The organism is Serratia sp. X3 (genome assembly GCF_014982455.1).
Classification (GTDB): domain Bacteria; phylum Pseudomonadota; class Gammaproteobacteria; order Enterobacterales; family Enterobacteriaceae; genus Serratia; species Serratia ureilytica.
In genome coordinates, this window is sequence record NZ_JADCNB010000011.1 from 1 (window position 1) to 92,560 (window position 92,560).

A 92,560-nucleotide genomic window follows, 5' to 3' on the forward strand; every position below is an offset into this window, starting at 1 on the left:
ATGGCTTCATGGAAGTGAAGCGGTTGGAATGAAACAGAATTTGCCTGGCGGCAATAGCGCGGTGGTCCCACCTGACCCCATGCCGAACTCAGAAGTGAAACGCCGTAGCGCCGATGGTAGTGTGGGGCCTCCCCATGCGAGAGTAGGACACTGCCAGGCATCAAATTAAGCGTGCTGATATGGCTCAGTTGGTAGAGCGCACCCTTGGTAAGGGTGAGGTCCCCAGTTCGACTCTGGGTATCAGCACCACTTTATTTAAAGTGGGTTTAGAAGTTCGGCAGAAAAAAGAATTTGCTTGGCGGCAATAGCGCGGTGGTCCCACCTGACCCCATGCCGAACTCAGAAGTGAAACGCCGTAGCGCCGATGGTAGTGTGGGGTCTCCCCATGCGAGAGTAGGACACTGCCAAGCATCAAATAAAACAACAAGCCTCATGCGAAAGCATGGGGCTTTTTGTTTTGTCTGTTATTTGGTGTTCTGCTCGAGCATGGGCATGCGAAAGGCCCGTCGGGAACGGGCCTTAACGCCGCTTGCGGCGGCCCCGCAGGGGAGAGTCTCAGGATGAGACGAATACTGTAGGACACTGCCAAGCATCAAATAAGCCACGAGGCCATCCGAAAGGATGGCCTTTTTGCTTTCAGTACCTCTCATCCTCCCTGCCAAGATCCTGACGCAGCTCGCGCAATGAAACATTTTCACCTTTCCGCTGAACGCTCGACATCGACGGAAAAAAACGCTATCTTCGGGCATCTAGAAGTCTAAACGTATAAATGGATGTGTGAGGGTTAAGCAATGCCGATTCGTGTTCCTGATGAGTTACCTGCGGTCAATTTCTTGCGCGGTGAGAATGTCTTTGTGATGACATCCTCACGGGCAAAAACACAGGAAATCAGGCCGCTGAAAGTGCTGATCCTTAATCTGATGCCAAAGAAGATCGAAACGGAAAACCAGTTTCTGCGCCTGCTTTCCAACTCGCCGCTGCAGATTGATATCCAGCTGCTGCGTATCGACAGCCGCGAATCGAAGAACACGCCGGCCGAGCATCTGAACAACTTCTACTGCGACTTCGAGGATATCCAGAACGAGAACTTCGATGGCCTGATCGTCACCGGCGCGCCGCTGGGGCTGGTCGATTTCTGCGATGTTGCCTACTGGCCGCAGATCGAACGGGTGATCGACTGGGCCAAGCATCACGTTACCTCCACGCTGTTCGTGTGCTGGGCGGTACAGGCGGCGTTGAATATTCTGTACGGCATTCCCAAGATGACGCGCGAAGTGAAGCTCTCCGGCGTTTATCCGCACCAAACGCTGCAGCAGCATGCGTTGCTGACGCGCGGCTTCGACGAAAGCTTCCTGGCGCCGCATTCACGCTATGCCGATTTCCCGACCGAGGTGATTCGCCAATATACCGACCTGGACATCCTGGCCGAATCCGAGCAGGCCGGCGCCTACCTGTTCGCCAGCAGGGATAAGCGCCTGGCGTTCGTCACCGGCCATCCGGAATACGATACAATGACGCTGGCGGGAGAGTATTGTCGCGACAACGAAGCTGGCCTCGATCCTGCCGTACCGATCAACTACTTCCCCGATGACAACCCCGCACTGACACCGAAAGCCACCTGGCGCAGCCATGGCCACCTGCTGTTTTCCAATTGGCTCAACTATTACGTCTACCAGATCACGCCTTACGATCTGCGCCATATGAATCCGACTCTCGACTGATCTTTTCTGCCTGCCGGCGGCTGAATCGAGGCCGCCGCACTGCTCATCCTCTGCACGATCCTCTTTTTACCCGTCAATTCTCCAAAAAAATCATTACCTAACAAGGTGTTAGCTCGTCTTTGCAATTCTATTGGAACCGATTTCCTTACCTGTTGACCGTGTTATTTTCCCTAACCAATTGATAATGAAGTGTTAATAAAATATTTAATAATAAAATGGAAATGGTTTTTGATTTTTATTTTTTGTTGGGTATTCTTAACGCTATCGGGATGAGATCTGACCAGTTTAGGATCGTTTCATCCGCCCTGATCCACAGTGATTTCTGATGAAAATGCGCCGGTCGCTCGGGCGCAACGATGGGAAGGAGCAAGGTCATGACGCAACAGATAGCAGGCACGGAGTTAAGGTTTACGCAGGGTTTCGCCGCAGCGGAGCGCCAGGTGTTAACGGATGAAGCGGTTGAATTCCTGGCGGACCTGGTGGCTAAATTCACGCCGCGGCGCAACGAGCTGCTGGCGGCGCGTGTCCGCTGGCAACAAAATATCGATCGCGGTGAACTGCCGGGATTTATTTCGGAAACTGCTTCCATTCGTGAAGGCAGTTGGCAGATCCGCGGCATTCCGCAAGACCTGCGTGACCGCAGGGTCGAGATCACCGGGCCGGTCGAGCGCAAGATGGTGATCAATGCGCTGAACGCCAACGTAAAAGTGTTTATGGCCGACTTCGAAGATTCGCTGGCGCCAAGCTGGGACAAAGTCATCGACGGCCAAATCAACCTGCATGATGCGGTTAACGGCACCATCTCCTACACCAATGAAGCCGGCAAAATCTACCAGCTGAAACCGAACCCGGCGGTATTGATCGCTCGCGTACGCGGTCTGCATCTGCCGGAGAAGCACGTGCTGTGGCGTGATGAGGCCATTCCCGGCGGCCTGTTCGATTTCGCGCTGTACTTCTACCACAACTATCGCCAGCTGTTGGCCAAGGGCAGCGGCCCGTATTTCTATCTGCCGAAAACCCAGTCCTGGGAGGAAGCGGCCTGGTGGAGCGATGTCTTCAGCTTTACCGAGGATCGTTTCGATCTGCCGCGCGGCACCATCAAGGCGACCGTGCTGATCGAAACTCTGCCGGCGGTGTTCCAGATGGACGAGATCCTGTATCACCTGCGCGATCACATCGTCGGCCTGAACTGCGGCCGCTGGGATTACATCTTCAGCTACATCAAAACGCTGAAGAACCACGGCGATCGCGTGCTGCCGGACCGTCAGTCGGTGACCATGGAAAAACCTTTCCTCAGCGCCTATTCGCGCCTGTTGATCAAAACCTGTCATAAGCGCGGCGCGTTCGCCATGGGCGGCATGGCGGCGTTTATCCCGAGCAAAGACGCCGAAAAAAACGCCTGGGTGCTGAACAAGGTGCGGGCGGACAAAGAGCTGGAAGCCAACAATGGCCACGACGGCACCTGGGTGGCGCACCCGGGCTTGGCGGACACGGTGATGGAGGTGTTCGGCAACGCATTGGGCGATCGACAAAACCAGCTGGACGTGCTGCGTGAGCAGGATGCGCCGATCAGCGCCGCGCAACTGCTGGAACCGTGCGACGGCGAACGCACCGAAGCGGGGATGCGCGCCAATATCCGCGTGGCGGTGCAGTACATCGAAGCCTGGATCTCCGGCAACGGCTGCGTGCCGATTTACGGTTTGATGGAAGATGCGGCGACGGCGGAGATCTCCCGTACCTCTATCTGGCAGTGGATCCACCACGAGAAGAGCCTGAACGACGGGCGCCCGGTCACCAAGGCGCTGTTCCGCCAGATGCTGCAAGAAGAGATGTTGGTGGTGCGTGAAGAAGTAGGGGAAGCGCGCTTTAACGCCGGCCGGTTCGAAGAGGCGGCGCGCCTGATGGAGCGCATCACCACGCAAGATGAATTAATCGATTTCCTGACGTTGCCCGGCTATGAGCTGCTGGCCTGAACTTTCCCAATCAACCCTACATGACTGAAAGGATAAAAATTATGTCTACCTCTCGCTCTCAACAGATCCAGCAGCTGGAACAGGAATGGAAATCGGCCCGTTGGGAAGGCATCACTCGCCCTTACAGCGCTGAAGACGTGATCAACCTGCGCGGTTCGGTCAACCCGGAATGCACCCTGGCGCAAAACGGCGCCGCCAAACTGTGGGCGTTGCTGAACGGCAAGGCGCGCAAAGGCTACGTGAACTGCCTGGGCGCGCTGACCGGCGGCCAGGCGCTGCAGCAGGCCAAAGCCGGCGTCGAGGCCATCTACCTGTCCGGCTGGCAGGTGGCGGCCGACGCCAACAGCGCGGCGGCCATGTACCCTGACCAATCGCTGTATCCGGTGGACTCGGTGCCGAAGGTGGTCGAGCGCATCAACAACACCTTCCGCCGCGCCGATCAGATCCAATGGGCGAACCAGATTGAGCCGGGCAGCAAAGGGTACACCGATTATTTCCTGCCGATCGTCGCCGATGCGGAAGCCGGCTTCGGCGGCGTATTGAACGCCTTTGAGCTGATGAAAGCGATGATTACCGCCGGGGCCGCCGGGGTGCACTTCGAAGATCAGCTAGCGGCGGTGAAGAAATGCGGCCATATGGGCGGCAAAGTGCTGGTGCCGACGCAAGAAGCGATCCAGAAACTGGTCGCCGCGCGCCTGGCGGCCGACGTGCTCGGCGTGCCGACGTTGGTGATCGCCCGTACCGACGCCGATGCGGCCGACCTGCTGACCTCTGACTGCGATCCGTATGACAGCGCCTTCGTCACCGGCGAGCGTACGGCGGAAGGCTTCTTCCGTACCCATGCCGGCGTCGAGCAGGCGATCAGCCGCGGTCTGGCTTATGCCCCTTACGCCGATATGGTGTGGTGCGAAACCTCAACGCCGGATCTGGATGCCGCCCAGCGCTTCGCCGACGCCATCCACGCCAAATACCCTGGCAAGCTGCTGGCCTACAACTGCTCGCCGTCGTTCAACTGGAAGAAGAACCTCGACGACCAGACCATCGCCCGCTTCCAGCAGGCGCTGTCGGACATGGGCTACAAGTATCAGTTCATCACGCTGGCGGGCATCCACAGCATGTGGTTCAACATGTTCGACCTGGCGCACGCCTATGCGCAGGGCGAAGGGATGAAACACTACGTCGAGAAGGTGCAGCAGGCGGAGTTCGCCGCGGTGGAGCGCGGTTACACCTTCGCGTCGCACCAGCAAGAGGTGGGCACCGGCTACTTCGACAAGGTCACCACCATCATTCAGGGCGGCGCCTCTTCGGTGACCGCGCTGACCGGTTCGACGGAAGAACAGCAGTTCTGATGCGGCAAGCTTGAAGACGTTTCACCCGGAGCCTGCATGCGCAGGCTTCTTTTTCTGGCGGGGGTAAGGATGGCGGCAAAACTGGAGTTGTTGATCGCACAGACGATCCTGCAGGGCTTCGATGCGCAGTACGGCCGCTTTCTGGAAGTGACCGCCGGCGCGCAGCAGCGCTTTGAGCAGGCGGATTGGCCGGCGGTGCAGCAGGCGATGAAAAAGCGCATCCATCTGTACGACCATCACGTCGGCCTGGTGGTGGAGCAGCTTAAATGCATCACCGGGCAGAAATACTTCGACGCCGACTTCCCCAGCCGGGTCAAAGCGGTCTATATCGATCTGCTGCCGGACTACCCGCGTTTCGAGATCGCCGAAAGCTTCTTCAACTCGGTCTACTGCCGGCTGTTCAAGCATCGCGATTTGACGCCGGACAAGCTGTTCGTCTTCAGTTCGCAGCCGGAGCGGCGCTTTCGCGACATTCCGCGTCCGCTGGCGCGCGATTTCACTCCCCATGGCGATCTGCCGGCGATGCTGCGCAGCGTATTGAGCGATCTGCCGCTGCGGTTGCCGTGGGAGGATCTGACACGCGACATTCGCTACATCACTCAGGCGCTGCAACGCGCCTTTAGCCCACAGCAACTGACGGAGGCGACCTTCCAGATCGCCAACGAGCTGTTCTATCGCAACAAGGCCGCCTGGCTGGTCGGCAAGTTGCGCCTGGCCGACGGCGTTTACCCGTTCCTGTTGCCGATCCACCACAGCGAATCGGGCGCGCTGTTTATCGACGCCTGCCTGACCGGCAAGGCCGAGGCCAGCATCGTCTTCGGTTTCGCCCGCTCTTATTTTATGGTCTACGCGCCGCTGCCGGCGGCGATGGTGGAGTGGCTGCGCGAGATCCTGCCGGGCAAGACCACCGCCGAGCTGTACATGGCGATCGGCTGCCAAAAACACGGTAAAACCGAATGCTATCGCGAATACCTGACCTTTATGGCGCAGTCGCAGGAGCAGTTCATCATCGCGCCGGGGGTGAAGGGCATGGTGATGCTGGTGTTCACCCTGCCGTCCTTCGATCGGGTGTTTAAAGTGATCAAAGACGAATTCGCCCCGCAGAAAGAGGTGACGCAGGCGCAGGTGATGGCTTGCTATCAGCTGGTGAAAGAGCACGATCGCGTCGGGCGCATGGCGGATACCCAGGAGTACGAAAATTTCGTCGTCGACAAGGCGCGCCTCAGCCCGGAACTGCTGGAAGAGCTGCGGCGCGAAGTGCCGGGCAAGCTGGAAGATCTCGGCGATCGCATCGTGATCAAACATTTGTATATGGAACGGCGCATGACGCCGCTGAACCTGTATCTGGAGCAGGCCAACGACCAGCAGATGCGCGATGCGATTGAAGAGTACGGCAACGCGATCAAGCAGTTGGCCGCCGCCAATATTTTCCCCGGCGACATGCTGTTCAAGAACTTCGGCGTGACGCGCCACGGGCGTGTGGTGTTCTACGACTACGACGAGATTTGCTACATGACCGAGGTCAACTTCCGCGATATCCCGCCGCCGCGTTATCCGGAGGACGAGCTGGCCAGCGAGCCGTGGTACAGCATCGCGCCCAACGATGTGTTCCCGGAAGAGTTCCGCCACTTCCTGTGCGGCGATCGGCGCATTCGGCAGGTGTTTGAAGAGTTGCACAGCGATCTGTTTACCGCGGAGTATTGGCGCGGGTTGCAGCAGCGCATCCGCGAGGGGCATGTGGAAGACGTGTTCGCTTATCGCAAGAAGCAGCGGTTCAGCCAGCGCAGCGGGGCGGCGCTGCCGGCCGCCACCGCTGCGATGTAAATCAGGCCTGGGCGCCCGCCACGGCGGCGCGCGCCAGTTCGGTAATGCGCGCGTAGTCGCCGCTTTCGAGCGCGTCCGCCGGCACCAGCCAGGAGCCGCCAATGCACAGCACGCTTTTCAGCGCCAGATAGCTGCGGTAATTGTCCGGCGAGATGCCGCCGGTCGGGCAGAAACGCACCTGCGGGAACGGGCCGCCGATCGCCTGCAGCGCTTTTACGCCGCCGTTGGCTTCCGCCGGGAAGAATTTAAACTCGCGTAGGCCGTAATCCATGCCCTGCATCAGTTCGGAAACGGTGCTGATGCCCGGGATCAAGGGAATGGAACCGGCGGTGGCGGCTTTGAGCAGCTCGTCGGTCAGGCCTGGGCTGATGGCGAACTGCGCACCGGCTTCGGTCACTTCCCGCAGCTGCTGCGGATTGATCACCGTACCGGCGCCGATGATCGCTTCCGGCACTTCTTGGGCGATGGCGCGAATGGCGTCCATGGCGCAGGCGGTGCGCAGCGTCACCTCCAGCACCCGCACGCCGCCGGCGACCAGCGCTTTCGCCAACGGCACCGCATGTTCCAGCTTGTTGATCACGATGACCGGCACCACCGGCCCCGCCGTCAGGATCTGCTCGGCGCTTGTTGTCCACTTGTTCATGCTGACGTTCTCCTCTGTGGCCGCCGCCAGGCGGCGATGCGGCCAGGCTATCGATTAAAATTTGATGCAGCAGGCGCCCTGCTCGGCGCCTGACAGCTGGCTGCGCAGCGCGCCGAACAGCTCGCGGCCGCAGCCGATGTGTTCCGCGCTCAGATCGGGTTGGTAAGGCGTGCGCCGCGCCAACTCGTCGGCGTCGACCAGCACCTGCAGCTCGCCGCTACGGCCGTTGACGCGGATCGGATCGCCGTCGCGCACTTTCGCCAGCAGGCCGCCGGTATAGGCTTCCGGGGTGACGTGAATGGCGGAAGGCACCTTGCCGGAGGCGCCGGACAGGCGGCCGTCGGTCACCAGCGCCACTTTGAAGCCGCGATCCATCAGCACGCCCAGCGGCGGCATCAGCTTGTGCAGCTCCGGCATGCCGTTGGCCTGCGGCCCCTGGAAGCGCACCACCACCACGCAATCGCGATCCAGCTTGCCGGCTTCGAACGCCGGCACGATGTCGTGCTGGCTGTCGAACACCACCGCCGGCGCTTCGATGATCTGGTTATCGGCGGGCACCGCCGAGGTTTTCATCACCGCGCGGCCCAGATTGCCGGCCATCACTTTGGTGCCGCCGTGATGTTCGAACGGCTGGGCCACGCTGGCGATCACGCTGGCGTCGAGCGAGCCGGCCACGCCTTCGCGCCACACCAGTTGGCCGTTATCCAGCCACGGTTCCTGGGTGTAGCGGCGCAGGCCGAAACCGGCCACGGTATGCACGTCTTCGTGCAGCAGGCCGTGTTGCAGCAGCTCGCGCACCACCAGCGGCACGCCGCCGGCGGCCTGGAATTGGTTGATGTCGGCCGGGCCGTTCGGGTAGATGCGGCACAGCAGCGGCACCGCCTCCGACAGCTCCGAGAAATCGTCCCAGGTGATGATGATGCCCGCCGCCCGCGCCATCGCCACCAGATGCATGGTCAGGTTGGTGGAGCCGCCGGTGGCCAGCAGCGAGACGATGCCGTTCACCACCACTTTCTCGTCCACCAGGCGGCCGATCGGCAGGTAGTTGCCGGCGGTATCGGTCAGTCGGGTCACCTGGCGCGCGGCGGCGTCGTTCAGCGCGTCGCGCAGCGGCGTGTCCGGATGGACGAAGGAGGCTCCCGGCAGATGCAGACCCATCACTTCCATCACCATCTGGTTGGTGTTGGCGGTGCCGTAGAAGGTGCAGGTACCGATGCCGTGATAAGAGGCCGCCTCGGCCTCCAGCAGCGCCAAACGGTCGGCCTTGCCCTCGGCGTACAGCTGGCGCACGCGCACTTTTTCCTTGTTCGGCAGGCCGCTGCTCATCGGGCCGGCCGGCACGAACAGCGCGGGCAGGTGGCCGAAGGAGAGGGCAGCCATCACCAGCCCCGGCACGATCTTGTCGCAGATGCCGAGGAACAGCGCGCCGTCGAACATATTGTGCGACAGGCCGACGGCGGCCGACATGGCGATCACGTCGCGGCTCATCAGCGACAGTTCCATGCCGTCCTGCCCTTGCGTCACGCCGTCGCACATCGCCGGCACGCCGCCGGCCACCTGGCCCACGGCGCCGACCGCCTTCAGCGCCTGCTTCAGCCGCTCTGGGTAGTGTTCGTAGGGCTGGTGGGCCGACAGCATGTCGTTGTAAGCGGTGATGATGGCGATATCGCTGCGCACCATGTTTTTCAGCGACGCCTTGTCATCGGGCTGACAGGCGGCGAAGCCGTGGGCCAGGTTGCCGCAGGCGAGCTGCGCGCGGTGGACGGTTTGGGAGCGGGCCGCCTCGATACGCGCCAGATAGGCGGCGCGGCTGGCCTGGGAACGGTCGATGATGCGCTGTGTGACACGGGACAAGGTTGGATTAATCATGCCTTCCTCACATTGCTGTTGTTATAGTCGCCGCCTGTGGCGGTGCCCCCGGGGGTGATTTGCAGCCCTGGTGTGCAAGGCCGGGGGCGATGTGGATTTAAAACATCGTGAATGCAATCATGCCGATGACGCCGCCGACGCTGCCCAGGATGGTTTCCATCACCGTCCAGGTTTTCAGCGTTTGCAGTTCGTTGGCGCCGGTGAATTTGCCGAACAGCCAGAAGCCGGCGTCGTTGACGTGGCTCAGCACGATGGAGCCGCCGGCGATGCAGATGGCCAGCGCGGCCAGTTGCCCGCCGCTGAGCCCGAGCTGACTGGTGACCGGCAGCACCAGACCGACGGTGGTCAGGCAGGCGACGGTGGCCGAGCCCTGAATCACCCGCACCATGGCGGACAGCGCGAAGGCGGCCACGGCGATCGGCAGGCCGGCGCCGATCATGGCGTCACCCAGCGCCGGCCCCACGCCGGAATCCACCAGGATCTGCTTGAACACCCCGCCGGCGCCGGTCATCAGCAGGATGATCCCGGCCGGCTGCACCGCAGCGGAGCAGATGGCCAGCGTCTGTTCGTTGCTCATGCCGCGCGGCTTCGCCAGACCGTAAATCACGATCAGGCAGGCCAGCAGGATGGCGGTGAACGGGTGGCCGATAAACTCCAGCCACTGCTGCAGTTGCGAGCCGGGGGTGACCAGCCGCGCGCCGATGGTTTTCATGCCGACCAGCACCAGCGGGCATAGCACCAGCGCCAGGCTGAAGCCGAACGACGGCAGATTGCCCTTGGTCAGCGTCGGCTCATTCTCTTCCGGTGGCATCGGCCAGTTGACGAAACGGCTGATAAAGCTGCCGTACAGCGGGCCGGCGATCAGCATGCCGATCACCGCCGCCACCAGGCCGATGGCGATCATCCAGCCGAAATCGGCCTTCATCTGCGACGCCAGCAGCATCGGCACCGGCCCCGGCAGCAGGAAGGAAGCGGCGGCGGCCACGCCGGCGAACAGCGGGATGGCCAGCTTGACGATATTGCCGTCGGTGCGGCGCGCCACGGCGAACACGATGCCGATCAGCAGCACCACCGCCACGTCGAAGAACAGCGGCAGCGCGCAGATCAGCCCGGCGATGCCGAGCGCGTAGTGCGCCTTGCTTTGTCCGAATCGTTTCAGCAATTGCGCCGCAATTTGGTCGAGCGCGCCGACCTCATGCAGGATCTTGCCGAACATCGCCCCGAGCGCCACCACGATCGCCAGGAAGCCCAGCGTGTCGCCCATGCCTTTTTGCATGGTGTCGGCGATGTGTTCCAGCGGCATGCCGGAGAAAATGCCGGCGGCGATGGACACCAGCATCAGCGCGACGAAGGCGTGCATGCGCGCCTTCATCACCAGGAATAACAGCAGTAAAACCGAGCCGACTGCGGTACCGACCAGCGTTACGGTACTCACGCGCACACGTCCTGCGGCAGGAAGCTCTGGATATGGCGCACGGTATCGGCGATCACCGCGTCCAGCGGCTGATTGATGTCGATCGCCATCACGTCGTTCTCGTCGGCGCCCGGTTGCTCCAGCGCGGCGAACTGGGTGACCAGCATCTGCGGCTTGAAGAAGTGCCCGTTGCGCGCCGCCAGGCGGGATTCGATCACCGGGAACTCGCCGTGCAGATAGATGAATGACAGGTTGCCGTTGCCGGCGCGCAGGCGGTCGCGATACTGCTTTTTCAACGCCGAGCAGACGATGATCGACACGTTGTTGGTGCGTTGCATGGCGAAGGCGGCGTCGTTGAGCGCGGCCAGCCACGGCGCGCGATCGTCGTCGTTCAACGCCTCGCCGGCGGCCATCTTCAGGATGTTGCTGCGTGGGTGCAGGAAGTCGCCGTCGAGGAAGCCGGCGGAGAGTTGGCGGGCCGCGGCGGCGGCGACGGCGGACTTGCCGCTGCCGGAAACGCCCATAACGACGTAAATGCGATTTTGATTGTTGGTCATGGCTTGGCTCCAAAACACCGGGTGACGTTACCTTCGTTCAGTTTGATTGTTACCGGTAACATGTTATCGGTAACATTGTCGAAGGAAGTTTGAGCGGTTGCAATGGGCTTTCGCCGTGAGGATCGTTAACTGTGATCGGCTTCAAGCTTTTTTCCTGTGCGCTAAACAGGATGCCGACAGCCTGTTACATGCTGACAACAGAGCATGGCAGGGGAGCAGGGGCGCACTGGGGCGCCCCTCGGATGAGCGGGATTAGCGCACGCCGCCGTAGGCCAGGCTGATCTCTTTCGCCGCGTGGATCACCAGCGCACCCAGCTCGATCACGCGATCGTCGGTGATGCGCGACACCGGGCCGGAGATGGAAATGGCGGCGAAGGCTTCGCGGTGCTCGTCGAAGATGCAGGCCGCCACGCAGCGCAGGCCGAGCGCGTGCTCTTCGTCGTCAAAGGAGAAGCCCTGTTTGCGGATCTGCGCCAGCCCCTCTTTCAGGTTGTGCGGCGTCAGGGTATGCGGCGTGTAGGTGTGCATGCCTTTCTTGTGCAGCAGTTTGGTCACCTGATCGTCCGGCAGGGTGGCGAGGAACGCTTTGCCGGCGCCGGAGGCGTGCATCGGCAGTTTGCCGCCGATCGGCGCCGACATGCGCATCAGCGCCGTACACTGCACCTGATCGATGATGATTGCCTGGTACTCGCTGGTATCCAGCACCGCCAGGTTGACCGTTTCACCCGACTCTTCCATCAGGCGGCGCAGCGTCGGATGCACCATCGCCAGCAGATTGCGGCTTTGCAGGAAGCTGCTGCCGACCACAAAGGCGTGCGAGCCGATGGTCCACAGGCCGAGATCGCCGACCTGGCGCACGAATCCCTGCTGCTGCATGGTGGTGAGCAGGCGGTGAGTGGTGGAGTTCGGCAGGCCGGCCTGCTGGGCCAGATCGGTCAGCGCCACGTTGCCCTGGGCTTCCGAAATGTATTCCAACAGTTTCAGGCCACGGGTCAACGATTGTACCTGACCGGTCGCCGCACTGGCGGCGGGGGCTGCTGCGCGGGGCTTCTTGCCGCGCTTGGCGGGAGCAGGGGTGGCCATGGGTGAGATTCCTTTTTCCGTATGATGGAATTCATTTTCGTTTTTTGTCGATGAATTGCAAGCCGCCGTCAGCTCATCGGAGGTGTTGGCGCACAACCTGAAAAACTCTCAATTGTCGCCTGGCCCTTTGTCCTTACAAGCTGTGCTAGGATGACTCGTTGGTTTTTGCGGCAGTTGAGCAACGGGCTGGATGGCAATGGAAGGGGTTACAGTGACGAATCGAGTAGAACAACTGCGCCGCCAGTTAGCGCAGCGCATTTTGGTGTTGGACGGCGGCATGGGCACCATGATCCAGAGCTACCGTCTGGATGAGCGCGATTTCCGCGGTGAGCGTTTCGCCGACTGGCGCAGCGATCTGAAAGGCAATAACGATCTGCTGGTGCTGACCAAGCCGGAAGTGATCACCGCCATTCATTACGCCTACCTCGAGGCGGGCGCCGATATCCTTGAGACCAATACCTTCAACGCCACCCCCATCGCCATGGCCGACTACCACATGGAGTCGCTGTCCGCCGAGATTAACTACCAGGCCGCCTGCCTGGCGCGCGCCTGCGCCGACGAATGGACGGCGCGCACGCCGGAAAAACCGCGCTACGTCGCCGGGGTGTTGGGGCCGACCAACCGCACCGCGTCCATCTCGCCGAACGTCAACGATCCGGCGTTCCGCAACATCTCGTTCGATGAACTGGTGGCGGCTTACCGCGAATCGACCCGCGCGCTGGTGGAGGGCGGCGTCGATCTGATCATGATCGAAACCATCTTCGACACCCTCAACGCCAAGGCCGCCGCTTTTGCGGTGGAAACCGAATTCGAAGCGCTGGGGGTGGAACTGCCGATCATGATTTCCGGCACCATCACCGACGCCTCCGGCCGCACCCTGTCCGGCCAGACCACCGAAGCGTTTTACAATTCGCTGCGCCACGTCAAGCCGCTGACCTTCGGCCTGAACTGCGCTCTGGGGCCGGATGAGCTGCGTCAGTACGTCGCCGAGCTGGCGCGCATCTCGGAGACCTACGTCACCGCGCACCCGAACGCCGGTTTGCCGAACGCCTTCGGCGAGTACGATCTGAATGCGGCCGAGATGGCGCGCCAGGTCGGGGAGTGGGCGCAGGCCGGCTTCCTCAATATCATTGGCGGTTGCTGCGGCACCACGCCGGAACATATCGCCGCGATGGCCAAGGCGGTCGAGGGCGTGCCGCCGCGCCGGCTGCCGGATATCCCGGTCGCCTGCCGCCTGGCCGGTCTGGAACCGCTGACCATCGACGCCAACACCCTGTTCGTCAACGTCGGCGAGCGCACCAACGTCACCGGTTCGGCGCGATTCAAGCGCCTGATCAAAGAAGAGAAATACAACGAGGCGCTCGACGTGGCGCGACAGCAGGTCGAAAGCGGCGCGCAGATCATCGACATCAACATGGACGAGGGGATGCTCGACGCCGAAGCGGCGATGGTGCGCTTCCTCAACCTGATCGCCGGCGAGCCGGATATCGCCCGGGTGCCGATCATGATCGACTCCTCCAAGTGGTCCGTTATCGAGAAAGGCCTGAAGTGCATTCAGGGCAAGGGTATCGTCAACTCGATCTCGATGAAGGAGGGCGAAGAGGCCTTTATCCACCACGCCCGGCTGGTGCGTCGCTATGGCGCCGCGGTGGTGGTGATGGCGTTCGACGAAGTGGGCCAGGCGGACACCCGCGAGCGCAAGTTTGAGATCTGTCGCCGCGCCTATAAAATTTTGACCGAACGCGTCGGTTTCCCGCCGGAAGACATCATTTTCGACCCGAACATCTTCGCCGTCGCCACCGGCATCGAAGAGCACAACAACTACGCCGTCGACTTTATCGAAGCCTGCGCCGACATCAAAACCCACCTGCCGCATGCGATGATCTCCGGCGGGGTGTCCAACGTGTCGTTCTCGTTCCGCGGCAACGATCCGGTGCGTGAAGCAATCCACGCGGTATTCCTGTATCACGCCATTCGCAACGGCATGGACATGGGCATCGTCAACGCCGGGCAGCTGGCGATTTACGACGATCTGCCTGGCGAGCTGCGCGAGGCGGTAGAAGACGTGATCCTCAACCGTCGCGAGGATGGCACCGAACGCCTGCTGGAACTGGCGGAAAAGTACCGCGGCAGCAAAGACGGCGAAGCGGCGGTACAGCAGGCGGAATGGCGCGGCTGGCCGGTGGAGAAGCGGCTGGAATACTCGCTGGTGAAGGGCATCACCGAGTTTATCGAGCTGGATACCGAAGAAGCGCGGCAGCAGGCCGAACGCCCGATCGAAGTGATCGAGGGGCCGCTGATGGCGGGGATGAACGTGGTCGGCGATCTGTTCGGCGAGGGCAAGATGTTCCTGCCGCAGGTGGTGAAATCCGCCCGCGTGATGAAGCAGGCGGTGGCCTACCTGGAACCGTACATCGAGGCCAGCAAGCAGCAGGGCACCTCCGCGGGGAAAATCCTGTTGGCGACGGTGAAGGGCGACGTGCACGACATCGGCAAGAACATCGTCGGCGTGGTGCTGCAGTGCAACAACTATGAAATCGTCGATCTTGGCGTGATGGTGCCGACGGAGAAAATCCTGCGCACCGCGCGCGAGGAGAATGTCGACATCATCGGCCTGTCGGGGCTGATCACGCCGTCGCTCGACGAGATGGTCAACGTGGCCAAAGAGATGGAGCGCCAGGGCTTTACGCTGCCGCTGCTGATCGGCGGCGCCACCACCTCCAAGGCGCACACCGCGGTGAAAATCGAGCAGAACTACAGCGGCCCGACCACCTACGTGCAAAACGCTTCGCGCACCGTGGGCGTGGTGTCGGCGCTGCTGTCCGCCTCCCTGCGCGACGAGTTTGTGGCGCGCACCCGCAAAGAGTATGAAACGGTGCGCATTCAACACGCGCGCAAAAAGCCGCGCACGCCGCCGGTCGATTTGCACAAGGCGCGTGCCAACGCCATGGCGCTGGACTGGGCCGACTATCAGCCGCCGGCGCCGCGGCAGCTTGGCGTGTTTCCGGTGTCGGCCGGCATCGAGACGCTGCGCCACTATATCGACTGGACGCCGTTCTTCATGACCTGGTCGCTGGCGGGCAAGTACCCGCGCATCCTCGAGGATGAGGTGGTGGGGGAAGAGGCCAAGCGCCTGTTCCATGACGCCAATCAGATGCTGGATCGGTTGACCGCCGAGCGCAGCCTCAACCCGCGCGGCGTTTACGGCCTGTTCCCGGCCAACCGCGTCGGCGACGACGTGGAGGTATACCGCGACGAACGGCGTGACGAGGTGTTGGCGGTGAGCCGCCACCTGCGGCAACAGACGGAAAAAACCGACTTCCCGAACTACTGCCTGGCGGACTTTGTGGCGCCGAAAAGCAGCGGCAAAGCCGACTACTTCGGCGCCTTCGCGGTGACCGGCGGGCTGGAGGAAGACGCGCTGGCGGCGGCGTACGACGCGCAGCATGACGATTACAACAAAATCATGGTCAAGGCGCTGGCGGATCGTTTGGCGGAGGCTTTTGCCGAATACCTGCACGAACAGGTGCGCAAGCTGCACTGGGGCTATGCCGCCGACGAGAGCCTGAGCAACGAGGAGCTGATCCGGGAAAACTATCAGGGCATCCGGCCGGCGCCGGGCTACCCGGCCTGCCCGGAGCACACCGAAAAAGCGACCATCTGGCAGCTGTTGGACGTCAACCGCCACACCGGCATGGAACTGACGGAGTCCTTCGCCATGTGGCCGGGGGCGGCGGTGTCCGGCTGGTACTTCAGCCACCCCGAGAGCAAGTACTTCGCGGTGGCGCAGATCCAGCGCGATCAGGTGGAAGACTACGCGGCGCGTAAAGGGATGAGCGTGAGCGAGGTCGAGCGCTGGCTGGCGCCAAACCTCGGCTACGACGCCGACTGACTTTCCTCTTTAAGGGCGCAGCGATGCGCCCTTGCCATTTACAGCGCTTCCACATCGATGTGCAGCGCGTCGTAACGCCAATACTCCAGGTCGCAATCGATCACCCGGTCATGTTGATCGCGATTCACCCGCGTAATGAACAGCGCCGGGCTGCCGTAGGTCACCTTCAGCATGGCGGCGGCCTGCTGCGGCAGCAGGGTGGGCAGCATGTCGAAACGTACCCGGCCGTAGTAAATGCCGTAGCGCGCGGCGTACAGCGCGGTCAGCGACTGGGTCAGATCTTCGTCCAGAATGCCGGGGAAATAGGCCGGATTGAGGTAGTGCTCGCAGTACAGCACCGCGCGCCCGTCGATGTAGCGCAGCCGGCGAATGCGATAGGCCTGCGCGCCAGGAGGCAGCGCCAGGCGGCCGGCCAGCGGCGCGTCGAGCGTGACGACCGCGCTGTCGATCGCTTCGGTATGCGCGGCGCGCCCCTGCTGCTGCGCCATGGCGTGAAAATGGCTGCGCTGCAGCGGGTTGTAGATCAAACGTGGCGGCGAGATGAACCAGCCGCGCCGCACCTGGCGGTAGATGACGCCCTGCGCCTCCAACTGGCCGAGCGCCTCCTGCAAGGTAATGCGGGTGGTGGCGAATTGCTCGCTCAGGGCGCGTTCGGAGGGCAGCTTGCCGCCCACGGCGAACTCGCCGGCGGTGATGCGGGCGTGCAGCGTTTGGCAGATGGTGGCGACGGTCGTCGGTGCTTCACTCATACAGCGGGTGTCCCGTTTCAGTGCGTTTGGCCTTCCTTAAGGTAGACCAGCGTCGCGTTTTCGCCGTTGCAATGGGTGATAAAACTGTCGCTTTTTTAAGCTGACATATAATTATCACATTCGTCCGTTAGATTGGTTTGGTCCCTGCTGGACTAGTCCAGCCATCCCCACACTACCACCTGGAGCATCAGTTATGAAACGTTTGTGCGCTTCTGTGTTAACCAGTGCCATCGTGTTATCCAGCCAGATGAGCTGGGCCGCGGATACCGATCTGGCGGCGCTGGAGCAGGCCGCGAAGAAAGAAGGCGAAGTCAACAGCGTCGGCATGCCGGACAGCTGGGCCAACTGGAAAGGCACCTGGCAAGATCTGTTGAGCAAGTACGGCCTGAAGCATGTCGATACCGACATGAGCTCCGCGCAGGAGATTGCCAAATTCGATGCGGAAAAGAACAACGCCACGGCGGACATCGGTGACGTCGGCGCGGCCTTCGGCCCGGTGGCGGTGCAGAAGGGCGTAACGCAGCCGTACAAACCGTCTACCTGGGATCAGGTGCCGGAGTGGGCGAAAGACAAAGACGGCCACTGGGCGCTGGCTTACACCGGCACCATCGCCTTCATCATCAACAAGCAGCAGGTGAAAGACATCCCGCACAGCTGGGCCGATCTGCTCAAGGGCAGCTATCAGGTCACCATCGGCGACGTCGGCACCGCGTCGCAGGCGGCCAGCGGCGTGCTGGCCGCCACCTACGCCATGGGCGGCAACGAGAAAAACCTCAAGCCGGGCCTGGAATTCTTCGGCAAGCTGGCCAAAGCCGGCCGCCTGAGCCTGAGTAACCCGGTGATCGCATCTCTGGAGAAAGGGGAAGTGCAGGTTGGCGTGGTGTGGGACTTCAATGGCCTGAACTACCGCGATCAGATCGACAAAACCCGTTTTGAAGTGCTGATCCCGTCGGACGGCTCGATCACCTCCGGCTACACCACCATCATCAACAAATACGCCAAGCACCCGAACGCCGCCAAGCTGGCGCGCGAATACATCTTCTCCGACGCCGGCCAGATCAACCTGGCGCGCGGCTATGCCCGCCCGATCCGCGCCGAACATCTGACGCTGCCGGACGACGTCAAGGCCAAGCTGCTGCCGGCCGAGCAGTACAAGAATGCGCACCCGATCGCCGATCCGGCGGCCTGGGAACAGAGCGCCAAAGCGCTGCCGCGTCTGTGGCAGGAAAACGTCATTATGTTTATGCAGCAGTGAGTTAACGCACCATGAAAACGATCCTCGTGCTGCTGGACGGCCTCAACTACCGGGTGGCGCACGACGCCATGGGGTATCTGCAGGCCGAATGCGCGGCGGGACGCGGGCGGTTGTACCTGCTGGAGAGCGAGTTGCCCTCGCTCTCCCGGCCGCTGTATGAATGCATCCTCACCGGCGTCACGCCGGTGGAGAGCGGTGTGGTGCACAACCACGTCTCGCGCCTTTCTCATCAACAAAGCGTGTTTCATTACGCGCGCGCCGCCGGGCTGACCACCGCCGCCGCCGCGTATCATTGGTTCAGCGAATTGTATAACCGTACGCCGTTCGACGCCGCGCGCGACCGCCACACCGACGCTCCCGAACTGCCGATCCAGCACGGGCATTTCTATTACGACGACGGCTATCCCGACAGCCATCTGTTCGACGACGCCGAAAGCCTGCGCCAGCGTCATCAGCCGGACTTCTTGCTGATCCATCCGATGAACATCGACGACGCCGGCCACCGCTTCGGCCTCTCTTCGCCGCAGTACCGCAACGCGGCGCGGCGCGCCGACGGCTCGCTGTCGCGCTACCTGCCCGAGTGGCTGGCGGCCGGTTATCAGGTGCTGGTCACCGCCGACCACGGCATGAACGACGATCGCAGCCACGGCGGGGTGTTGCCGGAAGAGCGCCAGGTGCCGCTGTTCGTGTTCGGCGCGGGTTTCAGCCTGGACGACGCCGATCCGCAGCAAACCGAGCTGTGCGGCACGATCTGCGATCTGCTGCAGGCGCCGCACGACAAGCCGCGCTGCCGGGCGCTGCTGGTGCAGGATGCGCGATGAACAGCAAAACCAAATGGATCGCCGCGCTGTGCCTGCTGCCGTTTATCGTGCTGTTCGGCGCGTTTCAGATCGCCCCGCTGGTGTGGATCGCGGTTCACAGCTTTTTCAGCGAGACCGGCGGCTGGGGATGGGGCAACTATGTCGATATCCTCACGTCGCCGTTCTACCTGCAGGCCTTTCAGTTCTCGCTGGAGATCTCGCTGTGGTCGAGCGTCTACGGCTTGCTGATTGCATTAGTGGGCAGTTACTCACTTCGCCAGCTCGGCCAGACCCGCTTTCATGACTTCGTGATGTCGTTCACCAACATGACCAGCAACTTCGCCGGGGTGCCGCTGGCGTTCGCCTTCGTCATTCTGCTGGGGTTGAACGGCTGCCTGACGCTGCTGCTGCGCAAATACGGTTTGATGGAGAGCTTCAACCTCTATTCGAAGAGCGGCCTGATCGTGCTGTATACCTACTTCCAGATCCCGTTGGGCGTGCTGTTGCTCTATCCGGCGTTCGATGCGCTGCGCGCCGATTGGCGCGAGTCGGCGGCGCTGCTTGGCGCCGGCCCCTGGCGCTACTGGCGGCATATCGGCCTGCCGGTGTTGGCGCCGGCGCTGATGGGCACCTTCGTCATCCTGCTGGCCAACGCGCTGGGCGCCTACGCCACGGTGTACGCGCTGACCACCGGCAACTTCAACGTGATCCCGATCCGCATCTCGGCGCTGGTGGCGGGGGACATCTCCCTCGATCCGAACCTGGCCAGCGCGTTGGCGATGCTGCTGGTGGCGATGATGGCGTTTATCACGGTGATCCACCAATGGATGCTGCGCAGGAGCTACCTCAATGCGCGCTCATAATCGGATGGAGAATGCTCATGTCGCGTGTTGAACGCCTGTACCACCGCACGGTGACCGGCCTGCTGCTGTTGATTCTGCTGCTGCCGCTGGCGGCGACGCTGGTTTACGCGCTGGCCACCCAGTGGGGCGCCACCATTTTGCCGGACGGTTTTACCCTGAAGTGGCTGACGGCGCTGTGGAGCGATTCGCGCTTTTTGCTGGCGCTGTGGCACTCGCTGCTGATCTGCTTTGGCACGTTGCTGCTGTCGGTGGTGGTGATCCTGCCGGCGATGTTTGTGATCGCTTACTACTTCCCTAGGCTTGACGCGGTGATGAACGTGCTGATCCTGCTGCCGTTCGCCGTGCCGCCGGTGGTGTCGGCGGTGGGGCTGATGCAGCTGTTCGCCGCCGATCCGCTGCCGCTGCTCGGCACCCCCTGGATTTTGGTGGGCTGCTATTTCACCATCGCGCTGCCGTTTATCTACCGCGCCATCAGCAACAACATGCAGGCGATCAACCTGCGCGATCTGATGGACGCCGCGCACCTGCTCGGCGCCAGCACTTGGCAGGCGGCGCTTTGGGTGGTGCTGCCGAACCTGCGCAAGGGCGGAACGATCGCCGTGTTGCTGTCGTTTTCGTTCCTGATCGGCGAGTTCGTGTTCGCCAACCTGCTGGTGGGCAGCCAGTATGAAACGCTGCAGGTCTATCTGTTCAATATGCGCAACGGCAGCGGGCACTTTACCAGCGCGCTGGTCATTTCCTATTTCGCCGTGGTGCTGCTCGTCACCTGGCTGGCGAACCTGCTGAATAAAAACAAGGGCTAACCCGATGGCTTATCTCAACGTCACCCGCCTGAACAAACACTATGGCCAGACCCAGGTGTTTCAGGATATCGATTTCACCGCCGAAGAGGGGGAGTTCGTCACCCTGCTGGGGCCAAGCGGCTGCGGCAAATCGACGCTGCTGCGCTGTCTGGCCGGTCTGACCCCGGTCGACAGCGGGCAAATTTTGCTGCAGGGCCAGGATCTGGTGCCGCTGGCACCGCAAAAGCGCGGCATCGGCATGGTGTTCCAAAGCTATGCGCTGTTTCCCAATATGACGGTGGAAGGCAACGTGGCCTTTGGACTGAAAATGCAGAAGCTGGCGGCCGGACAGATCGGCCAGCGGGTGCAGGAGGTGCTGGCGCTGGTGGAGCTGAGCGATTTGGCGAAGCGCTATCCGCATCAGCTGTCGGGCGGCCAGTGTCAGCGCGTGGCGTTGGCGCGATCGCTGGTCACTCGCCCGCGTCTGCTGCTGCTCGACGAACCGCTGTCGGCGCTGGATGCGCGTATTCGCAAACACCTGCGCGAGCAGATCCGGCGCATTCAGCGCGAGCTGAACCTGACGGCGATCTTCGTCACCCACGATCAGGAAGAAGCGCTGACCCTATCGGATCGCATCGTGCTGATGAACAAGGGGCAGATCGTGCAGAGCGGCGATGCGGAAACCCTGTATACCCAGCCGGCGGATGCCTTCGCCGCCGGGTTTATCGGTAACTACAACCTGCTGAGCGCCGAACAGGCCGGCCGCTTGACCGGGCGCAGCTATGTCGGCAAGGTGGCGATCCGCCCCGAATCGATCGGCCTGTTGCCGGCCGGACAGGGGATCGGCGGGGTGATCCTGGGTCACAGTTTGCTCGGGAATGTGGTACGGTATCGGATTCAGGTTTGCGAGGTAGAATTGCTGGTTGACGTGCTCAACCGTTCGGTGGCCGACCTGCGGCCCGACGGCGCGGAAATTGGGCTACACTTGGAACCTGTTGTATTGCGGGAAGTTGCATGACTTCGCAGCGCGGCGCCGGGGCCTTCCCGCCGCCGCATTAACCCTTCTCTTCTGCGGTCTGCCGCCCGCCCGCTGTCCTGCCAGACCCACGCCCGGCAGGCGGGACCGCGCGCTGTATCCGTCATCCTTTGGCTCGCCTCTGTGCGTCGCGTGACAAACATCGGGTATCAGCCTCCTTTGGCCGGGCGTTAATGGAGCGTATCTTCCGTGCTGACCCTTCTTCACCTGCTTTCGTCCGTGGCGCTGTTGGTGTGGGGCACCCACATCGTGCGCACCGGGATCATGCGGGTTTACGGCGCCAATCTGCGGCGCGTGTTGAGCGACAGCGTTGAGAAAAAACCGCTGGCGTTCGTTTCCGGCATCGGCGTGACCGCGCTGGTGCAAAGCAGCAACGCCACCGCGCTGCTGGTGACCTCTTTCGTCGCTCAGGGGCTGGTGGGGCTGGCGCCTGCGCTGGTGATCATGCTGGGCGCCGACGTCGGCACCGCGCTGATGGCGCGCGTGCTGACCTTCGATCTTTCCTGGCTGTCGCCGCTGCTGATCCTGGTCGGCGTCTTCCTGTTCCTCAGCCGCAAACAGATGCGGATCGGCCAGATCGGGCGCGTCCTGATCGGCCTTGGGCTGATCGTGCTGGCGCTGGAGCTGATCGTCGCCGCCGCCACGCCGATCACCCAGGCGGCCGGGGTGAAAGTGCTGTTCTCGTCGCTGACCGGCGACGTGATGCTGGATGCCCTGACCGGCGCGCTGTTCGCCATCGTCAGCTATTCCAGCCTGGCGGCGGTGCTGCTGACCGCCACCCTGACCGCATCCGGCGTGATTTCGCTGAAGGTGGCGCTCTGTCTGGTGATCGGCGCCAACCTCGGCAGCGGTCTGCTGGCGATGATCAACGCCAGCGGCCAGAACGCCGCGGGGCGGCGCGTGGCGCTCGGCAGCCTGCTGTTCAAGCTGGTGGGCTGCATACTGGTGCTGCCGTTCGTCTCCTATCTGGCGGATTTGATGGCTCAACTGCCGGGCGGCAGCGAAGAGCTGGTGATCTATTTCCACGTGTTCTACAACCTGATCCGCTGCCTGGTGATGATCCCGCTGGCCGGGCCGATGGCGACGCTGTGCGAACGGCTGATCGTCGACGAAGCGGCCGACGATCCGCGCATGCGGCCGCGCCATCTGGACGCCAGCGCGCTGGACACGCCGACGCTGGCGTTGGCCAACGCGGCGCGCGAAACGCTGCGCATGGGCGACGTGGTGGAACACATGATGATCCTGCAACGTGAGGTGCTGCACGGTAAGCAGGGGGTCGATAAAGAGGTGCGGCGCCTCGACGATGACGTCGACGTGCTGTACACCGCCATCAAGCTGTATCTGGCGCAGATCCAGAAGGAAGACTTGGGCGAGGAAGACTCGCGCCGCTGGGCGGAGATCATCGAAATGGCGCTCAACCTGGAACAGGCGGGCGACATCATCGAGCGCATGGCCGGCGATGTGGGCGCCAAGTCGCACGCCGCGCGCCGCGCCTTCTCGGCGGAAGGGTTGGCGGAGCTGGACGGGCTGCACGAACGGCTGATCGGCAATCTGCGCTTGGGGCTGTCGGTGTTCCTGTCCGGCGACGTCACCAGCGCCAAGCGCCTGCGCCGTTCCAAGCACCGTTTCCGCATTCTGGATCGTCGCTACGCGCACGCGCACGTCGATCGTTTGCACCAGCAAAACGTGCAGAGCATCGAGACCAGTTCGTTGCATTTGGGATTGTTGGGGGACATGAAGCGCCTGAACTCGCTGTTCTGCGCTGTGGCCTACAACGTATTGGATCAGGATGCGAAAGACGACGATCGCGACTGGGAAGACACCCCGAGCACGCTGTAAAAAAAACGCCCCCGGTTTTAACCGGGGGCGTTGCGTTGGGGCGCGTTATTTGCCGCTGAACACCCCGGCTTTGGCGTCCGCTTGCTGAGTTGAAGCATGGCCGCTGGCGAACGGCACGTTGCCGTCGACGCTTTGCTTCGCCGCGCCGCCTAACAGCCCGCCGATCGTGGCGGCCGCATCGACGCGGCCGCCGCCCTGATAGCGCTGGCCGCTGACGTCCTGCTGGCTGACCTTGCCGCCGCCCAGTTCCACCTTGCCCTGCTGGCTGCGGATCTCGCCGCCGGTCAGTTGGGTTTGGCCGCCGACCTGCAGCGCCACGCCGTGCTTGCCGGTAATCGCCGACTGCTCGCCAACCGCGTTGTTGTTCACCACGTCGGCATTGACCTTGAGGTGCCCCTGGCGACCGGCCGGACCGGTGATGCTGTCTTTCACCGCGCCGCCGACGGTGCGTGCGCCGCGATCCCACAGTGGGCCTTGCGGTTTTTCGCCGGCCGGCGTTGCCGGCAGCGTGACTTTGCCGTCGGCCTTGCTGAAGCTGACCGCGCCGGTGGTGTCCTGCTGCGGATCGAGGCGACGCGCCACGCTGTTGTATTTGTCGGTGGTGGCGTCGGCCACTTTGTTTACCCCGGCCTCCAGTTTCTCTTTCACCTTACCGGCGTAGCGCGGCGTGCCCACCTTCGACAGCTTGGAGGTGACGCTGCTGCCCGGATCGTTGCTGTGGCTCAGGCCGGCATCCACATCCACCTTCACGCCTGTCTCAACGTCTTTGCGGCTTTCAATGCGCAGATCGCCGCCCACCTTGCCCTGGACGCTGTCGGCATCGACGCGCGCGCCGGCGAGACGGGTGTCCTTGCCGCTGTTGATCGCCACGTCGCCTGCGGTGATGCCGGCGTTGGCGTGGGTGGTTTTATCCTGCTGTTCCACGCCGACCTTCAGACCGGCCCCCAGCGTATGGGTGTCTTTGCCGGTGTTCGGATCGATCTTGCCGCCGGCGTCCTTGTTGAATGTTTGGCCGCCTCTGGCGTTGGCTTTGATGCCCAGATTCCAGTTGTCTTTATGCTGCTCGTTTTTGGCGGACTCTAGCAGGATGCCGCCGTTTTTCGCCTCGATCGCGGCGCTGCCGCCGCTGACTTTGGCCCCCTGCAGATGCAGCGCGTCATCGCCTTTGCCGTTGGCGGACAGGGTGACCTTGCCGTCTGAGGCGATAGTGGCGCCCTGGCGCTCGGTCGCGGACTCATTGACCTTGGCGATGTCAAAGGCGCCGCCGGCGGAGAGGCTGCCGCCGGTTTTTTCCTTGCTGTCGCTGCTGCCGGCGCCCAGATCGATATTGCCGGACAGCTTGCTTTCCTTACGCGTTTGGGTCGATTCCGCCGCCTGCAGCGCGACCTTGTTGCCCGCGTTCAGGCTGACGTCGCCCTGGCTCTTGACGTTGGTGCCCTGCAGAGTCAGATCGCGGCCCGCCTTCAGCTCCACGCCCTGGCCGCTGACGTTGCCGACCTGCGCCGTGCTGCTGCTGCTTTCACCGTTGTTGGTGCCGCCGCCGAAACCGGCGCCGAAGTTTTTGCTGTCGGCGGTGAAACCGCCTTTGGCGGACGCTTTGACATTAAAGCCGCTGTGGTTCTCGCTCTGTTTGTCGCTGGCCTGATCGAAGCGGATATCGCCACCGGCATTGACGGCGGTTTTACCGCTGCCGCCGTTCAGCGCGGTACCTTGATAGACCGCGTCTTTTTTCACGTTGACGTTGATGCCGTTGGCCGCGTCGATCGAGCCGGTCACCGCCTGGCTGGCGCTGCTGTTGCTGCGCTGGGTGCCGCCTTCGCCCTTGGCGTCCACGGTCAGATCGCTGCCGGTGGTGGTGTAGACGCGCACGCCGGCGCTGCCGCGGGTGTCGCGGCTCTGCTCGTCCTGACGGTTTGCTGCGGCTTCGCTGCGGTGGCTATCCGCCGTCAGGTTGACCGCGCCTTTGCTCGCCTGGTACTGCGTGCCCTGATCGCGCACTTCGCCTTTGGCATTGATGTCGATGCTGCCGGCTTTCACCGAGCTGACCACTGCCTGCGAGCTGCTGCTGTGTTTTTCGCTGCTGCCGCCCTGTGCGCCGATATCCAGGCCGACGTTAGGCGCGCCGATGCCGCCGATATCATTGATGACGCCGGTGGCGTCCAGCTTGGTCGCTTTGCCGACCGCACGCTCGACCGGACGCGTGACGGCGCTGTAATCGACGTTGGCGCCGATGTTCACGCCGACGTCGGTCTTGTGGGTGGTGCTGCTGTTGCTGTTGGTGGCCGCCAGGTGATCGACGCCGGTGGCGTTCTCTCGATAGGCGCCGCCGACGCTGTGCTGCGCGCCTTGCTGGGTCAGCTTGTCGCGGGCGTTGACAGTCAGGTTGCCTTTGACGTCGCTGCCGGAGGTGACGGCCTTGCTGCTTTGCGTCTGGGTTTTGCTGTTCTCGTAGCCAGCCTCAACGCCGCTGCCGAGTTTGTCGATGCCGCCGGTGTAATAGAAACCGCCGCCGATCTTGGTTTGCTCGGTGTTTGAGGTCGTTTTGTCGTCGGCCGCCAGGAACGAAACCTTGTTGCCGCTGACGCTGGCGTCGCCTTTGTCGGCCACCAATTGAGAACCGCTGAAGGTCACGTCCTTCTCCGCCTTGAGCTTCACGCTGCCGCCGCTGAGGCCTGAGGCGCTGTTCTCGGTGCGGGTGGTTTTCTCGCTGTCGCTGGTGTGCTCGATGCGCAAACCGGCGCGGTATTGCTTGTCGCCGGCTTCTTTGGCGTAGCCGTTAACGGTGAGCGCGGTCTTCTGCTCGTCGATGTTCTGCTGCTGCTCGGCGGCCTTGACGTTGATGTTGCCAGCCTTCGACTCGACGCTCAGCTCACCGCCGCTGGCGACCTGGCTGCCGATCACGTCAGCATCCTTGCGGCTGACCAGCGTCAGGTTGGTGTCGGACTTCAGCTCGCTGGCGGTGCTGCTCTGGTAGCTGTTGTCGGCCTTGTGCGAGCTGCTGGTGATGTTGAACACGGTGCCGGTGCGCGCGTCGATTTTGTCCACGGTGGTGCTCAGCGCGTTGTCGATGCGCAGGCCGCCGTGGGTGGCGGTGACTTCGCCGCCTTTCTGGCCGCGCGCCTTGCTGCCGGTAATAGTGACGCCCTGCTGGCCGTTCAGGCGCAGGGTGCCGCCGCTGGTCAATTCGGAAGCGTGGCTGACTTCGCGGCGATTACTGTTGTTTTTGTTGTCGCCGCCGCCGATGCCGCCCCAGGAGGTTTTGTCATCGCGCACCGCTTTGGCGTTGGCGGTTTTCTGCACCCCGATCTGGATCTGGTTGTCTGCGTCGATCGTCAGATCGCGCTGGGCGTGGACCTTCGCGCCCTGAGTCGAGACATTGCGACCGCCTTTCAACGTCAGTTCGCCCTGGCTGCGCAGTTCGCTGGCCTTCAGGCTCTCGCTTTCGTCGCTGCTGCTCCATCTGCCGGTGCGCAGGCTGGAGGTGTGGTTGCGCTGGTAGCCGCGCTCGCTGGATTTATCCTTCTCCACCAGCCCGGCAAGGTGTACGTCGCGCGCCGCTTTGACGCTCAGCGCGCGGTCGGCGCTGACGTTGGCGCCCAGCAGCGTCACGTCTTCCTGGGTGCTGATGAGTTTGGCGCTACCGCTGGCGGCGACGGTGCTACCTGCCTGCTGCAGCTGTTCGCGCTCGCGGGTGACGTCGTATTGCCAGGAGTAGAACCAGCGATCGTCGGTATGGCCTTGCGTCTGCTTCAACTGCTGGCCGTCGAGCGTGAGTTTGCCGCCCTGCAGCGTGACGTCTTCGCCGCGGATATCGGTGGCGGTGAGATGCGCGTGGTTATCCGCCACCAGGCTGATGTTTTTGCCTTTCAGCTCGGTGCGGGTCAGCTTCTGGCTGCTGCTGCGATCGTTGACGTAGATGCCGCCACGGTAATTTTGATAGTTATCGCCGCCGTTTTTGTTGCTGCTGGCGTCGTCGACGCGGCTTTCGCTGCGGATATCATAGGCTTTCACCTTGAGCTCGTCGCCGGCGGTCAGCTTGCCGGCCAGCTTCACGCCGCTGCCCTGCGCGGTGTTGATGATGTTGATGCGCCCGGCCTGCATGCTGCCGAGGTAGTAGCTGTCCAGCGCGGTCGGCATCTGTTGGCTGGCCTGCACCGTGCCGTCGCGCGCCACGCGGTTAAGGCCGCTGATGGCGTTGATCGTCGCCGAGGTCACTTTACCATTCGAATGTTTGAAATCTTGCACGATCACTTCGCCGCGGCTGTCGATCTTCGGCGCGATCAGATCCAGTACGCCGCCGGCGTTCAGGGTGCCATTGAGGCTCAGGGTGTTGCGGTTACCGAAGGTGCTGTAACCCTGCAGCACGCCGTTTTCCACCAGCGGGTTGCCGACCACCAGTGAGGAATGGCTGGTATTGATGAACCCGCAGCCCTGACAGCTGATGCCGTTCGGGTTGGCCAGCACGTAGTCGGCAGCCATGCCGAAGATCTCTTGCTGGCCATGCAGTAGCGACGGATTGCGGCCGATCACTTCATTGAGGATCACGCTGGCTTCGCGTCCGCCCAGATTGGGGTTGGCGCCCAGTTGGCCGGCCAACTGCGACAGCCCCGCCTCGCGGGAGTTGTTCAGCACCGCGCCGGGCTGGTTGACGTTGAAGTCCTGATATTGGTTGTGCGACAGCCCGTTGCCGTTCGGCGCGACGATATCGACCACCTGCGCGCCGGTGGCTGCGGTGGAGACGCCGGGGCCGTTGGCGCCGTTGGCCGCGACGATCTCTGCGGCGTAGGCGCCGGCGGAAGCGGCGAGAATTATCGCCAGCGCGGCGGCCAGTTTGCCTGCCGCCGAAAGTCTGAAGTTATTATTTTTCATCCATGTCTCTCCGTATATTGCCGTGGGATCCTGCAAAACTGCTGATTAAAAGGTGTAAGAAAAGCGCGCCAGCACCTGAACGGGATCTTCAGGCGTGGCGTGGTTCGACAAAATCCAGCCGCGGCTGACCTCCAGATCGACCAGCGCCTGCCGGTAGCGTAACGTGGCACCGCTGCTCACCCCGGCGCTGCTGCGCCAGCCCGAGTTGTCCTGACGCGGCAGAATGCGGCCAACGTCGGCGCCAAGGCGCGGCGTCAGCGTGGCGGCGCCTAAATTGAAGCTGCGCGACAGCGTGTTCTGCAGATACCAGCCGTTGTCGCCGGACTGGGTGCTGCGGCTGAAGCCGCGCACGGCGCTGCGATCGGTAAGGCTAAGCCACTCCACGCCGGGCAGCGGGTCGCGGCTGTATTGGCCGTAGAACAGGTTGTTGAGCTGATAGGTGGCATCACCCAGCTTGAGGCGCTGGCTCAGGTTGGCGAACAGCTTGCCCTTGGTGAACTGGCTGTCGAGGTGCACCGAACTCGGGTGGCGATCGGCGCCCAGCCAGGGCAGGCCCTGCTCGACGCTGAGGTTGGCGCTGAACACGCCATGGGGCAGAATTTGCAGATGGCTGGCGCTCAGCTCGGCCAGGGTCAGCGTTGGGCTGCTGACCTCAAGACGCACGCTTTCGAAGTAGTTGTCGATGCGCTTGTAGGTCAACTGGCCGCTCAGGCTGTCTATCTGATCGTGGTCGCGATAAAACACGTAGTCGCTGCGCAGCCCGTACTGTTGGGTCTGACCGTGCAGTTTGACCACGTTGTGCGGCAGCTGCTGGTGGTTCTCATAGGACGAGAAGCTGGCGAACCCGCTGAAGGTGAACGCGCCGTACGGCAGCGAATAGAGCAGGGTGTAGGCGCGATTGTAGCGGTGAGCCGGGTTTTCCAGCGTGCTGTTGGCGTTCAGGCTGACGAAGTCCGACAGGCCGAACGGGCTGTCCAGCGTGGCGGTGGCGCGCGCCAGCCACTGGCCGGTGCTTTTCTGGCCGTAATTATCCGTGCCGGCGGTAATCAGCCAGGGCTTGGCGTGCTGATTGCGCAAACGAATGACCGAACCGCCAACCTGGCGGCCGGGTAATATATCCAGCTTGGTGGTATTCGATTGCAAACGGTTGGCCTGATCCAATCCTTGATCGAGTTCGGTTAATTTCAGCGGCTTGCCTTCCAGCCCAGGAAATAATAATCGGCTGTTGACCCAGCGATCGCCGCCTTCTATTTTCTCGATAAATCCTTCGGTCACGCTTAGCCCCAATTCCCCCTGCGAATTAGGGCGAACAATTTGCACGCGTGCGGTGATATAGCCTTTTTGCACATAAAGGCGCGTTAATTCGCGGGTCAGGCGATTGATATCGTTGCTGCTGATGCAGTTTTCCGGCAGCGCGCTCAGGGCCGACAAATCGGCCGGCGAGAGCAGAGTAATGCCTTGCAGGTAAACGCCGGCGATCGGCAGGCACTGCGCGGATTGCGGCAGGGCGGGCGCGGCCGGTTCCGGTTCCGCCAGCAGGCGCTGTTGCTTCAGTTGCTGATAGCGGCGCTGTTCAATCAGCTGGTTGACTTCACGCGTGCTGTCTTGCAGCGCGCGGCGTGATTCCCCCATCGACATATCCCGCATCATGTGGGAATCCGGCAGGGTTTCAGCGGAAAGGGCCGTGCTGACCAGCAGCATCAAGGCGGTGATTTTTTTTATCATTGTAATCCATTATGAGAGGCTGCCGGGGCAGCCAGCCCAATCCATGAGGTTAACCACGGGCGACCGACGGCCGGCCCGAAATAATGAGCGACATGCACATTGCGAGGTATCTCGATTTGCCGCAGCAAATAAGACGGTGGGTATAGATCTAAATAATAATTAGGCTGCTTCTATTTTGGCGGGCAACCCTGGTGACTTAATTAATTAAAAAAAGTGGAGCATCTCTCCCCCTTGCCAACATTATCGGCATGGATAGGAAGAATCTGAATTTTTATTTTTCACGGATGATAGAGGATGGGGGGGATTATGACAATCCGACCAGTGGGAAATACGAAATTTCGCAGAGAAGAACGGGGACGCAAATGTTTGCGTCCCCGCAGGCGGCTTATTTTTTCTTGATGGGGCGTCCGGACCAATAACCCGCCAGCAGCGAGCCGGAGAGATTGTGCCAGACCGAGAACAGCGCGCCCGGCAGCGCGGCCAGCGGCGAGAAGTAGATTTTGCCCAGCGTGGCCGCCAGCCCGGAGTTCTGCATGCCGACTTCAATCGCCAGCGTGCGGCAGGTGGATTCGTCGAAGCCGAACAGCTTGCCGCCCCAGTAGCCGCTCAACAGACCGATGCCGTTGTGCAGGATCACCGCGACGATCACCACCAGGCCGACCGAGGCGATGTGGCTTTGGCTACCCGCCACCACCGCGCTGATGATCGCCAGGATGCACACCATCGACAGCGCCGGCAGCAGCGGCTCAATGCGCTTCACCGTTTTGGTCAGGGTATGGTGGACGATCAGACCCAGGCCGATCGGGATCACCACGATCTGCAGGATGCTGAGCAGCATGCCCATGATATCGACGCTGATTTCGGCGTCGACGTACAGGCGGGTCAGCAGCGGCGTGGCGAACACCCCCACCAGCGTCGAGACCGCCGAGATGGTCACCGACAGCGCCACGTCTCCTTTGGCCAGGTAGATCATCACGTTGGACGCGGTGCCGCTGGCCACGCTGCCCACCAGCACCATGCCGGCGGACAGATCCGGCGGCATGCGGAACAGCATCGCCAGGATCCAGGCCGCCAGCGGCATGATCAGATAATGCAGGAAGATGCCTGCCGCCACCGGGCCGGGGCGCGCCAGCACGCGTTTGAAGTCGTCGAGCCGCAGCGTGACGCCCATGGCGAACATGATCAGCATCAGCAGCGGGCTGACGTAGGGGCCGATGCCGGTAAAGGTGCTCGGCGTGTAATAGGCGGCGACGGACAGCAGTATCGCCCACAGGGGGAATAAGCGCGTGAGTAGTGCCAGCATGCAGGTTTTCCTTAGCCAGATTGAGAACGGTGGATGTGGTTGTGTTTTTATTGCGGGTTCAACAAGCTGAACCTCTGCCGGTTTTGAACGGATTTTTTTAGACGCAGGGGCGCAGCATGCTGCGCCCGCAATCAGGGATAATGACTTATTCGAACAGATTGTGGTGCAGGGTGCGCACCACCTGCTCGGCTTCTTCGCCCGGCACCAGGAAGCACAGGTTATAGCTGCTGGCGCCGTAGCAGATCAGGCGGATGTTGAACGGATCGAGCACGCCGAACACCTCTTTGCCCACGCCGCAGGCCCGCGACAGCTGGTTGCCGATGATCGCCACCAGCGCCAGGTTTTCTTCCACTTCCACCCGGCACAGCGACGACAGCTCGGTCAACAGCGAGGTGGTCAGCAGGCTGCCGCCGACGGAGGTGGCGCCGGTGGTGTCCATGGTCAGGGCGATGCTGACTTCCGAAGTGGTGATCAGATCGACGGAGATATTGTGGCGCGCCAGAATGTTGAACACCTCGGCCAGGAAGCCGCGCGCGTGCAGCATGTTCAGGCTGTGCAGCGTCAGCAGCGTTTGCTTGCGGCGCAGCGCCAGCGCGCGGAACAGCGGCGGGTTCTCGGTGGTGTTGCACACCAGCGTGCCGCCGGCCGCCGGATCCTTGCTGGAGCCGACGAACACCGGAATGTCGCTGCGCACTGCCGGCAGCAGGGTGGCCGGATGCAGCACTTTGGCGCCGAAGGTGGCCATTTCCGCCGCCTCTTCGAAACCGATTTTATCGATGCGCTTGGCTGCCGGCACCACGCGCGGATCGGTGGTGTAGATGCCCGGCACGTCGGTCCAGATATCCACCCGGCCGACGCCGAGCGCTTCGCCGAGCAGCGCGGCGGTATAGTCGCTGCCGCCGCGGCCGAGCGTGGTGGTGCGGCCTTTCGGTTCGCTGCCGATAAAGCCCTGGGTGACCACCAACGCTTCCTGCAGACGCGGCTGCAACTGCGCCTGCGCCAGTTCGCTGAGCGCGGCGCTGTCCGGCACGGCGCGGCCGAAGTGATCGTCGGTGCGCATCACTTTACGCACGTCGAACCATTCGGCCTGCACGTTGCGGGCGCGCAGGATTTCAACGAACAGCAGGGTGGACATCAGTTCCCCATGGCTGACCAGCTCGTCGGTCAACGCCGTCGAGGTGGCCAGCGACGCGGCCTCCGACAGCATGGCGATGTTTTCCAGCAGGCGGTCTATCTCGTCGCGGATCACCGCAGGCGCCGCGAGGCGATCGAGGATGGCGTATTGGATGCGACGAATTTCATCAAGCTGGTAGTTGCGCTTGTCGGCCTCGCAACCTTCGGCCAGGGCGACCAACAGGTTGGTGACGCCCGCCGAGGCGGACAACACCACCAGGCGGACCTGCGGGTTGGCCAGCACGACGTCGGCGCTGCGGTTCATGGCTTCAAAGTCGGCGACGCTGGTGCCGCCGAACTTGGCTACCACGGTGGAATTCTGGGGTACTGCTTGGTTCATGTAGAAACCTCGTGTCAGGGATGCCCGTTTGGGGGCACTGTAATTCCATAGCCTTGGCACAAGGGGAGAGCGGTAAACAGGGGGCAGGCGTAGAGGTCAGGCTACGATACACCCAGAAGCGCCCCACCTTGTCGATCGCCCTGCGGGCGATCCCCTGGTGACAACCCAGGGGATTCAGCCCCTGTAGTCGATACGATAATGGCCGGCCATTACCCTACCTCGGCGTCGCTCCCCCTCGGGTGCCGTCAACGGAGAAACGGCTCCTCTGACACTCTACCTGGGCGACGCGCCTCTTCTGGCTTGCGCACCGGGTGCGCAAGTAGGCTGTTAGGAATAGCCGGTTATCGTCATTCTGTCAACGTACAGACGGTGAGGGATTTTCATCTTGCACCAGCGCGATAAGCGTACAGGGCATCGCAGGCGTGGAACCGGCGCCAATCGGTTGCAGAGAACCGTCTTCCTTTTGGCTGAATAACGGAATAACGCCCTGATGTTTCTCCAAATACTCCAGCCAACCGAAATTTTCGTTCAATTTGGTCGCTTTGATGGTGGCCCCCCTGGCGAGCAGGCTGCTCAGACGGCCGTAGGTGGCTTCCTGATTAAATAAAATTTCGTGCCGGCGGAAACGCGAACTTTCCGCGCTGGCGCCGCGCCCTTTCAACGGCGCCCCCGAGCGAATGGCGAACACGTGATCCTCGCCGAAGAGGTGGCCGAAGTGATAGACGGCCAGCGCGTTTTGGTGACGATTGGGCGACAGCGCCAGCACCTGGGCGATATTGCTCAGGTCAAGATAGTTCTCGGCGTGTTCGGAGTAGGCGTGGCCATAGTAGGCCGGAATGCCGTCCATGCGCGCCTGACGGTAGTATTCCCAGCTGCTGTCGGTGACGATCACCGGCACGTTCAGCTTGATCAGCGCCTGCGCCAGCATGCGCGCTACGCTGTTGGCGCCGACGATCAGCACGCCGCGCGGTTTCTGCTGCTGCACCCGCAGCCAGCGCGCCATCATGCCGCTGGTCAGGCTTTGCAACACCACGGTGCCGATGATGATGGCGAACACCACGGTCACCAGCCGGTCGGCGCCCTGATAGCCACTGCGCTGCAGCGTCAGCGCGAACAGCGAGCTGACCGCCGCGGCGACGATGCCGCGCGGGGCGATCCAGCACAGCAGCAGCCGATCGCGCCAGTGCAGGGAAGAGCGCCAGGTCGACACAGCGATGCACAGCGGCCGGGCGATGAACTGCACCGCCAGCAGCAGCAGGAGCAGCGGCCAGCCCATGTTCCACAGCGCCTGGATGTCGAGCCGCGCCGCCAGAATGATGAACAGCGCCGAGATCAGGATCGCCGACAGCTCCTCTTTGAACGCCAGAATATCGCTGGTGTCCACGTCGCGCATGTTGGCCAGCCAGATGCCCATCACCGTGACGGTCAGCAAACCGGATTCGTCGGCGATGGCGTTGGAAACGCCGAAGGCGGTCAGCATGATCGCCAGCACCGCCAGGTTCTGCAGGTAGCGCGGCAGCCAGACGCGGCGCAGCGCCAGGCCGAGCAGGTAGCCGAACAGCGCGCCGGCGATCAGCCCGACGGCGGCGGTCACGCCCAGCGTCCAAAACAGGTGGGTATAGGATTCTGCATTCTGCTTCAGCACGATGAACTCGAACACCAGCAGGGTGAAGATGGCGCCGACCGGATCGATGACGATCCCTTCCCAGCGCAGCACCTGGTTGATATTGGCGTTCGGCCGCACCACGCGCATCAGCGGGGCGATCACCGTCGGCCCGGTCACCACCGTCACCGCGCCGATCAACGCCGCCAGCTCCGGCGGGAAATCCAGCAGCCACCAGCTGGCGAGGCTGATGACCAGAAAGGTGACCAGCATGCCGACGGTGACCAGGTTGCGCACCACGCCGCCGAGGCCGCGTATCTCCTCGAAACGCAGTGTCAGCGCCCCCTCGAACAGGATGATCGCCACCGACAGCGACACCAGCGGAAACAGCAGATCGCCGAACAGCAGATCCGGCTGCACCAGATGCACCGTCGGGCCGAGCACGATGCCGAACAGCAACAGCGGCAAAATGGCCGGCAGGCGCAGCAACCAGGCCAGCCACTGCGCAAGCAGCGACGCCAGGCCGATAAGCACCAACATGAGTGGGGCGGATAATTCCATAAGCGAGATCCCTTTCAAATGACGAAATAAGCGACGATGACACAGCCTGATGACAATTCTGCAACCCCGATAACAGGCCGTTAGCCAAAAGTATAGAGTGAAAGCTGAAACGAGGCGGCAATGCGTTGACAGTTAGCGCCTATCGCAAGAAAAGCGATCATAATCACAGTCGAACAGGCTACAATCGGACAAACGCGTCATTTTTATTCTCAAGCCTAAGAGTGTTGCTATGAAAAATATCAATCCTAGTCAAACCGCTGCTTGGCAAGCCCTGCAGCAACATTATGCACAGATGAAAGACGTACGGATCGCCGACCTGTTCGCCCAGGACAGCGATCGTTTCTCCAGGTTCTCCGCGACCTTCAACGATCAAATGTTGGTGGACTATTCCAAGAACCGCATCACGCAGGAAACCCTGGAGAAGCTGCAGGCGTTGGCGAAAGAAACCGATCTGCAAAGCGCCATCAAATCGATGTTCGCCGGTGAGAAGATCAACCGCACCGAAGATCGCGCGGTGCTGCACATTGCCCTGCGCAATCGCAGCAACAGCCCGATCCTGGTCGACGGCAAAGACGTGATGCCGGAAGTGAACGCGGTGCTGGCCAAGATCAAACAGTTCTGCGCGCGCGTCATCGGCGGCGAGTGGAAAGGCTACACCGGCAAGCCGATCACCGACGTGGTGAACATCGGCATCGGCGGTTCGGATCTCGGCCCTTACATGGTGACCGAAGCGCTGCGTCCTTATAAAAACCACCTGAACATGCACTTCGTCTCCAACGTTGATGGCACCCACATCGCCGAAACGCTGCAGCCGCTGAACCCGGAAACCACGCTGTTCCTGGTGGCGTCCAAAACCTTCACCACTCAGGAAACCATGACCAACGCCCACAGCGCGCGCGACTGGTTCCTGAGCAGCGCCGCCGATCAACAGCACGTGGCCAAGCACTTCGCTGCGTTGTCCACCAACGGCAAAGCGGTGGCCGAGTTCGGCATCGATACCGACAACATGTTCGAATTCTGGGACTGGGTCGGCGGCCGTTACTCCCTGTGGTCGGCGATCGGTCTGTCGATCGCGTTGTCCATCGGTTACGACAACTTCGAGCAGCTGCTGAGCGGCGCGCACGCCATGGATAAGCACTTCGCCGAAACGCCGGCGGAGAAAAACCTGCCGGTGCTGCTGGCGCTGATCGGTATTTGGTACAACAACTTCTTCGGTGCCGAAACCGAAGCCATTCTGCCGTACGATCAGTACATGCACCGTTTTGCCGCTTACTTCCAGCAGGGCAACATGGAATCTAACGGCAAGTACGTCGATCGCAACGGCAATCCGGTGGATTACCAGACCGGCCCGATCATCTGGGGCGAGCCGGGCACCAACGGCCAGCATGCGTTCTACCAGCTGATCCACCAGGGCACCAAGCTGGTGCCGTGCGATTTCATCGCGCCGGCCATCAGCCATAACCCGCTGGGCGATCACCACGCCAAATTGCTGTCCAACTTCTTCGCCCAGACCGAAGCGCTGGCGTTCGGCAAGTCGCTGGAGACGGTGGAAGCCGAGTTCGCGGCGCAGGGTAAAACCCCTGAGCAGGTCAAACACGTGGCGCCGTTCAAAGTGTTTGAAGGCAACCGTCCGACCAACTCGATCCTGCTGCGTGAAATCACCCCGTTCAGTCTGGGCAGCCTGATTGCGCTGTATGAGCACAAGATCTTCACCCAGGGCGCAATCCTGAACATCTTCACCTTCGATCAGTGGGGCGTGGAGTTGGGCAAACAGCTGGCCAACCGCATCCTGCCGGAACTGGCGGGCAGCGAGAAAATCAGCAGCCACGACAGCTCAACCAATGCGCTGATCAACCGCTTCAAGGAATGGCGCTAATTGCCTGAACTGAAGCCAATAAAAAACCCGCCGCGGCGGGTTTTTTTACGTCTGCGAAAAGTTACAGGTTGATCGGCACTTCGAAGCTGACGCCCGCACCCACGTCATCGGCGGTGCTGTGATCGCTGTCGGTGTACCACAGGCTGGTGTCGAACTTAACCTGTGACGGGAAGGTGTAACCCCAGCCGAGCTGAATGCCCTTCAGCGTATCGGAACGCGGGAACGCCCGGTTGATGGTTTGGTTGTTCGGATTCACCTTGGCGTATACCAAGCGGGTGCTCCAACGCTGGCTGTCGTCCAGCACCAGCTCGACACGACCGGACAACATCTGGCCGTCGCCGCCCATGGCGTGGCCCAGCGGGTAACCTTGCTGGTAGTAACCGCCCCGATAGACGTAGTGGTTGTACATCACGTTGTTGGCGTTGCCGTTAGAACGGGTATCAGAACCTTCGATATGCCAGTTGATGGTGGTCGGGCCCCATTCCGGATGGCCTTCAAGCCCCAACATATAGGCATTATGCGAAGGCAACATGCCGGCTTCATCTTCGCCGGTGATTTGGCCATAAAGGCTGACCGGCATGCCGACTAGCGGCTGCAATTTGAGTTTGAAGTCAAAGCCGCCCAACTGGTTGCCCGGATCGTTTTTCGGATCGCCGGTATTGTCGTTGCCGGTTACGCCATCCCAGAAGGAACGCCAGGAGTGCGGACGGCCATCACCGCCCCACATCATGACGCGTGAAGCGCCCAGCTCCAGGAAGTCGGTCGGCATCATGGTCAGGCGACCGCCGAACAGTTTGGTATCCGGCACGGCAGCGTACTGCGACAGCTGGCCGGCGGACAACTGGTATTGCCAGCGGCCGATCCACGACAGCCACGGCGTTTCAAACGGCGATTGGTCGGCGCGCTGCAGCATAAAGCCGGCGACCGGGCGCGCGGCGTCGGAGCGGATCAGGCTGCCGTCGTAACCCGGGCCCCACCACTGGGAGACCTCGCCGAAGGAGAGCCATTGGTTCCAGATTTTCACCGCGCCGTAGGAGCCGTTCATATTGAATTTGGAGCCGTCGCTGACGCGCTGGTCGCCTTCCACCGAGCCCTGCAGACGCACGTCCCAGAACTCGCCGTTGGCGCCGGCGCCGATGGTCAGGCGATCGTCGGCGTACTCGTTTTGGCCGAAGCCCTGCGGGGTGCCGGGTTTATCGGTCGAGGCATAACCGCTGACGCGGATGTTGGCTTTCAGGGCGTCAACGCGGCGTTGCACGCGGTCGATGACGTTTTTCTCGGTATTGGTGACCGGTTTGGCCTGCGCAATAACGGAACTGATCTCTTCCTGACTCAGTGGCCAGGTGGACAGGCTGACGTTGATGACGCCGCGGTCAGACAACCAGGCGAGATCGTTACGCAGATCGTTGTCAGGGGCTACCAGGCCGGCGGCGTGGCCGGATAATGCACAGGTAAACAGGCCCGCAGCGACCAGTCCGTTAAGTTTAGCGCGCATAAAGAATTCCCTTGTTAATTCGAGGTTATTGGTTTTATGTAAAGATCTCTGTGACCCATGATAGTTGACATTTCGATTTGCTACAAATCTATAAGCCAGAAACATCTTATTATAACTTTATGAATTAAATGAGGTTTAAAGTGCTTTCGCGAAGGGCGTAATTTTTAGGACAATGCCTATATTGGCAAGCTTGAATCATATAAGCGGTATTCAGAGAGAGGTTTTATGGCAAAAACGTCGCGTTCGATAATGATAGCGAAAGGGCTGCAGCGAGTGCTGAACGTGGGCCTTCTGCTGCTGGCGGCAATTCTGGTGGTGTTTCTGGTCAAGGAAACCATCCATCTGGCGAAGGTGTTATTTATCAACAGCGAAGAGTCGTCCTCTTACCTGTTGATTGAAGGCATCGTGATTTATTTTCTGTACTTTGAATTTATCGCCTTGATCGTCAAGTATTTTGAGTCGGGTTATCATTTCCCGCTGCGCTATTTTATTTATATCGGCATTACCGCGATTATTCGTTTGATTATCGTGGATCACAAAAATCCCATCGACACCCTGATCTACGCGGCGGCGATATTGGTGCTGGTGGTGACGCTCTATCTGGCCAACACCGATCGGCTGAAACGGGAGTAGCGATAAAAATGGCGGCCAAAGGCCGCCAAAGACACAGGATATAATTACCCGTCGTCTTTCAAGCGACAGCGTTGTTGACTGCACTCGCTAACCCCAGATACTTACTGAAGTAAGCGCCTGGGCTTAGCGAGCTGGTCGCCTAGCTGTAACTTGAAAAAAGATAAGGAAAAACATCAAACGCACTGCAGTGGCACAAATTACCCCTTCACGCCGCCGGCCGTCAGGCCGCCCACCAACCAGCGCTGCGCCAGCAGGAACACGGCGGTAATCGGTATCGCCGACAGCACCGCGGCGGCGGCGAAATCGCCCCACAGGTAGTTCTGCGGATTGAGATATTGCTGCATGCCCACCGCCAGCGTGTAGCTGTTTACATCGCGCAGCAGCAGCGACGCCACCGGCACCTCGGTGATGGCGGCGATAAACGACAGAATGAACACCACCGCCAGAATCGGCACCGACAGCGGCAACAGCACCAGACGGAACGCCTGCCACGGCGTGGCGCCATCCAGCGCCGCCGCCTCTTCCAGCGAATTGTCGATGGTTTCGAAATAGCCCTTGATGGTCCAGACATGCAGCGCGATGCCGCCCATATAGGCGAAGATCACGCCGCCGTGGGTGTTGAGGCCGATAAACGGAATGTACTGGCCCAGGCGATCGAACAAGGCGTACAGCGCCACCAGCGACAGCACCGCTGGAAACATCTGGAAGATCAGCATGCTTTTCAGCAGCGTGCTCTTGCCGCGAAAACGCATGCGGGCGAAGGCGTAGGCGCAGGTGGTGGACAGCGTCACGATGCCGATGGCGGTGATCGCCGCGATCTTGATGGAGTTCCACAGCCACAGCAGCACCGGGAACGGCGGCGGCGTCACGCTGCCGTCGGCGTGGGTGACGCTGAAGCCGAGCGCCAGCCGCCAGTGATCCCAGGAGAGGGTTTCCGGTATCAGGCTGCCGGTGGCGAAGTTGCCGGCGCGCAGCGAGATGGCCACCACCATCAGCAGCGGGAACATGATCAGGGCGATAAAGCACAGCATCAAAATGTGGGTGATCCACAGGCGCAGGCGCTGGGATTTGGGTTGAACCATGGCCATCGTTATTCTCCCTAATCGAAGTTCATCTTGCTGGCTTTCAAATTCAGGATCGCCAGCGCGCCCACCAACAGGAAGATCAGCGTGGCGATGGCGGCCGCCAGCCCGAAGTCTTGCCCGCCGCCGCCTTCGAAGGCGATGCGGTAGGTGTAGCTGACCAGCAGATCGGTATAGCCGGCCGGCGTGGTGGTGCCGATCATGTCCGGGCCGCCGTTGGTCAGCAGCTGGATCAGCACGAAGTTGTTAAAGTTGAAGGCGAAGCTGGCGATCATCAGCGGCGTCAGCGGCTTGATCAGCAGCGGGAAGGTGATGCGGAAGAAGTTTTGCCACGGGTTGGCGCCGTCCATCGCCGAGGCCTCGTACAGATCGTCCGGGATGGCCTTCAGCAGCCCCATGCACAGGATCATCATGTACGGGTAGCCGAGCCAGGTGTTGACGATCAGGATCATGCTCTTGGCGGTGAGCGGATCGCTGAACCAGGCCGGTTTGATGCCGAACAGGTGGCTGAGCATCATGTTGATCTCGCCGAAGCTCTGGTTGAACAAGCCTTTGAAGATCAGGATCGAGATGAACGACGGTACCGCATAGGGCAGGATCAGCAGCACGCGGTAGATCGCCTTGCCTTTCAGCGCCTCCCACTGCACCACGCAGGCCAGCACCATGCCGACCGCCACGGTGAGGATCACCGTCATCACCGAGAACACGATGGTCCAGATGAAGATCGACACGAACGGTTTTTTGATGCCCTCGTCCTGCAGCACCCGCAGGAAGTTTTTCCAGCCGGTGGTGACGGTATAGCCTGGGCTCAGGGTTTCCTGCGCCCAGCCGCCGTCGGCGTTGATCGCCTGATAGAAGCCGATGTCGCCGTTCGGCCGGTAGCGCACCTGAGTCTGGTTATTGGTCAGCGTGCTGCCGTCTTGGTCCAACGCATACAGCGGGCGGGTGCCGGAGAACTGGCGCAGGGAGCTCATGCGCAATTCATCGCCGTCCGGCAGCTGCGCCACCAGTTGGCTCAGCGCCTGCCGGTTCTGGGTGATCACCCGCAGCGTGGCGGGTTCGCCCTGCGGCGCAGCGCTCTGGGCCGTCAATTTCAGGGGAGGCGGCGGCGTCGCGTCGAGGCGGAAAGGCTCGGAAATCAGCGGCTGTTCACTGTCCGGCGAGGTCAGCTGCAGGCGCCACCGCTGGTTTTCCGCCGGGTAGAGGCCGAAGGTGAAGGTTTTGCCGCTTTGGAACTGACGCTGCATCAATACCGATTGCGCGCGCTCAAACGTCAGCTGGTTGGTGCTGCTGTAGTTGGTAAAGGCGATGGCAATGGTGCAGATCAGCGGGAACAGGACGAACAATCCCATGCCGGCGACGCCGGGATACACATAGCGCCAGGCGTAGGCGCGGCGGTTGGCGAAGACGTAAAGCCCGGCGCTGACCAGGATCAGCGTCAGGATGGCGAACAGGTATTCACCCTGTGCATACATCAACACAATCAGGTAGCAGGTCACCAGGCTGAACAGGCCGACCACCAGCCATTTCAGCGCGTCGCTTTGCCACCACTTCGATTTTTTACGCGCAGGCGTCCCGGCGTGAGCGAATTGCATAGGGCGTTCCTTTCTGTGAAGCAACGGCGGGGCGACACGGCGCCCCGCACAACGACATTACTTGGTGATACGGGTCTGCACATCGTCCAACGCGGCTTTCACCGTTTGGCGGCCGCTGACGGCATTGAGCACCGCGCTGCGTTCGGCGTACCAGAAAGCGCTCATCTGCGGAATGTTCGGCATGATCTCCCCGTTTTGCGAGTTCTGCATGGTGGCGGCGATCTTCGGATCTTTGGCCAGCGTTTCCTGGTAGGACTTCAGCGCCACCGCGCCCAGCGGTTTGTCTTTGTTGACGTCCGCCAGCCCTTCGTTGGTCAGCAGATAGTTCTCGAGGAACTCGGTCGCCAGCTCTTTATTCGGGCTGGCGGCGTTGATACCGGCGGTCAGCACGCCGACGAACGGTTTGGACGGTTTGCCTTTGAAGGTCGGCAGCAGCGTTACGCCGTAGTTGATTTTGCTCTGCTCGATGTTGTTCCAGGCCCACGGGCCGTTGATGGTCATCGCGGTCTGGCCTTTGTTGAACGCGGCTTCGGCGATCGAGTAATCGGTATCGGCGTTGATGTGTTTGTTTTTCACCAGATCGACGATGAACTGCAGGCCGGCCTGCGAACCGGCGTTGACGACGCCGACATCCTTGATGTTGTATTTGCCGTTCTCATACTTGAAGGCATAACCGCCGTCGGCGGCGATGATAGGCCAGGTGAAGTAGGGTTCCTGCAGGTTCCACATGATGGCGCTCTTGCCGCTGGCGCGCAGCTGTTTGTCCAGCGCCGGGATCTCTTCCCAGGTCTTCGGCGGCTGTTTGACCAGGTCTTTATTGTAAATCAGCGACAGCGCTTCGACGGCGATCGGGTAGCCGATCAGCTTGCCGTCATAGCGTACGGCGTCCCAGGTGAACGGGAACAGCTTGTCCTGGAAGGCTTTGGACGGGTGGACTTCGGCCAGCAGGCCGGACTGCGCATAGCCGCCGAAGCGATCGTGGGCCCAGAGGATGATGTCCGGGCCGTCGCCGGTGGCGGCCACCTGCGGGTATTTCTCTTCCAGCTTGTCGGGATGCTCGACGGTGACTTTGATGCCGGTGTCTTTTTCGAATTTCTTGCCGACTTCGGCCAGGCCGTTATAGCCTTTGTCGCCGTTGATCCAGATAACCAGTTTGCCTTCCTCTATCTTGGCGAAGGCGGAAGAAGAGAGCACCAGGGTGGCCAGTGCCGAGAGCGCCAGCGTACGGGCGAGGGTAATGCTGCGAGTCATAATCCAGTCCTTCTTTTGTGGGCACATAAATCAAGGAGAGACGTTTCGCGATCATAGTGGGTCACAACGCGACATATTCTCATCCTCCCCCCCTCTACGCCCCTGAGATGAGGAGTGTGATCCAGTTAACGTTGCGCTCTATTCTGTGGCGTCAGGCACAAAATAGGGGGGCGATTTTTGCCGGCTTGATCACAGATTTGCCTTAAGCGCGGAACTTCTCATCGCCGCGGTCGTTCTCTCATCCTCCCGTCTCCTCCCCCATGAAAAATCCTGTTACGGATGATTACCCTTTCCGGCGACTCCCGCACTATCGGCCCATCGATTTTTAACGCCACGCGCAGCAGGGATACCGGATTTATGTCGTCAATGCCTATCGCCACTCAGCCCACCCTGTACCGGATCCATCCGGCCAGTTTCCGTGACGGAAACGGGGACGGCGTGGGCGACGCGCACGGCATGCTGGCGGCGCTGCCGTACCTGAAAGCGCTGTCGATCGACGGCCTGTTGCTGCCGCAGAGGCTGGCGTCGGAGGCCGAAACGGCGGTGACGGGCGAAGGGCTGACGCTGTGGTACGCCGACGAAGCCCATCGCGTTCGTCATGCCGCCGACGTGCAGCGGTTCGCCCACGGCGCGCTGGCGCTCGACGTGATGCCGTTCAGCGCGGAAAAGCTGGTGGCGGTGCTGCACGCCCGCCGCGCCACGTTGGCGGACAGCCTGTGGAGCACCGGCGACGCCGATCAGCCTCGGGTGGTCAGCCGCTGGGGGCAGGGCGACCTGCGTTCCGCCGCCGCCTTTTTGACGCTGCTGGCGATGTTGCCGGCGCCGATCTGCCTGTACCAGGGCGAGGAGCTGGGGCTGCCGCACGCCGCCGGCCTACAGGATCCGCGCGGCGCGCAAACGCCGATGCCGTGGCATGAAGCGCCTGAACAGGTCACCGCCGGCGAAGTCAGCTGGTATCAGCAGGTGGCGATCGAACACCGCGCGTTGGCCATCAGTCGCCAACAGCACGACAGCCACTCCACCTTGCGTTACTGCCAGACGCTGCTGGCCCTGCGCCGTTCGCCGCTTTTCCAGCGCGGCGAGCTGAGCGCGGTCAGCCAGCGCGATGGCGTGGTGCGCTTACTTATTACCCATCAGGATCAATGCCTTGAAGCGCTGATAAACCTGCAGCCTTATACTCAGGCGGCCGCGCCGTCTGAGGCGACCTTGCCGTTGGCATGGCAGCACGGCGCGCAGCAAGAGGGTCATCAATGGGTTTTGGCGGGCTTTGCCTCCGCCATTTTCACACGACATGTTAACTGCGAAAGCAGGGGAGTAACGCATGGCTAGCGTGACACTGCGCAGCGTTTATAAGGCCTTCGGTGAGGCCGTGATTTCCAAAGACGTCAATCTGACCATCGAAGACGGCGAGTTTGTGGTGTTTGTCGGGCCGTCGGGCTGCGGCAAATCGACGCTGCTGCGCATGATCGCCGGGCTGGAGGACATCACCTCCGGCGACCTGCTGATCGGCGAGAAACGCATGAATGAAGTGCCGCCTTCCGAGCGCGGCATCGGCATGGTGTTCCAGTCTTACGCGCTGTATCCGCACCTGTCGGTGGCGGACAACATGTCGTTCGGCCTGAAGCTGGCCGGCGCCAGGAAAGCGGAAATCAATCAACGGGTGAACCAGGTTTCCGAGGTGCTGCAGTTGGCGCACCTGCTCGATCGGCGGCCGAAGGCGCTGTCCGGCGGGCAGCGTCAGCGCGTGGCGATCGGCCGCACGCTGGTGGCCGAGCCGGACGTGTTCCTGCTCGACGAGCCGCTGTCCAACCTCGACGCCGCGCTGCGGGTGCAGATGCGCATCGAGATCTCCCGCCTGCACAAGCGCCTGCAGCGCACCATGATTTACGTCACTCACGATCAGGTCGAAGCGATGACGCTGGCCGACAAGATCGTGGTGCTCGACGCCGGGCGCGTGGCGCAGGTCGGCAAGCCGTTGGAACTGTATCACTATCCGGCCAACCGCTTCGTCGCCGGGTTTATCGGCTCACCGAAGATGAACTTCCTGCCGGTCAAGGTCACTGCGGCGGAGCCGCGACAGGTGCAGGTCGAACTGCCCAACCGTCAGCTTGTCTGGCTGCCGGTGGAAGGCGCGGGCGTCCAACCCGGCGCCAACCTGTCACTGGGCATTCGCCCCGAACATCTGCTGCCCGGCGAAGCCTCTGAAGTGCGGCTTACCGGCGACGTACAGGTGGTGGAGCAGCTCGGCAACGAGACGCAAATCCACATCCAAATCCCGGCCATCCGTCAAAACCTGGTGTACCGCCAGAATGACGTGGTGCTGGTAGAAGAAGGTGCCACATTCGCCATCGGCCTGCCGCCTCACCGCTGCCACCTGTTCCGTGAAGACGGTACGGCATGTAAACGGCTGCACCAGGAGCCGGGCGTTTAAAGCATCAAAGTCGGTATAACAGGAGAATAATGATGACTACTCTGCGCAAACTTCCTCTGGCACTGGCTGTCGCCGCCGGTGTTCTGACCACCCAGGCCATGGCCGTCGATTTTAAAGGCTACGCCCGTTCCGGCATCGGCTGGACCGGCAGCGGCGGTGAGCAACAGTGCTTCAAGGCCACCGGCGCCGCGAGCAAATACCGTCTCGGCAACGAATGCGAAACCTACGCCGAACTGAAACTCGGGCAGGAAGTGTGGAAAGAAGGCGACAAGAGCTTCTATTTCGACACCAACCTGGCCTATTCGGTCTCGCAGCGTTCCGACTGGGAAGACGTGACGCCGGGCTTCCGCGAAGTCAACGTGCAGGGTAAAAACCTGATCGATTGGCTGCCAGGCTCCACGCTGTGGGCCGGTAAGCGCTTCTATCAGCGTCATGACGTTCACATGATCGACTTCTACTACTGGGATATCTCCGGCCCGGGCGCCGGTCTGGAAAACATCGATCTGGGCTTCGGCAAGCTGTCCGCCGCCGTGACCCGCAACTCGGAATCTGGCGGCTCTTACGGCTACCTGGATAACGAATGGAAACAGCGTCCGACCGTCAACGATACCTTCGACGTGCGCCTGGCCGGGCTGGAGCTGAACCCGGGCGGCACCCTGGAGCTGGGCGTGGACTACGGCCGCGCCAATGCGCAGGACCACTACCGCCTGGCCGACGGCGCCAGCAAAGACGGTTGGATGTTCACCGCCGAACACACGCAAAGCATCCTGAACGGTTACAACAAATTCGTGCTGCAGTACGCCACCGACTCGATGACCTCGCAGAACAACGGCCGCAACGAAGGCGCCACCATCGATAACAACGGCAAGATGATCCGCGTGTTGGATCACGGCGCCATCGACTTCAACGATCAGTGGGCGCTGATGTACGTCGCCATGTTCCAGGACATCGACCGCGACAACAACAACGGCACCACCTGGTACACCGTGGGCGTGCGTCCGATGTACAAATGGACGCCGATCATGAGCACCCTGCTGGAAGCCGGCTACGACAACGTCAAATCTCAGCGCACCGGCGATCGCAACGGCCAGTACAAAGTGACCCTGGCGCAGCAGTGGCAGGCGGGCAACAGCATCTGGTCGCGTCCGGCCATCCGCCTGTTCGCCACCTACGCCAAGTGGGATGAGAAATGGGGTTACGCCACCAGTGACGATACCGGGTATAACGCCGGCACCGCTTACAACGACACCAGCATGCATACCTTCAGCCGCGGCAAGGATGACGAAGTCACCTTCGGCGCCCAGATGGAAATTTGGTGGTAACGACAGGACGGGGAGGGCCGCCGGCTCTCCCCCAACCGCATTCGCCGCGACCCGATCTCTTGCCTGATCCGCCGCGGTGCTGAAAGAGGATATAACGATGAAAAAGAATCTGCTGTCACTCTGCCTGTCGCTGGCGCTGACCGTCGGCGCGCCTTTGGCGGCCAACGCCGATACGCCGGCCAACGTTTCCGTCGCCCCGGCCATCAGCGCCGCCACGTTGCAAAGCCTGCCGTGGCAGCCGCTGCAACCGCCGGTGTCGCAAGAAGTGAAGCTCGACGCCGTTAGCCCGCAGCTCAATCAGGGCGACATTCAGGGGGCGATCGCCGCCTATACGCTGCCGGCCGATCGCGGTTCGCTGGAAGTGACGCTGAGCAGCCTCGCCAAGAACAATTCGCTGTACGCGCCGAGCGTGCTGGTGCTGGACGAGCATCTGCGCCCGGCGGCGTATTACCCGAGCAGCTATTTTCCTTACCAGCCACCGGGAGCGATGTCCTCCGATCGCCTCGAAGGCACGCTGAAACTGACGCCGGCGCTCGGTCAAAAACAGATTTACCTGCTGGTGTACACCACCCGTCAGGATTTGGCGAAAACCACGCAGCTGACTAACCCGGCCAAGGCCTACGCGCAGGGCGTGGGCAACGCGGTGCCGGATATCCCGGATCCGATCGCCGGCCACGCGACGACCGGCACGCTGAAGCTCAAGGTGACCGCGGAACAGGGCACCGGCAACGTGATGATCGGCATGCTGCAGCCTGCGCCGACCGTGGCGCCGGTGGTGGTGGGATCAAGCGCACCGGCCGCCGTGTCGGCGCCTGCACCGACGCCGGAGAAACCGGCGGAGCCTATGCTCAACGACACCGAAAGCTACTTCAATAACGGCATCAAGCAGGCGGTGAAGGCGGGCGATATCGACAAGGCGCTGAAGCTGATGAATGAGGCCGAGAAGTTGGGCTCGACCACTGCGCGTAAAACGTTTATCAGCAGCGTTAAAGGCAAGGGGTAACACCCGGCGCTGCCGATGCTGGCTCGATGATTGGTGCGCTTTGGCGCACCTTTTTTCATCCGCGGGCCAGCGTTGCGCCGATCAACGCCAGCAGACGGGCGTTGTCGACCTGCTGCATGATGCGCACCGGCTTGCCCTGCGGCGGCGGCATGCCGACCGTCAGGCGCAGGCTGTCCGGCCGCCAGCGGCGTGAGCTGCCGCGCGTCAACGCCCCTTCCAGCGCCACATCCACATGGAACATGTCGGTGGTGACCAGCTGCGGTTCCAGCAGCCAGGCGATCACCAGCGCATCATGGATCCAGCAGCCCGGCAGGCGCCGCGTATGGCGCGAATAATCGATCCATGGCTGCGTGGTGGCGCGCAAATAGCGGCACAGCGGCGTGTCCGGCTGCGTCAGGACGGCCAGATCCGCCTGGGTCAGCATGGTCTGGGTGGTGACGTCCAGCGGCGCCAGCGTGATATTGGCGCCGCTGTTCAGCACCAGCCGCGCCGCTTCCGGATCCAAACCAAAATTGGTGTCCTTGATGTACCCTTCGACGTTGAACACGCCGCCCATGATCACGATCTCTTTCACCGCCTGCGCCATCTGCGGGTACAGCTGCATGGCGTGCGCCACGTTGGTCAGCGGGCCGATCGCCGCCAGCGTTACCTCGCCGGGATGCCGGCAGATCAGTTCGCCGATGGCGATGGCGGCGTCCGGTGCGGGCGCGTTGGCGAGCGAGGGCGCGGGCAAGTCGCGCCACAGCGCTGCCAGCTTGGGATCGGCGATCGGCCTGTCCAGATGCGCGCGCCATGGTTCCGGCGGCTCGCTCAGGGCGCGCGCCGCGCCGAGGGCGACCGGCACCTGGTAGCCGCTTTGCGCCAGCAGCTCGCTGGCGACGGCGAAGCCCACTTCGCGCGGGGTGTTGCCGGCCACGATGCTGATCAGTTCCAGCTGCAGCTGCGGTTTGGCCGCCAGCGCCAGGGCCAGCGCCAGGCCGTCGTCGACGTTGGCGCCGGGAACGCCGTTGCCGGGATCGCAATCAATGATCAAACGCATAGAAGGTGTCCTGAAAAACCGCTAACAGCCGCACGAGCGGCGGATGCGCAGTTGAAAAGCGAATTCATGCAGCTCGGCGGACGCGGCGCCGGCGGCCAGCATGGCGATGGCCCGCTTGGCCATGGCGTCGATCGGCTGCTCGACCGCGCTGAGCGGCGGCACGCTGAATTCGGATTGCTGCGTGCCGTTAAAACAGATCAGCGCCAGATCGTCCGGCGCGCGCAACCCATGCTCCGCCAGCGCCGACAGGCAGCCGAGCGCCTGCTGCTCGTTGGAGGTGAAAACGGCGCGCGGGCGCGGGCCTTGCACCATGCGCTGGGTGGCCTGGTAGCCGCCCTGGCGGGTGTAAGGCGCCTCGAAAATCCACTCGTCGCGCGGCGCAATGCCCGCCTCCAGCAGCGCATCGCGCCAGCCGTTCAGGCGATCCTGCGCGTTGAGCATGGTTAGCGGACCGATAAAAATGCCGATGTCGCGATAGCCGTGCTGCAGCAGATGGCGGGTCGCCTGGCAGGCGGCGTCGCGCTCGTCGACGCGGATGGCGCAGACGCCAGCCTGGCTGTCGATAGTGTCTATCATCACGCAGGGCGTGCCGGAGGCGCGGATCAGCTCGAACCACGGATGGCGATCGACGCTGGTGTACAGCAGGCCGTCGACCTGGCGACGCAGCAGGTTATTGATCAGCTCATACTCGCGCTGCCGGTCATCGCCGGCGTCGCCCAGCAGCAGCACGCGGCCGCGGCTGAAAGCCTCCTGCTGCAGCGCCCGCGCCAGCGTGGCGAAGAACGGGTTGGAAATATCCGGCACCACCAGCCCGTAGGTTTGCGTGCTGCCGGAGGCCAACGCCCGCGCGATGTCGTTCGGCCGGTAGCCGGTCTGCTCGATAGCCGCCAGCACGCGCAGCCGGGTGGCTTCCGCCACCGGGCGCGGGCCGTTGTTGATCACATAGCTGACCACGGCGACGGAGGTGCCCGCTACGCGGGCCACGTCGGCGCGGGTAACGCGTCGCGCGGAGTGATTATCCAAATTGAGGTCCTGTTCGCCTTCTCGCTACGCGGCATCCTGCGGCAGGTTGAGATCGCGGCCGCGGGTTTCGGGAGCAAAGAAGGTGGTGATTAAGCCGATGGCCGCCATTACAACAAAATAGCAGGCGACAGGCCACCAGTGACCGAAACCGGACAGCAGCGCGGTGGCGATCAGCGGCGCGGTGCCGCCCGAGAGGATCGAACCGAGCTCTTTGGCGAACGCCATCTTGGAGTAGCGATTCTTCACGCCGAACAGTTCGACGCCGTAGGCCGCCTGAACGCCGAAGATCCCCAGCGACGCGATGCACATGCCGACCACGATCACCGAGATGACGATAGCCGGTTCACGGCTGTCGAGCAGCCAGAACGCCGGGAAGGCGTACAGCACCAGCAGCAGGCAGAACCACCGGTAGGTGATGCGGCGGCCGAAACGATCGGACAGCCAGCCGGCCAGCGGGATCACCAGAAAACCGCACAGCGAGGCGATCAACACCGCCAGCGCCGGCACCGATTTATCGACCATCAGCACCTTGGCGACATAGCCGACGATAAAGCCCTGGCACAGGTAGGAAGGGCCGTTTTCGCCGATGCGCAGGCCGAGCATCACCCAGAACGCCTTAGTGCGCTGCAGGTAGCTGCGCGTATCCGGCGCGGCCTGGGCGGCGTCCAGCATGCGCTGGTGGTTTTGCTGCAGCTCGCGTTCGAACACCGGCGTTTCCCGCACGTGGCGGCGCAGGTACAGCGCCACCCCGGCGATCAGAATGCTGGCGAGGAACGGAATGCGCCAGCCCCAGCTCATCAGGTCTTCCTTGTCCAGCTGCAGCACCAGCAGCCATACCAGCGACGCCAGCAGGGTGCCGCTGTTGGAGCCGATGGCGATGATCGACGCCACCAGCCCGCGCCGCTTGGCTGGCGCGTATTCCGCCAGCATCACCGCGCCGCCGGACAGCTCAGCACCGGCGCCGAACCCCTGCGCGAAGCGCAGGATCACCAGGCAGGCGGGCGCCCAGACGCCGATTTGCGCATAGGACGGGATCAGGCCTATCAGCGTGGTGGAGAGACCCATCAGCGCCACGGTGGTGATCAGCACCACGCGGCGGCCTTTGCGGTCGCCGATCCAGCCGAACACCAGCGCGCCGATCGGCCGCGCGACGAAGCCGACGGAGTAGGTGGCGAAACTGGCCAGCAACGCCACCAGCGGCGTGGCTTCCGGGAAAAACACGTCGCCGAACACCATGCCGGCCGCCAGGCCGTACAGCGCGAAGTCGACGTATTCCATGGCGGTGCCGAGCCAACAGGAGAAGGTGGCGCGCCAAAATTGGCTGCGCCCCTCTTTGGTCGCCAGGCGTTCATCGGCCGCCAACGCGGCGTCGGCGGTCTGTGAAGGGGCAAGCGTTGTTTCGCTCATGGCAGTGCTATCCTCTTTTGTTCTGCGCCTGGAGGGGCGCGGTTAAAGATGGTTTCCCTGGTGCCGGCAACAAAGGTGTGCCGACAAATCATGTCGGACGCATGGCGATTCAACGCTGCCGTATCAGGGTATCTACGCGCGTAGATAACACAACGCGAGGAAGCTGAAACTTTGCGGGCGATCACAGAATCGTCAGCGCGCCGGGAAATGAAGATAGAGAATGCGGATGGCAAAAAGATGACAGAACCCCGGTTTTTCCGGCCGATAGGCCTGCCGTTTTCGCCACGAATCAGCCTGCCGCTTTCGCATTTCTGCGCTACAATGGGGGCCTGTTAACAGTTTGTATCGTCTGGCGCGCCGTACCGGCTGCGGTTCAGGCGAGGAGTAAAGCAATGTCTGGCATCAGGGATTCCATCCTGCCGCCGCTGGAGTGGTTATCCGAACAGGATCCTCCGGCGCCCGCCGCCGTCAGCGACTGGCTGATGGAGTTAGGCTCCATGACCCGCCGATTTGAACGCCATTGCGCCCAGGTGCGCGTTGAACCGCAGCGCGAATGCTTCGTCACGCGCGAGGCGCTGGGCGACGAGGCGAACCACCTGCCCGACAGCCCGCGCTACTGGCTGCGCGAAGTGGTGCTGCTGGGCGACGACCAGCCCTGGCTGCTGGGGCGCACGGTGATCCCGGAACATACGCTGACCGGCCCCGATCAGGCGTTGGTGGATTTGGGGACGCTGCCACTCGGGCGCTATCTGTTCAGCAGCGGCGATCTGACCCGCGACTATATCCATATCGGCCGGCAGGACGCGCTGTGGGCGCGTCGTTCACGGCTGCGGCTGGCGGGCAAGCCGCTGCTGCTGACCGAACTGTTTTTACCGGCTTCGCCGCTGTATTCAGCGGTTCCCGCATAAGAGAGGAGAGCAGACGTTGGAGGGAAGCGTGACTCAAAGTAAATGGCGGGCTTACAGCCATTTGATGCGCATTGATAAACCGATCGGCACGCTGTTGCTGTTGTGGCCGACGCTGTGGGCGCTGTGGTTGGCCGGGAAAGGCGTGCCACCGCTGTCGATTCTGGTGGTGTTCGTGCTCGGCGTGTTCCTGATGCGCGCCGCCGGCTGCGTGGTGAATGACTACGCCGATCGCGCGGTGGACGGCTACGTAAAGCGCACTGCCGGGCGGCCGATGCCGAGCGGCCGGGTGAGCGCGAAAGAGGCCAAGGTGCTGTTCGTGGTGCTGGTGCTGATCTCGTTCTGCCTGGTGTTGACGCTGAATGCGATGACCATCTGGCTGTCGCTGGCGGCGCTGGCGCTGGCCTGGGTGTATCCGTTTATGAAGCGGGTGACCAACCTGCCGCAGTTCGTGCTGGGCGCCGCGTTCGGCTGGGGCATTCCGATGGGCTATGCGGCGGTCAGCGAATCGCTGCCGCTCAGCTGCTGGCTGCTGCTGCTGGCGAACATCTGCTGGACGGTGGCCTATGACACGCTGTATGCGATGGTCGATCGCGATGACGACCTCAAGATCGGCATCAAGTCCACCGCTATCCTGTTCGGGCGTTATGACAAGCTGATCGTCGGGCTGTTGCAGTTCGCGACGCTGTTGCTGTTGGTGTGGGTCGGTTATCTGGCGCAGCTCGGCGGCGCGTTTTACTGGTCGCTGTTGCTGGCGGGCGCGCTGTTCATTCACCAGCAGAAGCAGATCGCCGGGCGCGAGCGCGAGGCCTGTTTCAAGGCCTTCCTGCAGAACAATTATGTTGGGCTAGTGGTGTTTATCGGCATCGCGCTCAGCTATCTGCCGGCGTAACGGTTTCCTGCAGCAAGAAAAAGGCACCCCAAGGGGTGCCTTTTGTGTTTTCGCGCCGGGCGAAATCACTCGTCTTTCTCTTCTTGCGCATCGGTTTGCGGCAGAGCGTTGGTCTCTTCCGGCATGTTGACGCTTTCGATGGTCAGCTTGATTTCCGGCGTGATCAGATCGCTCAGCATGTTGTACACCTCGAGGGTGTGCTCGCGGATCGCATCGCCGCTGTCGTTGATGTAGCCTTCTTCGCGCAGCGTCGCCACCAGGGTGGAGAACACCGCCTTGTCGAAGAACTCCGGCGCGTTGATGCCGTGCAGCACCGACAGACGCTGCGCCATGATGCGGCTCTCTTTCTCCAGCGCGCCGCGGTTGATGCTCGGGTTGGCGCTGAGGATCGACATGGTGATGGCGTAGCGTTGCAGGGTTTCGCGCACCCCGGCGGCCAGCAGCTGCAGCGGGCGAATGCGCGCCGGGTTCAGCACCAGCTCGTCGCCTTTGTCGCAGATCAGCTGTTGACGGATCAGCTCGTCGATCATCGGCCGCAGCACGTCCGGCAGTTGCTCCTTGTCGTTATGCAGGAACAGCTCGGCTTTCAGCATCGGGTAAATCATGCCAATCTGGCGCAGCAGTTCTGCGCGCGATACCCGGCGATGATGCATCACGATGCTGGCGATCAGCGACGGCAACACCAGCAGGTGGTGGATGTTGTTGCGGTAATAGGTCATCAGCACCGCCTGCTCGCGCGGCAGAATGATGATGTCGCCGATGTTGTCCTTTTCCACCTCGAACTTGTTCATGTTCAGCGCGTGATCCAGCAGCTCGTCCGGCGTCTGCGACGGTACGGTGACGTCATGCGCGTAAGGCGCGTTGCGCATCAGCTGCAGGTAGCACTCGAGCTGCTCGAGCAATTGTTCGCGGGTCAGCGAACGCTGGCGCGAGGCCAGCAGCGCGGTGGAACACAGGTTCATGGCGTTGGCCGCGGCGGCATTGTTGATGCGCACCATGATCTGGCCGGCGAGATCGTTGACCGTCGGCGTCAGCCAGCTTGGGCGCTGAGCTTCGATCGGATCGATCGACTCGCGCCACTGCGGCACGTGCTGGTTGAGGTAAGCGGTCAACGGCAGCGGTTCGCCGAAGTTGACGTAACCCTGGCCCAGATTGCGCAGTTTGCGCAGGCCGCGCAGCATCTGCAGCAGGCTCTCTTTTTCCTTGGTGGCGCCGCGCAGCTCTTTGGCGTAGGTGCCCACTTCCATCACATGCTCGTAGCCGATGTAGATCGGCACCAGCGTGATCGGACGGGCGCCGCCGCGCAGCATCGCCTGGATGGTCATCGACAGGGTGCCGGTTTTCGGTTCCAGCAGACGCCCGGTGCGGGAACGACCGCCTTCCACGAAGTATTCCACCGAGTAACCGCGGGTGAACAGCTCGCCGAGGTATTCGCGGAACACCGTCGAGTAAAGCTTGTTGCCCTTGAAGGTGCGGCGGATGAAGAACGCGCCCAGGCGACGGAAGATCGGGCCAGCCGGCCAGAAGTTGAGGTTGATGCCCGCGGCGATGTGCGGCGGCACCAGGCCCTGGTGATACAGCACGTAGGACAGCAGCAGATAGTCCATGTGGCTGCGGTGGCAGGGTACGTAGACAATCTCGTGGCCGTCCTGCGCGAGCTGGCGCACGCGCTCGGCGTTGGTGACGTTGATGCCCTGATACAACCGGTTCCAGGTCCAGCTCAGCACGCGATCGGAAAGACGCACGGTTTCGTAGGAGAAGTCGGCGGCGATCTCTTCCATCAACGCGATGGCGTTCTGCTGGGCCTTCTCGTGCGAGATCTTCTTGCTGCGCGCTTCGTCCTCGACCGCTTTTTCGATCGCTTTGGACGCCAACAGCTTGTTGAACAGGTCCTGACGGGCCGGCAGGCTTGGGCCTACAGCGGCCAGGCGCTGACGCGAGAAGTGCATGCGCGCCACGCGCGCCAGTTTCTGCGCGATGGTTTTATCCGTGCCGTGTTCGGTAGCCATGCGGCGCAGCGAAACGGTGTTGGAGAAGCGCACGAAGCTGTCGCGGCCGAGCCACAGCACGGCGAAGAATTTTTGCACGCCGTTCAACAGACGCAGGTGCGGCGTGCCGTGGCCTTCGCGGCCCGGCGAGCGGCCGAACATGACCGAAACCGGCAGCATCTGAATGTCGAGATCCGGATTGCTGCGATGCAGATCCAGGTAATCGTGGAACAGCTTTACCGACTCTTCTTTCGGGGTGTAGTAGCGGAACACGCGCGGGCCGTCGTGAATGAACACGTAGCTCGGCAGCACGGTGCCGTCGATCTCCAGCGCGTTGAGCGGATCGGGCAGATCCTGCGCCAGGCACTGGGTGCGCAGCGTCAGCAAATCCGCCTTGGAATTGTAAGGTAAAACATACAAAATCGGCCGTGAGGGATCCAACCCTAGCTCGGTAACCGGATCTGAAGGGATGACCTTACTTCTTACCAACAATTTAAGTGGTAAATTCAATATTTTATAATAAATTTTACGCCAACCTGACATAACAACGTGAAGCCTCTTGTTAGCAATGCGCCGCAAGCATACCAGAAACCGGGTAGCAGATCTGTGGTGTTCGAAAACCGAGAGCCGTCAGCGCGGACTGTTCTAGACTCTTTTTATTATGACCGACCTCTGAGAAAGGCACGAAAACATGGCAAACCAAGCAACCGGATTGACCCGCATCATCAAGGCCGCCGGCTATTCTTATAAAGGGCTTTCGGCCGCCTGGCAACACGAGGCGGCGTTCCGCCAGGAACTGGTGGTGACCCTCCTGGCTATCATACTGGCTGTCTGGCTGGACGTGGGTGCGATAGCGCGCATTTTATTGATCGGATCGGTGGCGCTGGTGATGATCGTCGAGATCCTGAACAGCGCGATCGAGGCGGTGGTGGATCGCATCGGCAGCGAACACCATGAGCTGTCCGGGCGGGCCAAGGACATGGGATCGGCGGCGGTGTCGCTGGCGATCGTACTCGCCCTGTTCGTTTGGGGCACGGTCTTGTGGCAGCATTTTGGCTGACGCAAAGCGCCTACTGACTGATTTTTATTTATTCTTCGGTTCCCAATCCGCGCTTACCTGTATATACTCACAGCAAGACTGTATAAACAAACAGGGGGCGGAATGAAAGCACTAACTACCAGACAGCAAGAGGTCTACGATCTGATTCGCGATCATATTTCGCAAACGGGCATGCCGCCGACGCGTGCCGAGATCGCGATGCGTCTGGGGTTCCGTTCGCCTAACGCCGCCGAAGAGCACCTGAAGGCGCTGGCACGCAAAGGCGTGATCGAAATCGTCTCCGGCGCGTCGCGCGGTATCCGCCTGCTGATGGAAGAAGAAGAAGGGCTGCCGCTGATCGGCCGCGTCGCCGCCGGCGAGCCGCTGCTGGCGCAGCAGCACATCGAAGGGCACTACCAGGTGGATCCATCCCTGTTCAAACCGAGCGCCGATTTCCTGTTGCGGGTGAACGGCATGTCGATGCGCGACATCGGCATTCTGGACGGCGATCTGCTGGCGGTGCACAAAACGCAAGACGTGCGCAACGGCCAGGTCGTGGTCGCGCGCATCGAAGACGAAGTGACGGTCAAACGCTTGAAAAAGCACGGCAACGTGGTTGAACTGCTGCCGGAGAACAACGAATTCCAACCGATCGTGGTCGATCTGCGCCAGCAGAATTTCACGATCGAAGGGCTGGCGGTCGGCGTGATCCGCAACGGCGACTGGATTTAATCGCCGCGCCATCACCGCCGCTCCCTGTATCAATCGCCCCTGTTTTGGGGCGTTTTTGTTTCTGACTTCGCCCTTCGTCACTCTGTCACAGGAACATCCCATCATGCGCCTGATTTCCGCCTTCACCAGCGACACCGATAAAGCCCTGTGGCGCCTCGCCCTGCCGATGATTTTCTCCAATATCACCGTGCCGCTGCTGGGGCTGGTGGATACCGCGGTGATCGGCCACCTCGACAGCCCGATCTATTTGGGAGGCGTGGCGATCGGCGCGGTGGCGACCAGCTTCCTGTTCATGCTGCTGCTGTTCCTGCGCATGAGCACCACCGGCCTCGCGGCGCAGGCGCTGGGAGCGAAGAACCCGCAGGCGCTGGCGCGCGCCTTTATGCAACCGCTACTGCTGGCGTTGTTGGCCGGGGGGGCGATCGTCCTGTTGCGCTACCCGCTTATTGAACTGGCGCTGCGGATCGTCGGCGGCGATGGTGAGGTGCTGGAGCAGGCGCGGCGTTTTCTTGAGATCCGCTGGTTGAGCGCGCCGGCGGCGCTGGCCAACCTGGTGCTGCTGGGCTGGCTGCTCGGCGTGCAGTACGTGCGTGCGCCGGTGATCCTGCTGATCGTCGGCAACCTGCTGAACATCGTGCTGGATATTTGGCTGGTGATGGGCCTGGGTTGGAACGTGCGAGGGGCGGCGGCGGCCACCGCCATCGCCGAATATGCCACGCTATTGCTCGGCCTGTGGCTGGCGTGGCGGGTGATGCGTCTGCGCGGTATTACCCTGGCGATGCTGCGTCAGGCCTGGCGTGGCGATCTGCGTCGCCTGCTGGCGCTCAATCGCGACATCATGTTGCGTTCATTGCTGCTGCAGCTGTGCTTTGCGTCGCTGACCATTTTCGGCGCTCGCCTGGGGAGCGATGTGGTGGCGGTTAACGCGGTGTTGATGAACCTGCTGACGTTTACCGCCTATGCGCTCGACGGCTTCGCTTATGCGGTGGAGGCCCATTCCGGCCACGCCTACGGCGCCCGGGACGGCAGCCAGCTGCGTAAGGTGTGGCACGCGGCCTGCAGGCAGGCGGGGCTGGTCGCGTTGGCTTTCGGCCTGGCGTATGCCGTTACCGGCCAGCAGATCGTGGCGGCGTTGACCTCCCTACCGGAGCTGCGCGCGTTGGCCGCCCACTATTTACCGTGGCAGGTCATTTTGCCGCTGGTCGGGGTGTGGTGTTATTTGCTGGATGGCATGTTTATCGGCGCCACGCGCGGCGCTGAGATGCGTAACAGCATGGCGGTGGCCGCGGCAGGGTACGGTCTGACGCTGTTCAGTGTGCCGTTGCTTGGCAACCACGGGCTCTGGCTGGCGCTGGCGGTGTTTCTGACGTTGCGTGGCGTGGCATTGGGCTGGATTTGGCACCGCCACCAGGTGCGCGGCAGCTGGTTTACTGCACATTAAACCGGACGTTTTGTTGGGTTAATGGTTAGTTTTTCTTATGATTTTGGTCATGTTTGCTTACATGTTTTCAGCCTTGGTCTGTTCGCGTTAGTTCGTTGTTTGTTAGCGTTTTTTGTTTTTATCTTGTTTGTTAATGGTTTTTTATTCTGTGTTTTGGCTTTTTTATTTCCATGTTTAACTAGAATGAATCATGTGGCTGGTAAATGAATGGGAGCGGTGCTTCTTAAGGTGAAGGAAGCATCAACCAGAAAAATTTCTGGTTAACCCCGGCCGGCAACAGGGATCACTGATTCACCACAGGTTAACGGAGAGACTATGAATAAAGATCAAGCCGACGGTAACTGGAAGCAGCTGAAAGGCAAAGTGAAAGAGAAATGGGGCAAGCTGACCGATGACGATCTGACGGTCATCGAAGGGAAACGCGAACAGCTGGTCGGCAAAATTCAGGAGCGCTACGGTTACCAGAAAGAGGCGGCCGAAAAAGAGGTGAAAGCCTGGGAAGATCACACCAAACACCGCTGGTAACACGCAGGGCCGCCACTGACGGCGGCCGGCAACAGCGCAGGCCGGCGTCGCTCCATCCTCTGGCGCCCCGGCCGCAGGTACAGGGAAGTACCTGACTTCGTCTTACTTCTTCTTGATGGCGATGCTGTGATCGTGTTCGGCGCAGTCATGCTTGCTGTCACAAGCTTCAACTTCAACGCAACCGGCGCACAGACCGTGCGCTTCCACCACGCTGTGCCGCAGTGCAAATCCGGCTTCCTGCGCGAGCTTCCGCAGCGTTTCCTCCACGCCTTCGGTGGTGCGTTCGGTCACCTGGCCGCAGCGGTCGCAGATAAACAGCGCGGACGTATGCATCGGCTGTTCGAAATGGTGGCACAGCACGTAGCTGTTGGCCGACTCCACTCTATGGATAAACCCTTGCTCCAGCAGAAAATCCAGCGCGCGGTATACCGTCGGCGGCTTGGCCTGCGGTTCGGCGACGCGCAGCAGATCGAGCAGGTCATATGCGCTGATTGCACCGGGTTGCTGAGTCATCAGACGCAGCACTTCCAGCCGTTGCGGCGTCAATCGCACATTGCGTTGCTGGCAGAGGCGTTCAGCCTGCGCCAGCAGCTTTTCCTGGGTGGTTGAGTTCATCGCAAATATCCCGGTACGTAAAAAAGCCGATTTTACCATGATTACGGCGAATCGCCGAGGGTTGCCCCCTTTTCCCCTGAGGATAGCGCAGGGAAAGGCGCGCCGATCGCGCTAAAAGAGAGATGCGTCACAACTTTTCCCCGCCGTCGGGCGGCAAATCAACATTGCCGATTTTAGCGCTGGAGAGCGGGGGACGAGCGCGGTATAACGCCTTTCACCCGCGTGATGAGCAGGAGCCCTGTGTGATGACGGAAAGAGAGAAGCTGTTAAGCGGCCTGGAGTACAACAGCCGCGATGAAGAACTGATCGCCCTGTACCATCAGGCGAGGGCGTTGATCAAAAGCCTGGGGGCGCTGGACTCGCATCAGGCGGACGAGAAAAACCGTCTGCTCGGTGAGCTGTTCGGCGCCTGGGGGGAGGCGAGCTGGATTGAAACGCCATTCTGGTGCGACTACGGGCAGCATGTCCGCATCGGTAAAAACTGTTTTATCAACGTCAACGCGGTGTTCCTCGACTGCAATACCATCACCATCGGCGACAACACGCTGATCGGCCCCAACGTGCAAATCTATACGCCGAGCCACCCGCTGAAGGCCACAGAGCGGTTCACCGGCGATCCGGATTTCCCTTTCCGCACCTCGGCGCAGCCGGTGTCCATCGGCAACAACGTCTGGATCGGCGGCAACGTAGTGATCCTGCCGGGAGTGACCATTGGCGACGGCACGACCATCGGCGCGGGCAGCATCGTCACCGGCGACATCCCGGCCAACGTGCTGGCGCTGGGGCAGCCATGCCGGGTTATCCGCTCGTTGGAATAGGGCGTTATCGACGAGCAGGAGGCAAGGGGGCGGGATGGCTCTCTTTGCGGTGCGGGCTGTCGTTTGCCAACGGGCGGTCATCGGCCAATGCCAGACGTGCGGCCGCCAAACGGCTCATGACGGTGCCGATCGGCACCGCCAGCACGTTCGCGGCCTCCCGGTAAGACAGCCCTTCGACATACACCAGAAACAGCGCGTTGCGCTGGGCCGTCGGCAGCCGGCTGACGCGCCGCATCACTTCATGGATCCAGACCGGCCGTTCGCCGTTGTCCGCATCGCCCAGCTCTTCCGCCGCCATGCAGCCTTGCCCCTGGCGAAGATGTTGGGCGCGAACTTCATTGAGCCAAATGGAGTGCAAGATGGAAAACAGCCAGCGATCCAGGTGTGAACCGGGGGTGAATTGCGCGGCGCGCTCCAGCGCACGCAGGCAGGTGGCCTGCACCAGATCGTCGGCGACATCCCGCCGGTGCGAAAGCACCAGCGCATAGCGCCACAGGCGGGAGAGATAGTGGCCGAGTTCATCGCGTATCGCATCGCCGCTGATAGTCACCTCCGCAGGCGCGTCGGATCAAGATTCCGGGTGGTGGTCGATGGCCGCCGCCAAATCGCGGTACTCCTCGCACCCGCTGCCGCACAGCGACTGGATCACCTGCAGCTGTTGGCGAGCCAGATCGGGCCGGCCTTTCAGCATATAGGCTTCCCCCAGATACTCGCGCACTTTGGGGTATTTCGGATCGAGGGCTACTGATTTTAAATAATAGCCGATCCCTTCATCGGTGCGGCCAAGTTTGCGCGTGGCGTAGCCGCGATAGTTCAGCGCAACGGCGGTGTTGGGATTTTTCAACGTATTGAGCATATCGAGCGCTTCCTGATAGCGGCCGCTTTTCGCCAGTGCATAGGCGTAGTTAGTGCGGTCGGCGTCGTCGACCTTGCCGCTTTTATCTACCATGCAGGTCTGAGTTTTGCTGTCGTAGACCTGGCCTTTCGGACAGGTTGGCGGGGTTTGGCCGCTGCCGTCGCCGCCCATCGCCAGCGCTGCGCCGGACAACAGCAGGCTGCCGGCAATGGCCGATGCCAGCAGGCGTTTAATGAAGCTGTTCATGGTTATGTCCTCAAGGCAGAGGCGCCGTGCGCGCCCGTAATGAGATAACACCTGAACGAGCGGATTTATTCGCCTTGTCTCCGCTTATTTTTGCCGGCGGCAAGCGGGTTTTCCCAACGGCGCCGATTGTCGTTATAATAGCCGTTTGCGGCCGCGCGCCGTTCGTTGAACCCAGACAGACTCAGGTAGCCAGTAACTCAGCATGACGAAAGACAACCACGCCCCAACCTACGCCGCCAATCGTTTCTCCATCGCGCCGATGCTCGACTGGACCGATCGTCATTGCCGTTACTTCCACCGCCTGCTGACCAAGGAAACGCTGCTGTACACCGAGATGGTGACCACCGGCGCGATCATCCACGGCAAGGGTGACTATCTGGCCTACAGCGAAGAAGAGCATCCGGTGGCGCTGCAGCTGGGCGGCAGCGATCCGGCCGCGCTGGCGCATTGCGCCAAGCTGGCGGAGCAGCGCGGTTACGATGAGATTAACCTCAACGTCGGCTGCCCGTCCGATCGGGTGCAAAACGGCATGTTCGGCGCCTGTCTGATGGGCCAGGCGGCGCTGGTCGCCGATTGCATCAAGGCGATGCGCGACGTGGTGTCGATCCCGGTGACGGTGAAGACCCGCATCGGCATCGACGATCAGGACAGCTACGCCTTCCTGTGTGACTTTATCGAGACCGTTGCCGGGCGCGGCGAGTGCGACATGTTCACCATCCACGCGCGCAAGGCCTGGCTCTCCGGCCTCAGCCCGAAAGAAAACCGTGAAGTGCCGCCGCTGGACTATCCACGCGTCTATCAGCTGAAGCGGGATTTCCCGACGTTGACCATCGCCATTAACGGCGGGGTGAAAACGCTGGAAGAGGCGCGGCAGCACCTGCAGCACTTGGACGGCGTGATGATGGGGCGCGAGGCGTATCAGAATCCGGGTATCCTGGCGCGGGTCGACAGCGAACTGTTCGGCGCGCAGACCGCGGTGCCGGACAGCGTGGCGATCGTCGAAGCGCTGTATCCGTATATCGAGCGCGAGCTGTCTAACGGCACCTATCTTGGCCACATTACTCGCCATATTCTCGGTCTGTTCCAGGGCGTGCCGGGCGCGCGCCAGTGGCGTCGCCATCTGAGCGAGAACGCCCATAAGCCGGGCGCCGATGCGCGGGTGGTGGAGCAGGCGCTGGCGTTGGTGCGTCAGCCGCGCGTCGAAATGGCGTAATCCACAAAAAATTTGACCAACAGTTAGTCTTTTTCGCCAGGCGTTCGGTACGTTACCGGATGCCTGTCCTCTGTTTTCAATGGGTTAGCCCATACGCCGTTCTGGCACGCTTCTTGTAATCCACTCTGCAGATACGTTGTATTGCAAAGGAGCAATCATGTTGGAAATCTTCTTTCTCATTGGTTTTGTGGTGATGCTGATGGTGACCGGCATCTCGCTGCTGGGGATTTTCGCTGCGCTGTTGGTGGCGGCGGCATTCATGCTGTTGGGCGGGCTGTTCGCAGTGGTCATTAAGCTGCTGCCGTGGCTGATTTTGGCGGTGGTTGGGGTATGGATTTACCGTTCAATGCAGAAACCCCAGATCCGGCGTTACTGATTTTTTGCTGAATAATCAGACAGTCACACTGAAACTTGCACAATTTCCCGCACCGCGAATGCGGCAGCGATCACAGCTTGGCAGTTTTCCCCGGCGATGTGGCACATAAAGCGTGTTTTTTGCCGGACGGGGCTGTTAGGATGTTGGTCGATGCAGTGATGCGACCGATTTCATCACCGTGAGAGACACCTAAAATTCGTGTTGCTAAAGCAACCCCTGTCTCTGGCGGACTCTGCTCTACCCCTACAAAACGCAGTAACAGAAAGGGCTCCGCAAGGAGCCCTTTTCTTTGGCCGCGATCAGGGGATCAGCAGGCTGGAACCGCTGGTGCTGCGGCTTTCCAGCACCTGGTGCGCACGCTGGGCGTCGGCCAGCGCGAATTTCTGCTCGTCTCTCACCTCCACCCGAATGGCGCCGCTGCCGATCAGCGAGAACAGCTCGTTGCTGGCGTACTGCAGCTCGGCGCGGTTGGTGATGTAGCCGTTGAGGGAAGGGCGGGTGACGTACAGCGAGCCCTTCTGATTCAGCAGCGCCAGATCGACGCCGGTCACCGGGCCGGACGCGTTGCCGAAGCTGACCATCAGGCCGCGCCGCTTCAGGCTGTTGAGCGAGGCCTGCCAGGTGCTTTGCCCCACCGAATCGTACACCACGCCGACCTTCTCGCCGTGCGTCAGCTCGGCCACCCGCTGGGCGATATCCTCTTTATGGTAGTTGATGGTGGCCCAGGCGCCGGCCTGCTTCGCCAGCGCCGCCTTCTCGTCGGAGCCGACGCTGCCGATCAGGCGCGCGCCCAGCGCTTTGGCCCACTGACAGGCGATCAGCCCGACGCCGCCGGCGGCGGCATGGAACAAAAATACTTCACCCGGCTGCACTTCGTGGGTCTGGCGCAGCAGATAGTGCACCGTCAGCCCTTTCAGGAAAGAAGCGGCGCCTTGCTCAAAGCTCAGGTTGTGCGGCAGCAGCGCCACTTTCTCTTCCGGCACGTTGTGGATCTCGCTGTAGGCGCCGAGCGACGACTGCGCATACACCACCCGGTCGCCCGGTTTGATCGCGCTGATCCCGGCGCCGACCTTGACCACCACGCCGGCCGCTTCGGTGCCGAGGCCGCTCGGCAGGCTGGCCGGCGCGTACAGCCCGCTGCGCACATAGGTGTCGATGTAGTTGATGCCGATCGCCTTGTTCTCGATCTGCACTTCACCGGCAGCCGGATCGAGCGGTGTAAAATCAACGTATTGCAAGACTTCCGGTCCGCCGACGGCGGAGAATTGAATGCGCTTGGCCATTGGGTTACCTCGTTGGAGTGTCTGATTTCACCCTATTCTTTTTAGTATCGGAGATCCAGTTCGCCCGTGCGGGGTTCAATACCTTTTTTGCATCGGTTATGACGCAAAAATCACGTATACTCTCGCGTCAGGATCCTTCATTCGCAACCGGATAAAGACTACGTTTCATGGCAGGAAAAAAACCAACCAACAAAACAAACGCGGACGAAACCAGAGAGCGTTCCAGAGATCGTCAGATGGAAGGGCTGAAGATGCCGCCGCACTCGCTGGAGGCCGAGCAGTCGGTGTTGGGCGGTTTGATGCTGGATAACGAGCGTTGGGACAACGTGGCGGAACGCGTGGTCGCCAACGACTTCTTCAGCCGCCCGCATCGCCTGATCTTTACCGAGATGCAGCGTCTGCTGGAGATGAGCAAGCCTATCGACCTCATCACCCTGTCCGAATCACTCGAACAGAAGGGCGAACTGGACTCGGTGGGGGGCTTCGCCTACCTGGCCGAGCTGTCGAAAAACACCCCGAGCGCCGCCAACATCGGCGCCTACGCCGACATCGTACGCGAGCGCGCGGTGGTGCGCGAAATGATCTCGGTGGCTAACGAAATCGCCGACGCCGGCTACGATCCGCAGGGGCGCAGCAGCGAAGACCTGCTCGATCTGGCGGAATCCCGCGTATTCCAAATCGCCGAGAACCGCGCCAGCAAAGACGAGGGCCCGAAGGGCATCGAACGCATCCTGGAAGACACCGTCTCGCGCATTGAACAGCTGTATCAGCAGCCGCATGACGGCGTGACCGGGGTAGATACCGGCTATCAGGACCTCAACAAGAAAACCGCGGGCATGCAAAAGTCCGATCTGATCATCGTCGCCGCCCGTCCATCGATGGGGAAAACCACCTTCGCCATGAACCTGTGCGAGAACGCCGCGATGACCCAGGAAAAACCGGTGCTGATCTTCAGCCTGGAGATGCCCGGCGAGCAGATCATGATGCGTATGCTGGCGTCGCTGTCGCGCGTGGATCAGACGCGCATCCGTACCGGCCAGCTTGACGACGAGGACTGGGCGCGCATTTCCAGCACCATGGGCATCCTGCTGGAGAAGCGCAACATGTACATCGACGACTCCTCCGGCCTGACGCCGACCGAAGTGCGCTCGCGCGCGCGGCGCATTTTCCGCGAGCACGACGGGCTTAGCCTGATCATGATCGACTACCTGCAGCTGATGCGCGTGCCGGCCCTGTCCGACAACCGTACGCTGGAGATCGCCGAGATTTCGCGCTCGCTGAAGGCGCTGGCGAAAGAGCTGCAGGTGCCGGTGGTGGCGCTGTCGCAGCTGAACCGAAGCCTGGAGCAGCGCGCCGACAAACGCCCGGTCAACTCCGACCTGCGTGAATCCGGCTCCATCGAGCAGGACGCCGACCTGATTATGTTCATCTATCGTGATGAGGTGTATCACGAGAACAGCGATCTGAAAGGGATCGCGGAAATTATTATCGGTAAGCAGCGTAACGGCCCCATCGGCACCGTGCGCCTTACCTTTAACGGCCAGTGGTCGCGTTTCGACAACTACGCGGGGCCACAATACGATGACGAATAATCAGCTAAGGAACTGAAATGAAAGCGGCAACCGCTGTAATCGACCGCCGCGCTCTGCGACATAATCTGCAACAGGTGCGCCGCCAGGCGCCGCAAAGCCGCCTGATTGCCGTTGTGAAAGCAAACGCTTATGGACATGGCCTGCTGGAAACAGCACACACCCTGCAAGATGCCGACTGCTACGGCGTGGCGCGCATCGGCGAGGCGCTGATGCTGCGCTCCGGCGGCATCGTCAAGCCGATCCTGTTGCTGGAAGGCTTCTTCAGCGCCGAAGACCTGCCGGTGCTGGTGGCGAACAACATCGAAACCGCGGTGCACAGCATCGAGCAGCTCGAAGCGCTGGAGCAGGCCGAGCTGGCGCGCCCGGTGCCGGTGTGGATGAAGCTCGATACCGGCATGCATCGGCTGGGGGTGCGCCCCGAACAGGCGGAGGCGTTTTATCAGCGCCTGTGCGCCTGCCGCAACGTGGCGCAGCCGGTCAATATCATGAGCCACTTCAGCCGCGCCGACGAGCCGGGATCCGACGCCACGCTGAAACAGATCGCCTGCTTTGAGCAGTTCGCGCGCGGTAAACCGGGCCAGCGCTCGGTCGCCGCTTCCGGCGGCACGCTGCTGTGGCCGGACGCCCACAACGAGTGGGTACGCCCCGGCATCATTCTGTACGGCGTGTCGCCGTTGGATAGCGGCAGCGGCGCCGAGCATGGTCTGCAGCCGGCGATGACGCTGAAATCCAGTCTGATCGCGGTGCGCGAGCACAAGGCCGGCGAAGCGGTGGGCTATGGCGGCACCTGGGTAAGTCCGCGCGATACTCGCCTTGGCGTGGTGGCGATGGGGTACGGCGACGGCTACCCGCGCAGCGCGCCGACCGGCACGCCGATCCTGATCAACGGCCGCGAAGTGCCGATCGTCGGCCGGGTGTCGATGGACATGATTTCGGTCGATCTCGGGCCGGCCGCCGCCGATAAAGTAGGGGATGAAGCGGTGCTGTGGGGGCCGGCGTTGCCGGTCGAGCGCATCGCCGCCTGTACCGGCATCAGCGCTTATGAACTGATCACCAAGCTCACGCAGCGCGTGGCGATGGAATACATCGGCGACTGATACGCCGCAGGGGCCGACGCGCGTCGGCCCCGTTCTTCAACGCGTTACTTCTTTACCGCCAACCACTTGTCGATAATTTTCTGATACTCGCCGGTCGCCTTGGCCAGGTGCAGCCACTGATCCACATACAGTTTCCAGCTCAGATCGTCGCGCGGCAGCATGTAAGCCTTTTCGCCGTACTGCATCGGTTTGGTCGGATTCACCGCGCACAGCTTCGGATAGCGCTTCTGCTGGTACAGCGCCTCGGAGGCGTCGGTGATCATCACGTCCGCCTTGCGATCCACCAGCTGCTGGAAAATACTCATGTTGTCGTGCGTCAGCGTCAGCTTGGCTTTTGGCAGATAGGCGTGCACGAAGGCTTCGTTGGTGCCGCCCGCCGGTTCCAGCAGACGCACCGACGGTTTGTTGATCTGTTCTATCGTGCGGTATTTCTTCACGTCGGTGCAGCGCACCAGCGGAATTTTGCCGTCGGTATCCAGCTTGTCGGCGAAGAACACCTGTTTTTGGCGCTCCAGCGTGACAGAGATGCCGCCCATGGCGATGTCGCACTTGCCGGAGGCGAAGTCCGGCGTCAGGGTTTTCCAGCTGGTTTTCACCCACTTCACCTTGGCGCCGAGGCTCTTCGCCAGCGATTCCGCCATGTCGATATCGATGCCTTCATAGCTGCCATCTTCCTTGAGGAAAGTGTAGGGCTTGTAGTCGCCGGTGGTGCAGACCTCCAGGGTCTTTTGCTGCAGCACTTTGTCCAGGTGGGATTGCGCGCCGGCGCTGCCGGCGGCGAGCAGCAGCGCGAGAGGGAGTAACTTTTTCATCTGGCGTCCTTTTTATACATTCGTGGTTTTATGCGTTACTTCGCCGTTAATTGTCGTTTGCCTGCATGAGTTAGCCGTTTTTTATGCCGCTTACCGGCGAAAACGCCGGGCGTTGCTGCTGTACGCGATTTAAGCGCCAGGGTGTGACGTCGGCAACGGTAAAAAAACTGGTAGGCTGTAACGTCAACATTTATTAACACAGTTTACAGGTGGCTATGTACAACATTGACGATTTTGATATGAAAATCCTGACGCTGTTACAGGCCAACGGCCGTTTGACCAATCAGGAGCTGAGCGAACTGGTGGGGCTTTCCGCTTCCCAGTGTTCACGGCGGCGCATCAGCCTGGAGCAGGCGCAGCTGATCCGCGGCTACCACGCGCGGCTGGCGCCGGAGGCGGTCGGCCTGGGGCTGGTGGGGCTGATTGAAGTCAGCCTGATCACGCACGCTCAGGAGCAGATCGACAGCTTTCATCAAATGCTGGAGGACGTGGACGCGATCCTGGACGCTTACAAGACCACCGGCGACGCCGATTACCTGCTGAAAGTGGCGGTGGCGGACCTGCCGGCGCTGAGCGAGTTCATCAGCCAGACGCTGTCGCCGCACAAAAGCGTGGCGCATATCAAAACGGCGGTAGTGCTCAATCGCATCAAGGAAAACGGTTTGTTGCCGGTGACGCGAGAAAGCTGAAACCGAATACGCTTTTCCGTCTATATTAGGAACGTAACGCTGTGCCCAAACCACAATAAATAAACCAGGAGAAAAAAACGTGTTCCAGAACGTTGACGCCTATGCCGGCGATCCCATTCTGTCACTGATGGAAAAATTCAAACAAGACCCGCGCGCGCACAAGGTGAACCTGAGCATTGGCCTGTACTACGATGCGCAGGGCGTTATTCCGCAGATGCGTGCGGTCGCCGCGGCGCAAGCGCAGTTGAACAGCGTCGAGCACGGCGCCTCGGTATACCTGCCGATGGAAGGGCTGCAATCCTACCGCACCGCCATCCAGCATTTGCTGTTCGGCGAGCAGCACCCGATGCTGCAGCAGGGGCGCATCGCCACCATTCAGACCGTCGGCGGTTCCGGCGCGCTGAAAGTGGGCGCCGACTTCCTGAAAAGCTACTTCCCGAATTCGCAGGTGTGGGTCAGCGATCCCACCTGGGAAAACCACGTCGCCATCTTCAGCGGCGCCGGTTTCAAGGTGAATACCTATCCGTATTTTGACGGCGAAAGCCTGGGCGTGAAGTTCGACGCCATGCTGGCTGCGCTGAAACAGTTGCCGAAGCACAGCATCGCGCTGCTGCATCCGTGCTGTCACAACCCGACCGGCTCAGACCTGACCCCCGCCCAGTGGGACGAAGTGATCAAGGTGATCGCCGATCGTGAGATCATTCCGTTCCTCGACATCGCCTATCAGGGCTTCGGCGGCGGTATGGAGCAGGACGTCTACGCCATTCGCGCCATTGCGGCGGCCGGCTTGCCGAGCCTGGTGAGCAACTCGTTCTCGAAGATCTTCTCGCTGTACGGCGAGCGAGTCGGCGGCCTGTCGGTGGTGTGCGAAAGCGAAGAAGCGGCCGGGCGCGTGCTGGGCCAGCTGAAGGCGACCGTGCGCCGCAACTACTCGAGCCCGCCGAACTTCGGCGCGCAGCTGGTGGCCAAAGTGCTGAACGACGCTGAGCTGAAAACCCAGTGGCTGAATGAAGTGGAAAGCATGCGCACCCGCATTCTCGAAATGCGCCACGCGTTGGTGGACACCCTGAAGAGCGCGCTGCCGCAGCGCAACTTCGATTACCTGCTGGCGCAGCGCGGCATGTTCAGCTACACCGGCTTCAGCGCGGCGCAGGTCGATCGCCTGCGCGAAGAGTTCGGCGTCTACCTGATCCACAGCGGCCGCATGTGCGTGGCCGGCCTGAACCACGACAACGTGCGTCAGGTGGCCGAGGCGTTTGCCGCGGTGCAGTAACGCCTGTTAGTCTGAACGGACGTTCATCGGGAGCGATAGCGATATCGCTCCTTTTTTATTGCCGGCGCGCCGCCGAAGTTGCCGCAAACCGGAGAGAGAATATACTGATTGAGGGGCGCTCACTCATGTGGCATCAGCAAACGCTAATCCTCAGCGCAAAAGCGCGTGGCTTTCATCTGGTTACCGACGAGATAGTCAACCAGTTAACCCACTTACACCGCCTGCAAACCGGCCTGCTGCATCTGTTGCTGCAGCATACCTCGGCCTCGCTGACGCTCAACGAGAACTGCGATCCCACGGTGCGAGCCGATATGGAGCAGCATTTCCTGCGTCAGGTGCCGGAAAACGCCCCCTATCAGCATGATTACGAAGGGCCGGACGACATGCCGGCGCACATCAAATCCTCGCTGCTGGGCGCTTCCTTGACGCTGCCCGTCAGGCACGGGCGGCTGATGTTGGGCACATGGCAGGGCATCTGGCTGGGGGAGCACCGCATCCACGGCGGAGCACGCCGTATTGTGGCCACATTACAGGGGGAATAACCCAATGAATAACAGCGCATTGCTGGAGTACTGCATGGCGAAGCCGGGCGCGGAGCAAAGCGACCAGAACCAGTGGCAGGCCAGCCAGATCAAGGTGGGCGACGTGATGTTCGCCATGGTGTGCGAAGTGGAAGGGCGGCCGGCGCTGGCGGTCAAGTCCAGCCCGGAGCTGGCGGAAAGCCTGCGCGAACACCACCCTGAGATCGTCGCCTGCAATGGCCTGAACAAGGCGCACTGGAATACGGTGTTTCTCGACGGCAACCTGCCGAACTCGCAGTTTTATACGTTGATCGACAGCTCCTATCAGCTGGTGGTGGAAGGCCTGCCCGAACACGTGCGCCAGGAACTGCGCGCCTGATTGCCGGGCGGCGGCGCCGCCCGTTTTCTCCTGCTTTCTCGCGTTAAACCGTGATCGGGGCTTTAAATTGGGAACGTTCCCTTTTTATTGCCGGGCTAAAGCGGCTACGCTTGGGCATTCAAGAAACGCGGATGAAGGAGGCCGACATGGCCATGAGCGAAGAAAAGCGCAAGATGATCGCCGGGGAACTGTACGACGCCGGCGATGAACTGCTGCGCAGCGAGCGTCGGCGCGCGCGCCAGATAACGCATCGCTACAACCACTCATCGCCGGAAGAGGGCGAGCTGCGCAAACAGTGGCTGGACGAGCTGCTGGGCGGCTATCAAGGCGGCGCCATCGAGCCGACGTTCCGCTGCGACTATGGCTATAACATCTATCTCGGCAAGAACTTCTACGCCAATTTCGACTGCGTGATCCTCGACGTGTGCGAGGTGCACATCGGCGACAACTGCCTGCTGGCGCCGGGCGTGCATATCTACACCGCCACCCATCCGCTGGACGCCGAGACGCGCGCCGGCGGCGCGGAGTTCGGCAAGCCGGTCAAGATTGGCGACAACGTGTGGATCGGCGGGCGCGCGGTGATCAATCCGGGCGTGACCATCGGCGATAATGCGGTCGTGGCCTCCGGCGCGGTGGTCACCAAAGACGTGCCGGCCAACTGCGTGGTGGGCGGCAACCCGGCGCGCGTGCTGAAAACACTGTAAGCCCGTCGGGCGGATTAAAACATGCTGCCATGGCGCTCGAAGCCGTGCATCTCGATGTCTTTGAGCGCCTTGAAGCGTTTGACCATCACCGCATGGTCTGACAGCAGATTGCTGATGCGAACAAACAGCTCCTTGTTCTCTTCTTCGCACTGCTCCAGCCAGGCCTGCGGATTCACGCCGTGCTGCATCCAGGGGCCGACGGCCAGCAGCCGCACTGTGTTGGCGTAGTTCGGGCACACCGCGAGCGCCACGCGATCGGCGGAATACTCCTGCGCGCGAGTGGTCGCCAGGCCGGGCAACACCAGCGACTGCGGCACGACGCCGATCGCCAGACGCCACAGCGACACGTGCCGCAGCTTGTGATGGGCCAATTCATGGGCCAGCACGAACTCCACGATCTCCGGCGCGGTGGGCATCAGCATGGCGATTTCAGCATGGATCACCACGTAGCGCTGGCGGCGGTTGCACTCCAGCGCGAAGGCGTTGACCACGCCGTTGCCGTTGGTCAGATAAAGCTTGGGCAGCGTCTTGAGTTCCAGCCGACGGCCGATATCCTGATACAGCGCGAACAGTTCCGGAAATTGCGCCGGCCCGATGCGCAAGGCGTTGGATTTCGCCTGTGCGGCGAGATAGAAACGGTAAATATAGAAAGCGATCGGGATCAGCGGTAATAACGCGAGCAGGCTGAGGGTATCCAATGTTTCCTTGGCGTCGTCTCCCAACCCAAGTGCAGTTCCATCTGTATTTACCACGACGGCGGCGATGCCAAATAAAAAACCGAATAAGGTAATTATCGCCGATAGCCAGATCATGGGCATTTCCCAGCGGTGGCGAAATGCGGTGAAATTACGACATTCCGTCGCATGATGTTGACACATAAAATATCCTTAATAAGGGAGAGCCACGCCTGACATTGTCAGGTAAATAATGAATTTTTAATTATCCATCCGTTTACCTAACACTCAGCTAAACTGTAGTTCGTTTTTTAATCATGGCATTTATCCCTTCCTGCACAGACTTAGGCAAAAAACGTCAGAAGCTGTAGCTGGCGCTGGTGAAGGCCATGCCTGAGGTGGTTTTCTCAACGATGGGGCTGTCGGCCGCGTCGCCCAGCAGGCGCGTTACGCCGACGCCGGCCTGGAAGGCCACGTTCGGTCGCCATTGGTAGTTGAGCGCGGCGGTGAGCGTCGCGTCCTTGAAGCCGCTGCCCGGCCGATACGTGCTGAAGGCGCTGTGCTGCGCCTGCTGCGACGTCACGCCGAAATAGCCGCGCTGATAGCCGCTGTTGGCCCAGGTGGTGGAGAGATTGCCGATAAGCGTCAGCTGTTCGCTGAGCGGATATTGCCCGGTCAGTCCGCTTTCCACATAGGCGGTGTGGCCCAGTTCTTCCCCGCCGTAGCTGCGTTTGCGCGTCGCCTGCATCCCTTTGACATAGGCGCGGAGGGGGGCGAGTTGGTAGCTCAGCTCAGCGCCGGCTTCCAGCGCGCCGCCCAGTTTGCCCATGCCTTTGAGCCGGGTGTTGCGCCCGCGCAAGGTTTTGATTTCCTCGTCACGGCCGGCGTCATAGTTGAGCAATAACGCGATGCCGACGGGCCCGGCGATGGGGAATTGCCAGCGCGCCCCTTCGCTGCCCGCGCTGAATTCTCCCCAGCTGGCGTTTTGATAGCCGGCATTCACCTGATACAGCGGTTCAATGCTGTAAAAAGACGAGCCTTCATAGGCGGGAGCGACGGCGAGGCCGCCGGCGAGCGTTAAAGACGCTTCGCCGTCCTGCGCCTGACCGGCGAGAGGAAAAAGAAAGAGCAGGGCGGCGGCAGAGGTACCCAGTTTATTATCCACGTTAAACACCTTTATATCATCCCATTGAATAAACGGCCCGCAGGCCCGCGTTTAAATGACGGCTTATTGATAAACGCCATGTTTATATTGATTAATCGGCAGACGACGGCGAGCCATTGGCGTTATTTCACCGCAATAGTGAAACGCATGGGGAATAAACAAAAGCCAAACAAATGGCATGATGGGGCGAGTTTATTATTGGCTGGGTTCAAAGCGCCTGTTTTTAAAGGAATGATGCAGAGAAGAGTATTTAATGTTTCTCGCAGAAGGATAGGTTGATTGCTCAACGAGGCGGAATAGGGCGCCTCGTTGAGCGTATCATCCGCCGTTATTTTTCCAACAGCGGTTTCAGGAAGCGCGCGGTGTGCGATTTTTCACACTCGGCGACCGTTTCCGGCGTGCCGGCGACCAGGATCTCGCCGCCGCCGCTGCCGCCTTCCGGCCCCAGATCGACGATCCAGTCGGCGGTTTTGATCACGTCCAGGTTATGCTCGATGACCACGATGGTATTGCCCTGATCGCGCAGCTGATGCAGCACCGCCAACAGCTGTTGGATATCGGCGAAGTGCAGACCGGTGGTCGGCTCGTCGAGAATATACAGCGTCTGGCCGGTGCCGCGTTTCGACAGCTCGCGCGCCAGCTTGACGCGCTGCGCCTCACCGCCGGAGAGCGTGGTGGCCGACTGGCCGAGGCGGATGTAGGACAGGCCGACATCCATCAGGGTTTGCAGCTTGCGCGCCAGCGCCGGCACCGCGTCGAAGAAATCGCGCGCTTCTTCGATGGTCATCTCCAGCACTTCGTGGATGCTCTTGCCTTTGTACTTCACTTCCAGCGTTTCGCGGTTATAGCGTTTGCCTTTGCACTGGTCGCACGGGACGTAGATGTCCGGCAGGAAGTGCATCTCGACCTTGATCACCCCGTCGCCCTGGCAGGCTTCACAGCGCCCGCCCTTGACGTTGAAGCTGAAGCGGCCCGGCGTATAGCCGCGGCTGCGCGACTCCGGCACGCCGGCGAACAGCTCGCGCACCGGGGTGAAGATGCCGGTGTAAGTGGCCGGGTTGGAGCGCGGCGTGCGGCCGATCGGGCTCTGATCGATATCGATCACCTTGTCGAAATGTTCCAGGCCGGTCACTTCGCGGAATGGCGCAGGCTCGGCGATGGTGGCGCCGTTAAGCTGGCGCTGGGCGATCGGGAACAGCGTATCGTTGATCAGCGTCGACTTGCCGGAGCCGGACACGCCGGTGATGCAGGTAAACAGACCGACCGGCAGCGTCAGCGTCACGTCCTTCAGGTTGTTGCCGCGCGCGCCGCTCAGCTTCAGCACCTTGGTCGGATCGGCCTGCACGCGCTGCGCGGGGATGGCGATCTCGCGCTTGCCGCTGAGGAACTGGCCGGTCAGCGATTCCGGCTGCGCCATGATGTCGTCGACGGTGCCTTCCGCCACCACCTGGCCGCCGTGTACACCTGCGCCGGGGCCGATGTCGATCACGTGGTCGGCGGCGCGGATGGCGTCTTCGTCATGCTCCACCACAATCACCGTGTTGCCGAGGTTGCGCAGGTGGATCAGCGTTTCCAGCAGGCGCTCGTTGTCGCGCTGGTGCAGGCCGATCGACGGCTCATCCAGCACGTACATAACGCCCACCAAACCGGCGCCGATCTGGCTGGCCAAGCGGATACGCTGCGCTTCGCCGCCGGAGAGCGTTTCCGCCGAACGGGACAGCGACAGGTAGTTCAGGCCGACGTTCACCAGGAACTTCAGGCGATCGCCGATCTCTTTCAGCACTTTTTCGGCGATCTTGGCGCGCTGGCCGCTGAGCTTCATGTTCTGGAAGAAGGTCATCGCGTGGCCGATGCTCAGATCGGAGATCTCCGGCAGCGTAGTGTCTTCGACGAACACGTTGCGCGCTTCTTCGCGCAGGCGGGTGCCGTGGCATGAGGCGCAAGGGCGGTTGCTGATGAACTTCGCCAGCTCTTCGCGCACCGCGCTGGATTCGGTCTCTTTATAGCGGCGCTCCATGTTGTGCAGCACGCCTTCGAACGGGTGGCGGCGCACGGTGGTGTCACCGCGATCGTTGATGTATTTGAATTCGATCGACTCTTTGCCGGAGCCGCTCAGCACCGCTTTCTGCACGTTGGCGCTCAGGGTGTTGAACGGGGCTTCGACGTCGAACTCATAGTGCTCCGCCAGCGAGCGCAGCATCTGGAAGTAATAGAAGTTGCGGCGATCCCAGCCGCGGATCGCGCCGCCGGCCAGCGACAGCTCGGGGTTTTGCACCACGCGATCCGGATCGAAGAACTGTTGCACGCCCAGGCCGTCGCAGGTCGGGCAGGCGCCGGCCGGGTTGTTGAAGGAAAACAGGCGCGGTTCCAGTTCGCGCATGCTGTAGCCGCAGATCGGGCAGGCGAAGTTGGCGGAGAACAGCAGCTCGTCCGCTTTTTCGTCGTCCATGTCCGCCACCACCGCGGTGCCGCCCGAGAGCTCCAGCGCGGTTTCGAACGATTCGGCCAGGCGCTGCGCCATGTCGTCGCGCACCTTGAAACGGTCGACCACCACTTCGATGGTGTGTTTTTTCTGCAGCTCCAGCTTCGGCGGATCGGACAGATCGCACACTTCACCGTCGATGCGCGCGCGGATATAGCCCTGAGCGGCCAGGTTTTCCAGCGTTTTGGTGTGTTCGCCCTTGCGATCTTTCACCACCGGCGCCAGCAGCATCAGGCGCTTGCCTTCCGGCTGACTCAGCACGTTGTCGACCATCTGGCTGACGGTTTGCGCCGCCAGCGGCACATGGTGATCCGGGCAGCGCGGCTCGCCGACGCGGGCGAACAGCAGGCGCAGGTAGTCGTGGATCTCGGTGATGGTGCCGACCGTGGATCGCGGGTTGTGCGAGGTGGATTTCTGTTCGATGGAGATCGCCGGCGACAGACCTTCAATATGGTCGACGTCCGGTTTTTCCATCAGCGACAGGAACTGGCGCGCATAGGCGGAGAGTGATTCGACATAGCGCCGCTGCCCTTCGGCATACAGCGTATCGAAAGCCAGCGATGACTTGCCGGAACCGGACAGGCCGGTGACGACGATCAGTTTGTCACGCGGGATGATCAGGTTGATGTTTTTCAGATTATGGGTTCGAGCACCACGAACTTCGATATTGTCCATTTACACTTCCCGTCTTGATGATACACCGCGCCTGTCGCGATTTTTGCGGGGGGTTTTGTGATGGATCTCGCAAAAAACCGGCACAGCCAGGTCGAAACGCATAATTATGACACAAAAAAACCTGAATGGATATCCAGTATGCGAATGCAATAAGGTCGATTGGAAAGACAATTCTGGAATGCAATTCGCACTTATCAACACGGGTGTGGTTTCGTACTCAGCGTGGTAAACTGACGCGTTTATACTGTGTAGAAATCAATCATCGGGAGAAGTGCTCATGGCCAGCAGAGGCGTAAACAAAGTAATTCTGGTCGGGAATCTGGGTCAGGATCCAGAAGTCCGTTACATGCCGAACGGCGGCGCAGTGGCCAACATTACCCTGGCGACCTCCGAAAGCTGGCGTGACAAAGCGACCGGCGAACAGAAAGAGAAGACCGAGTGGCACCGCGTCGTGCTGTTCGGCAAACTGGCTGAAGTGGCGGGCGAATACCTGCGCAAAGGCTCTCAGGTTTACATCGAAGGCTCCCTGCAGACCCGTAAATGGCAGGATCAGAGCGGCCAGGATCGCTACACCACCGAGATCGTGGTTAACGTCGGCGGCACCATGCAGATGCTGGGCGGCCGTCAGGGCGGCGGCGCACCGGCCGGTCAATCTGCCGGCGGCCAGGGCGGTTGGGGCCAGCCTCAGCAGCCACAGGGCGGCAACCAGTTCAGCGGCGGCCAGCAACAGTCTCGTCCGGCGCAGAACAGCGCTCCGGCGGCCAGCAACGAACCGCCAATGGATTTCGACGACGATATTCCGTTCTGATCTCCGGCCGTTTGCAGCCAATAAAAAAGCCCCGCAAGGGGCTTTTTGCATTTTAGGGACGGTTACGCCGAGAAGCCGCCGTCGATGCTCAGGCTGGCGCCGGTGATATAACCCGCCTGCGGGCCGGCCAGGTAAGCGACAAAACCGGCGATCTCTTCATCTTTGCCGTAGCGGCCGATCGCCATCAGCTGCTTGAGCTGATCGGCGAACTCGCCGGCGTCCGGGTTCATCTCGGTGTCCACCGGGCCGGGCTGCACGTTGTTGACGGTGATGCCGCGCGGGCCAAGATCGCGCGCCATGCCTTTGGTCAGGCCGACCAGCGCCGATTTGCTCATCGCATACACCGCCGCGCCGCCGAACGGCACGCGCTCGGCGTTGGTGCTGCCGATGTGGATGATGCGCCCGCCGTCGTTCATGTGGCGCGCCGCCTCTTGGCTGGCGACGAATACGCTGCGCACGTTAACCGCCAGCATGCGATCCAGATCGTCCAGCGCCAGCGCTTCGGTGCTGCCTAATGTAAACACCCCGGCGTTGTTCACCAGAATATCCAGGTTGCCAAAGTGGCTCACTGCCTGGCGAATCGCCTGCTGCAGCGCCGCCGCATCGGCGCTGTCGGCCTTGATGGCGAGGGCTTTGCCGCCGGCGGCGGTAACAGCGTTCGCCACCGCTTCTGCGCGATCGGCCGAGGCGGCGTAGGTAAAGGCTACGGCGGCGCCTTCGTTCGCCAACCGTTTCACGATGGCGGCGCCGATGCCGCGGGAACCGCCCTGAACGAATGCGACTTTGCCTTGCAGAGGGAGTGCTGTGGCCATGTTATTTCTCCAAAGTGGTGAGGGTATTGCGCTGTCATTCAGTATGGGTGAAATGAATGGCGATCACTGTCCACAAAGAGCTCTGGCCGCCTGAAACGAGAAAAGCCCCTTGCGGGGCTTCTTTCTTCCGTCGATTGGCTGTCCGACGATCAGTTGAAGATTTCTGCGGTGCCGTACAGTTTGTTTTGGCCGCCGGCGGCGACGATGCGGTAGGAACTGGCGCCCGACGCGGCGGCTTTGCTGGCCAGTTCGCTTTCCAGCGCGCTCAGGTTAGCGGCGCCGCTCACGGTGACTACGCCGATCTTCTGCGCGTCGGCAGCTGGCTGGCTGGTTGGCAGGTCAGCGGCGAAGGTAGCGAAAGAAGCGGTAGCCAGCAGTGCAGCGGTAGCAAAAATTTTGACGTTTTTCATGATGTGTTCCTCAGAGTATTTATTAGGTGAGAGCGCGTTGTCTCTCGATGTGTTAAATAGTAGTGCACCGGGTGTGAATAAAAAATCGGAGAGTTTTGAGTATCTCCGTCAAATAAATTGACTGTTTTCGGCCGTTGGCGTGCGGCAAAAATTGCCACTACCCTTTACAGACGATCCTTAACCGGAGAAGCGTCATGACGGTAAACGCGTTTATCGGCAGCTGGGCGTTGGTGTCGTCGGCGTTCAAAAACCAGAACGGCGAGCTGAATTACCCGCTGGGTGAGCAGGTATTGGGGCGCATCCACTATGAGGCCAACGGCACGATGGCGGCGCAGCTATACAGCGCCGTGCGGCCGCGTTTCGTCGCCGACGATTTGGCGCAGGGATCCGAGCGGGAGATCCATGCCGCCTTCATCAATATGATTTGCTATTTCGGCCGTTATCAGGTGGAAGAAAGCGAGCAACGGGTGGTGCATCAGGTTGAAGGCTGCTCGTTCCCCAATTGGATAGGCAGCCGTCAGGTGCGCTTTTACGCCTTTAACGCCGATCGGCTGACGTTGCGCACGGTGCCGCTGCAGCTCGGCAACGGCGTGCAGATCGGCGAACTGGTGTGGCAGCGGACAGGAGCGTTATCATGATCATTGTTCATCATCTCAATCACTCGCGGTCGCAGCGCATTCTGTGGTTTTTGGAAGAGCTGGGCGTGCCCTATCAGGTACAACGCTACGAGCGCGATCCGCACACTCTGCTGGCGCCGCCGGCGCTGAAAAAGATCCACCCGCTGGGCAAATCGCCGGTGATCGTCGATGGCGATCTGACGCTGGCGGAATCCGGCGCCATTATCGAATACTTGCAGGAAGCCTACGACGCACAGGGCATGTTTATGCCGACGGACTTCCACGCGCGCCAGCAATACCGCTACTGGTTGCACTACGCCGAGGGATCGCTGATGCCGCTGTTGGTGATGAAGCTGGTGTTCAGCCGTCTCGGCCAGCCGCCGATCCCCTGGCTGCTGCGGCCGGTGGCGGGCGCGATCGGCAAGGGCGTACAGCGCGAATACCTCGACAAACAGATCGCGCCGCACTGCGAGTATCTCGAACAGCACCTGAACAAGGGCAGCTGGTTCGTCGGCAACGATTTCAGCGCGGCGGACATACAGATGAGCTTCCCGCTCGAGGCGATGGCGGCGCGCGGCGCGTTGGACAATTGCCCGAAACTGCGCGGCTTCCTGCAGCGCATCCACGCCCGGCCCGCCTACCAGCGGGCGCTGGAACAGGGCGGCCCTTACGACCTGCTGAGTTAGGCGGATGGGCTATACTCGATGGGGTCATTCTTCATCGGAGGTAGCCCATGGCTACGCAAATCTTCGTCAATCTGCCCGTACGCGATCTGCCCGCCTCAATGGCGTTTTTCACCCAGCTCGGCTTCAGCTTCAACCCGCAATTTACCGACGATACCGCCGCTTGCATGGTGGTCAGCGACACGATTTACGTGATGCTGCTGACCCACGACAAATTCAGGATGTTTACCCCGAACCCGATCGGCGACGCCAAACAGGCCACCGAAGTGTTGGTGTGCCTGTCGCAACCCAGCCGGGCGGCGGTGGACGAACTGGTGCGCAAGGCGATCGCCGGCGGCGGCAATACCTATCATCCGCCGCGAGACTATGGCGTGATGTACGGCCACGGATTTCAGGACCTGGACGGCCATATCTGGGAATTGATGTATATGGATCCCGCGGCGGTGCAGGCGCAATAAGCTCGCCGTGAAGCAGGTCGGCAGGGGCGCCGGATCGCCCCTTCTTTTCGCGCACAAGCCCTTCCCGGCGATTTCTGCATAAATTGCCGCGATCTTTAGTTGATTAGACGCTAGGGAAGGCAGGATAATCGTTTGCCTTGAATAAACCACCATAAATCACCCGTACCGCGCGCTGCGAGTTAAACGTTTGCCTTGGTGCGCATCGCCGTTGGCGGTGCGACGGAAGGGCAAGGAAGCGGAACGTGACGTAAACGATTACGTGGCGATCAGGCGCGGGCGAGATTACAGGCCTGCTGCGACGGGCCGATTCATGAAACACAGGGGAAGTAACCTATGTCGAACTCTCAAGCGAACCACGCCGCAAAACCAACCGGCGGGCTTGATGGCTATTTTAAAATTTCCGCGCGCGGCAGCAGCGTGCGTCAGGAGGTGGTGGCGGGGCTGACCACCTTCCTGGCGATGGTGTACTCGGTGATCGTGGTGCCGAGCATGCTGGGCAAAGCGGGCTTCCCGCCGGCGGCGGTGTTCGTTTCCACCTGTCTGGTGGCCGGTCTGGGCTCGCTGCTGATGGGGCTGTGGGCTAACCTGCCGATGGCCATCGGCTGTGCGATCTCGTTGACCGCCTTTACCGCTTTCAGCCTGGTGCTCGGCCAACACATCAGCATTCCGGTGGCGCTGGGCGCGGTGTTCCTGATGGGCGTGCTGTTTACCGTCATCTCGGTCACCGGCATCCGCGCCTGGATCCTGCGCAACCTGCCGATGGGCGTGGCGCACGGCACCGGCATCGGCATCGGGCTGTTCCTGCTGCTGATCGCCGCCAACGGCGTCGGCCTGGTGGTGAAGAACCCGCTGGATGGCTTGCCGGTGGCGCTCGGCGCGTTCACCTCCTTCCCTGTGGTGATGACGCTGGTCGGCCTGGCGGTGATCTTCGGCCTGGAGAAACTGCGCGTGCCCGGCGGCATTCTGCTGGTGATCATCGCCATTTCCATCATCGGCCTGATCTTCGACCCGGCGGTGAAATATCAGGGGCTGTTCGCCATGCCGAGCCTGGCGGACGCTGACGGCAAATCGTTGATCTTCAGCCTGGATATCATGGGCGCATTGCAGCCGGTGGTGTTGCCGAGCGTGCTGGCGCTGGTGATGACCGCGGTGTTCGACGCCACCGGCACCATCCGCGCGGTAGCCGGGCAGGCCAACCTGCTGGATAAAGACGGCCAGATCATCAACGGCGGCAAGGCGCTGACCTCGGATTCCCTGAGCAGCATCTTCTCCGGGTTGGTGGGCGCCGCGCCCGCCGCGGTCTATATCGAGTCCGCCGCCGGCACCGCCGCGGGCGGCAAGACCGGCCTGACCGCCACCGTGGTCGGCGTTCTGTTCCTGCTGATCCTGTTCCTGTCGCCGCTGGCTTATCTGGTGCCGGTCTACGCCACCGCGCCGGCGCTGATGTACGTCGGCCTGCTGATGCTGAGCAACGTCACCAAGCTGGACTTCAACGACTTCGTCGACGCGATGGCCGGCCTGCTGTGCGCCGTGTTCATCGTGCTGACCTGCAACATCGTCACCGGCATCATGCTGGGCTTCAGCTCGCTGGTCATCGGCCGCATCTTCTCCGGCGAATGGCGCAAGCTGAACATCGGCACCGTGCTGATCGCCGTGGCGCTGGTGGCGTTCTACGCCGGCGGCTGGGCGATTTAAGCCTCTTGGATTTCCCTCGCCCATCGGGCGGGGGAGCCTGTGACGGCAATTCCCTTCTTAAGATAAGTCTTCTTCTGCTCTGCACCGCGTTTTGAAAGGCACAACAAGCTTTAACGGCTGTAAAAAAAGTGATCTACTATCGGGACCAACGCAGGCCCTGAGCCGATGTCGTCTGAATCGTAGAGTCTAAGGAAAGCATGGAAATCTTTTTTACAATCCTCATTTTGATCCTGGTGGTCTCCCTGTCCGGGGTGGTGACGCGCATGTTGCCGTTCCAGGTGCCGCTGCCGCTGATGCAAATCGCCATCGGGGCCCTGTTGGCCTGGCCGCATTTCGGGCTGCACGTCGATTTTGATCCCGAACTGTTCCTGGTGCTGTTCATCCCGCCGTTGCTGTTCGCCGACGGCTGGAAAACGCCGACGCGCGAGTTCCTGCATCACGGGCGTGAAATTCTCGGCCTGGCGCTGGTGCTGGTGCTGATCACCGTGGTCGGCGTCGGTTATCTGATCTACGCCATGGTGCCGGGCATTCCGCTGGTGGCGGCCTTCGCGCTGGCGGCGGTGCTGTCGCCGACCGATGCCGTGGCGCTGTCCGGCATCGTCGGCAAAGGGCGGATTCCCAAGCCGATCATGGGCGTGCTCGAGGGCGAGGCGCTGATGAATGACGCGTCCGGCCTGGTGTCGCTCAAGTTCGCCATCGCGGTGGCGATGGGCACGATGGTGTTCACCGTGGGCGGCGCGACCCTTGAATTCCTCAAAGTGGCGATCGGCGGCCTGTTGGCCGGCGTGGCGGTCACCTGGACTTACAGTAAATCGCTGCGGGTGATGAGCCGCTGGAGCGGCGACGATCCGGCGACCCAGATCGTGTTCCTGCTGCTGCTGCCGTTCGCGTCCTACCTGATCGCCGAACATATCGGCGTTTCCGGCATCCTGGCGGCGGTGGCGGCGGGGATGACCATCAGCCAATCCGGCGTGATCCGCAACGCGCCGCTGGCGATGCGCCTGCGCGCCAACAGCGTGTGGGCGATGCTGGAATTCGTGTTCAACGGCATGGTGTTCATCATGCTGGGCCTGCAGCTGCCGGGCATTCTTGAAACCTCCATCCTGCAGGCGGAACTGGATCCGACCATCCAGACCTGGTATCTGTTCGCCGACGTGGCCACCATCTACGCCGCGCTGCTGGTGCTGCGTTTCACCTGGCTGTGGGTGATGAAGAAGGCCAGCAACCGCTTTATGAAAAAGCGTCCGCTGCAGTTCGGCGATTACAGCACGCGTGAGCTGTGGGTGGCGTCGTTCGCCGGGGTGCGCGGGGCGATTACCCTGGCCGGCGTGCTGTCGATACCGCTGTTGCTGAGCGACGGCACCGCCTTCCCGGCGCGCTATCAGCTGGTGTTTATCGCCGCCGGGGTGATCCTGCTGTCGTTGATTGTCGGCGTGCTGGCGTTGCCGCTGCTGTTGCGCGGCGTGCAGGTGACCGACAAGAGCGCCAGCAAGCAGGAAGAGCGCATGGCGATCGCCATGGCGGCCGAGGTGGCGATCGAGAGCGTGAATAAAATGGAAGAGCGCCTGGTCGCCGATACCGAAGAGAACCTCGATCCGCAGGTGTTGAAAGAGGTCAGCTCGCGGGTGACGGGCATGCTGCGGCGGCGTATCGCGTCGAAAGACGATATCGAGAATGCGCTGGCGATGGAGAACCTCGAGCGGCGTTTCCGCCTGACGGCGCTGCGCGCCGAGCGCGGCGAGCTGTACCACCTGCGCGCCACGCAGAAAATCAGCAACGAGACGCTGCAAAAACTGCTGCACGATCTCGATTTGCTCGAAGCGCTGCTGATCGAGCGCGAAGGGTAAACGCAGAGGGAGGAATAAACGTTTTTCCTCGTTATCCCCATCCTGAAGGGCCGCCTGTGCGGCCCTTGTTTTTTGGCTACTTGAGCGGCGGCCAGTAGTCGCGGCAGCAGGCGATCCAAGCCTGCGCGCTGTGCGACAAATAGCTGCCCTGGCGCCAGATCAGGCCGATTTTCCATTCCATCCGCGGTTCCAGCGGCAGCCAAACCAGGTTTTCCTTGTCCAGCCAGCGGCAAACCGGCTCCGGCAGCATGGCGATGCCCACGCCGGCCTGCACCATCGAAGCGAGGAAGTCCCATTGGCCGCTGCGCACCGCGATTTGCGGTTCAAAACCGGCCAGGCGAAACGCCTTCATCAGCATCTTGTACAGCGCAAAGTCTTCGTTATAAATCAGGATCGGGCTGTCGGCCAATTCGGCGATATTGATGCTGGTGCGGTTGAGCCACTGCGGCGTGCGCGGCGCCACCACGCACATCGGGTGGCCCAGCAGCGGCAGAAAGGTCAGCGGCTGCTCCGAATCGAAGGGCAGCACCGTCATCGCCAGATCCAGTTCGCCGGACATCACTGCCTGTTCGACCGACAGCCCGCCCAGCTCGGAAATCTTCAATTCGATGCCGGGGTAGGTCTGGCGAAAGCGGCGGATCAGATCGGCGATTTGCCTGCCGACCATCGGCGGAATGCCCAGCCGCAACACGCCCTTTTTCACCGAGCTGATGTCTTCCAGCTCCGCCTCCAACTGGCGGAATTCGTCGAGGATCGTCAGGCCGCGCTGATACACCGCCTGGCCGCTGTCGGTCAGGCGCAGCTTGCGGCCTTCGCGGATCAGCAGCGTGCATTCCAGCTCCTCCTCCAGATGCCGCAGCATTTTGCTGATGGTGGGCTGGGTGACGAACAGTTTTTCCGCCGCGCGGGTGAAGCTTTGCTGGCGCACCACTTCAACGAAGTAGCGCAGGGTGCGGACATCCACGTTAGGGTTCTCCTTGGGGACGCTACCGGCGGGAAACTATTCCCGGACGGCATGATGTCGATAATTTTAATTCATTTCAGGCGTGGTTTCCCGGCTGCGTATACTGTAGGCCGTCAATTATTGTTTGAGGTCATCTTTCATGTCTCTGGCGTTACGCCGCGTTGCCCCCTCCCTGCTGACCCGTTTGCAGGTGCCGATTCAGGTGGCGTTGTATGCAGCGCTGTTCCTGATCGCCGATCGCCTGGTGCAACAATTCCACCTGCCGCTCCCCGCCAATATCGTCGGCATGCTGATGCTGTTGGCGCTGATCCTGCTGCGCATTCTGCCGCTGAGCTGGGTCAAGGCCGGTTCCCGCTGGCTGCTGGCGGAAATGCTGCTGTTTTTCGTGCCGGCGGTGGTGGCGGTGGTCAACTATGCCCAGCTGCTGATGGTCGAGGGCTGGAAGATCTTTCTGGTGATCGCGGTCAGCACCATGCTCACGTTGGGCGCCACCGGGCTGGTGGTGGACAGGGTATATCGGCTGGAGATTTGGCTGCAGCGGCGGAAGCAGCGCCATGAATGATTTCATCCTTAGCCTGGCCTGTTTTCTGGCGACGCTGGCGCTGTACTTCGCCAACAAGAAACTCTATCGCCGCCGCCGCACGTTGCTGCTGATGCCGCTGGTGCTGACGCCGATGATTCTGGTGTTGCTGCTGGTGGTCACCCATATCTCCTATCAGGACTACATCGGTGAAACCCACTGGCTGCTGTGGCTGTTGGGGCCGGCGACCATCGCCTTCGCGGTGCCGGTGTACGAGAACCTGCATATCATCCGTCGCCACTGGCTGTCGCTGACCGCCGGGGTAACGACGGCGGTGCTGGTGGCGGTGTACAGCTCGGTGTGGCTGGCGCGCCTGTTGACGCTGCCGGAAGAGGTGCAGCGCAGCCTGGCGGTGCGGTCGATCACTACGCCGTTCGCGCTGGAGGCCGCCAAACAGATGGGCGGGCAGCCGGATCTGGTGGCGCTGTTCGTGGTGATCACCGGGGTGTTCGGCATGGCGGTGGGGGATATTTTGTTTTTGCGGCTGGCGGTGCGCAGCCGTCTGGCGAAGGGCGCCGGATTTGGCGCCTCGTCGCATGGCGCCGGCACCGCCCGCGCCTATGAGCTGGGGCCGCAGGAGGGCGTGGTGTCGAGTTTGGTGATGATGCTGGCCGGCATCATCACGGTCGTGGCCGCGCCATTGATCGGCCGGCTGATGTGGTAAGACCTCTTGGGGCGGGCTCTGCCGCCCCATTGACATTGTCTGCGGTTGGGAACGGTGCCGTTGATTTGCGCACGAAAAAACGCAAAATTTTTTCAGCATAATTTTTCCCATTGTTATAACAAAAAGCGATAGAGCCGCTGCCGATAAAACCGGGCATAAATTTCGATGACAATGAATTAATTAAATTATTAATTATTTTTTTTCAAACAATAAAGTATAACTTATTGATATGGAGAGGCTCTTATCGTAAGAATTGCTGCATATTAACCTCGATAAATAATACAAAAAAATATTAATTATTATCCAATTATATCAGGTTAATACAAGTTCAATACCCTCGTCATCCCTGAGTAATATCGGGGAAATAAAATGGTCATTTATTCCCTTTCGCACGTTTCGCCAAAAAAAATATCCTCTCCTATACTTCACAGCTCAGCAAATTGAGGCGCAGGGGGGACCTCTGGATTAGCCATTCTATCCTTTCTTAGTTGGGGGAGACCCAGCTTTTCTACGGTTTTTTTATTCTGACTTGAACTGTTGGGCGGCCAGCCTTTGCCTAAATCCTGACGGTCTATTTCATTAACGTAATGAAAACGTGCTAGAGAATATTATGAACAAACAAACTGATGTGAAGAGTGGGGAATTCCGTGCAGGGGCTCAGGCCGCAACGGAGAAAGTTGAGCTGCATGAAATAACAACCGCCCAGCGTGAACTCTGGCTGGGGGAAAACATCTCCAAAGATTTGTCATTCAATATCTGGGGCTACGGACAGGTCGACGGGCCGCTCAACGTTAAGCTACTGCGGCAAGCCATCGACGCCATCGTCGAAGAAACGCCGGCTCTGCAAGCGCATTTTGTGGAAAAAGACGGTGAGCTTTATCAATACCGCGCGCCACGTACACATGAGCCGCTGTTCACGCTCGATCTCAGCAAGGAGCCCGATCCTCTGCAGGCGGCCAGACGCTGGATGGTGGCGGATTCGGCGCTGCCGCGCCGCGCTACGGGAGAAGAACCTTTTAGTTTTTATGTCATTACGCTCGCGCCGCAGCGCTACATCCTCTATCGCCGTTTCCACCATATGATCACCGACGGCCGCAGTGCCGAGGAAGTGATGCGGCGCATCGCGGCTTACTATAACGCGCTGGCGTCCGGCGGCGTCATCCCTGAATTCGCCAACTGCAATTTCTCTCTGCTTTATGAAAACGATATCAAATACCGCGACTCCTCTCGCTTTTCTTCCGATCAGGCTTTTTGGCGGGAATATACTGCCGCTGCGCCGCAGAGTTTGTCGCGTAGAGCCATATTGACCCCGGACGCCGCGATGAACCGCAACACGCAGCTGCTGGAAAAAGAGGCATTGGATCAGCTGCAGCAACAAGCTGACAATATCGGCGTACACCGTGCGCATATATTGGCCGCCGCCGTAGCATTATGTTTCTACAGCTTAACCGGCAGCGAATATCTTAATTTCAGCATGCCGGTGACCGGGACAAGGGAACGAAACAGTATTGGTATGACCTCTAACGTTGTCCCTTTGATTATTAAGGTTGAACCTCAGCTAAGCCTGGCTGAATTTATCCAGAAAGTGGCGGCTGAAATAGCGAAAGTGGTTCGCCATCAATTATATCGTGGGGAGGATATTCGGCGTGATAATGGCGCAACGGATTCCGCCTGGTTTGGCCCTTCAATTAACATCGTTTCTTTCGACCATGGCGATCCTTTCTGGGGATGCCGCACCCGTTGGTATTACGGTGGCAATATTCCGTCCGGCGATCTACAGATTATGCTGTATGAAGACCAGCAGTCGAATGAACTGGATGTCACTTTTTCTGACGCCGCCTATGCAAATTCATTAGACGATCTGGATGTTTTGCAGCGTCGTTTCCAGTTCATTTTACGCGCGCTGAACGCTTCAACGACGGGAACGATCGAGGCGTTGGATCGGCAAGTGGCGACGTTGGCGGATGCCGGGGCCGGCGGCAGCTTTTACGCCAACCGGCGGCAACCGCCTGCCGGCGGCATCATCCGTTGGGATCGCCCGGCTCAGGCGCTGCAGCGCCTGGTGAGCTCGCTGAGCCATGGCGCGGGATGCGCGGCGAAGATACTGTTGGCGGAGCGTGTGCTGGGCGTGACGACGCTGCTGGCGGTGAGCGATGAACGCCAGGCCGAACCCGGCACCCTGCTGCGCATCGAGACCGACGGCTGGGAGATCGCCGCGCATCCCGGCGTGGTGCGCGTCGGGCCGTTCTTGCGCGCCGACGGCTCGATTCAGCCGGGTGATGCGCTGGCGCAGGCCTGCGGCCTGTCTGTCGGCTCGGTCTTGCCGACGCTTAGCGATGCCGAAGCTTCGCTGTTAGGCGCGGCCTATGGCGCCAGCGCCGACAGCGCCGCTTTCTGGCAACCGCGTCTGACACGCTTTTATCCGGCGCCGTTCCCGCCAGGGCCTGACCGCCGGGCGGACCTTCCCGCACGCTGGCAGGCCACGGCCTGGCAGCGCCTGGAAAAGATTGCCGGCGAGCAGGTGCTGGCGGCAGCAACCCTCTATCTGGCGCGCATGTGTAATGAAACCGATTTTCAGCTGGGTTGGATTACGTCGAACGATCGGGATTGGGGACGTTGGGCTCACCTGAGCGCGCGCGTGCTGCCGCTGCAGGTCTCAGTTGATCACTCCTACAATTTCCAGCAGGCATTGGCCGCGCTGGAACAAGAATACGGCCGGTTGCGCGCTCATGCTGATTATCATCCCGCGTTGCTGACGGGCGATGCGGATCTGCGGGCGCCCCAAGCTTGGCCGACGGCGGTATCGATCGTCAGCCGGCGTTCAGAGACAGGGTTGCAGCCTGAAGACGAGGGCGTGGCTGCCATCATGGCTTCCGGCTCGCGCGCGGTCTTGCAAATCTGCAAGGCTGACGGCGCCTTCCGTTGGGTATACGACGCCGCCTCAGTGGCTGACGAACAGATGTTGCGTGCGACGCAACATCTGCTGATGCTGCTCAACGACGCGGTGAGAGCGGGCTCTCATCGTCGCACCATCGGCGAACTCAATCTGGTTTCCGAGGAAGAACGCACGCAATTGCTGCAGGGCCTCAATCACACCGTTGCTTCGCACTCGCCGGCGGCGTGTCTGCATCGGCTGTTCGAAGCGCAGGTCAAGCGCACGCCAGATGCGACGGCGATGACATACGGCGATGACAGCCTGACTTACGCTGAATTGAATACCTGGGCGAACCGATGGGCCCATCGGCTGATAGAGCTTGGCGTACAACCGGACAGTCTGGTGGCGCTGTGCGCCGGACGCGGTCTGCCGATGCTGGCCGGGTTGCTGGGGATCCTCAAAGCCGGCGGCGCCTATGTGCCGTTGGATCCCGCCTATAGCGGAGAGCGGCTACAGTACATCCTGGCGGACTCCGCGCCGGTGCTGCTGTTGGCGGATGAACTCGGCAGGCAAGCGCTGGGCGGCTGCGAGGTGCCGGTATTGGCGCTGGAACAGCCGTTGACGGGGAAAGGCGACGATCTGCAGGACGTCGAGGTGCGGCCATCACACCTGGCGTATGTGATTTACACCTCCGGTTCGACCGGCAAACCGAAAGGGGTCATGGTGGAGCATCGCCAGGTCGCGCGCTTGTTCAGCGCCACCAACGCCTGGTTTAACTTCAGCGCCGCCGACAAGTGGTGCTTGTTCCACTCATTCGCCTTCGACTTTTCGGTTTGGGAGATCTGGGGCGCCTGGTTGTATGGCGGCCAGCTGTTCATCGTACCGCAGGAGATCGCCCGTTCGGCGCCGGACTTTTATCATTTCGTCTGCCGCAGCGGCATCACGGTATTGAATCAGACGCCGAGCGCCTTCAAAGCCTTTATCCAGGCTCAGGCGCACAGCGAAGCGCGCCATCAGCTGCGCGAGATCGTGTTCGGTGGTGAAATGCTGAAGCCTTCCGATCTCGCACCGTGGTTTGCTCGTCCAGAGAACCGGCAGACGCGGTTGGTCAACATGTACGGCATCACCGAAACCACGGTGCACGTGACGTACCGGCCGCTGTCGGCGCAGGATACGGCGATCGTCGCCAGCCCGATCGGTTGCCGCATTCCGGATTTGCGACTGTATCTGCTGGGCACCGATGGCGAACCGGTGCCGATGGGAGCGATCGGCGAACTGTACGTCGGCGGTGAAGGGGTGGCGCGAGGCTACCTGAACCGGCCCGAATTGACGGCGGAACGTTTTCTCGAAGACCCTTTCAACCGGGCGCCGGGTGCGCGCATGTATCGCACCGGCGATCTGGCGCGCTATCTGCCGGGGGGGGATATCGAATACCTGGGGCGCAACGACCAGCAGGTGAAAATCCGCGGTTTCCGCATCGAGTGCGGTGAGGTGGAAGCGCAGCTGAGCGCCGATCCGCGCGTGCGCAGCGTAGCCGTGGACGCTATCGACGATGGCGACGGGAATAAGCGACTGGTGGCGTGGGTAGTTCCGGCGCCGGTGACGGAACGCGCTACGCTGGCGACCGAATTGCGCCGGCATCTGCAGGCGCGGTTGCCGGACTATATGGTGCCGGCAGCTTACGTTTGGCTGGAGGCGTTGCCGCTGACCGGCAACGGCAAATTGGACAAGCGCGCCCTGCCGGTGCCGCAGGTCGACGCCTGCGCGCGCGAGGCCTATGCGCCGCCGCAGGGCGAGGCAGAAAATCTGTTGGCGGCTATCTGGCATGAGCTGTTGGGCGTAGAACGGATTGGCCGTTACGACCACTTCTTCGAACTAGGCGGGCATTCGCTGATGGCGGTGCGCCTGGCGAACCGCGTGCAACAGGCCGGATGGCAGCTGCCGTTGCAGGCGCTGTTCTCCAGTCCGGTGTTGCACGTGTTGGCCCAGGCGCTGCAGGTTGCGCCGACGCAGGAATCGATCCCGATGCTGCCGGTGGCGCGCGATGGGGAATTGCCCCTGTCGTTTGCCCAGCAGCGTCTGTGGTTCCTGACCCAGTTGGAGGGGATGAGCGAAACCTACCATATCCCGCTGGCGTTGCGGCTGCGCGGTCGGTTGGACCGGCAGGCGTTGCAACAGGGGCTGGACGCGCTCTATGCGCGCCACGAATCGCTGCGCAGCCGGTTCATCACCCGGGAAGATCGGCCACAGGTACAGATTTTGCCGGCAAACGGGTTACCGCTTGCGTTCCACGATCTGCGACGTCACCCCGCGCAGGCTGAAACGCTGTGCCGTCAGGCGGCCACTCAATCGTTCGATTTGACGCAGGGGCCGCTGGTGCGCGCCGCGCTGCTCCGCCTGGCGGATGAGGAACATCTGTTCCTGCTCACCTGCCATCACATCGTCTCCGACGGCTGGTCGACCGGCATACTGCTGCGCGAATTGGGCGCGCTGTACGGCGCTTTCCGTCGCGGCGAGGCCGATCCGCTGCCGCTGCCGACCTTGCAATACCCGGATTACGCCGCCTGGCAGCGTCGCTACCTGACGCCGGAACGGCTGGCGGCGCAGGCGCAATACTGGCGTGAAACGCTGAGCGATGCGCCGGCGCTGCTGACGTTGCCGACCGACCGGCCGCGTCCGACGGTACAGTCTTTCAGCGGCGCAGAAGTGCCGATCGCGATCGACGCCGAGCTGACGCAGGCGCTGCGTCAATTCAGCCGACAGCATGGCGGCACGCTGTTTATGACGGTGCTGGCGGCCTGGAGCCTGGTGCTGGCGCGCATGGCCGGACAGCAGGAGCTGGTGATCGGCACGCCGGAGGCCAACCGCGGCCGGCTGGAAACCGAATCGCTGGTCGGTTTCTTCGTCAGCACGCTGGCGCTGCGCATCGATCTTCGCGACGATCCGGATCTGCCGACGCTGCTCGAACGGGTCCGCCACACGGTGTTGGCGGCGCAGGAAAACCGCGATCTGCCGTTCGAGCAGGTGGTGGAGCTGGTTAACCCGCCGCGCCATCTGGGCTATACCCCGCTGTTCCAGGTGATGCTGGCCTGGCAGGACGGCTCGGTGCGCGATATTCCGCTGCCTGGGCTGCAGGCCGAATTGGCCGGGCTGGAATACAGCGCGGCGAAGTTCGATCTGACGCTCGATCTGGCCGATACCGGTGAAGGCATCAGCGGCACGCTGAATTTCGCCACGGCGTTGTTCGATCGCGCCACCGCCGAACGCTACGGCGTTTACCTGGTACAGGCGCTGCGGGCGATGACGCTGAATAACCCGCGATCGGTATCCCATATCGATTTGCTGCCGCTCGCCGAACGGGAGCTGCTGCTGCATGGTTGGAACCGCACCGAGCGTGACTACCCGCTGGATCAGACGCTGGCGGCGCTGTTCGAGCGGCAGGTGCGCCGCACGCCGGATGCCATTGCGCTGGTGAGCGGCGCGGAAAGCCTGAGCTACGCCCAGTTGAACGCCCGCGCCAACCGGCTGGCGCACGCGCTGATTGCGCGCGGCGTGGGCCCGGACAGCCGGGTGGCGGTGTGCGCCGAACGCGGCCTCAACATGGTGACGGCGCTGTTCGGCATCCTCAAGGCCGGCGGCGCCTATGTGCCGCTGGATCCGGCCTATCCGGGCGAACGCCTGCAGTACATCCTGCAGGATGCCGACCCGGTGCTGCTGCTGGCGGACGCCGCCGGCCGGGCGGCGCTGGGCGAACCCGCGACGCCGCAGCTGGCGC

General features: G+C 61.5%; 72 protein-coding genes, 1 tRNA gene, 2 rRNA genes and 1 riboswitch. Of the genes, 45 read left to right on the top strand and 30 right to left on the bottom strand.

The window, feature by feature from the left end:
• Window positions 1-43 precede the first annotated feature (43 nt).
• The 7 genes from rrf (IMX17_RS23735) to aceK all read left to right on the top strand — a co-directional run bounded on the left by rrf (IMX17_RS23735) (window position 44) and on the right by aceK (window position 6,867).
• A 5S ribosomal RNA gene (gene rrf / locus IMX17_RS23735) occupies window positions 44-159 on the top strand.
• A 14-nt stretch (window positions 160-173) separates the two neighbouring features.
• Window positions 174-249: transfer RNA gene (locus tag IMX17_RS23740), tRNA-Thr, on the top strand.
• A gap of 45 nt (window positions 250-294) precedes the next feature.
• Window positions 295-410 (top strand): 5S ribosomal RNA (gene rrf / locus IMX17_RS23745).
• 381 nt (window positions 411-791) lie between these two features.
• Window positions 792-1,721, top strand: coding sequence for a homoserine O-succinyltransferase (metA, locus tag IMX17_RS23750; protein ID WP_046897169.1), 930 nt, complete (start codon window positions 792-794; stop codon window positions 1,719-1,721).
• Between the two features lie 374 nt (window positions 1,722-2,095).
• Window positions 2,096-3,694: a malate synthase A gene (aceB, locus tag IMX17_RS23755; RefSeq protein ID WP_182265771.1), complete on the top strand. Its 1,599-nt coding sequence runs from the start codon at window positions 2,096-2,098 to the stop codon at window positions 3,692-3,694.
• A 41-nt stretch (window positions 3,695-3,735) separates the two neighbouring features.
• Window positions 3,736-5,043, top strand: a complete 1,308-nt coding sequence (aceA, locus tag IMX17_RS23760; RefSeq protein ID WP_033639246.1) for an isocitrate lyase — start codon at window positions 3,736-3,738, stop codon at window positions 5,041-5,043.
• Between the two features lie 69 nt (window positions 5,044-5,112).
• A complete protein-coding gene (gene aceK, locus IMX17_RS23765; RefSeq protein ID WP_046897171.1) occupies window positions 5,113-6,867 on the top strand; it encodes a bifunctional isocitrate dehydrogenase kinase/phosphatase in 1,755 nt (584 codons plus the stop codon).
• A gap of 1 nt (window position 6,868) precedes the next feature.
• Here aceK and IMX17_RS23770 read toward each other — a convergent pair whose 3' ends face one another.
• From IMX17_RS23770 to iclR, 5 genes are all read right to left on the bottom strand, one after another.
• Window positions 6,869-7,510: a bifunctional 4-hydroxy-2-oxoglutarate aldolase/2-dehydro-3-deoxy-phosphogluconate aldolase gene (locus tag IMX17_RS23770; RefSeq protein WP_025304481.1), complete on the bottom strand. Its 642-nt coding sequence runs from the start codon at window positions 7,508-7,510 to the stop codon at window positions 6,869-6,871.
• A gap of 54 nt (window positions 7,511-7,564) precedes the next feature.
• On the bottom strand, window positions 7,565-9,379 hold the full coding sequence (gene edd / locus IMX17_RS23775) for a phosphogluconate dehydratase (RefSeq protein WP_046897172.1): 1,815 nt from the start codon (window positions 9,377-9,379) through the stop codon (window positions 7,565-7,567).
• Window positions 9,380-9,476: 97 nt separating this feature from the next.
• Window positions 9,477-10,814, bottom strand: a complete 1,338-nt coding sequence (gene gntU / locus IMX17_RS23780; RefSeq protein ID WP_046897204.1) for a gluconate transporter — start codon at window positions 10,812-10,814, stop codon at window positions 9,477-9,479.
• Window positions 10,811-11,350 carry a gluconokinase gene (gene gntK / locus IMX17_RS23785; RefSeq protein ID WP_004936645.1) on the bottom strand — a complete coding sequence of 180 codons (540 nt, stop codon included), beginning with the start codon at window positions 11,348-11,350 and terminating at the stop codon, window positions 10,811-10,813. Before gntK ends, gntU begins: the two co-directional genes overlap by 4 nt.
• Before the next feature lie 252 nt (window positions 11,351-11,602).
• The gene (gene iclR, locus IMX17_RS23790) at window positions 11,603-12,433 is read right to left on the bottom strand and encodes a glyoxylate bypass operon transcriptional repressor IclR (RefSeq protein WP_004936648.1); all 831 of its coding nucleotides are present in this window, start codon (window positions 12,431-12,433) and stop codon (window positions 11,603-11,605) included.
• Window positions 12,434-12,629: 196 nt separating this feature from the next.
• On the opposite strand from iclR, the gene metH reads away from it, so the two are divergent.
• A complete protein-coding gene (gene metH / locus IMX17_RS23795) occupies window positions 12,630-16,325 on the top strand; it encodes a methionine synthase (RefSeq protein ID WP_193550287.1) in 3,696 nt (1,231 codons plus the stop codon).
• 38 nt (window positions 16,326-16,363) lie between these two features.
• Here metH and IMX17_RS23800 read toward each other — a convergent pair whose 3' ends face one another.
• Complete coding sequence (locus IMX17_RS23800; RefSeq protein WP_193550288.1) at window positions 16,364-17,074, bottom strand: UTRA domain-containing protein; 711 nt, start codon at window positions 17,072-17,074, stop codon at window positions 16,364-16,366.
• Window positions 17,075-17,267: 193 nt separating this feature from the next.
• On the opposite strand from IMX17_RS23800, the gene IMX17_RS23805 reads away from it, so the two are divergent.
• The 6 genes from IMX17_RS23805 to IMX17_RS23830 all read left to right on the top strand — a co-directional run bounded on the left by IMX17_RS23805 (window position 17,268) and on the right by IMX17_RS23830 (window position 23,649).
• The gene (locus tag IMX17_RS23805) at window positions 17,268-18,329 is read left to right on the top strand and encodes an ABC transporter substrate-binding protein (protein ID WP_033631954.1); all 1,062 of its coding nucleotides are present in this window, start codon (window positions 17,268-17,270) and stop codon (window positions 18,327-18,329) included.
• An 11-nt stretch (window positions 18,330-18,340) separates the two neighbouring features.
• A complete protein-coding gene (locus tag IMX17_RS23810; protein WP_193550289.1) occupies window positions 18,341-19,150 on the top strand; it encodes an alkaline phosphatase family protein in 810 nt (269 codons plus the stop codon).
• Window positions 19,147-19,992: an ABC transporter permease subunit gene (locus tag IMX17_RS23815; RefSeq protein ID WP_046897176.1), complete on the top strand. Its 846-nt coding sequence runs from the start codon at window positions 19,147-19,149 to the stop codon at window positions 19,990-19,992. Before IMX17_RS23810 ends, IMX17_RS23815 begins: the two co-directional genes overlap by 4 nt.
• Before the next feature lie 17 nt (window positions 19,993-20,009).
• Window positions 20,010-20,795 (top strand): ABC transporter permease, encoded by a 786-nt coding sequence (locus IMX17_RS23820; RefSeq protein ID WP_046897177.1) that lies wholly within the window; start codon window positions 20,010-20,012, stop codon window positions 20,793-20,795.
• 4 nt (window positions 20,796-20,799) lie between these two features.
• Window positions 20,800-21,792, top strand: coding sequence for an ABC transporter ATP-binding protein (locus IMX17_RS23825; protein WP_147823547.1), 993 nt, complete (start codon window positions 20,800-20,802; stop codon window positions 21,790-21,792).
• A 207-nt stretch (window positions 21,793-21,999) separates the two neighbouring features.
• On the top strand, window positions 22,000-23,649 hold the full coding sequence (locus IMX17_RS23830; protein WP_033644385.1) for a Na/Pi cotransporter family protein: 1,650 nt from the start codon (window positions 22,000-22,002) through the stop codon (window positions 23,647-23,649).
• 45 nt (window positions 23,650-23,694) lie between these two features.
• Here IMX17_RS23830 and IMX17_RS23835 read toward each other — a convergent pair whose 3' ends face one another.
• From IMX17_RS23835 to IMX17_RS23855, 5 genes are all read right to left on the bottom strand, one after another.
• Entirely contained in the window at window positions 23,695-28,518 is a 4,824-nt protein-coding gene (locus IMX17_RS23835) for a hemagglutinin repeat-containing protein (protein WP_193550290.1), read from the bottom strand.
• A gap of 45 nt (window positions 28,519-28,563) precedes the next feature.
• On the bottom strand, window positions 28,564-30,243 hold the full coding sequence (locus IMX17_RS23840) for a ShlB/FhaC/HecB family hemolysin secretion/activation protein (protein ID WP_033651202.1): 1,680 nt from the start codon (window positions 30,241-30,243) through the stop codon (window positions 28,564-28,566).
• 385 nt (window positions 30,244-30,628) lie between these two features.
• Window positions 30,629-31,546, bottom strand: a complete 918-nt coding sequence (panS, locus tag IMX17_RS23845; protein WP_094143450.1) for a ketopantoate/pantoate/pantothenate transporter PanS — start codon at window positions 31,544-31,546, stop codon at window positions 30,629-30,631.
• A 145-nt stretch (window positions 31,547-31,691) separates the two neighbouring features.
• On the bottom strand, window positions 31,692-33,059 hold the full coding sequence (gene lysC, locus IMX17_RS23850) for a lysine-sensitive aspartokinase 3 (protein WP_046897180.1): 1,368 nt from the start codon (window positions 33,057-33,059) through the stop codon (window positions 31,692-31,694).
• A gap of 108 nt (window positions 33,060-33,167) precedes the next feature.
• A riboswitch (Lysine riboswitch) is annotated at window positions 33,168-33,362 on the bottom strand.
• A gap of 52 nt (window positions 33,363-33,414) precedes the next feature.
• On the bottom strand, window positions 33,415-35,223 hold the full coding sequence (locus IMX17_RS23855; protein ID WP_004936687.1) for a sodium:proton antiporter: 1,809 nt from the start codon (window positions 35,221-35,223) through the stop codon (window positions 33,415-33,417).
• A gap of 229 nt (window positions 35,224-35,452) precedes the next feature.
• Here IMX17_RS23855 and pgi point away from each other — a divergent pair, with 229 nt between their 5' ends.
• Entirely contained in the window at window positions 35,453-37,099 is a 1,647-nt protein-coding gene (gene pgi, locus IMX17_RS23860; protein ID WP_193550291.1) for a glucose-6-phosphate isomerase, read from the top strand.
• Window positions 37,100-37,160: 61 nt separating this feature from the next.
• Here the strand turns inward: pgi and IMX17_RS23865 are convergent, their stop codons facing one another.
• Window positions 37,161-38,594, bottom strand: coding sequence for a capsule assembly Wzi family protein (locus IMX17_RS23865; protein ID WP_099784416.1), 1,434 nt, complete (start codon window positions 38,592-38,594; stop codon window positions 37,161-37,163).
• A 225-nt stretch (window positions 38,595-38,819) separates the two neighbouring features.
• Between IMX17_RS23865 and psiE the strand changes: the two genes are divergently transcribed.
• Window positions 38,820-39,227: a phosphate-starvation-inducible protein PsiE gene (gene psiE / locus IMX17_RS23870; RefSeq protein ID WP_015379238.1), complete on the top strand. Its 408-nt coding sequence runs from the start codon at window positions 38,820-38,822 to the stop codon at window positions 39,225-39,227.
• A gap of 197 nt (window positions 39,228-39,424) precedes the next feature.
• On the opposite strand, the gene malG is transcribed toward psiE, so the two are convergent.
• From malG to malE, 3 genes are read right to left on the bottom strand one after another with little or no spacing between them, the layout of a single operon-like run.
• Window positions 39,425-40,315, bottom strand: a complete 891-nt coding sequence (gene malG, locus IMX17_RS23875) for a maltose ABC transporter permease MalG (protein WP_025304466.1) — start codon at window positions 40,313-40,315, stop codon at window positions 39,425-39,427.
• 11 nt (window positions 40,316-40,326) lie between these two features.
• On the bottom strand, window positions 40,327-41,904 hold the full coding sequence (gene malF / locus IMX17_RS23880; protein ID WP_046897184.1) for a maltose ABC transporter permease MalF: 1,578 nt from the start codon (window positions 41,902-41,904) through the stop codon (window positions 40,327-40,329).
• A gap of 57 nt (window positions 41,905-41,961) precedes the next feature.
• Complete coding sequence (malE, locus tag IMX17_RS23885) at window positions 41,962-43,155, bottom strand: maltose/maltodextrin ABC transporter substrate-binding protein MalE (RefSeq protein ID WP_182265778.1); 1,194 nt, start codon at window positions 43,153-43,155, stop codon at window positions 41,962-41,964.
• Between the two features lie 357 nt (window positions 43,156-43,512).
• On the opposite strand from malE, the gene IMX17_RS23890 reads away from it, so the two are divergent.
• The 4 genes from IMX17_RS23890 to malM all read left to right on the top strand — a co-directional run bounded on the left by IMX17_RS23890 (window position 43,513) and on the right by malM (window position 47,911).
• Complete coding sequence (locus IMX17_RS23890; protein ID WP_193550292.1) at window positions 43,513-44,484, top strand: alpha-amylase family glycosyl hydrolase; 972 nt, start codon at window positions 43,513-43,515, stop codon at window positions 44,482-44,484.
• On the top strand, window positions 44,477-45,586 hold the full coding sequence (gene malK / locus IMX17_RS23895) for a maltose/maltodextrin ABC transporter ATP-binding protein MalK (protein WP_033639259.1): 1,110 nt from the start codon (window positions 44,477-44,479) through the stop codon (window positions 45,584-45,586). Before IMX17_RS23890 ends, malK begins: the two co-directional genes overlap by 8 nt.
• Window positions 45,587-45,618: 32 nt before the next feature.
• On the top strand, window positions 45,619-46,908 hold the full coding sequence (locus IMX17_RS23900; RefSeq protein ID WP_304621634.1) for a maltoporin: 1,290 nt from the start codon (window positions 45,619-45,621) through the stop codon (window positions 46,906-46,908).
• 97 nt (window positions 46,909-47,005) lie between these two features.
• Window positions 47,006-47,911, top strand: a complete 906-nt coding sequence (gene malM / locus IMX17_RS23905; RefSeq protein WP_046897188.1) for a maltose operon protein MalM — start codon at window positions 47,006-47,008, stop codon at window positions 47,909-47,911.
• 55 nt (window positions 47,912-47,966) lie between these two features.
• On the opposite strand, the gene IMX17_RS23910 is transcribed toward malM, so the two are convergent.
• Genes IMX17_RS23910 through IMX17_RS23920 form a run of 3 tightly spaced genes read right to left on the bottom strand, consistent with a single transcriptional unit; the run spans window position 47,967 to window position 51,380 of the window.
• Window positions 47,967-48,950, bottom strand: a complete 984-nt coding sequence (locus tag IMX17_RS23910) for a nucleoside hydrolase (RefSeq protein ID WP_182265780.1) — start codon at window positions 48,948-48,950, stop codon at window positions 47,967-47,969.
• 21 nt (window positions 48,951-48,971) lie between these two features.
• Window positions 48,972-49,973, bottom strand: coding sequence for a LacI family DNA-binding transcriptional regulator (locus IMX17_RS23915; RefSeq protein ID WP_046897190.1), 1,002 nt, complete (start codon window positions 49,971-49,973; stop codon window positions 48,972-48,974).
• A gap of 24 nt (window positions 49,974-49,997) precedes the next feature.
• Window positions 49,998-51,380 (bottom strand): MFS transporter, encoded by a 1,383-nt coding sequence (locus tag IMX17_RS23920; protein ID WP_033651213.1) that lies wholly within the window; start codon window positions 51,378-51,380, stop codon window positions 49,998-50,000.
• A 392-nt stretch (window positions 51,381-51,772) separates the two neighbouring features.
• Between IMX17_RS23920 and ubiC the strand changes: the two genes are divergently transcribed.
• The gene (gene ubiC, locus IMX17_RS23925; protein ID WP_033651214.1) at window positions 51,773-52,288 is read left to right on the top strand and encodes a chorismate lyase; all 516 of its coding nucleotides are present in this window, start codon (window positions 51,773-51,775) and stop codon (window positions 52,286-52,288) included.
• 16 nt (window positions 52,289-52,304) lie between these two features.
• A complete protein-coding gene (gene ubiA / locus IMX17_RS23930) occupies window positions 52,305-53,177 on the top strand; it encodes a 4-hydroxybenzoate octaprenyltransferase (RefSeq protein WP_025304455.1) in 873 nt (290 codons plus the stop codon).
• 65 nt (window positions 53,178-53,242) lie between these two features.
• On the opposite strand, the gene plsB is transcribed toward ubiA, so the two are convergent.
• Entirely contained in the window at window positions 53,243-55,708 is a 2,466-nt protein-coding gene (plsB, locus tag IMX17_RS23935; RefSeq protein WP_046897191.1) for a glycerol-3-phosphate 1-O-acyltransferase PlsB, read from the bottom strand.
• Between the two features lie 148 nt (window positions 55,709-55,856).
• Between plsB and IMX17_RS23940 the strand changes: the two genes are divergently transcribed.
• The 4 genes from IMX17_RS23940 to IMX17_RS23955 all read left to right on the top strand — a co-directional run bounded on the left by IMX17_RS23940 (window position 55,857) and on the right by IMX17_RS23955 (window position 58,902).
• Window positions 55,857-56,225, top strand: coding sequence for a diacylglycerol kinase (locus IMX17_RS23940; protein ID WP_015379225.1), 369 nt, complete (start codon window positions 55,857-55,859; stop codon window positions 56,223-56,225).
• 102 nt (window positions 56,226-56,327) lie between these two features.
• Window positions 56,328-56,936, top strand: a complete 609-nt coding sequence (gene lexA, locus IMX17_RS23945; protein WP_025160136.1) for a transcriptional repressor LexA — start codon at window positions 56,328-56,330, stop codon at window positions 56,934-56,936.
• 103 nt (window positions 56,937-57,039) lie between these two features.
• Window positions 57,040-58,377 carry an MATE family efflux transporter DinF gene (gene dinF / locus IMX17_RS23950; protein ID WP_033644406.1) on the top strand — a complete coding sequence of 446 codons (1,338 nt, stop codon included), beginning with the start codon at window positions 57,040-57,042 and terminating at the stop codon, window positions 58,375-58,377.
• A 315-nt stretch (window positions 58,378-58,692) separates the two neighbouring features.
• Complete coding sequence (locus IMX17_RS23955) at window positions 58,693-58,902, top strand: CsbD family protein (RefSeq protein ID WP_004936743.1); 210 nt, start codon at window positions 58,693-58,695, stop codon at window positions 58,900-58,902.
• Between the two features lie 102 nt (window positions 58,903-59,004).
• Here the strand turns inward: IMX17_RS23955 and zur are convergent, their stop codons facing one another.
• Window positions 59,005-59,517, bottom strand: a complete 513-nt coding sequence (zur, locus tag IMX17_RS23960; RefSeq protein WP_046897192.1) for a zinc uptake transcriptional repressor Zur — start codon at window positions 59,515-59,517, stop codon at window positions 59,005-59,007.
• Between the two features lie 245 nt (window positions 59,518-59,762).
• Here zur and IMX17_RS23965 point away from each other — a divergent pair, with 245 nt between their 5' ends.
• Window positions 59,763-60,335 (top strand): sugar O-acetyltransferase, encoded by a 573-nt coding sequence (locus IMX17_RS23965; protein ID WP_193550297.1) that lies wholly within the window; start codon window positions 59,763-59,765, stop codon window positions 60,333-60,335.
• Window positions 60,336-60,339: 4 nt separating this feature from the next.
• Here IMX17_RS23965 and IMX17_RS23970 read toward each other — a convergent pair whose 3' ends face one another.
• Both IMX17_RS23970 and IMX17_RS23975 read right to left on the bottom strand, forming a co-directional pair.
• Window positions 60,340-60,885, bottom strand: coding sequence for an RNA polymerase sigma factor (locus IMX17_RS23970; RefSeq protein WP_072056024.1), 546 nt, complete (start codon window positions 60,883-60,885; stop codon window positions 60,340-60,342).
• Between the two features lie 18 nt (window positions 60,886-60,903).
• Window positions 60,904-61,437: a tetratricopeptide repeat protein gene (locus IMX17_RS23975; protein ID WP_193550294.1), complete on the bottom strand. Its 534-nt coding sequence runs from the start codon at window positions 61,435-61,437 to the stop codon at window positions 60,904-60,906.
• 202 nt (window positions 61,438-61,639) lie between these two features.
• Here IMX17_RS23975 and dusA point away from each other — a divergent pair, with 202 nt between their 5' ends.
• Together dusA and pspG are read left to right on the top strand one after the other, a co-directional pair.
• Window positions 61,640-62,650: a tRNA dihydrouridine(20/20a) synthase DusA gene (gene dusA, locus IMX17_RS23980; protein WP_182265781.1), complete on the top strand. Its 1,011-nt coding sequence runs from the start codon at window positions 61,640-61,642 to the stop codon at window positions 62,648-62,650.
• Window positions 62,651-62,807: 157 nt separating this feature from the next.
• Window positions 62,808-63,026: an envelope stress response protein PspG gene (pspG, locus tag IMX17_RS23985; RefSeq protein WP_033644411.1), complete on the top strand. Its 219-nt coding sequence runs from the start codon at window positions 62,808-62,810 to the stop codon at window positions 63,024-63,026.
• A gap of 299 nt (window positions 63,027-63,325) precedes the next feature.
• On the opposite strand, the gene IMX17_RS23990 is transcribed toward pspG, so the two are convergent.
• Window positions 63,326-64,309 (bottom strand): quinone oxidoreductase, encoded by a 984-nt coding sequence (locus IMX17_RS23990; protein ID WP_193550295.1) that lies wholly within the window; start codon window positions 64,307-64,309, stop codon window positions 63,326-63,328.
• 167 nt (window positions 64,310-64,476) lie between these two features.
• On the opposite strand from IMX17_RS23990, the gene dnaB reads away from it, so the two are divergent.
• Together dnaB and alr are read left to right on the top strand one after the other, a co-directional pair.
• A complete protein-coding gene (gene dnaB / locus IMX17_RS23995; RefSeq protein ID WP_025160134.1) occupies window positions 64,477-65,901 on the top strand; it encodes a replicative DNA helicase in 1,425 nt (474 codons plus the stop codon).
• Window positions 65,902-65,918: 17 nt separating this feature from the next.
• The gene (gene alr / locus IMX17_RS24000) at window positions 65,919-66,998 is read left to right on the top strand and encodes an alanine racemase (RefSeq protein WP_046897196.1); all 1,080 of its coding nucleotides are present in this window, start codon (window positions 65,919-65,921) and stop codon (window positions 66,996-66,998) included.
• A 44-nt stretch (window positions 66,999-67,042) separates the two neighbouring features.
• On the opposite strand, the gene IMX17_RS24005 is transcribed toward alr, so the two are convergent.
• Entirely contained in the window at window positions 67,043-67,810 is a 768-nt protein-coding gene (locus IMX17_RS24005) for a transporter substrate-binding domain-containing protein (protein ID WP_046897197.1), read from the bottom strand.
• 215 nt (window positions 67,811-68,025) lie between these two features.
• On the opposite strand from IMX17_RS24005, the gene IMX17_RS24010 reads away from it, so the two are divergent.
• The 5 genes from IMX17_RS24010 to maa all read left to right on the top strand — a co-directional run bounded on the left by IMX17_RS24010 (window position 68,026) and on the right by maa (window position 71,376).
• Complete coding sequence (locus IMX17_RS24010) at window positions 68,026-68,499, top strand: Lrp/AsnC family transcriptional regulator (protein WP_025304444.1); 474 nt, start codon at window positions 68,026-68,028, stop codon at window positions 68,497-68,499.
• Between the two features lie 79 nt (window positions 68,500-68,578).
• Complete coding sequence (locus IMX17_RS24015; protein ID WP_046897198.1) at window positions 68,579-69,772, top strand: amino acid aminotransferase; 1,194 nt, start codon at window positions 68,579-68,581, stop codon at window positions 69,770-69,772.
• 125 nt (window positions 69,773-69,897) lie between these two features.
• Window positions 69,898-70,314, top strand: a complete 417-nt coding sequence (locus IMX17_RS24020; protein WP_004936779.1) for a secondary thiamine-phosphate synthase enzyme YjbQ — start codon at window positions 69,898-69,900, stop codon at window positions 70,312-70,314.
• 4 nt (window positions 70,315-70,318) lie between these two features.
• On the top strand, window positions 70,319-70,672 hold the full coding sequence (locus IMX17_RS24025; protein WP_046897199.1) for an MmcQ/YjbR family DNA-binding protein: 354 nt from the start codon (window positions 70,319-70,321) through the stop codon (window positions 70,670-70,672).
• 146 nt (window positions 70,673-70,818) lie between these two features.
• Window positions 70,819-71,376, top strand: coding sequence for a maltose O-acetyltransferase (gene maa, locus IMX17_RS24030; protein WP_042785802.1), 558 nt, complete (start codon window positions 70,819-70,821; stop codon window positions 71,374-71,376).
• Between the two features lie 14 nt (window positions 71,377-71,390).
• On the opposite strand, the gene IMX17_RS24035 is transcribed toward maa, so the two are convergent.
• From IMX17_RS24035 to uvrA, 3 genes are all read right to left on the bottom strand, one after another.
• The gene (locus IMX17_RS24035) at window positions 71,391-72,188 is read right to left on the bottom strand and encodes a M48 family metallopeptidase (protein ID WP_158524121.1); all 798 of its coding nucleotides are present in this window, start codon (window positions 72,186-72,188) and stop codon (window positions 71,391-71,393) included.
• Window positions 72,189-72,408: 220 nt separating this feature from the next.
• The gene (locus IMX17_RS24040) at window positions 72,409-73,215 is read right to left on the bottom strand and encodes a MipA/OmpV family protein (protein WP_046897207.1); all 807 of its coding nucleotides are present in this window, start codon (window positions 73,213-73,215) and stop codon (window positions 72,409-72,411) included.
• 328 nt (window positions 73,216-73,543) lie between these two features.
• The gene (gene uvrA / locus IMX17_RS24045) at window positions 73,544-76,372 is read right to left on the bottom strand and encodes an excinuclease ABC subunit UvrA (protein ID WP_033644422.1); all 2,829 of its coding nucleotides are present in this window, start codon (window positions 76,370-76,372) and stop codon (window positions 73,544-73,546) included.
• A 277-nt stretch (window positions 76,373-76,649) separates the two neighbouring features.
• Here uvrA and ssb1 point away from each other — a divergent pair, with 277 nt between their 5' ends.
• Window positions 76,650-77,180, top strand: a complete 531-nt coding sequence (gene ssb1 / locus IMX17_RS24050; protein WP_046897200.1) for a single-stranded DNA-binding protein SSB1 — start codon at window positions 76,650-76,652, stop codon at window positions 77,178-77,180.
• 62 nt (window positions 77,181-77,242) lie between these two features.
• On the opposite strand, the gene IMX17_RS24055 is transcribed toward ssb1, so the two are convergent.
• Complete coding sequence (locus tag IMX17_RS24055) at window positions 77,243-77,992, bottom strand: 3-oxoacyl-ACP reductase family protein (protein ID WP_046897201.1); 750 nt, start codon at window positions 77,990-77,992, stop codon at window positions 77,243-77,245.
• A 149-nt stretch (window positions 77,993-78,141) separates the two neighbouring features.
• The gene (locus IMX17_RS24060) at window positions 78,142-78,402 is read right to left on the bottom strand and encodes a YdgH/BhsA/McbA-like domain containing protein (RefSeq protein WP_042785456.1); all 261 of its coding nucleotides are present in this window, start codon (window positions 78,400-78,402) and stop codon (window positions 78,142-78,144) included.
• Between the two features lie 194 nt (window positions 78,403-78,596).
• Here IMX17_RS24060 and IMX17_RS24065 point away from each other — a divergent pair, with 194 nt between their 5' ends.
• The 5 genes from IMX17_RS24065 (at window position 78,597) to IMX17_RS24085 (ending at window position 83,702) form a co-directional block, all read left to right on the top strand.
• Window positions 78,597-79,040 (top strand): lipocalin-like domain-containing protein, encoded by a 444-nt coding sequence (locus IMX17_RS24065; RefSeq protein ID WP_046897202.1) that lies wholly within the window; start codon window positions 78,597-78,599, stop codon window positions 79,038-79,040.
• The gene (locus tag IMX17_RS24070; RefSeq protein ID WP_033644433.1) at window positions 79,037-79,705 is read left to right on the top strand and encodes a glutathione S-transferase family protein; all 669 of its coding nucleotides are present in this window, start codon (window positions 79,037-79,039) and stop codon (window positions 79,703-79,705) included. The genes IMX17_RS24065 and IMX17_RS24070 overlap by 4 nt, the downstream gene beginning before the upstream one ends.
• Window positions 79,706-79,752: 47 nt before the next feature.
• The gene (locus IMX17_RS24075; protein ID WP_015379207.1) at window positions 79,753-80,160 is read left to right on the top strand and encodes a VOC family protein; all 408 of its coding nucleotides are present in this window, start codon (window positions 79,753-79,755) and stop codon (window positions 80,158-80,160) included.
• A gap of 333 nt (window positions 80,161-80,493) precedes the next feature.
• Complete coding sequence (locus tag IMX17_RS24080; RefSeq protein ID WP_033644434.1) at window positions 80,494-81,855, top strand: NCS2 family permease; 1,362 nt, start codon at window positions 80,494-80,496, stop codon at window positions 81,853-81,855.
• 197 nt (window positions 81,856-82,052) lie between these two features.
• Complete coding sequence (locus tag IMX17_RS24085) at window positions 82,053-83,702, top strand: Na+/H+ antiporter (protein ID WP_004936822.1); 1,650 nt, start codon at window positions 82,053-82,055, stop codon at window positions 83,700-83,702.
• A 76-nt stretch (window positions 83,703-83,778) separates the two neighbouring features.
• Here the strand turns inward: IMX17_RS24085 and IMX17_RS24090 are convergent, their stop codons facing one another.
• The gene (locus IMX17_RS24090; RefSeq protein WP_033644435.1) at window positions 83,779-84,666 is read right to left on the bottom strand and encodes a LysR family transcriptional regulator; all 888 of its coding nucleotides are present in this window, start codon (window positions 84,664-84,666) and stop codon (window positions 83,779-83,781) included.
• 139 nt (window positions 84,667-84,805) lie between these two features.
• Between IMX17_RS24090 and IMX17_RS24095 the strand changes: the two genes are divergently transcribed.
• The 3 genes from IMX17_RS24095 to IMX17_RS24105 form a co-directional block, all read left to right on the top strand.
• Window positions 84,806-85,228 (top strand): CidA/LrgA family protein, encoded by a 423-nt coding sequence (locus tag IMX17_RS24095; protein WP_004936830.1) that lies wholly within the window; start codon window positions 84,806-84,808, stop codon window positions 85,226-85,228.
• The gene (locus IMX17_RS24100) at window positions 85,221-85,910 is read left to right on the top strand and encodes an LrgB family protein (RefSeq protein WP_004936833.1); all 690 of its coding nucleotides are present in this window, start codon (window positions 85,221-85,223) and stop codon (window positions 85,908-85,910) included. The genes IMX17_RS24095 and IMX17_RS24100 overlap by 8 nt, the downstream gene beginning before the upstream one ends.
• A 610-nt stretch (window positions 85,911-86,520) precedes the next feature.
• A partial coding sequence (locus tag IMX17_RS24105) for a non-ribosomal peptide synthetase (RefSeq protein WP_193550296.1) occupies window positions 86,521-92,560 on the top strand: 6,040 nt, incomplete at its 3' end.

Bases quoted from the DNA above. Each gene is read 5' to 3' on its own strand.
- metA (WP_046897169.1), top strand. From the start codon at position 792: ATGCCGATTCGTGTTCCTGATGAGTTACCTGCGGTCAATTTCTTGCGC.
- aceB (WP_182265771.1), top strand. From the start codon at position 2,096: ATGACGCAACAGATAGCAGGCACGGAGTTAAGGTTTACGCAGGGTTTC.
- aceA (WP_033639246.1), top strand. From the start codon at position 3,736: ATGTCTACCTCTCGCTCTCAACAGATCCAGCAGCTGGAACAGGAATGG.
- aceK (WP_046897171.1), top strand. From the start codon at position 5,113: ATGGCGGCAAAACTGGAGTTGTTGATCGCACAGACGATCCTGCAGGGC.
- IMX17_RS23770 (WP_025304481.1), bottom strand. From the start codon at position 7,510: ATGAACAAGTGGACAACAAGCGCCGAGCAGATCCTGACGGCGGGGCCG.
- edd (WP_046897172.1), bottom strand. From the start codon at position 9,379: ATGATTAATCCAACCTTGTCCCGTGTCACACAGCGCATCATCGACCGT.
- gntK (WP_004936645.1), bottom strand. From the start codon at position 11,350: ATGACCAACAATCAAAATCGCATTTACGTCGTTATGGGCGTTTCCGGC.
- iclR (WP_004936648.1), bottom strand. From the start codon at position 12,433: ATGGCCACCCCTGCTCCCGCCAAGCGCGGCAAGAAGCCCCGCGCAGCA.
- metH (WP_193550287.1), top strand. From the start codon at position 12,630: ATGGAAGGGGTTACAGTGACGAATCGAGTAGAACAACTGCGCCGCCAG.
- IMX17_RS23800 (WP_193550288.1), bottom strand. From the start codon at position 17,074: ATGAGTGAAGCACCGACGACCGTCGCCACCATCTGCCAAACGCTGCAC.
- IMX17_RS23805 (WP_033631954.1), top strand. From the start codon at position 17,268: ATGAAACGTTTGTGCGCTTCTGTGTTAACCAGTGCCATCGTGTTATCC.
- IMX17_RS23810 (WP_193550289.1), top strand. From the start codon at position 18,341: ATGAAAACGATCCTCGTGCTGCTGGACGGCCTCAACTACCGGGTGGCG.
- IMX17_RS23815 (WP_046897176.1), top strand. From the start codon at position 19,147: ATGAACAGCAAAACCAAATGGATCGCCGCGCTGTGCCTGCTGCCGTTT.
- IMX17_RS23820 (WP_046897177.1), top strand. From the start codon at position 20,010: ATGTCGCGTGTTGAACGCCTGTACCACCGCACGGTGACCGGCCTGCTG.
- IMX17_RS23825 (WP_147823547.1), top strand. From the start codon at position 20,800: ATGGCTTATCTCAACGTCACCCGCCTGAACAAACACTATGGCCAGACC.
- IMX17_RS23835 (WP_193550290.1), bottom strand. From the start codon at position 28,518: ATGAAAAATAATAACTTCAGACTTTCGGCGGCAGGCAAACTGGCCGCC.
- IMX17_RS23840 (WP_033651202.1), bottom strand. From the start codon at position 30,243: ATGATAAAAAAAATCACCGCCTTGATGCTGCTGGTCAGCACGGCCCTT.
- panS (WP_094143450.1), bottom strand. From the start codon at position 31,546: ATGCTGGCACTACTCACGCGCTTATTCCCCCTGTGGGCGATACTGCTG.
- lysC (WP_046897180.1), bottom strand. From the start codon at position 33,059: ATGAACCAAGCAGTACCCCAGAATTCCACCGTGGTAGCCAAGTTCGGC.
- IMX17_RS23855 (WP_004936687.1), bottom strand. From the start codon at position 35,223: ATGGAATTATCCGCCCCACTCATGTTGGTGCTTATCGGCCTGGCGTCG.
- pgi (WP_193550291.1), top strand. From the start codon at position 35,453: ATGAAAAATATCAATCCTAGTCAAACCGCTGCTTGGCAAGCCCTGCAG.
- IMX17_RS23865 (WP_099784416.1), bottom strand. From the start codon at position 38,594: ATGCGCGCTAAACTTAACGGACTGGTCGCTGCGGGCCTGTTTACCTGT.
- psiE (WP_015379238.1), top strand. From the start codon at position 38,820: ATGGCAAAAACGTCGCGTTCGATAATGATAGCGAAAGGGCTGCAGCGA.
- malG (WP_025304466.1), bottom strand. From the start codon at position 40,315: ATGGCCATGGTTCAACCCAAATCCCAGCGCCTGCGCCTGTGGATCACC.
- malF (WP_046897184.1), bottom strand. From the start codon at position 41,904: ATGCAATTCGCTCACGCCGGGACGCCTGCGCGTAAAAAATCGAAGTGG.
- malE (WP_182265778.1), bottom strand. From the start codon at position 43,155: ATGACTCGCAGCATTACCCTCGCCCGTACGCTGGCGCTCTCGGCACTG.
- IMX17_RS23890 (WP_193550292.1), top strand. From the start codon at position 43,513: ATGTCGTCAATGCCTATCGCCACTCAGCCCACCCTGTACCGGATCCAT.
- malK (WP_033639259.1), top strand. From the start codon at position 44,477: ATGGCTAGCGTGACACTGCGCAGCGTTTATAAGGCCTTCGGTGAGGCC.
- IMX17_RS23900 (WP_304621634.1), top strand. From the start codon at position 45,619: ATGACTACTCTGCGCAAACTTCCTCTGGCACTGGCTGTCGCCGCCGGT.
- malM (WP_046897188.1), top strand. From the start codon at position 47,006: ATGAAAAAGAATCTGCTGTCACTCTGCCTGTCGCTGGCGCTGACCGTC.
- IMX17_RS23910 (WP_182265780.1), bottom strand. From the start codon at position 48,950: ATGCGTTTGATCATTGATTGCGATCCCGGCAACGGCGTTCCCGGCGCC.
- IMX17_RS23920 (WP_033651213.1), bottom strand. From the start codon at position 51,380: ATGAGCGAAACAACGCTTGCCCCTTCACAGACCGCCGACGCCGCGTTG.
- ubiC (WP_033651214.1), top strand. From the start codon at position 51,773: ATGTCTGGCATCAGGGATTCCATCCTGCCGCCGCTGGAGTGGTTATCC.
- plsB (WP_046897191.1), bottom strand. From the start codon at position 55,708: ATGTCAGGTTGGCGTAAAATTTATTATAAAATATTGAATTTACCACTT.
- IMX17_RS23940 (WP_015379225.1), top strand. From the start codon at position 55,857: ATGGCAAACCAAGCAACCGGATTGACCCGCATCATCAAGGCCGCCGGC.
- lexA (WP_025160136.1), top strand. From the start codon at position 56,328: ATGAAAGCACTAACTACCAGACAGCAAGAGGTCTACGATCTGATTCGC.
- dinF (WP_033644406.1), top strand. From the start codon at position 57,040: ATGCGCCTGATTTCCGCCTTCACCAGCGACACCGATAAAGCCCTGTGG.
- IMX17_RS23955 (WP_004936743.1), top strand. From the start codon at position 58,693: ATGAATAAAGATCAAGCCGACGGTAACTGGAAGCAGCTGAAAGGCAAA.
- zur (WP_046897192.1), bottom strand. From the start codon at position 59,517: ATGAACTCAACCACCCAGGAAAAGCTGCTGGCGCAGGCTGAACGCCTC.
- IMX17_RS23965 (WP_193550297.1), top strand. From the start codon at position 59,763: ATGACGGAAAGAGAGAAGCTGTTAAGCGGCCTGGAGTACAACAGCCGC.
- IMX17_RS23975 (WP_193550294.1), bottom strand. From the start codon at position 61,437: ATGAACAGCTTCATTAAACGCCTGCTGGCATCGGCCATTGCCGGCAGC.
- dusA (WP_182265781.1), top strand. From the start codon at position 61,640: ATGACGAAAGACAACCACGCCCCAACCTACGCCGCCAATCGTTTCTCC.
- pspG (WP_033644411.1), top strand. From the start codon at position 62,808: ATGTTGGAAATCTTCTTTCTCATTGGTTTTGTGGTGATGCTGATGGTG.
- IMX17_RS23990 (WP_193550295.1), bottom strand. From the start codon at position 64,309: ATGGCCAAGCGCATTCAATTCTCCGCCGTCGGCGGACCGGAAGTCTTG.
- dnaB (WP_025160134.1), top strand. From the start codon at position 64,477: ATGGCAGGAAAAAAACCAACCAACAAAACAAACGCGGACGAAACCAGA.
- alr (WP_046897196.1), top strand. From the start codon at position 65,919: ATGAAAGCGGCAACCGCTGTAATCGACCGCCGCGCTCTGCGACATAAT.
- IMX17_RS24005 (WP_046897197.1), bottom strand. From the start codon at position 67,810: ATGAAAAAGTTACTCCCTCTCGCGCTGCTGCTCGCCGCCGGCAGCGCC.
- IMX17_RS24010 (WP_025304444.1), top strand. From the start codon at position 68,026: ATGTACAACATTGACGATTTTGATATGAAAATCCTGACGCTGTTACAG.
- IMX17_RS24020 (WP_004936779.1), top strand. From the start codon at position 69,898: ATGTGGCATCAGCAAACGCTAATCCTCAGCGCAAAAGCGCGTGGCTTT.
- IMX17_RS24025 (WP_046897199.1), top strand. From the start codon at position 70,319: ATGAATAACAGCGCATTGCTGGAGTACTGCATGGCGAAGCCGGGCGCG.
- maa (WP_042785802.1), top strand. From the start codon at position 70,819: ATGGCCATGAGCGAAGAAAAGCGCAAGATGATCGCCGGGGAACTGTAC.
- IMX17_RS24035 (WP_158524121.1), bottom strand. From the start codon at position 72,188: ATGATCTGGCTATCGGCGATAATTACCTTATTCGGTTTTTTATTTGGC.
- uvrA (WP_033644422.1), bottom strand. From the start codon at position 76,372: ATGGACAATATCGAAGTTCGTGGTGCTCGAACCCATAATCTGAAAAAC.
- ssb1 (WP_046897200.1), top strand. From the start codon at position 76,650: ATGGCCAGCAGAGGCGTAAACAAAGTAATTCTGGTCGGGAATCTGGGT.
- IMX17_RS24055 (WP_046897201.1), bottom strand. From the start codon at position 77,992: ATGGCCACAGCACTCCCTCTGCAAGGCAAAGTCGCATTCGTTCAGGGC.
- IMX17_RS24060 (WP_042785456.1), bottom strand. From the start codon at position 78,402: ATGAAAAACGTCAAAATTTTTGCTACCGCTGCACTGCTGGCTACCGCT.
- IMX17_RS24065 (WP_046897202.1), top strand. From the start codon at position 78,597: ATGACGGTAAACGCGTTTATCGGCAGCTGGGCGTTGGTGTCGTCGGCG.
- IMX17_RS24070 (WP_033644433.1), top strand. From the start codon at position 79,037: ATGATCATTGTTCATCATCTCAATCACTCGCGGTCGCAGCGCATTCTG.
- IMX17_RS24075 (WP_015379207.1), top strand. From the start codon at position 79,753: ATGGCTACGCAAATCTTCGTCAATCTGCCCGTACGCGATCTGCCCGCC.
- IMX17_RS24080 (WP_033644434.1), top strand. From the start codon at position 80,494: ATGTCGAACTCTCAAGCGAACCACGCCGCAAAACCAACCGGCGGGCTT.
- IMX17_RS24085 (WP_004936822.1), top strand. From the start codon at position 82,053: ATGGAAATCTTTTTTACAATCCTCATTTTGATCCTGGTGGTCTCCCTG.
- IMX17_RS24095 (WP_004936830.1), top strand. From the start codon at position 84,806: ATGTCTCTGGCGTTACGCCGCGTTGCCCCCTCCCTGCTGACCCGTTTG.
- IMX17_RS24100 (WP_004936833.1), top strand. From the start codon at position 85,221: ATGAATGATTTCATCCTTAGCCTGGCCTGTTTTCTGGCGACGCTGGCG.